Source organism: Bradyrhizobium sp. AZCC 1577 (assembly GCF_036924575.1).
In the GTDB taxonomy this organism is placed as follows: Bacteria; Pseudomonadota; Alphaproteobacteria; order Rhizobiales; family Xanthobacteraceae; genus Bradyrhizobium.
This window is the reverse complement of sequence record NZ_JAZHRQ010000001.1, coordinates 6,313,078-6,425,669: the sequence shown is the minus strand read 5'-3', so window position 1 is coordinate 6,425,669 and position 112,592 is coordinate 6,313,078. Positions and strand designations below refer to the sequence as shown.

At 59.9% G+C, this 112,592-nt stretch carries 113 protein-coding genes and 2 pseudogenes (2 of these 115 only partly in view); 69 read left to right on the top strand and 46 right to left on the bottom strand.

Features of this window, described 5'->3' with window-relative positions; all coding sequences use genetic code 11:
- A protein-coding gene (locus V1278_RS30340) for an AMP-binding protein (RefSeq protein WP_334383275.1) crosses the window boundary here: on the top strand, window positions 1-1,590 show its 3' portion. The gene continues 213 nt to the left of window position 1, outside the view; 1,590 of the gene's 1,803 nt are visible here — the last part of the coding sequence; its start codon lies off the left edge, out of view; it ends in the stop codon at window positions 1,588-1,590.
- Between the two features lie 120 nt (window positions 1,591-1,710).
- Here the strand turns inward: V1278_RS30340 and V1278_RS30335 are convergent, their stop codons facing one another.
- Window positions 1,711-2,226: a winged helix-turn-helix transcriptional regulator gene (locus V1278_RS30335; RefSeq protein ID WP_334364327.1), complete on the bottom strand. Its 516-nt coding sequence runs from the start codon at window positions 2,224-2,226 to the stop codon at window positions 1,711-1,713.
- Window positions 2,227-2,470: 244 nt separating this feature from the next.
- Between V1278_RS30335 and V1278_RS30330 the strand changes: the two genes are divergently transcribed.
- Window positions 2,471-3,103 carry a 2-hydroxychromene-2-carboxylate isomerase gene (locus V1278_RS30330; RefSeq protein WP_334364326.1) on the top strand — a complete coding sequence of 211 codons (633 nt, stop codon included), beginning with the start codon at window positions 2,471-2,473 and terminating at the stop codon, window positions 3,101-3,103.
- A 95-nt stretch (window positions 3,104-3,198) separates the two neighbouring features.
- Window positions 3,199-4,398 carry a CaiB/BaiF CoA transferase family protein gene (locus V1278_RS30325; protein ID WP_334364325.1) on the top strand — a complete coding sequence of 400 codons (1,200 nt, stop codon included), beginning with the start codon at window positions 3,199-3,201 and terminating at the stop codon, window positions 4,396-4,398.
- Window positions 4,399-4,427: 29 nt separating this feature from the next.
- Here V1278_RS30325 and V1278_RS30320 read toward each other — a convergent pair whose 3' ends face one another.
- Window positions 4,428-5,105, bottom strand: a complete 678-nt coding sequence (locus V1278_RS30320) for a glutathione S-transferase family protein (protein ID WP_334383273.1) — start codon at window positions 5,103-5,105, stop codon at window positions 4,428-4,430.
- On the bottom strand, window positions 5,105-5,848 hold the full coding sequence (locus tag V1278_RS30315) for an SDR family NAD(P)-dependent oxidoreductase (RefSeq protein ID WP_334383272.1): 744 nt from the start codon (window positions 5,846-5,848) through the stop codon (window positions 5,105-5,107). The genes V1278_RS30320 and V1278_RS30315 overlap by 1 nt, the downstream gene beginning before the upstream one ends.
- 175 nt (window positions 5,849-6,023) lie before the next feature.
- Here V1278_RS30315 and V1278_RS30310 point away from each other — a divergent pair, with 175 nt between their 5' ends.
- The 12 genes from V1278_RS30310 (at window position 6,024) to V1278_RS30255 (ending at window position 18,518) form a co-directional block, all read left to right on the top strand.
- Window positions 6,024-7,661 carry a class I adenylate-forming enzyme family protein gene (locus tag V1278_RS30310; protein WP_334383271.1) on the top strand — a complete coding sequence of 546 codons (1,638 nt, stop codon included), beginning with the start codon at window positions 6,024-6,026 and terminating at the stop codon, window positions 7,659-7,661.
- Window positions 7,662-7,675: 14 nt separating this feature from the next.
- Entirely contained in the window at window positions 7,676-8,413 is a 738-nt protein-coding gene (locus tag V1278_RS30305; RefSeq protein WP_334383269.1) for an SDR family oxidoreductase, read from the top strand.
- Window positions 8,414-8,427: 14 nt separating this feature from the next.
- Window positions 8,428-9,609 (top strand): acyl-CoA dehydrogenase family protein, encoded by a 1,182-nt coding sequence (locus V1278_RS30300; protein ID WP_334383267.1) that lies wholly within the window; start codon window positions 8,428-8,430, stop codon window positions 9,607-9,609.
- Window positions 9,610-9,630: 21 nt separating this feature from the next.
- Window positions 9,631-10,761 (top strand): acyl-CoA dehydrogenase family protein, encoded by a 1,131-nt coding sequence (locus tag V1278_RS30295; protein ID WP_334383266.1) that lies wholly within the window; start codon window positions 9,631-9,633, stop codon window positions 10,759-10,761.
- A gap of 50 nt (window positions 10,762-10,811) precedes the next feature.
- Window positions 10,812-11,999 (top strand): acetyl-CoA C-acyltransferase, encoded by a 1,188-nt coding sequence (locus V1278_RS30290; RefSeq protein ID WP_334383265.1) that lies wholly within the window; start codon window positions 10,812-10,814, stop codon window positions 11,997-11,999.
- 53 nt (window positions 12,000-12,052) lie between these two features.
- Window positions 12,053-13,057, top strand: a complete 1,005-nt coding sequence (locus V1278_RS30285; protein WP_334383264.1) for an NAD(P)H-dependent flavin oxidoreductase — start codon at window positions 12,053-12,055, stop codon at window positions 13,055-13,057.
- 25 nt (window positions 13,058-13,082) lie between these two features.
- Window positions 13,083-13,910: an enoyl-CoA hydratase-related protein gene (locus V1278_RS30280; RefSeq protein ID WP_334383262.1), complete on the top strand. Its 828-nt coding sequence runs from the start codon at window positions 13,083-13,085 to the stop codon at window positions 13,908-13,910.
- A gap of 147 nt (window positions 13,911-14,057) precedes the next feature.
- On the top strand, window positions 14,058-14,654 hold the full coding sequence (locus V1278_RS30275; protein ID WP_334383260.1) for a TetR/AcrR family transcriptional regulator: 597 nt from the start codon (window positions 14,058-14,060) through the stop codon (window positions 14,652-14,654).
- An 81-nt stretch (window positions 14,655-14,735) separates the two neighbouring features.
- A complete protein-coding gene (locus V1278_RS30270) occupies window positions 14,736-15,725 on the top strand; it encodes a fumarylacetoacetate hydrolase family protein (RefSeq protein WP_334384291.1) in 990 nt (329 codons plus the stop codon).
- A gap of 97 nt (window positions 15,726-15,822) precedes the next feature.
- Window positions 15,823-16,620 (top strand): enoyl-CoA hydratase/isomerase family protein, encoded by a 798-nt coding sequence (locus tag V1278_RS30265; protein WP_334383259.1) that lies wholly within the window; start codon window positions 15,823-15,825, stop codon window positions 16,618-16,620.
- A gap of 1 nt (window position 16,621) precedes the next feature.
- Window positions 16,622-17,887, top strand: coding sequence for a CaiB/BaiF CoA transferase family protein (locus V1278_RS30260; protein ID WP_334383258.1), 1,266 nt, complete (start codon window positions 16,622-16,624; stop codon window positions 17,885-17,887).
- 127 nt (window positions 17,888-18,014) lie between these two features.
- Window positions 18,015-18,518 (top strand): winged helix-turn-helix transcriptional regulator, encoded by a 504-nt coding sequence (locus tag V1278_RS30255; RefSeq protein ID WP_334383257.1) that lies wholly within the window; start codon window positions 18,015-18,017, stop codon window positions 18,516-18,518.
- Here V1278_RS30255 and V1278_RS30250 read toward each other — a convergent pair.
- From V1278_RS30250 to V1278_RS30240, 3 genes are read right to left on the bottom strand one after another with little or no spacing between them, the layout of a single operon-like run.
- The gene (locus tag V1278_RS30250) at window positions 18,498-19,352 is read right to left on the bottom strand and encodes an FAD binding domain-containing protein (RefSeq protein WP_334383256.1); all 855 of its coding nucleotides are present in this window, start codon (window positions 19,350-19,352) and stop codon (window positions 18,498-18,500) included. The genes V1278_RS30255 and V1278_RS30250 overlap by 21 nt on opposite strands.
- Window positions 19,349-21,721: a xanthine dehydrogenase family protein molybdopterin-binding subunit gene (locus tag V1278_RS30245; protein WP_334383254.1), complete on the bottom strand. Its 2,373-nt coding sequence runs from the start codon at window positions 21,719-21,721 to the stop codon at window positions 19,349-19,351. Before V1278_RS30245 ends, V1278_RS30250 begins: the two co-directional genes overlap by 4 nt.
- Window positions 21,718-22,209 carry a (2Fe-2S)-binding protein gene (locus V1278_RS30240; RefSeq protein ID WP_334383253.1) on the bottom strand — a complete coding sequence of 164 codons (492 nt, stop codon included), beginning with the start codon at window positions 22,207-22,209 and terminating at the stop codon, window positions 21,718-21,720. Before V1278_RS30240 ends, V1278_RS30245 begins: the two co-directional genes overlap by 4 nt.
- A 171-nt stretch (window positions 22,210-22,380) precedes the next feature.
- On the opposite strand from V1278_RS30240, the gene V1278_RS30235 reads away from it, so the two are divergent.
- Window positions 22,381-22,875, top strand: a complete 495-nt coding sequence (locus V1278_RS30235; RefSeq protein ID WP_334383251.1) for a winged helix-turn-helix transcriptional regulator — start codon at window positions 22,381-22,383, stop codon at window positions 22,873-22,875.
- Between the two features lie 13 nt (window positions 22,876-22,888).
- Here the strand turns inward: V1278_RS30235 and V1278_RS30230 are convergent, their stop codons facing one another.
- A complete protein-coding gene (locus V1278_RS30230; protein ID WP_334383249.1) occupies window positions 22,889-23,062 on the bottom strand; it encodes a hypothetical protein in 174 nt (57 codons plus the stop codon).
- Between the two features lie 192 nt (window positions 23,063-23,254).
- Between V1278_RS30230 and V1278_RS30225 the strand changes: the two genes are divergently transcribed.
- Complete coding sequence (locus V1278_RS30225) at window positions 23,255-24,478, top strand: ABC transporter substrate-binding protein (RefSeq protein WP_334383248.1); 1,224 nt, start codon at window positions 23,255-23,257, stop codon at window positions 24,476-24,478.
- A gap of 280 nt (window positions 24,479-24,758) precedes the next feature.
- Here V1278_RS30225 and V1278_RS30220 read toward each other — a convergent pair whose 3' ends face one another.
- Together V1278_RS30220 and V1278_RS30215 are read right to left on the bottom strand one after the other, a co-directional pair.
- Complete coding sequence (locus V1278_RS30220) at window positions 24,759-25,988, bottom strand: multidrug effflux MFS transporter (RefSeq protein ID WP_334383247.1); 1,230 nt, start codon at window positions 25,986-25,988, stop codon at window positions 24,759-24,761.
- An 86-nt stretch (window positions 25,989-26,074) separates the two neighbouring features.
- Window positions 26,075-27,271 (bottom strand): acetyl-CoA C-acyltransferase, encoded by a 1,197-nt coding sequence (locus tag V1278_RS30215; protein ID WP_334383246.1) that lies wholly within the window; start codon window positions 27,269-27,271, stop codon window positions 26,075-26,077.
- A 418-nt stretch (window positions 27,272-27,689) separates the two neighbouring features.
- Here V1278_RS30215 and grxD point away from each other — a divergent pair, with 418 nt between their 5' ends.
- From grxD to V1278_RS30200, 3 genes are all read left to right on the top strand, one after another.
- On the top strand, window positions 27,690-28,016 hold the full coding sequence (gene grxD / locus V1278_RS30210; protein ID WP_334383245.1) for a Grx4 family monothiol glutaredoxin: 327 nt from the start codon (window positions 27,690-27,692) through the stop codon (window positions 28,014-28,016).
- Window positions 28,017-28,242: 226 nt separating this feature from the next.
- Window positions 28,243-29,418: a saccharopine dehydrogenase family protein gene (locus tag V1278_RS30205; RefSeq protein ID WP_442893715.1), complete on the top strand. Its 1,176-nt coding sequence runs from the start codon at window positions 28,243-28,245 to the stop codon at window positions 29,416-29,418.
- Window positions 29,419-29,490: 72 nt separating this feature from the next.
- Window positions 29,491-29,637 carry a hypothetical protein gene (locus V1278_RS30200; protein WP_334383243.1) on the top strand — a complete coding sequence of 49 codons (147 nt, stop codon included), beginning with the start codon at window positions 29,491-29,493 and terminating at the stop codon, window positions 29,635-29,637.
- A 17-nt stretch (window positions 29,638-29,654) separates the two neighbouring features.
- On the opposite strand, the gene V1278_RS30195 is transcribed toward V1278_RS30200, so the two are convergent.
- The 3 genes from V1278_RS30195 to V1278_RS30185 form a co-directional block, all read right to left on the bottom strand.
- The gene (locus V1278_RS30195) at window positions 29,655-30,632 is read right to left on the bottom strand and encodes a YeiH family protein (RefSeq protein WP_334383242.1); all 978 of its coding nucleotides are present in this window, start codon (window positions 30,630-30,632) and stop codon (window positions 29,655-29,657) included.
- Between the two features lie 256 nt (window positions 30,633-30,888).
- Complete coding sequence (locus V1278_RS30190; RefSeq protein WP_334383241.1) at window positions 30,889-31,590, bottom strand: SDR family NAD(P)-dependent oxidoreductase; 702 nt, start codon at window positions 31,588-31,590, stop codon at window positions 30,889-30,891.
- A 2-nt stretch (window positions 31,591-31,592) separates the two neighbouring features.
- Window positions 31,593-32,192, bottom strand: coding sequence for a 2-hydroxychromene-2-carboxylate isomerase (locus V1278_RS30185; RefSeq protein ID WP_334383240.1), 600 nt, complete (start codon window positions 32,190-32,192; stop codon window positions 31,593-31,595).
- A 362-nt stretch (window positions 32,193-32,554) separates the two neighbouring features.
- On the opposite strand from V1278_RS30185, the gene V1278_RS30180 reads away from it, so the two are divergent.
- The 11 genes and pseudogenes from V1278_RS30180 (at window position 32,555) to V1278_RS30135 (ending at window position 43,555) form a co-directional block, all read left to right on the top strand.
- Window positions 32,555-33,262 carry a TetR/AcrR family transcriptional regulator gene (locus tag V1278_RS30180; protein ID WP_334383239.1) on the top strand — a complete coding sequence of 236 codons (708 nt, stop codon included), beginning with the start codon at window positions 32,555-32,557 and terminating at the stop codon, window positions 33,260-33,262.
- Between the two features lie 34 nt (window positions 33,263-33,296).
- Window positions 33,297-34,253 carry a 1,2-phenylacetyl-CoA epoxidase subunit PaaC gene (locus V1278_RS30175; protein WP_334364297.1) on the top strand — a complete coding sequence of 319 codons (957 nt, stop codon included), beginning with the start codon at window positions 33,297-33,299 and terminating at the stop codon, window positions 34,251-34,253.
- A complete protein-coding gene (locus V1278_RS30170) occupies window positions 34,250-34,561 on the top strand; it encodes a metal-sulfur cluster assembly factor (RefSeq protein WP_334364296.1) in 312 nt (103 codons plus the stop codon). The genes V1278_RS30175 and V1278_RS30170 overlap by 4 nt, the downstream gene beginning before the upstream one ends.
- 14 nt (window positions 34,562-34,575) lie before the next feature.
- The gene (locus tag V1278_RS30165; protein WP_334364295.1) at window positions 34,576-34,830 is read left to right on the top strand and encodes a phenylacetic acid degradation b; all 255 of its coding nucleotides are present in this window, start codon (window positions 34,576-34,578) and stop codon (window positions 34,828-34,830) included.
- The gene (locus tag V1278_RS30160; protein ID WP_334383237.1) at window positions 34,830-35,600 is read left to right on the top strand and encodes a Phenylacetic acid catabolic protein; all 771 of its coding nucleotides are present in this window, start codon (window positions 34,830-34,832) and stop codon (window positions 35,598-35,600) included. Before V1278_RS30165 ends, V1278_RS30160 begins: the two co-directional genes overlap by 1 nt.
- Window positions 35,597-35,788 (top strand): PaaD-like zinc ribbon domain-containing protein, encoded by a 192-nt coding sequence (locus V1278_RS37060; protein WP_442893716.1) that lies wholly within the window; start codon window positions 35,597-35,599, stop codon window positions 35,786-35,788. Before V1278_RS30160 ends, V1278_RS37060 begins: the two co-directional genes overlap by 4 nt.
- 82 nt (window positions 35,789-35,870) lie before the next feature.
- A complete protein-coding gene (locus V1278_RS30155; RefSeq protein WP_334383236.1) occupies window positions 35,871-37,433 on the top strand; it encodes a class I adenylate-forming enzyme family protein in 1,563 nt (520 codons plus the stop codon).
- Between the two features lie 107 nt (window positions 37,434-37,540).
- A complete protein-coding gene (locus tag V1278_RS30150) occupies window positions 37,541-38,710 on the top strand; it encodes an ABC transporter substrate-binding protein (protein WP_334383235.1) in 1,170 nt (389 codons plus the stop codon).
- Between the two features lie 391 nt (window positions 38,711-39,101).
- Entirely contained in the window at window positions 39,102-40,310 is a 1,209-nt protein-coding gene (locus V1278_RS30145; protein ID WP_334383234.1) for an acetyl-CoA C-acetyltransferase, read from the top strand.
- Between the two features lie 120 nt (window positions 40,311-40,430).
- Window positions 40,431-42,647: a 3-hydroxyacyl-CoA dehydrogenase NAD-binding domain-containing protein gene (locus V1278_RS30140; RefSeq protein ID WP_334383233.1), complete on the top strand. Its 2,217-nt coding sequence runs from the start codon at window positions 40,431-40,433 to the stop codon at window positions 42,645-42,647.
- Window positions 42,648-42,941: 294 nt separating this feature from the next.
- Window positions 42,942-43,555 (top strand): annotated as a pseudogene (locus V1278_RS30135) (TetR/AcrR family transcriptional regulator).
- A gap of 148 nt (window positions 43,556-43,703) precedes the next feature.
- On the opposite strand, the gene V1278_RS30130 reads toward V1278_RS30135, so the two are convergent.
- A complete protein-coding gene (locus tag V1278_RS30130; RefSeq protein WP_334364289.1) occupies window positions 43,704-44,726 on the bottom strand; it encodes a fumarylacetoacetate hydrolase family protein in 1,023 nt (340 codons plus the stop codon).
- Window positions 44,727-45,115: 389 nt separating this feature from the next.
- Here V1278_RS30130 and V1278_RS30125 point away from each other — a divergent pair, with 389 nt between their 5' ends.
- From V1278_RS30125 to V1278_RS30110, 4 genes are all read left to right on the top strand, one after another.
- The gene (locus tag V1278_RS30125; RefSeq protein ID WP_334364288.1) at window positions 45,116-46,018 is read left to right on the top strand and encodes a LysR substrate-binding domain-containing protein; all 903 of its coding nucleotides are present in this window, start codon (window positions 45,116-45,118) and stop codon (window positions 46,016-46,018) included.
- Between the two features lie 122 nt (window positions 46,019-46,140).
- Complete coding sequence (locus tag V1278_RS30120; protein WP_334383231.1) at window positions 46,141-47,406, top strand: SRPBCC family protein; 1,266 nt, start codon at window positions 46,141-46,143, stop codon at window positions 47,404-47,406.
- Between the two features lie 10 nt (window positions 47,407-47,416).
- On the top strand, window positions 47,417-47,923 hold the full coding sequence (locus tag V1278_RS30115) for an aromatic-ring-hydroxylating dioxygenase subunit beta (RefSeq protein ID WP_334383230.1): 507 nt from the start codon (window positions 47,417-47,419) through the stop codon (window positions 47,921-47,923).
- 155 nt (window positions 47,924-48,078) lie between these two features.
- The gene (locus tag V1278_RS30110; RefSeq protein WP_334383229.1) at window positions 48,079-49,050 is read left to right on the top strand and encodes a Bug family tripartite tricarboxylate transporter substrate binding protein; all 972 of its coding nucleotides are present in this window, start codon (window positions 48,079-48,081) and stop codon (window positions 49,048-49,050) included.
- Window positions 49,051-49,407: 357 nt separating this feature from the next.
- Here the strand turns inward: V1278_RS30110 and V1278_RS30105 are convergent, their stop codons facing one another.
- The 5 genes from V1278_RS30105 to V1278_RS30085 all read right to left on the bottom strand — a co-directional run bounded on the left by V1278_RS30105 (window position 49,408) and on the right by V1278_RS30085 (window position 54,648).
- Window positions 49,408-50,553 (bottom strand): mandelate racemase/muconate lactonizing enzyme family protein, encoded by a 1,146-nt coding sequence (locus tag V1278_RS30105; protein ID WP_334383227.1) that lies wholly within the window; start codon window positions 50,551-50,553, stop codon window positions 49,408-49,410.
- A gap of 33 nt (window positions 50,554-50,586) precedes the next feature.
- A complete protein-coding gene (locus V1278_RS30100) occupies window positions 50,587-51,576 on the bottom strand; it encodes a Bug family tripartite tricarboxylate transporter substrate binding protein (protein WP_334383226.1) in 990 nt (329 codons plus the stop codon).
- A gap of 22 nt (window positions 51,577-51,598) precedes the next feature.
- Entirely contained in the window at window positions 51,599-52,876 is a 1,278-nt protein-coding gene (locus V1278_RS30095) for a lipase family protein (RefSeq protein WP_334383224.1), read from the bottom strand.
- A 106-nt stretch (window positions 52,877-52,982) separates the two neighbouring features.
- Entirely contained in the window at window positions 52,983-53,966 is a 984-nt protein-coding gene (locus V1278_RS30090) for a Bug family tripartite tricarboxylate transporter substrate binding protein (protein WP_334383223.1), read from the bottom strand.
- Window positions 53,932-54,648: an HD domain-containing protein gene (locus V1278_RS30085; RefSeq protein WP_334383222.1), complete on the bottom strand. Its 717-nt coding sequence runs from the start codon at window positions 54,646-54,648 to the stop codon at window positions 53,932-53,934. The genes V1278_RS30090 and V1278_RS30085 overlap by 35 nt, the downstream gene beginning before the upstream one ends.
- 94 nt (window positions 54,649-54,742) lie before the next feature.
- Between V1278_RS30085 and V1278_RS30080 the strand changes: the two genes are divergently transcribed.
- The 3 genes from V1278_RS30080 (at window position 54,743) to V1278_RS30070 (ending at window position 56,690) form a co-directional block, all read left to right on the top strand.
- Entirely contained in the window at window positions 54,743-55,408 is a 666-nt protein-coding gene (locus V1278_RS30080) for a LysR family transcriptional regulator (RefSeq protein ID WP_334383221.1), read from the top strand.
- Window positions 55,392-55,640: a hypothetical protein gene (locus V1278_RS30075; RefSeq protein ID WP_334383220.1), complete on the top strand. Its 249-nt coding sequence runs from the start codon at window positions 55,392-55,394 to the stop codon at window positions 55,638-55,640. The genes V1278_RS30080 and V1278_RS30075 overlap by 17 nt, the downstream gene beginning before the upstream one ends.
- A 537-nt stretch (window positions 55,641-56,177) precedes the next feature.
- Window positions 56,178-56,690, top strand: a complete 513-nt coding sequence (locus V1278_RS30070) for a hypothetical protein (protein WP_334383219.1) — start codon at window positions 56,178-56,180, stop codon at window positions 56,688-56,690.
- 94 nt (window positions 56,691-56,784) lie between these two features.
- Here the strand turns inward: V1278_RS30070 and V1278_RS30065 are convergent, their stop codons facing one another.
- The 11 genes from V1278_RS30065 to V1278_RS30015 all read right to left on the bottom strand — a co-directional run bounded on the left by V1278_RS30065 (window position 56,785) and on the right by V1278_RS30015 (window position 68,204).
- Window positions 56,785-57,756 (bottom strand): tripartite tricarboxylate transporter substrate-binding protein, encoded by a 972-nt coding sequence (locus V1278_RS30065; RefSeq protein WP_334383218.1) that lies wholly within the window; start codon window positions 57,754-57,756, stop codon window positions 56,785-56,787.
- A 51-nt stretch (window positions 57,757-57,807) separates the two neighbouring features.
- Window positions 57,808-58,524: a GntR family transcriptional regulator gene (locus V1278_RS30060; RefSeq protein WP_334367594.1), complete on the bottom strand. Its 717-nt coding sequence runs from the start codon at window positions 58,522-58,524 to the stop codon at window positions 57,808-57,810.
- Between the two features lie 80 nt (window positions 58,525-58,604).
- Window positions 58,605-59,396: an SDR family oxidoreductase gene (locus V1278_RS30055; RefSeq protein WP_334383217.1), complete on the bottom strand. Its 792-nt coding sequence runs from the start codon at window positions 59,394-59,396 to the stop codon at window positions 58,605-58,607.
- Window positions 59,393-59,776 carry a 4-carboxymuconolactone decarboxylase gene (gene pcaC, locus V1278_RS30050; RefSeq protein ID WP_334383216.1) on the bottom strand — a complete coding sequence of 128 codons (384 nt, stop codon included), beginning with the start codon at window positions 59,774-59,776 and terminating at the stop codon, window positions 59,393-59,395. The genes V1278_RS30055 and pcaC overlap by 4 nt, the downstream gene beginning before the upstream one ends.
- 32 nt (window positions 59,777-59,808) lie before the next feature.
- Entirely contained in the window at window positions 59,809-61,029 is a 1,221-nt protein-coding gene (locus V1278_RS30045; RefSeq protein WP_334383215.1) for an ABC transporter substrate-binding protein, read from the bottom strand.
- A 40-nt stretch (window positions 61,030-61,069) separates the two neighbouring features.
- Window positions 61,070-62,329: an ABC transporter substrate-binding protein gene (locus V1278_RS30040; RefSeq protein ID WP_334383214.1), complete on the bottom strand. Its 1,260-nt coding sequence runs from the start codon at window positions 62,327-62,329 to the stop codon at window positions 61,070-61,072.
- Window positions 62,330-62,358: 29 nt separating this feature from the next.
- Complete coding sequence (locus tag V1278_RS30035; RefSeq protein ID WP_065727639.1) at window positions 62,359-63,066, bottom strand: ABC transporter ATP-binding protein; 708 nt, start codon at window positions 63,064-63,066, stop codon at window positions 62,359-62,361.
- Window positions 63,053-64,825 carry a branched-chain amino acid ABC transporter ATP-binding protein/permease gene (locus V1278_RS30030; protein ID WP_334383213.1) on the bottom strand — a complete coding sequence of 591 codons (1,773 nt, stop codon included), beginning with the start codon at window positions 64,823-64,825 and terminating at the stop codon, window positions 63,053-63,055. Before V1278_RS30030 ends, V1278_RS30035 begins: the two co-directional genes overlap by 14 nt.
- 2 nt (window positions 64,826-64,827) lie before the next feature.
- A complete protein-coding gene (locus V1278_RS30025) occupies window positions 64,828-65,766 on the bottom strand; it encodes a branched-chain amino acid ABC transporter permease (RefSeq protein ID WP_442893809.1) in 939 nt (312 codons plus the stop codon).
- 114 nt (window positions 65,767-65,880) lie between these two features.
- Entirely contained in the window at window positions 65,881-67,278 is a 1,398-nt protein-coding gene (locus V1278_RS30020; RefSeq protein ID WP_334383212.1) for an MmgE/PrpD family protein, read from the bottom strand.
- Between the two features lie 32 nt (window positions 67,279-67,310).
- Window positions 67,311-68,204, bottom strand: a complete 894-nt coding sequence (locus V1278_RS30015; protein ID WP_334367602.1) for an NAD(P)-dependent oxidoreductase — start codon at window positions 68,202-68,204, stop codon at window positions 67,311-67,313.
- A 183-nt stretch (window positions 68,205-68,387) separates the two neighbouring features.
- On the opposite strand from V1278_RS30015, the gene V1278_RS30010 reads away from it, so the two are divergent.
- From V1278_RS30010 to V1278_RS29995, 4 genes are all read left to right on the top strand, one after another.
- Window positions 68,388-69,731, top strand: a complete 1,344-nt coding sequence (locus tag V1278_RS30010) for an MmgE/PrpD family protein (protein ID WP_334383211.1) — start codon at window positions 68,388-68,390, stop codon at window positions 69,729-69,731.
- A gap of 44 nt (window positions 69,732-69,775) precedes the next feature.
- Window positions 69,776-70,159 (top strand): carboxymuconolactone decarboxylase family protein, encoded by a 384-nt coding sequence (locus tag V1278_RS30005; protein ID WP_171582870.1) that lies wholly within the window; start codon window positions 69,776-69,778, stop codon window positions 70,157-70,159.
- Window positions 70,160-70,161: 2 nt separating this feature from the next.
- On the top strand, window positions 70,162-70,995 hold the full coding sequence (locus tag V1278_RS30000) for an N-acyl homoserine lactonase family protein (RefSeq protein WP_334383210.1): 834 nt from the start codon (window positions 70,162-70,164) through the stop codon (window positions 70,993-70,995).
- A gap of 247 nt (window positions 70,996-71,242) precedes the next feature.
- Complete coding sequence (locus V1278_RS29995) at window positions 71,243-71,440, top strand: hypothetical protein (RefSeq protein WP_065749664.1); 198 nt, start codon at window positions 71,243-71,245, stop codon at window positions 71,438-71,440.
- A 205-nt stretch (window positions 71,441-71,645) separates the two neighbouring features.
- On the opposite strand, the gene V1278_RS29990 is transcribed toward V1278_RS29995, so the two are convergent.
- The 4 genes from V1278_RS29990 to nirK form a co-directional block, all read right to left on the bottom strand.
- A complete protein-coding gene (locus tag V1278_RS29990; protein ID WP_334383209.1) occupies window positions 71,646-71,927 on the bottom strand; it encodes a hypothetical protein in 282 nt (93 codons plus the stop codon).
- 129 nt (window positions 71,928-72,056) lie between these two features.
- On the bottom strand, window positions 72,057-73,409 hold the full coding sequence (gene hemN / locus V1278_RS29985) for an oxygen-independent coproporphyrinogen III oxidase (RefSeq protein WP_334383208.1): 1,353 nt from the start codon (window positions 73,407-73,409) through the stop codon (window positions 72,057-72,059).
- Between the two features lie 90 nt (window positions 73,410-73,499).
- Window positions 73,500-74,363 carry an SUMF1/EgtB/PvdO family nonheme iron enzyme gene (locus V1278_RS29980; RefSeq protein ID WP_334383207.1) on the bottom strand — a complete coding sequence of 288 codons (864 nt, stop codon included), beginning with the start codon at window positions 74,361-74,363 and terminating at the stop codon, window positions 73,500-73,502.
- 62 nt (window positions 74,364-74,425) lie between these two features.
- Window positions 74,426-75,553, bottom strand: a complete 1,128-nt coding sequence (nirK, locus tag V1278_RS29975) for a copper-containing nitrite reductase (RefSeq protein ID WP_334383206.1) — start codon at window positions 75,551-75,553, stop codon at window positions 74,426-74,428.
- Between the two features lie 175 nt (window positions 75,554-75,728).
- Here nirK and V1278_RS29970 point away from each other — a divergent pair, with 175 nt between their 5' ends.
- On the top strand, window positions 75,729-75,941 hold the full coding sequence (locus tag V1278_RS29970) for a DUF1858 domain-containing protein (RefSeq protein WP_334383205.1): 213 nt from the start codon (window positions 75,729-75,731) through the stop codon (window positions 75,939-75,941).
- On the opposite strand, the gene V1278_RS29965 is transcribed toward V1278_RS29970, so the two are convergent.
- A complete protein-coding gene (locus tag V1278_RS29965; protein WP_334383204.1) occupies window positions 75,938-76,654 on the bottom strand; it encodes a Crp/Fnr family transcriptional regulator in 717 nt (238 codons plus the stop codon). The two genes, V1278_RS29970 and V1278_RS29965, sit on opposite strands and share 4 nt — an antisense overlap.
- 197 nt (window positions 76,655-76,851) lie before the next feature.
- On the opposite strand from V1278_RS29965, the gene V1278_RS29960 reads away from it, so the two are divergent.
- The 8 genes from V1278_RS29960 to V1278_RS29925 all read left to right on the top strand — a co-directional run bounded on the left by V1278_RS29960 (window position 76,852) and on the right by V1278_RS29925 (window position 83,713).
- The gene (locus tag V1278_RS29960) at window positions 76,852-77,310 is read left to right on the top strand and encodes a pseudoazurin (protein WP_334383203.1); all 459 of its coding nucleotides are present in this window, start codon (window positions 76,852-76,854) and stop codon (window positions 77,308-77,310) included.
- Window positions 77,311-77,517: 207 nt separating this feature from the next.
- Entirely contained in the window at window positions 77,518-77,775 is a 258-nt protein-coding gene (locus tag V1278_RS29955) for a hypothetical protein (protein ID WP_334383202.1), read from the top strand.
- A 144-nt stretch (window positions 77,776-77,919) separates the two neighbouring features.
- Complete coding sequence (locus tag V1278_RS29950) at window positions 77,920-79,098, top strand: NnrS family protein (protein WP_334383201.1); 1,179 nt, start codon at window positions 77,920-77,922, stop codon at window positions 79,096-79,098.
- A gap of 39 nt (window positions 79,099-79,137) precedes the next feature.
- Complete coding sequence (locus V1278_RS29945; RefSeq protein ID WP_334383200.1) at window positions 79,138-80,445, top strand: hypothetical protein; 1,308 nt, start codon at window positions 79,138-79,140, stop codon at window positions 80,443-80,445.
- 22 nt (window positions 80,446-80,467) lie between these two features.
- On the top strand, window positions 80,468-80,977 hold the full coding sequence (locus V1278_RS29940; RefSeq protein WP_334383199.1) for a DUF2249 domain-containing protein: 510 nt from the start codon (window positions 80,468-80,470) through the stop codon (window positions 80,975-80,977).
- Complete coding sequence (locus V1278_RS29935; protein WP_334383198.1) at window positions 80,974-81,288, top strand: metal-sulfur cluster assembly factor; 315 nt, start codon at window positions 80,974-80,976, stop codon at window positions 81,286-81,288. Before V1278_RS29940 ends, V1278_RS29935 begins: the two co-directional genes overlap by 4 nt.
- A 15-nt stretch (window positions 81,289-81,303) precedes the next feature.
- Window positions 81,304-82,734, top strand: coding sequence for a cytochrome c oxidase accessory protein CcoG (gene ccoG, locus V1278_RS29930; RefSeq protein ID WP_334383197.1), 1,431 nt, complete (start codon window positions 81,304-81,306; stop codon window positions 82,732-82,734).
- 133 nt (window positions 82,735-82,867) lie between these two features.
- A complete protein-coding gene (locus V1278_RS29925; RefSeq protein WP_334383196.1) occupies window positions 82,868-83,713 on the top strand; it encodes a copper chaperone PCu(A)C in 846 nt (281 codons plus the stop codon).
- 45 nt (window positions 83,714-83,758) lie between these two features.
- Here V1278_RS29925 and V1278_RS29920 read toward each other — a convergent pair whose 3' ends face one another.
- A complete protein-coding gene (locus tag V1278_RS29920) occupies window positions 83,759-83,914 on the bottom strand; it encodes a hypothetical protein (RefSeq protein ID WP_334383195.1) in 156 nt (51 codons plus the stop codon).
- A gap of 160 nt (window positions 83,915-84,074) precedes the next feature.
- On the opposite strand from V1278_RS29920, the gene V1278_RS29915 reads away from it, so the two are divergent.
- From V1278_RS29915 to V1278_RS29880, 8 genes are all read left to right on the top strand, one after another.
- A complete protein-coding gene (locus V1278_RS29915) occupies window positions 84,075-84,650 on the top strand; it encodes a cytochrome c oxidase subunit 3 family protein (RefSeq protein ID WP_334383194.1) in 576 nt (191 codons plus the stop codon).
- A 3-nt stretch (window positions 84,651-84,653) separates the two neighbouring features.
- Window positions 84,654-84,926 carry a cytochrome C oxidase subunit IV family protein gene (locus V1278_RS29910; protein ID WP_334383193.1) on the top strand — a complete coding sequence of 91 codons (273 nt, stop codon included), beginning with the start codon at window positions 84,654-84,656 and terminating at the stop codon, window positions 84,924-84,926.
- Between the two features lie 125 nt (window positions 84,927-85,051).
- Window positions 85,052-85,504: a c-type cytochrome gene (locus V1278_RS29905; RefSeq protein ID WP_334383192.1), complete on the top strand. Its 453-nt coding sequence runs from the start codon at window positions 85,052-85,054 to the stop codon at window positions 85,502-85,504.
- 37 nt (window positions 85,505-85,541) lie between these two features.
- Window positions 85,542-86,888, top strand: a complete 1,347-nt coding sequence (locus tag V1278_RS29900) for a cbb3-type cytochrome c oxidase subunit I (protein ID WP_334383191.1) — start codon at window positions 85,542-85,544, stop codon at window positions 86,886-86,888.
- A 59-nt stretch (window positions 86,889-86,947) separates the two neighbouring features.
- Window positions 86,948-87,757: a CbbQ/NirQ/NorQ/GpvN family protein gene (locus V1278_RS29895; RefSeq protein WP_334383190.1), complete on the top strand. Its 810-nt coding sequence runs from the start codon at window positions 86,948-86,950 to the stop codon at window positions 87,755-87,757.
- Between the two features lie 3 nt (window positions 87,758-87,760).
- A complete protein-coding gene (locus tag V1278_RS29890; protein ID WP_334383189.1) occupies window positions 87,761-89,677 on the top strand; it encodes a nitric oxide reductase activation protein NorD in 1,917 nt (638 codons plus the stop codon).
- 1,459 nt (window positions 89,678-91,136) lie between these two features.
- Window positions 91,137-91,445 carry an H-NS histone family protein gene (locus tag V1278_RS29885; protein WP_334367606.1) on the top strand — a complete coding sequence of 103 codons (309 nt, stop codon included), beginning with the start codon at window positions 91,137-91,139 and terminating at the stop codon, window positions 91,443-91,445.
- A gap of 885 nt (window positions 91,446-92,330) precedes the next feature.
- A complete protein-coding gene (locus tag V1278_RS29880) occupies window positions 92,331-92,504 on the top strand; it encodes a hypothetical protein (protein WP_334367608.1) in 174 nt (57 codons plus the stop codon).
- Between the two features lie 306 nt (window positions 92,505-92,810).
- Here the strand turns inward: V1278_RS29880 and V1278_RS29875 are convergent, their stop codons facing one another.
- The 3 genes from V1278_RS29875 to rfbA form a co-directional block, all read right to left on the bottom strand.
- Entirely contained in the window at window positions 92,811-93,005 is a 195-nt protein-coding gene (locus tag V1278_RS29875; RefSeq protein ID WP_334384347.1) for a hypothetical protein, read from the bottom strand.
- Window positions 93,006-94,153: 1,148 nt separating this feature from the next.
- Window positions 94,154-95,221, bottom strand: coding sequence for a dTDP-glucose 4,6-dehydratase (gene rfbB / locus V1278_RS29870; RefSeq protein ID WP_334383188.1), 1,068 nt, complete (start codon window positions 95,219-95,221; stop codon window positions 94,154-94,156).
- A gap of 26 nt (window positions 95,222-95,247) precedes the next feature.
- Window positions 95,248-96,123, bottom strand: a complete 876-nt coding sequence (rfbA, locus tag V1278_RS29865; RefSeq protein WP_065749378.1) for a glucose-1-phosphate thymidylyltransferase RfbA — start codon at window positions 96,121-96,123, stop codon at window positions 95,248-95,250.
- A 126-nt stretch (window positions 96,124-96,249) separates the two neighbouring features.
- On the opposite strand from rfbA, the pseudogene rfbC reads away from it, so the two are divergent.
- Both rfbC and rfbD read left to right on the top strand, forming a co-directional pair.
- A pseudogene (gene rfbC / locus V1278_RS29860) lies at window positions 96,250-96,803 on the top strand (dTDP-4-dehydrorhamnose 3,5-epimerase).
- Window positions 96,803-97,717, top strand: coding sequence for a dTDP-4-dehydrorhamnose reductase (gene rfbD / locus V1278_RS29855; RefSeq protein ID WP_334383187.1), 915 nt, complete (start codon window positions 96,803-96,805; stop codon window positions 97,715-97,717). Before rfbC ends, rfbD begins: the two are co-directional and overlap by 1 nt.
- A 77-nt stretch (window positions 97,718-97,794) precedes the next feature.
- On the opposite strand, the gene V1278_RS29850 is transcribed toward rfbD, so the two are convergent.
- Entirely contained in the window at window positions 97,795-98,871 is a 1,077-nt protein-coding gene (locus V1278_RS29850; protein WP_334383186.1) for a nucleotidyltransferase family protein, read from the bottom strand.
- Window positions 98,858-99,997 carry a PqqD family peptide modification chaperone gene (locus tag V1278_RS29845; protein ID WP_334383185.1) on the bottom strand — a complete coding sequence of 380 codons (1,140 nt, stop codon included), beginning with the start codon at window positions 99,995-99,997 and terminating at the stop codon, window positions 98,858-98,860. Before V1278_RS29845 ends, V1278_RS29850 begins: the two co-directional genes overlap by 14 nt.
- 139 nt (window positions 99,998-100,136) lie before the next feature.
- On the opposite strand from V1278_RS29845, the gene V1278_RS29840 reads away from it, so the two are divergent.
- Complete coding sequence (locus tag V1278_RS29840) at window positions 100,137-100,382, top strand: hypothetical protein (protein ID WP_334383183.1); 246 nt, start codon at window positions 100,137-100,139, stop codon at window positions 100,380-100,382.
- A gap of 259 nt (window positions 100,383-100,641) precedes the next feature.
- A complete protein-coding gene (locus V1278_RS29835; protein ID WP_334384346.1) occupies window positions 100,642-100,956 on the top strand; it encodes a hypothetical protein in 315 nt (104 codons plus the stop codon).
- Here V1278_RS29835 and V1278_RS29830 read toward each other — a convergent pair.
- Window positions 100,894-101,331 carry a hypothetical protein gene (locus V1278_RS29830; RefSeq protein ID WP_442893717.1) on the bottom strand — a complete coding sequence of 146 codons (438 nt, stop codon included), beginning with the start codon at window positions 101,329-101,331 and terminating at the stop codon, window positions 100,894-100,896. The two genes, V1278_RS29835 and V1278_RS29830, sit on opposite strands and share 63 nt — an antisense overlap.
- Window positions 101,332-102,007: 676 nt before the next feature.
- On the opposite strand from V1278_RS29830, the gene V1278_RS29825 reads away from it, so the two are divergent.
- The 5 genes from V1278_RS29825 to V1278_RS29805 all read left to right on the top strand — a co-directional run bounded on the left by V1278_RS29825 (window position 102,008) and on the right by V1278_RS29805 (window position 105,121).
- Entirely contained in the window at window positions 102,008-102,385 is a 378-nt protein-coding gene (locus tag V1278_RS29825) for a hypothetical protein (protein ID WP_334383182.1), read from the top strand.
- Between the two features lie 343 nt (window positions 102,386-102,728).
- Window positions 102,729-103,160, top strand: a complete 432-nt coding sequence (locus V1278_RS29820) for an NUDIX domain-containing protein (protein ID WP_334383181.1) — start codon at window positions 102,729-102,731, stop codon at window positions 103,158-103,160.
- Window positions 103,161-103,564: 404 nt separating this feature from the next.
- Entirely contained in the window at window positions 103,565-103,963 is a 399-nt protein-coding gene (locus V1278_RS29815; protein WP_334383180.1) for a hypothetical protein, read from the top strand.
- Between the two features lie 335 nt (window positions 103,964-104,298).
- The gene (locus V1278_RS29810) at window positions 104,299-104,499 is read left to right on the top strand and encodes a hypothetical protein (protein ID WP_334367618.1); all 201 of its coding nucleotides are present in this window, start codon (window positions 104,299-104,301) and stop codon (window positions 104,497-104,499) included.
- Between the two features lie 229 nt (window positions 104,500-104,728).
- On the top strand, window positions 104,729-105,121 hold the full coding sequence (locus tag V1278_RS29805) for a hypothetical protein (RefSeq protein ID WP_334383179.1): 393 nt from the start codon (window positions 104,729-104,731) through the stop codon (window positions 105,119-105,121).
- A gap of 115 nt (window positions 105,122-105,236) precedes the next feature.
- Here V1278_RS29805 and V1278_RS29800 read toward each other — a convergent pair whose 3' ends face one another.
- From V1278_RS29800 to V1278_RS29785, 4 genes are all read right to left on the bottom strand, one after another.
- Window positions 105,237-105,695, bottom strand: a complete 459-nt coding sequence (locus V1278_RS29800) for a hypothetical protein (protein WP_334383178.1) — start codon at window positions 105,693-105,695, stop codon at window positions 105,237-105,239.
- A 319-nt stretch (window positions 105,696-106,014) separates the two neighbouring features.
- The gene (locus V1278_RS29795; RefSeq protein ID WP_141686950.1) at window positions 106,015-106,539 is read right to left on the bottom strand and encodes a DsrE family protein; all 525 of its coding nucleotides are present in this window, start codon (window positions 106,537-106,539) and stop codon (window positions 106,015-106,017) included.
- 650 nt (window positions 106,540-107,189) lie between these two features.
- A complete protein-coding gene (locus tag V1278_RS29790) occupies window positions 107,190-108,176 on the bottom strand; it encodes a TAXI family TRAP transporter solute-binding subunit (RefSeq protein WP_442893810.1) in 987 nt (328 codons plus the stop codon).
- A gap of 82 nt (window positions 108,177-108,258) precedes the next feature.
- Window positions 108,259-110,745, bottom strand: coding sequence for a hypothetical protein (locus V1278_RS29785; RefSeq protein ID WP_334383175.1), 2,487 nt, complete (start codon window positions 110,743-110,745; stop codon window positions 108,259-108,261).
- A gap of 497 nt (window positions 110,746-111,242) precedes the next feature.
- Here V1278_RS29785 and V1278_RS29780 point away from each other — a divergent pair, with 497 nt between their 5' ends.
- Window positions 111,243-111,656, top strand: coding sequence for a hypothetical protein (locus V1278_RS29780; RefSeq protein ID WP_334383174.1), 414 nt, complete (start codon window positions 111,243-111,245; stop codon window positions 111,654-111,656).
- A 337-nt stretch (window positions 111,657-111,993) separates the two neighbouring features.
- On the opposite strand, the gene V1278_RS29775 is transcribed toward V1278_RS29780, so the two are convergent.
- Window positions 111,994-112,592: the final stretch of a calcium-binding protein gene (locus V1278_RS29775; protein ID WP_334383172.1), read on the bottom strand. Its footprint extends 1,009 nt past the window's final position; only the last 599 of its 1,608 coding nucleotides appear in the window; its start codon lies beyond the right edge, outside the window; it ends in the stop codon at window positions 111,994-111,996.

Here is a 112,592-nt window from a genome sequence, read left to right as displayed (position 1 = left end):
GCCTGGTTGCAGGTTCAGGCGGTCGGCCAAAGCCTGATCGATATGGGTGCAAAGCCGGCTGACAAGCTGGCGGTGCTTTCAGGAAACTCGATCGAGAACGCGGTGATCTCGTTCGCAGCGATGTCAATCGGGGTAATCCTGGCGCCAATATCGCCAAACTACACGCTGATGCCCGGCGGCCTGGCCCGCCTCAAGGACGTTGCGGAAGCGCTGCGTCCGAATTTCGTTTTCGTTCAGAGCGGACGCGACTATTCCGCCGGTCGGTCCATTGCCGAATTGGCAGCCGCGACCTGGATCAGCGTCGATGGCGCGCCGGACACGGTGCCTTTCCAGACTCTGACCGCCCGAAGCTTGAGCGACGGATTCGAGCGTGCATCAAGTGCGGTGTCTTGCGATGCCGTCGCAAAGATTCTCTTCACGTCCGGTTCGACCGGTTTCCCGAAAGGCGTGCTCAACACCCACCGCATGATGGCGAGCTCACTGCAAATGGGCAGCCTGCTGGTGTCTCCTCCGGATACGCCTGTCCAGGTCGAGTGGCTGCCATGGCACCACACAATGGGCAGCAACGTGATCCTTCATAGCATCCTCAAGAATGGCGGAACGCTCTACATCGACGACGGTCGGCCGCTGCCTCAGCTGTTCCACAGGACCATCGCCAACCTCAGGGAAATTTCCCCGACCGCCATGTTCAACGTGCCTGCCGGCTATAACCTGTTGTGTGATGCGATCGAGAACGACCGCGAGCTTGGCGCCAGCGTGTTCAGGCGGATGGATAGAATGAGCTATGCCGGGGCTGCAATTTCGGAAGGCACGCTCGAAAAGCTCTATCGATTGACGTCCTCGATCACCGGTCGGCGCATCCCGGTCATGTCGGGCTATGGCACCACCGAAACGGCACCGACAATCAGTACGACCCATTGGGCAACCGACCAGCCGGGAGAGATCGGTCTTCCCGCGCCGGGTCTGCAATTGAAGCTGATCCCGGTTTCAGATACTTACGAGGCAAGGGTCAAGGGACCCAACGTTACCCCAGGTTATCTCGGAAGGCCGGATTTGACGGAAAAGGCCTTTGATGAGGAAGGCTTCTATCGCATCGGCGACACTGTTTCGTTTCTGGATCCCGCGAAGCCGGAGCTTGGGCTGCGTTTTACGGGCAGAATTTCCGAAAACTTCAAACTCGCGAACGGCACGTGGGTCTCCATCGGCATTGTACGCGCGGCAATCCTGGCAGCCACGCGCGGCGTATTGCTGGACATTGTCGTCGCGGGGGAAAATCGTGAAGCGTGCGCGCTGCTCTGCTGGTTGAATCCGACCGAGGCAGCGCGGATTTCGAAGAGTCCAGGCTCAGATTTGACCTGCGATGCCGATGTGGTCGAATTTTTGAAGGAACGTTTTCGGGAATATAATGAAACCGTTGGAAGCAGCGAAAGAATCTGTTCGTTCTCTCTGTTGAAGGAGCCGCCGTCAATGGCAGCAGGGGAAATCACCGACAAGGCTTACGTCAATCAACGTGCTGTGCTGAAGCATCGTTCTGAACAGGTCGAGCGCCTCTACTGCAACGAAACAAGTCGAGATGTGATACGGGTCTAAAGGCGAGTTCAGCCGTTCGCGACCTTGCCGCGTGTCGTGTCAGATGGCGCTTGCGGATATTCCCAGGCTGCAAATTGCTAGAGCGAGGCCTACGACGTCATATCCCCGCTGCGCGCGACCTCAAGCAGCTGCTTTGCGGCGCGCTTTTGCCTTCGGGCTCTCTGGCGCCTTTACCGCTGGCGTGCTTCGGGCGCCGGGGCCGGGGTGGGTATGAACCTCCTTGGCCGAAAGCGGCTCGCCGCACTCAGAGCACACCATGACCGGATCGAAGTTCTTGCCGCATTTGCGGTGCTGGTGCAGCAACGGCCGCCCGCGTTCGTCGACCATGTGCGTGTCGCCCCAATGCACAATCGCCATCATTATTGGATAGAGATCGAGTCCCTTCTGAGTGAGGATGTATTCATGCCGCTTGGGAGACTCCTGATAGGGAATGCGGCGCAGGACACCTAGCCGGACCAGTTTCTTCAGTCGCTCCGCGAGCAAATGCCGTGTGATCCCAAGCGCGGACTGAAATCCTTCGAAGCGGCGGGTGCGAAGGAAGCATTCGCGCAGGATAAGAAGGGTCCAACGGTCACCGATCACGCCGATGGTGCGGGCCATCGAACACGGCTCTTCTTCAAGGGCATCCCATCGCATTTTCCTGCTCTCCAGTCATCCGACGACCCGATTCCGCTCGAATCGTCCAGGGAACCTCAGCTTTACCTACCATTCTAGATAGGTACTCAGCTCCAAACAATCCCCTATTGGCGGTGCGCAAATCAGCAGAAAATCGTATGAGTTTGACAGTTCGTTTTTAGAACTGTAAAGATGGGTGGTAGCCGGAATTCGGCTATTGAACATCACACCTGATCATTCGATGCACGCTCCGGGAGAAGCCGACATGCCCCTGAAGGTAGAATTCCAGTTCGATTTCGGCAGCCCCAACGCATATCTGGCGGAGGTTGCCATTCCGGGAATCGAGCGGCGTACCGGCGTGAAGTTCGAGTATGTCCCGGTTTTGCTCGGCGGCATCTACAAGGCGACCGGCAACATGTCGCCGTTCGACTCGCTTCGCGGCATCAAGAACAAGCCGGAATACCAGGCGCTCGAGACCCAGCGGTTCATCCGGCGCCACAACATCACGAAATTCCGCCAGAATCCGTTCTTTCCGGTCAACACGCTGATGCTGATGCGCGGTGCCGTCGCCGCCCAATTTGAAGGCGTATTCGAGCCCTATTTCCGTGCCGCCTACCATCATATGTGGGAAGAGCCGAAGAAGATGGACGACCTCGAAATCTTCCGGAATGCGTTTGTTTCGTCGGGAATCGATATCGACAGGTTGATCGCCCGCGCACAACAGGATGACGTCAAGAAGAGGCTGATCGATCTGACCAACGACGCGGTCAGCCGGGGAGCATTTGGCTCGCCGACTTTCTTCGTTGGAAAGGAAATGTTCTTCGGCAAGGACCAGCTTCGTGACGTGGAGGAGTCCATTGTCGAACAGGCCCGTCAGCCTGTTCCCAAGACGGCGTAGAACCGAGCCTCGAGGTCCGCGAATATCTTAATCCAGGGCCGGGCGATAAGCTAAGTTCGGCTCAGGCCCAGAATAACAAAGTACAGGGGAGTGCCATGCCTGGTCCGCTCAATGGTGTTCGTGTCCTCGACCTGACCGGCGTGGTGTCGGGCCCGTTCGCGACCATGTTTCTGGCGGACCAGGGCGCCGACGTGCTGAAGATCGAGCCGATCGGCGGCGATATTACGCGCCGCAGCCGGGCCACCATCGACAAGGACGGCGAGTTCTCCGCGCTGTTCATCTCTTCCAACCGCGGCAAGCGTTCGCTGTCGATCGACGTCAAGAGCACGGGTGGCCGTGAGGTGCTCACCAGGCTGGTCGCGCAGGCCGATGTGTTGGTGCAGAACTTCCGGCCCGGCACCATGGAGCGCCTCGGTCTAGGCGTGGAAGAATTGCGGCAGCGCCATCCGCGCCTGATCTACGTTTCGATCAGCGGCGTTGGTGATACCGGCCCGTATGTAAAGAAGCGCGTCTATGACCCGATCATTCAGGGCTTGTCGGGCTTCGCCGATATCCAGTCGCAGCCGATAACGAACCGTCCGCAAATGATCCGCACGATCGTATGCGACAAGACCACTGCAGTGTTCACTGCACAGGCGGTGGCGGCAGCGCTCTATGCCCGCGAGAAAACTGGGCAGGGCGATCATATCCAGGTCGCGATGCTGGATGCGATGATTTCCTACCTGTGGCCCGAAGGCATGATGCAGTATACGGTTGTGGGGGCCGAGGCCGCCGCAGCCGATCCCAACGATCGGCCGGATCTCGTGTTCAAAACCAGTGATGGCTACATCACCGCCGGCACGATTTCGGATTCCGAATGGCAGGGTTTCTGCCGGGCATCCGGCGATCCCGAGCTTGCCAACGATCCACGCTTTGCGACGCCATCGGCGCGTTCGGTCAACGCCACCGCGCGCATCAACAAGATGGCTGAGTATATCAGCCAGCATACCACCGCGGAATGGCTGGACCGGCTGGACGCCGCCGACGTGCCTTGTGCGCCGATCCTGCGGCGGAGCGAAATCATCCACAATGAGCAGGTGGTGGCGCGCGGTATCATCGCGGAATTCGATCAGCCGAAAGTCGGCCGAGTGCGGCAGCCGAAGCCCGCGGCTCGCTTCGAAATCAATGAGGCGGTAATTGGTGGACCGGCGCCCCGGGTCGGCGAGCACTCGCGCGAGGTGTTGCGCGAACTGGGTTATGACGACAGCGCCATCGAGAAGATGATCGCCGAACGTGCCGTGCGTGTGGCCGTCTAGGTCAGGCTATCGCGATCGGCGAAGGGTTCTCAGATCTTCGCCGCTGCCGGCGTGATCGGTGCCACCGGGACATTCGCCGCGACCGCTCGCTGATAGGCCTCCCGCTTCTGGATGCGTTCAAGGTAGGGTTGCGCATTGTCGCAAATACCGACGCCGTAAGCGATAGCCCAATCGAGGCACGTCGTAAGCAGGATGTCGGCGCTGGTGAACCGGTCACCCATCAGGAATGTCCGCCCGTCTGCCAGGGCGACCTCCACGTGTCGTAACTGTTGCCGGAAATACTCACCCGCCTGCGCGACGACGTCGGGCGCAATTCCATAGATATGTCCCAACGCATCCGCGCGATGGCGGCGCATGACGTAAAGGCTGGTGGAATCGAGTTCGGCCACGATAAAGAAGCACCATTCGAGCCATGCGGCGAACTCGCGCTGGGTTTCGGGAATCAGCGAACGTTCCGGCGTCGAATAGGTTCGCGACAGATAGGCGACGATCGCGGCGCTTTCTCCGATGCAGAAGTCGCCGTCCTGCAGCAAGGGGATCTTCTGGCGGGGATTGAGCCTGGTGTATTCGGCCGTCTTGGTCTCGCCGGTCCGCGGCCCGATCGGTTTGACTTTGTAGGACAAGCCAAGCTCGTGCATGGCCCAGTGCGGGCGGATGGTGCGGCTTGTACCAACGCCCCATAGGGTTAGATCGGGTGTTGCGCTCATCACCATTTCTCCACGGACGGACGAAGATCGAGTTCATGGGTCCAGCCGTCGCGGCTCTGCTGATGGGCGAACCAGTACGCCTCGGCGATGGAGGACGTCTTCGTCAGGCTGTCCGGAGGAATCTCGCTTGCCTCGATCCCCTTTGCCGCTTTCATGCGCTGATGAATGGCTTCGCTATCCACGCCGGCGTCAATGATGAGATGGACCACGTGGATGTTCTTCGGCCCCAGTTCGCGCGCCATGGCTTGGGCGACCGCGCGAAGGCCGAACTTCGCCGATGAAAATGCCGCAAACCCCTGGCCGCCACGGACGCTGGCGGTTGCGCCCGTAAAGAAGATGGTGCCGCGTCCGCGCGGAACCATGACGCGCGCAGCCTCGCGTCCGACCAGGAATCCGGCGTAGCAGGCCAGTTCCCACGCCTTGAAGAACAGCTTCTCCGTGGTGTCCACCAAGGGCTTGTTGACATTCGATCCGGCATTGAAAAGACAGACCTCGATCGGCCCGATGTTGCTCTCGACGTCGGAAAAAAGCCTTTGAACCTCGGCTTCCTGACGAGCATCGACGCTGAAAGCGTGGATACGATGGCCCGCAGCGGTGAGTTCATCCACTAGTCCCTGGGATTTGGCTGCGTCACGCCGGCAGATACAAACGGTGTAGCCCCCTTTGGCAAAGCGACGCGCGACGGCCGCACCGATCGCGTCGCCCGCGCCCACCAGTATTGCTACGCCGCGACTTTCCGCCATTCTCGCTTCTCCCATAAGTTCTTATTTGAAACGTACAGCTAACGCCGATCTGCGAAGTTGTAAACAAACTTTGCCTAGTGACACAGAAAATGGCAGTAGCACTGCCTCTTCGCGGATCCGCTCGGATTGTCGAAATAGCAATTGACGAGTTCTAAAAAAGAACGTTAAATATCGATTGAGCTCGCGCGCCAGAAGGCGACGTTCGTTGTTCGGGAGGTTGGTGGTGGCGGGTCCGTCAGGGGCGATCGATATCGATGAGATTGCTGCAGGGCTGCCTCGCCGCATCCACGAAGTCACGGCTGACCATGTCGCCGATGCCCCAGGCCGAATCGCCTTGATCGAAGACGGCTCCGCTTGGAGCTATCGTGAGCTGAATAGGCGAGTCACCGAGATTGCCGCCGTTCTTTCCTCGCTCGGGGTGCGAGCGGGCGATCGTATGGTTATTGTCAGCGAAAATTGCATTTCGCTGGCGGCCTTGCTGCTGGCGGCGAGCCGACTCGACGCCTGGGCGATCGTCGCCAGTCCACGATTATCGGCGCGCGAACTAGACCAGATTCGCGATCATAGCGGCGCTCGTCGAATGTTCTTTACGTCGAGCGTCTCGAAAGAAGCTGCTGCCCATGCGTTGCGCCTTGGAGCGGAGAACCGGCAGTTGGGACCTCTGCAGGAGATCGGCGTTGCGCCGCTCGACGAAGGTGCAACCGTCGAACCGGTGGAAGCCGATCCGTCAAAACAAGTCGCGGTTCTGATCTACACCTCGGGAACGACCGGAACGCCGAAGGGGGTGATGCTCTCCCACGATAACCTGCTGATCAGCGCCAAGGCCACCGCGCATTTCCGCAACATGGATCATAATGACAAGATCTATCTGGTGCTGCCGATCTCGCATATCGTCGGCATCTCGCTCCTGACCATGACCTTGATGGTCGGCGGCACCGTGCGCTTGGCCAGCCGATACGATCCTGCCACGCTTGCCAAGGCACTGGTCGATGAAGGTATCACGATGCTTGATGGCGGGCCAGCCACCTATCAAGGCCTTCTCGAATACAAGAATGTCGCAGGTCTGAAGCAGGTTGACTGCGGCGTACTGCGTTTGATCGCCGTTTCTGGCTCATCCCTCGATCTCAATCTGAAAACTCGCGTAGAGAAGGAATTTGGTTTGCCTCTGCTGAACGGCTATGGGACCACCGAATGTTCGTTAGGGGTATCTGCCGTGCGCTTCGATGCGCCACGTTCCGATGATGCGGTCGGTGCGCTGCTGCCGGGAGTTGAAGCCCGCGTCAGAACGCTGGATGGTATACCGCTGTCAAAAGGCGAAGTTGGCGAGCTTCACGTGCGCGGACGCAACGTGATGCGCGGCTACTATCGTGCGCCAGACCTGACGGCGAAGGTGATGGATACCGAACGCTGGTTCAACACTGGCGATCTCGCGCGCTTCGAAGGCGATTGCCTCCACATTGTCGGCCGTAGCAAGGAAATGACCGGCGCGATCTCAGCCGAGATTGAGGCGATCCTCAATTCACATAAGGATGTGCAATCCGCCGTCGTTGGCCAAGCCCTCAACGGCAATGGGGAGATTGTCGCATTCGTGCAGCCGTTCCCAGGATCGCGCGTCAAGCCGACCGATCTGATGGATTCCGTCAAACCTCGACTCGCCTCCCATATTCGGCCGCCGAAAATCATTGTCGTCGACGTCCTACCGGGAAGCTCAACCGGCAAGATCCGCGAACATGAGCTCGCCCGCCGCTTTCGTCGCGACCAAGCTGCCGCCAAGCAGGCGGCGAAATTCCAGCGACGAACTCACTTGACCTGACCGGGAGAAGACCTTTGCAAAAGAGAAACGCAACCGTGGCCGTGATAGGTGCCGGTGACTTTATCGGCGGCGAGATCGCGAAGAAGTTCGCCTCAGAGGGCTTTACGGTGTTTGCCGGGCGGCGCAACGGCGCCAAGCTCGAACCACTCGTCAAGGAGATCGAGAAGGCCGGCGGCGAAATTCACGCGCGCTCGCTCGATGCCCGCAAGGAGGAGGAGATCATCTCGTTCCTTGGCGATGCCGACAAGCATGCGCCGCTTGAAGTCTGCATCTTCAACGTCGGCGCCAATGTCAACTTTCCGATTCTGGAAACCACCGAGCGCGTGTTTCGCAAGGTCTGGGAAATGGCCTGCTATTCTGGCTTCCTCGCCGGCCGCGAAGCAGCGCGACTGATGCTGCCCCGCGGCAAAGGCAATATCTTCTTCACTGGAGCGACGGCGAGTCTCCGTGGTGGATCCGGCTATGCCGCCTTTGCCAGTGCCAAGTTCGGCCTGCGAGCTGTCGCGCAGGCGGCGGCGCGTGAGTTGGGGCCCAGGAACATCCACGTCGCGCATCTCATCATTGATTCCGGCGTCGACACCGAGTGGGTGCGCCAGCGACGGATCGAGGCACTCGGTCCGAACGCGCTAGATAACCCCGATGCTTTGATGCCGCCATCATCAGTCGCGGAATCCTATTGGTTGCTCTATCAGCAGCCCAAGAGCGCCTGGACCTTCGAGCTGGAGATCCGTCCCTTCGGCGAGAAGTGGTAACGGGGCCTCGCACGATGGAGCTCGAACTTTCCAGCGAGGACGCAGCGTTTCGTGACGAGGTGCGCGCTTTCATTGCGGAGAACTATCCGCAGGAAATGCGCGTTCCAAATCCCGAGACCGATTTGACGAAGGAGCAGTCGCTGCTCTGGCACCGGATCCTCTACAAGAAGGGGTGGATTGCTCCGCTCTGGCCCAAGGAGTATGGCGGCCCAGGCTGGTCGATCACGCAGCGCTTCATCTTTGAACAGGAAACCTCACGCGCCGGGACGTTGCCGCCGCTCGCATTCAGCGTCACCATGGTCGGCCCGGTCATCTACACCTTCGGCAACGACGCGCAGAAGAAGAAGTTTCTGCCGCGGATTCTCTCGGGGGAGGATTGGTGGTGCCAGGGTTATTCGGAGCCGGGCTCCGGCTCAGACCTCGCCTCGGTCCGCGCTAAGGCGGTACGCGACGGCGACCACTACATCGTCAACGGCCACAAGACATGGACGACGCTGGCCCAGCATGCCGACTGGATCTTCTGCCTGGTGCGGACCGATCCTTCGGCAAAGCCCCAGGCCGGCATCTCCTTTCTGTTGATCGACATGAAATCCCCCGGCGTCACCGTGCGGCCGATCATCACCATCGACGGTTCGCATGAAGTCAACGACGTGTTCCTTGAAGATGTACGAGTGCCGGCCGAGAATCTGATCGGCGAGGAAAACAAGGGCTGGACCTACGCGAAGTTTCTGCTCGGCAACGAGCGTACCAGCATGGCCGGGATCGGCCGGTCCACTCGGTATCTCGGCCGTCTGAAGCAGATCGTGAGAACCGAAGTTGGCGAGGACGATCCGGCGTTCGGGGAGTTCATCAGGGAGATCGCGCGCGTCGAGCTCGATGTGCTCGCGCTGGAGGCAACCGAACTGCGCATCGTCGCGCAGATGTCGCGCGGCATCGACCCGGGACCGGCCGCGTCGTTGTTCAAGATCAGGGGCACCGAGATATTCCAGCGCATCACCGATCTGACGCACCAGGCGATCGGCAATTACGGTCTGGCCATCCGTGAGCACCCGGTAAGCGCTAACCACTTCATGCCGGGACCCGACTATGGGCACACGGCGACTGAGAAATATCTGAACTCCCGAAAGCTCAGCATTTACGGGGGATCGAATGAAATTCAGCGCAACATCATCGCGAAAGCGGTGCTGGGTCTCTGACTGCATCGCACGAGGCATCCGATGGACATTCAGTTGACGGAAGAACAGGAACTGCTCCGGTCTAGCATTCAACGCTTCCTGCGCGAGCAATACGATTTCGACGAGCGCCGCAAGATCGTCGCGACCGATGAAGGCTGGAGCCGCAGGCACTGGAAATCCTTTGCCGAACTGGGGCTCTGCGCCGCGCCGTTCCAGGAAAGCTCCGGCGGCCTTGGTGGCGGCTCGCTTGCGACGATGATCGTGATGCAGGAGTTCGGCCGCAACCTCGTCGTCGAGCCCTATTTTGAGACGGTTGTCCTCGCCGGTGGCCTGATCGAGGACGTCGGCTCGCCCGAGCAGCGCCAGGCGTTCCTGCCGAAGATCATGGAGGGCGAGGCGATCTGGGCCTTGGCGTGGGCGGAGGGACGGTCACGTTATGATTTCCACAACGTCACCACCACGGCACGCCGCCAAGGGGACAAGTTTGTTTTGAGCGGAACCAAAGCCGCGGTGGTCGGTGCGCCCTGGGCCGACAAGCTGATCGTTTCGGCGCGCACCTCGGGCCAGCAACGCGATCGCGACGGCGTCAGTCTGTTTGTCGTAGATCGCCATGCGGCCAATCTTCACCTGCAGAGCTTCAAGACCATCGACGGCCGGCGCGCCGCTGAACTCACGCTGATGAAAGTCGAGGTGCCGGCCAGCCAGATGCTGGGCAGCGAGGGCGAGGGCGTCGCGGCCTTGGAGGCGGCTCGCGATCGCGCCATCGCGGCCCTTTGCGCGGAAGCCGTCGGCGCCATGACGGAGCTGAACTCGGCGACGCTCGAATACAGCAAGACGCGCAAGCAGTTCGGGGTTGCGCTGGGAACGTTTCAGGTGCTGCAGCACCGCATGGTCGACATGTTCATCGCGCTTGAGGAATCGATTTCGCTCACTCAGCATTTGAATCTGACCCTGGCGTCGAAGGAACCGAACGGATCGAAACTGGCGTCCGGCGCCAAGACCAAGGTCGGCTACGCCGCACGCTTTGTCGCAGAGCAGGCCGTGCAACTGCACGGCGGCATGGGCATGAGCGACGAGTTGAACGTCGGCCACTACTTCAAGCGAATAAGCTCCATCAACGTCCAGTTCGGCGATCCCGCCTATCATCTGATGCGGTACGCGCAGCAGAGCTGAATTCCTCCAACACAGCTAGTCGACTTCCGCACTCCGACCAGAGGTAAACAATGACCGAAGCCGTAATCGTCTCGACCGCTCGCACCCCAATTGGCAAGGCGTACAAGGGCGCTCTCAACAATACCGAAGGCGCGACCTTGCTCGGCCATGCCATCTCTTCGGCGCTGTCGCGCGCGAAGCTCGAGGGCGCCGAAGTCGAGGATGTCGTGATGGGTTGCGCCATGCAGCAGGGCACCACGGGTACCAACATTGCGCGCAAGGCGCTGCTGCGGGCCGGACTTCCGGTGAGCGTGGCCGGAACGACCATCGATCGCCAATGCGCGTCCGGCCTTCAGGCGATTGCGCTGGCTGCGCGCTCGGTCATTTTCGATGGCGTGGAGGTTGCCATCGGCGGCGGCGGCGAATCCATCAGCCTGGTTCAGAACAACCAGTTCAACAGTTTTCATGCCGTCGATCCGGAACTGCTCGCGATGAAGGGAGACGCCTACATCGCGATGCTGGATACTGCCGAGATCGTGGCGAAGCGCTACGACATCTCGCGCGAACGCCAGGACGAATATAGCCTCGAGAGCCAGCGCCGGACAGCGGCTGCCCAGCAGGGCGGCCGGTTCAGCGACGAACTCGCACCGATCAAGACGACCATGGCGGTGACTGACAAGGCGAGCGGCGCCGTGTCATATCAGCAGGTGACGCTGTCGGCCGACGAGGGGCCGCGTCCCGATACCACGGCCGAGGGACTTGCCGGCGTCAAGCCGGCCAAGGGGCCGGGCTTCACTGTTACCGGCGGCAATGCCAGTCAGCTTTCGGACGGCGCCAGTGCCGCCGTCATCATGAGCGACAAGCTCGCGGCGCAGAAGGGTCTGAAGCCGCTCGGCGTCTTCCGCGGCTTTGTCAGCGCCGGGTGCGAACCGGACGAGATGGGCGTGGGCCCGGTCTATGCCGTGCCCCGGCTGCTCAAGCGCCACGGACTCAAGGTAGATGATATCGATCTCTGGGAATTGAACGAGGCATTTGCGGTGCAGGTGATCTATTGCCGCGACAAGCTTGGGATCGATCCCGAAAAGCTCAACGTCAACGGGGGCTCGATTGCGGTTGGCCATCCCTACGGCATGACCGGCGCGCGGCTGACTGGCCACGCCTTGATCGAGGGTCGCCGGCGCAAGGCGAAATACGCCGTTGTTACGATGTGCGTCGGCGGCGGCATGGGCGCCGCAGGCCTCCTCGAAATTGTCCACTGACGACCAACAAACCGGCTAGACCAGAGATCTGTAAAAACACATCGGAGGCACGCGTGAAGACAGCAATTACCGAGATGTTCGGCATCGAACATCCGATCATCCAGGGCGGAATGCACTATGTCGGGTTTGCCGAGCTGGCGGCCGCAGTGTCGAACGCGGGCGGACTCGGAATCATCACCGGTCTAACGCAAAGGACGCCGGAATTGTTGGCCAAAGAAATCGCGCGCTGCCGCGACATGACCGACAAGCCGTTCGGCGTGAACCTGACCTTCCTGCCGAGTTTCACTGCGCCGCCTTATCCAGAGTACATCGCTGCGATCAAGGAAGGTGGCGTCAAGGCAGTGGAAACCGCGGGCCGCAGCCCCGAGCAATACATGCCGGCGCTGAAGGCGGCCGGCATCAAGGTGATCCATAAATGCACCTCGGTACGGCATTCGCTCAAAGCCGAGAAGATCGGCTGCGACGCTGTCAGCGTTGATGGCTTCGAATGCGGCGGCCATCCCGGCGAGGACGACATCCCGAACATGATCCTGCTGCCGCGTGCGGCGGACGAGCTGAAGATTCCGTTTGTGGCGTCGGGCGGCATGGCCGACGCGCGGAGCCTCGTCGCGGCGCTGTCGATGGGGGCCGCCGGCATGAACATGGGCACCCGCTTCATCGCCACGAAGGAAGCGCCAGTCCACGACAATGTAAAGCAGGCCTTGGTCAAGGCGACCGAACTCGACACCGTGCTGGTCATGCGCGCGCTGCGCAATACGGAGCGTGTCTTGAAGAACAAGGGCGTCGACGAGCTGCTCGAGATCGAGCGCGAAAGGGGCGCAAGCCTGAAGATCGACGACATCCACGAGCAGGTGGCGGGCGTCTATCCGAGGATAATGATCGATGGCGACATGGACGCTGGCGCCTGGAGCTGCGGCATGGTCGTCGGACTCATCAACGACATTCCGACGGTGAAGGAGTTGATCGACCGTATCATGGCAGATGCCGAGCGGTTGATCAGGGAACGGCTTACGGGATTCCTCGACGCCGACAGCAAGGAAGCCTTAATGGTCGCCTGAAGCCTAGCAACGGGAACCAGGGCGGATGGCAGAAGATCGGATCGAGCTCGACACCGGCACAGGTGAGTTGCTGTGTGAAATCCGCCATCGCGTCGCGCTCATCACGCTGAACCGGCCCGAGGCCCGCAATGCCTTGTCCGACCAACTGACCCCTGCGCTGCGGCGCATGATAAGGCAGTGCGGCGATGATTCCGGCGTCGGCGCACTGCTCATCACGGGCGCTGGAGCCGCCTTTTGCGCCGGCGGCGACGTCAAGGGTATGGGGAGCAATTCTGCGAAGGCCGATACGCCGATCCATGAGCGGATCGCCGACTTGCGCATCAAGCAGCGCACCCTCACGGGTGCGTTGGTGGGACTGCGAAAGCCGACGCTCGCGGCGCTTCCCGGGCCTGCCGCGGGGGCAGGGCTTGCGCTCGCACTCGCCTGCGACATTCGAATCGCCGCTGAATCGGCTGTGATGACCACGGGATATGCCCGCATCGGGCTGACGGGGGACTACGGCATCGCCTGGCTGCTGACGCGGCTGGTGGGAACGTCCCGGGCACGCGAGTTGATGTTTCTGTCGGAGCGGATCGACGCACGCCGCTGCGAGACCCTGGGACTCGTCAACCGGGTGGTGGCCGACGCCGAGCTTCGCGATGTCGCATTTGCGCTTGCAAGGTCCTTGGCCGAGGGCCCCTCGCAAGCGTTCGCCGGCATGAAGGACAACCTTGACCATGCCTTGGCCACGGACCTTCTGGATTCGATGGACCAGGAAGCGGCATACATGGTCCGCTCTGCGCGAACGACGGATCACAAGGAAGCGGTCCGCGCCTTCATCGAGAAGCGCAACCCCGTATTCGCCGGGAACTAGTGTGCGTTCAATCTGAAGGTCCGCATCGCTGACCGGCTTTTCCTAGTAGAGGCGCAGATCAAAAAGCCATTCTGAGGAATTCGGTTGTTATATATGATGATAATCATCTAATGTGGCTCTCTATCTTAGTTCATCCGGGAGCATGCGATGCGTTACCCGAAAGACCATGGGCAGCAGACCCGCAGGCGGATTGTCGAAAATGCTTCTTACGGCCTGCGTCAGTCCGGTGCGGACGGCCTGAGTGTGGTTGACCTGATGAAGCTCGCTGACCTGACGCATGGCAGCTTCTACGCCTACTTCAAGTCACGTGACGCTTTGGTCGTTGAAGCGATCGCTTTGGCCATGGATCAAACCATCGCCCAATGGCTGGATCTCACGCAGGGATTGCCTCCCGAGAAAGGATACGACGCAGTCGTCGAGTCCTATCTGAGCCCTCGCCATCGCAATAATCCGGCTCGCGGTTGTGCGCTTCCGGCTTTAGCCGCGGATATCGGACGGTCAGGCCCGGAGGCGCGGCGTACCTTTGCAGGCAGGCTCGAGAAAATGATCGATGTCATCGCCCGTTTGATCCCGAGAGGATCGTCATCGGATGCGCGGCAGGCCGCAGCCGGCGCAATTGCGACCATGGTCGGCTCCATCGTGCTCGCGCGTGCGGCCGGCGACAGGCGGCTGTCTGACGCTCTTCTGGAGGCCGGTCGGCAGGCCTTGCGCAATCAGGACGCTAATGTCTTTCCGAGTCCATAAGCCTCCGGTGCCCATAACTTGCAAAATGCAAGTTATGGTCTATGCTGCCGTCAAATGCTCATTTGGCTTGGGAGGTGCGCCTTGAAACTAGCTACCTATCGATCCGCAGGTCAAAATAGGCTCGCGCTCGTCCAAGCCGGCGGCCGCTTGTTGTTTGATCTCGCTGCCGCCTCGCAGCGGGCTGGTAAGCAAAATCCAGCATTCAACTCGATGCTTGACCTTGTCGATTATGGCGACGCCGCGCTGGACGAAGCATCCAACCTTTTCGACCGCTATAGGAAAGATCAGGACTTATGGTCTGCGGTTGCGGAATCCGAACTTCTTGCCCCGTTGCCGGAGCCGCGCCAGATGCGCGACGGCATGTCGTTCCCGGTGCATATCGTTCAAGGCCCGATCGGGCATCTCAAACTAAAGGCGCGGAAGGCAGGCGATACGGCTGAGCTCGCACGTCTGCAGGCTGCGCCGCTGCCCGAGCTGCCCGAGGTGTATCGCAAGCAACCAATCTACTACATTACCAATCGGTTTAGCGTCGGGGGGCCCAACACGACGGTCAGATGGCCGCGTTACAGCCAGGTAATGGACTACGAATTGGAATTCGGAATCGTCACCAAGAATAGGGGCGCGAACATTCCGGCGGCGAAGGCGCGCAATCACATTTTCGGCTACACGATTTTCAACGATTTTTCGGCCCGCGATGCCCAGCGCATAGAGATGGAAGGGCGATTGGGACCCGCCAAAGGCAAGAGCTTCGATGGCGGCAACGTGCTTGGGCCCTGGATCGTGACACCCGACGAAATCGGCGATCCCTACAAGCTCAAGATGGAGGCCCGCGTCAACGGCGAGATTCGTTCGCAGGGCACGAGTGAAGGCATGCTGTTTTCGTTCGAGGAAATCATCGCCCACATCAGCCGGGATGAGACGTTGATGCCCGGTGAGTTCATCGGCTCCGGTACCGTGGGCAATGGCTGCGGCCTCGAACTTGGCTGGTATCTCGAGCACGGGGATAGCATCGAGCTCGAGGTCGAGAATATCGGCGTCTTGAAGAATCGGGTCGAGCGTCAAAATATCTAACGAAACTATGGCTTGCAAAATGCAAGCCGCGGTGTAGCCTGCATTTCGCAGATCAAACGATGCGGTCGCAAGAACCGCTGGCAAACAGGAGGCAGCTTTGTCCGAGGATGCATTGGTGACGCGTGAGCAGCGCGGCAATATCTCCGTTTTGACCATGGTTTATCGGCCGCACAACCTGCTCGGCCCCAAACTCCTCAACGCGATTGTGGATCAGGTGGGGGCAGCGCAGAAGGCAGGCAGCCGCGCCATCGTCATCCGTAGCGGACTGCGGCATTTCTCCGCCGGCGCCGATCTGGATATCTTCGAGAAGCGGGTAGAGGCAGGCAGCGGAGATCAGGCCGGTGAAAATCGGCAGCTGAACGGCGTCGAATTCCTGCGCTTCATGGAGCTGCTGCCAATCCCGCTAATCGCCAGTGTTCACGGCGTTTGCCTGGGGGGCGGCCTCGAGCTTGCGCTATCGTGCGATTACATCATCGCGGCCTCTTCGGCGAAGATCGGCTCGGTCGAGGCGACGCTTGGGCTGCATCCCTTGCTGGGAGGAATCCAGCGTCAGGTGCAGCGGATTGGTGCCCAGCGCGCCAAGGAAATGTCGATGCTGGCGCGACGCTATGATGCGCCGACGCTGGAGAAGTGGGGATTGATCAATCTCACAGTTCCGGAAGAGTCGCTGGAGACGGCGACGATGGCAATCGCGGAGGAGTTTGCGCAGGGACCGACGGTGGCGCATGCCGCGACCAAGGAACTCGCGCATATCGCGGTCAACCAGGGCGTGGTGGCCGCTGACGAGGCGATGGCAAGAGTACAGGCGCCGATCTGGGTGTCGGAAGACCTCAAGACCGGTCTTGCGTCATTCCGCAAGAACGGGCCCGGTCTCGCCAAGTTCGCGGGGCGCTAACATGAGTGGCCCCCTGAGTGGAATCCGTGTCGTCGATTTCTCCCGCGTGCTGGCTGGTCCGCTGTGCGCGCGGACGCTGCAGGATCTTGGCGCCGAGGTCATCAAGATCGAACCGCCAAGCCCCGACGTTTCCCGGTTTGCATTTCCATCGACCGACGGCATGTCGGGCTATTACGCCCAGCAAAATGCCGGCAAACGCAATGTCAGCATCAATCTCAATATGCCGGGCGCCTATGAGTTGGTGCTGAAACTCTGCGACACCGCCGATATCGTCGTCGAAAATTTCCGTGCCGGGACTCTGGCTTTCTTCGGCCTTGACTACGAGACACTGTCCAAACGCAACCCGCGCCTGATCTACGCGTCGATAACCGGCTATGGCCAGGGCGGTCCGTGGCGCAGCCGGATGGCGTATGCGCCAACGGTGCAGGCCGAGGCCGGCTTTACCGACAACAGCGTTCGTCACTATGGCAACACGCTGGCGGAGCCGCGTACCGACAGCCTGTCGCATGCAGACGTCTATGCCGGATTGCAGACCGTGATTGCGATTCTCGCAGCGCTCAACAGCCGCCAGAAGACGGGGCAGGGCCAGTATATCGACGTTGCAATGGCGGCGACGCTGCTCGCCGTCAATGAACGAGCGCATGTCGATCTCTCTGACGACGATATCGGGGCGGAGCCCGCGATACTAGGGGCCACCGATTGCCCATTTTTCACGGGACCGCAAGGCGAGCACTTCACGGTTGCGACCAGTATCATCGGCAGCCTGACCTTTCCGTCGTGGCTGCGCGCCATGCGCCGCGTCGATCTGATGGACGATCCCCGGTTCTCCACTGCTGCCGCGCGCCGCTCGAATTTCGGCGTGCTGCACCAGATCATCCAGTCCTGGATCCTGACCTTTCCGGACATGGCGACCCTCGACGCCCAGTTCGACGAGGCCAAGATCGCCATGGGCGAGATCCGTTCGATCAAGGAGCTCACGGCCTCGGAATGGAGCGATTATTGGGGCGCCGTGCAACACGTTCCTGACCGCAGCGGTGGCGAGTATCGCCTGCCGGGCCGGCCGTGGCGCTTTTCGGCCGAAGAGTTGACACCGATCGGGGCACCCGCTTTCCAAGGCGAGCATAATTTCGCGGTCTTCAGCGAGCTCGGAGTCACCGAGGCGGAATTGAAACGCTTAAGCGAAGCGGGCGTGCTTGTTTCTCATCGGCGTGCGCTGCAGCCCGAGATCGTCGCCAAGCCCGAAGCCGAGCCGGGGCAGGCCGCCTGATCAGCCAAACGCCGAAGGGCGCACGGGACATACACGAATCCCGCTCAATATGGTATGAGCTGAATTCGGAGTTGAAAGAGCTATGTCCAGTGTGAAGCAAAGCCGTCTTGCCAACAAGGAATGTTCCATGGCGCGCGCCATGGAAATTATCGGCGACCGCTGGTCCATCCTGATCCTGCGCGAGGCCTATTACGGCGTGAAACGCTTCGACGAGTTCGAATACTATGTCGGGATCGCTCCCAATATCTTGAGCGCCCGGCTCAAGAAGTTCGTCGAGGCCGGCGTCATGACGCGGGTGCCGCTCCCCGAACACGCCGGTCGATATGAGTACGTTCTGACCGAGAAGGGACGTGATTTCTTTCCGGCCTATCTCGCGCTGAAGAAATGGGGTGATGACTGGCTGGCGGAGCCGGCCGGGCCGCAGGTCGTGTTCCGCGACCGCGCCGCCGGGCGCCCGATCGAGTATCCGGAATTGCGGACAACGAGCGGCAAGCCGTTGCGGCTTGAGGATGTCGAGATCGTCGCCGGCGCAGGTGCTGTTCCGTTCAATCGCAAGCGATTTGGCGGCGATATCGCCGATCGTGCAGCGGCCGGTGCGAAGGCTCCCGCCTCACGACGAAAGCGCAAGTAGCGCTCGCCTGATCTCGACCCGAATCAGATTCGCGCGGTAGTCCGCCGACGCGTAGCGGTCCGAGAGGCACTCTGTGGCCTCACTCAGCAATTTTGCCGCTTGGTTGATATTGTCCCGCGAAAGCGTCTTGCCGGTCAGGAAATCGGCGGCGTGGTGGTCGGCGAACGCATGATTCGCTGCACCCGTAATGCCGATGGAAATCTCGACGACGACATCGTCCTGCAGCCGCACTCCGACCGCGATTCCCACGACGGCAAAGCCGCTCGCGGGGTGCCGGATCTTTCGGTAGATGAAGCGCGTACCGGGCTTCGGCCGCGGGATATGGATGCTGGCGAGAATTTCGTCCGGTTCCAGGACGGTGGAAAAGATATCGACGAAGAAGTCCCGTGCCGCCACCCTTCTCAGGCCATTCGGGCCTGCGATCTCGACCTCTGCCTGCAACGCCACCACAACCGCCGGCCAGTCAGCCGCGGGATCGGCGTTCGCGAGCGAGCCGCCGATCGTGCCGCGGTTACGTACCTGGGGATCGGCAATGAGGCTGGCCGCCCGGCGAAAAACCGGCAGCTCCTTGTTCAGCGGCTCGGAAGCAAAGAGTTCGGTATGCGTCGTCAGTGCGCCGATCCTGATGCCGGTCTCGCTGATCTCGATTCCCTTGAGCTCGGCGAGGCCTCCAATATCGATCAGGAGCGCGGGCGATGCCAGCCGCAGCTTCAGCGCCGGCAGCAAGGTATGGCCACCGGCCAAAAGCTTCGTTCCGTCGGGATCGTCGCGCAACAGATCGATCGCCTGGGCGAGCGAAGACGCGCGGACATAATCGAATGCTGTGGGGATCATTGGGAGGCTCCCGTGCGTGCCTTTTGTACCGCCGTCCAGATTCGGGGTGGCGTCAGCGGCATGTCGAGATGGGTGATACCGAACGGTGACAAGGCATCGAGCACGGCGTGAACCATGCAGGGTGGGGCGGCGATAGAGCCGCTCTCGCCGATACCCTTGACGCCGATCGGATTGGTCGGCGACGGCGTTTCCTGGAACAGCGATCGGATATTCGGCACATGCTCGGCGCGCGGAACGGCATAGTCGAGCAGCGAGCCGGTCAGAAGTTGCCCATTGTCGGGATCGTAGCTGACCTCTTCATAGAGCGCCTGCGCGATGCCCTGCACGACGCCGCCATGGATCTGGCCGGCCGCGAGGCGAGGGTTGATCAGCGTGCCGACGTCGTCGACGGCGACATAGTCGAGAATGTCGACGATCCCGGTCTCCGGATCGACTTCGACATAAGCGAGGTGGATGCCTGACGGCGAACCCATGCCGGTCGGATCATAAAACACCGTCTCATCCAGGCCCGGTGCGACGTCATCCGGCAGTTTGTGCCCGAGATAAGCCATGCGGGCGACCTTGGAGAAGGTAACCGGCGCAATATCGGTGCCGGGCACGCTGAACGCGCCCGCCGAATAGGAAACATCCTTCTCGTCCACTTCCAGCATGCCTGCTGCAATCTTCTTGGCCTTGGCCACAATGCGCTGCGACGACACGTGCACGCTGGATCCGCCGACAGCCATCGAACGGGAATTGAAGGTGCCGTGGCCGGCCTGCACCTGGCGGGTGTCGCCTTGTACGATGTCGATGTTTTCAATCGGAATCTGAAGCACGTCAGCGGCGATCTGCGACAACGACGTGATGTGGCCTTGACCCTGGCTCATCGAGCCAGAATAGATCGTGGCCCGTCCGCTGGAATCGATGCTGACCCGTGCGCTTTCCCATCCGCCGCGGTCAAATCCGCCTGGGGCCAGCCGACGCGAAGGTGCCATGCCGCACATATGTGTATAGGCGGCGACGCCAATGCCGCGATAGATGCCGCTGCCGCGCAGGGCTTCGCATTCGCTGCGGCGTCCGTCATAGTCGAAAGCCGCGAGCGCCTTGTCGAGAAGTCCCTGATAGTTGCCGCTGTCATACATCACCCCCATGCTGCCGTAGGGCCGATAGGGAAATTCCGCCGGTTGAACGAAATTCTTCCGCCGCACCTCGATCTGGTCGAGTTTGAGATGGCGCGCCACCGCATCGATCGCGCGCTCGGCGATGTAAGCGCCCTCGGGCCGGCCATAGCCGCGATAGGCATCAACCGGTACGGTATTGGTGACGACGACGCGAGAAATGGCTTCGTAATTGTCGATCTTGTAGGTGCCAGTGCCGAAATTGATGGTGTTTACCGTTGGACCGCCGCTCGCCATGTTGGAGAGATAGGCGCCGACATTGCCGAGCGTTGCCACCTTAAGGCCGAGGATGGTGCCATCGTTCTTGAAAGCGATTTCAATGTTCTCGGTATGAGCACGACCATGGCTGGTCGATTGATGACTTTCGGAGCGACTTTCCCACCATTTGACCGGTGCGTCGAGTTCGCGCGCCAGATAGGGGCAGAGCAGGTCCTCCGGATACAGATGCATCTTGGCGCCGAAGCCGCCCCCGATATCAGGTGCAACCACCCGCAATTGATGCTCGGGAATGCCGACCGTCTCGGCGATCCAACGCCGGTGCATGTGGGGGACTTGGCTGCCGATATAGACTGTCAGTGTGCCGTCCGGCTCTGGCGAGGCAACGATCGCGCGCGTTTCCATGCAGGTCGGGATCAGTCGGTTGTTGACGACGCGCAGGCCGATGACCTGATCGGCTTCGCGGGTGGCTTGCTGGTAGTCGCCTCCGCGCACCTTGTAGATCGTGGTGATGTTGCCGGGAACGTTGTCATGGAGTTGCGTCGCGTCTTCACGGATCGCGGCCTCTTCGTCGGTCACCGCGGGCAGCACCTCGTAATCGACCTCGATCAGACCGATCGCGTCGTAGGCTTCGGCCAGCGTTTCCGCCACCACCAGCGCCACGCACTCGCCGACAAAGCGAACGCGATCGGTCGCGAGAACGGGACGGAACGGCACCTTGCTGTCGGGGATGATCCAGTTCGGCACGATCGGGCCCATTTTGCCCTCGAGCACCTTGCCGGACAGGACGAGGCGAACACCCGGTGAGATTTTGGCGGCGGACAGGTCGACGCTTCTGACCTCGGCGTGGGCGTGCGGTGACCGCAGTACCGCCATATGCAGCATACCCGGCAACCTGACATCATCGACGTAGCGGCCCTTGCCGACGAGTAGTTTGAAATCCTCGCGTCGCCTGAGCGGCTGGCCGATATGGCGGGTAGCAGTCGTAACGTTCATGGTTGATCGCCTTTCGATGCCAGGCTTTCGACGGCGCGGACGATGTTGTGATAGCCGGTGCAGCGGCAGATGTTGCCGGCAAGGCCGTGGCGGATGTCTTGCTCGCTCGGATCCGGCTTATCCTTCAATAGCTGGCGGACGCTCATCACCATGCCTGGCGTGCAGAAGCCGCATTGCAGGGCGTGATGCTCGTGGAATGCTGCCTGAACTGGGCTGAGTTCGGCGCCTATATCGGTCACGCCCTCGATCGTCGTGATCGACGCACCGTCTGCCATAACGGCCAGCACGGTGCACGACTTCACCGCTTGTCCGTCGATTTCCACGGTGCAGGCGCCGCACTGTGAAGTATCGCAGCCGACATGCGTGCCGGTGAGGCCAAGGTCCTCCCTGATCAGATGGACCAGCAACCTTCGCGCCTCGACGGCGACGGTCTTGCGCGTGCCGTTGATCTCCAGCGTCACGACGTGACGGTTGTCGGGCTTGGGCATGCCTCCTCCTGATTGCGGCAGGTTTGGCCGTTCCCTTTTTCTTTACTCGTAGTTACTCTAATAATAAGAGTGACTGGCGGCAAGCGATTTTTTTGGAGCCGGAGACGAGTACTTGGATCCCACTGCCGCTCCTATTACTCTGGTAATAAGAGTTGTTTGGAGTCGACGTGGATGCGCTCTAAGAGCTTTGAGGGAATGGCGTGCTCGATTGCCGGCGTGCTCGATGCGGTCGGTGACCGCTGGGCCATTCTGATCCTGCGCGATCTGTCGCTCGGGTTGAGCAAATACGAGGATCTGAGGAAGTCGACTGGCGTTACTCACGCCACTCTGTCCGACCGGCTCAAGCATTTAGAGCAAAACGAACTCATCGAACGGCGGCTGTATCAGAGCGGGCCCGATCGTTACGAGTACCTCCTTACCCGCAAGGGCAGGGAAGTCATCCTGGTCATCCAGGCGCTTGCCCAGGTGGGGGACAAGTGGGCGATCACGGGAAATGCCGGGCCGCCGCTCAAATTCATCAATAAGAACAGTGGCCGTCCGGTGAAGCTCGCACTTGTCGATGATAAGTCGGGCGAATTGGTACGCTTACGGGACGTCCGGCCGCAGGCTGGCCCAGGCGCCGACGACCTAGTGAGGTGGCGCCTGGCCAAGTTCGACCAAGGATGATTTCGGTTTGTCGCTAACCAGCGCCCGGCTTCAGCGCGTACAGGCCAAGAGCAGCCAGCGAAAAGATCGTCAATACGACGCCTAGCGCGAACATGGCTTCATGCGACACAGTGGCGGCCAGCCATACACCGGCCGCGGCGTTCAACATTTGCCAGAAACCGAGCAGTGCTGAAGCTTCTGACGCCACGCGGCTTCAGAGCCAGTCAGCAGACAAGACTAGGCGGCAGTGCCGCTAATCACACGTGAATAGCGCTATCTCGATTTTTTGATCTAGCGCAGCGCGCGGGTTACGGTGACCATATTGGAACTGACCTCCGTCACGAGCCACAAATAAAAGGCCAGGCGAACATCGACATCTGCCCCTTAGGGAAGGACACCAATGGACTATCGCCTCTTGAAGGCTGCGGGTTCGTTACTGGCCGCCAGTCTGCTCGGCGCAGCGACCGCGACCGGCGCGATCGCCCAGAAGGCTTATGACGCTGGCGCAAGCGATACCGAAATCAAAATCGGCAACATCATGCCATACAGCGGACCGGCGTCCGCCTACTCCGTGATCGGCAAGACGTTCTCCGCATATTTCAAAATGGTAAACGAACAGGGCGGCATCAACGGCCGCAAAGTCAACTTCATCAGCTACGACGACGGCTACAGTCCACCGAAAACCGTCGAGCAGACGCGCAAGCTCGTCGAGAACGACGAAGTGCTGCTGCTGTTTGGCATACTCGGAACGCCGGGCAACTCCGCGATCCACAAGTACGTCAACACGAAGAAGATCCCGCACCTCTTCCTCGCGACGGGCGCTTCGAAGTGGGTTGATCCGCAGAACTTTCCCTGGACGATTGCCTTCATTCCCAACTACCAGAACGAAGCCCGCATCTACGCGCAATACATCATGAAGAACCATCCGAACGCGAAGATCGGCATTCTTTATCAGAACGATGACTTCGGCAAAGACTACCTCATCGGCTTGCGCGACGGTCTGGGGGCCAAGGCCTCGATGATCGTATCGGAGGCTCCATTCGAGGTGACCGCGCCGACGGTCGATTCCCAGATCGTTCAGATCAAATCCGCGAATGCCGATGTTCTGCTGACGATCGCAACGCCGAAATTTGCGGCGCAGAGCATCAGGAAGGTCGCCGAGGTGGGATGGAGACCCGTTCACATCGTTAGCAACGTTTCGTCGTCGGTGAACAGCGTGATGAAGCCGGCCGGCTTCGAAAACGCTCTGGGTGTGTTGAGTGCCGTTTATCTCAAAGACGCAAACGATCCGAAGTGGAAGAACGACCCCGGCATGAACGAGTGGTCGGGCTTCATGGACAAGTATTTTCCTGAGGGCGACAAAGGCGACGGCTTCACGGTGTACGGCTACGCCGTCGGAAAGACCATGGTCGAAGTACTCAAAAAGTGCGGCGACAATCTCACCCGCGAGAACGTGCTCAAGCAGGCGACCAGTCTCGATATCGAGGTCGGACAGTTACTTCCCGGCATCCGCCTTAAAAGCAGCCCGACCGACTACAACTTGATCAAACAGCTTCAGATGCAGCGATTCCAGGGTGGCAGCTGGGAACTGTTCGGGCCGCTCCTCAGCTCCGAACGCAGCTGACTCGCTCTTCTGTTCAGAAAAAGAAGACCTATGCACCGCACAGGCCTTCCCTCTGCGGGCTCCTCGACCGGCTCCCTTCAACGCCGCACTCGCACGCTCTTGTTCAAGCGTTACGTCAGATGCGCCTTCAGGGCGGGCCATCCCGAAGGAAGGGGCAGAACAACAGCGTCGGCTACCCGACTCGAAGCTGATCAAGGTCGAATACGACCGCATCTTCCTTCCGAAGGCAGCACGCGTGTCGCTCCAGCCGCTCTGATGGCCGCTTGTTCCCTGTCCCGAGCTAGTCAAGATGCGGCTTCAGCGCGTACAGGCCAAGAGCAGCCAGCGAAAAGATCGTCAACACCGCGCCTAGCGCAAACATTGCTTCATGCGACAGGGTAGCGGCCAACCATACGCCGGCCGCGGCGTTCATCATTTGCCAGAAACCGAGCAGCGCTGAAGCCGCGCCGGCTTTCTCGCCGAACGGAGAGAGCGCCTGCGCGGTGCCGAGCGGACTGACAATGGCCATACCAAAGAGGAACACGCACATCGCGCAGAGAAATGGCAAGAAAGTTGGGCTGAACAGCGAGACGAGCAAGATCGCCACGCTGCCCGTGGCCGTTGTCAACAAACCGGCGCGGATCGAGAGTTCGAGCCCGTAGCGTGATGCAAATTTCGTCGCCATCATGCCGGCAACGAATACGATCAGGACGGTGCCGGCGAAGAACAGACCGAGCTGGATCGGGGTGAATTGAAGTGCTTCGATGAATAAGCGGGGAGCAGCCGAAAACGTCGAGAACAAGCCGCCTATGGTCAGGCTGACGGTTGCTGCGGGGACCGCGAAACGGCGATCGCCGATCAGACTGAGATAGGTTCTGGTGATGGCGACCGGATCGAGCGGAATTCGGATCGAGTTGTGGGTTTCGCCAAGCACGATGCCATGGGCAATGGCACCAATCACCGCAAAAATGGCGACGAGGGCGAACTCGGAGCGCCAACCAAAGATGTGATCGAGCGCGCCGCCAAGCAGCGGTGAGAAGCCAGGAGCGACCGACATCGCAATCATGATGAGCGCCATCGTGCGTGCCAGCGCCGCGCCACTGAACAAGTCGCGGGCGATGGCACGCGATAGTACCGATGTCGCGCAAGCGCCCGAAGCTTGCAAGACGCGGCCGATCAGAAGATTCGGCAGGTCGCTTGCCAAGCCGCACCAGACGCTGCCTGCGAAAAACACCGCAAAGCCGACCAAAACTGGCCAGCGCCTCCCGTAGCGATCTGAAAGCGGTCCGACCAGGAGCTGACCGAATGCGAACGCCGCAAGATAAACGGTGATGGCGGACGTGACTGCCGCGCTTGTGACATTCAACGATGCCGCCATTTGTGGCAGCGACGGTAGCAGGATGTTGGTCGAGAGTGTTCCCATTGACGCCAGAGCGGCAAGTACGGCGATCTGCAAGGCGCCGGAAACGGGGGCGCGTGGCGGTGCAGTCGCGACCGCTTCGCTCTGGTCGGCCATGAGAACTTTCGTCACGTTGAGCTTCCAGCTTCTGGGTGCGCTACAAGACGTCGGGCGACACCACTCGTGCCGCTCGCCGAGTATGTTCCGCCTGGTCGCCCTCAGCGGACGAGGCGCTCGACCGCGACGGCGGTGGCCTCACCACCGCCGATGCAGAGCGCCGCCACGCCGCGCTTCAGATTTTGCGCTTCGAGCGCGTGCAGCAGCGTCACGATGAGGCGCGCGCCGGTGGCGCCGATCGGGTGGCCGAGCGCGCAGGCGCCGCCGTTCATGTTGAGCTTTTCGCGGGGAATGCCGAGATCCTTCTGCGCGGCCATTGCCACCACCGCAAAGGCTTCGTTGATCTCGAACAGGTCGACGTCCGCGACGCTCCAGCCGACCTTGTCGAGCAGCTTCCGGATCGCCGGGATCGGCGCGGTGGTGAACCATTGCGGCTCCTGGCTATGGGTGGCGTGGCCCTTGATTTCGGCGAGCACCGGCAGGCCGTCGCGATCGGCGAGCGAGCGCTTGGCCAGAACCAGCGCGGCGGCGCCGTCGGCATTCGCGGAAGAGGCGGCCGGCGTGATGGTGCCGTTACCGCGGAACGCGGGCTTCAATCCGGGAATCTTGGCCGGATCCACCTTGAGCGGATGCTCGTCATTGGCGATGACGCGCGGACCCGCCTTCTCGGACAATGTGATCGGCGCGATCTCGGCCCTGAACGCGCCGCCCTCGACCGCCTTGCGGGCGCGGGTCAAGGTCTCCATCGCGTAGGCATCCTGGTCGTTGCGGGTGAACTGATAGGCCTCCGCGGTAGCCTCGCCGAAGTCGCCCATCGAGCGGCCGGTTTCGTAGGCGTCTTCCAGCCCGTCCATCAGCATGTGATCGATGATCCGGTTGTGCCCGGCGCGATAGCCGCCGCGCGCCTTGGCGAGCAGATAGGGGGCGTTGCTCATGCTCTCCATGCCGCCGGATATCACGATGCTGGCGGAGCCCGCATGAATGATGTCGTGAGCCAGCATAGTGGCCTTCATGCCGGAACCGCAGACCTTGTTGATAGTGGTGGCGCCGGTGGCGTCAGGCAGTTTGGCGCCGCGTGCGGCCTGGCGCGCCGGCGCCTGACCCTGTCCGGCCGGCAGCACGTTGCCCATGAACACCTCATCGATCCGCTCCGGCGCAAGGTTCGCTCTCTCCAATGCGGCGCCGATCACATGCGAACCCAGCCTGTGAGCGCTGAAGGGGGACAGTTCGCCCATGAACCGGCCGAGCGGCGTGCGGGCGGCGGAAAGGATGACGACGGGATCGTTGGCAGCGGCCATGACGGGTTCTCCTGTTTGGTCGCGACTATTGTATGACGATAATCATCTATGGGACTGGAATGCAATGCAATGGTGATGGTTCCACCCAAGAAGGCGCCTTCCCGAGCTACAGCCAGCCTGAACTAACGCCAGTAAATTCCATTTTAGAATTGACAATTTTGGAAATTAATCGTTTGGTTGCGAATGAGAAATCTCCCCGAGGCAAGCGGTATCGCTACCGCTCAACTTGGACTTAGGCCAGCTGCAACGCAGCTGGCCCTTTTCATGAGAACGACAGAGCAGCGTATTGACAGTAAGCTGTTTCCGTCGGGAGAGATTGGGCTTGCGTAATTTTGTAAGTTCTAAAAATGTACTTTAATCTTGTTGGGTTGAGTGGTAAGTGAAGGTAAGCTCTCGCGATCAGATGGAGAGAAAGATTATGAGTGTTGCTGATTTCATCCGCAGCGAAGTGAATGCCAACGATGTTCTCCTATTCATGAAAGGCACGCCGGCCGCGCCGGCTTGCGGATTCTCGGCGCAGGTGGTCCGAATACTCGACCATCTCGGCGTACCCTTCAAAGCGCACGACATTTACGAGTCCGAAGAACTGCGGCAAGGCATCAAGGATTACTCGGATTGGCCGACCATCCCGCAGCTGTACGTGCGCGGCGAATTCGTGGGCGGCTGTGACATCGTGACGGAGATGTTCCGGTCAGGGGAATTGCAGCAGCTTCTTCTGAAACAGCCGGAAGCTATGCAATCCTGAGCGGCCGCTGTCGCCGCCACATCGAAATCCCCGCTGCCATCTGCTCGCTGTAGATGATGAAGGGAGCTTGCATGGCTACAATCGATTTGTATTTCGATTTCCGCCGTCCCTACTCGTATCTCGCATCATTGGATACGAAATGCGCGGCGAGATGAAATGATAGATATCCAGGTTGGCGATCATCCTTCGGCAGCCCAGTCTTGCTTGTGACTGACGGGATCTAAACATGGTGCGTGATAGAGAGTGCGATCTGGTTGTGTTTGGCGCCAGCGGCTTCACCGGGCAGCTCGTGGCCGAGTATGTCGCCACGAAATACGGAAACAAAATCAAATGGGGAATGGCGGGCCGCGATCTCGACAAGCTCGCGGCCGTCCGCGACAGGGTGGGCGCGCCCGACAATATCTTGCTGATCAAGGCTGACTCAGACGATCGAACTTCCTTGCAGGCGTTGGTCCGGACGACGCGCGCCGTCATTTCGACAGTGGGTCCGTTCCAGCTTTACGGATCGGAACTGGTGGCGGCGTGCGCTCGTGCGGGTACGGACTATCTCGACTTGAGCGGCGAGACGGTCTGGATGAGGAACATGATCGACGCCCATGAGAACGACGCCCGATCGAGTGGGGCGCGCATCGTTTTCTCGTGCGGCTTCGATTCTGTGCCATTCGAGCTTGGTGTGTTCTTCCTGCAGAGCGCCGCGAAGAAAGCATGGGGTGAGGCGGCCGAGCACGTGAAAGGCCGTGTCCGCGTAATGAAAGGCACCTTCTCGGGCGGAACTGCGGCCAGTTCGCGGGCGACGATGGCCGCGGCGACGAGCAATCCGCAGGTGCTCGCCCAGCTCAAGGACCCGTTCTTGCTGACGCCCAGTTTCGCCGGCCCAAAGCAGCCGCATGGAATGAAGATTGAGTTCGACGAGGATCTCGGCGCCTGGGTGGCCCCCTTCATCATGTCGCCGATCAACACGCGCAACATCCATCGATCCAACGCGCTGATGGGGCATCCCTATGGGACCGGCTTCGTTTACGACGAGATGATCGTAGCAGGGCCCGGCAAGCAGGGCGAGGTTACGGCCGCCAGGATTTTGGAAGAAAACAGATCGTTTGGCGATGAAAGCAGTCCGAAGCCGGGCGAGGGGCCATCCAGGGCCGAGCGCGAGGCCGGTTCTTACGACATCCTGTTCATCGGGCGCAGCAAGGACCACGGCAGGATTTCCGTCGCGGTTCGCGGCGACAAGGACCCCGGCTATGCATCGACGTCGAAGATGATCACGGAATGCGCGATCTGTCTCTTGCAGGACGCGACTGACGTTGCTGCCGGCATTTGGACGCCTGGTGCGGCGATGGGCGAGAAGCTGATATCCCGGCTTGTTCGGAACGCCGGGCTCACCTTCAAAGTCGAGGGCTGAAACAGCTCGAGTTGCGGGTGATTTTTTAGCCAGAGAATGAAGCGTATGCCGGCCGGCGGAATCGGGGGTCTCATGGAATGTGGTCTGACGCTGCTGCTCGCTGCCGAACTCCTTCCCGATCTGAACGCCGATGAAGTAAAAGAAGGTCAGCTCCTCGCGCTGACGTTGGGGCTGCCTTGTGCAGTCGTCCTGCAAGTTGTTCTTTGGCTTGCGCTGTGACGCGTCGCCGGAAGTCCTCAATCGAGCAGCTTGATGCAGGCCAGGCTAAAGATGCCGATAAACAGGGAGGCAAGAGCAGACAGGAGGGCAGGGCGAAAGCCTCTTCTTCGCAGTTTCGTCAAGTCGGTATGCATTCCCATTGCGGCAAGCGCGACCGTCAGCAGGAAGGTCGTCAGCCACATTAGATTCGATTTCAGTCCCACGGGGATGGTGACGATGCTGTTGATGCAGGTAGCGGCGATGAAGCCGAGGACAAACCAGGGTACCCCAGGCGCGCGCCTTGACGCTTCTGCCGCTTCTTGGCCCGTCCCGCCACGCGCATCTCTTCGGGACAGCAGATCGATCGCAAGCACCAGCGGGGCGAGCATCATGACGCGCGACAGTTTTGCGATCGTGCCCATCTCGCCCGCGACCTGCCCGTGTTGAAACGACGCTGCAACTACCTGGGCAATTTCGTGAACGGAAGAGCCGGTCCAAAGTCCGAACTCGCCGGCATTCAGATGCAGAAGCCCGGGCAGAAACGGAAAAAGGAACATGGCGATGGTCCCGAAGATGGTGACGCATGCAACAGCATAGGTCACGTCCTCTTCCTTTCCGCCCACAACAGCGTTCGCTGCGACCACCGCCGAGGCGCCGCACACAGAGGTTCCGGCGGCTATGAGCTTCGCGAGTTTTTCCTCCACGCGCAAGAATCGCGCAGCGTGCACCGTGAAGACGAAGGTGGACGCCAGCGCTGCGGCCAGAATGACCACACCCATCGCACCCAACGTCGCGACCTCGGCAAAGGTGAGCTGAAGGCCGAGCAGGACGATGGCGAGCCGGAGTAATCGTCGCTGGCTGAACAGAATGCCGTCGTTCATCCAGCCCGGCTGACCCGCGACATTGGTGAGGGTCATCCCGATCAGCATTGCCAGCATCATCGGACTGATGACGGACAGGAGCGGTAAGGTTCGCAAGAAGCCAGCCAGGACTGCAATCAGGGAGGCGGCAATCAAGCCTGGCGCCAGAACGGCGATGCGATCGGCCCATAACTTGATGGCCGAAGATTTGATCGCCGGCTTCGCGCGGCTTCCCCAAATCATTCGTGCGCCTTGTGTCCAGCAAAAGCGGCCCCTGGGTGTCCCGCAAGAGCGGCCCCTGGTTTGGATGCAAGACGAAAATGTTGGAGAATCGGGGCCACCCGCCAGGATAGCGTGGCGGCCCAGTTGGCTTGGCTTGGGGCAGGTCGAGGATCCGATGATCCGGGCAACCTCACCACTTCTCCGCGTAGGGGCGAAGCTCGTAGTTGAAAGACCATGCCGACCGCGGTTGATGCGCGATGTGCCAGATTTCATCGGCAATCGTTGCCGGCTGAGCAAAAAACTCTTCCGGCTTGTCATGAAACATCTTGCGAGCCCATGGCACGTTGATGACTGCGTCGATCATCAGAAAGGCGACATGGACGCCCTTTGGGCCTAGATGTCGCGCCATCGATTCGGCAAGGATGCGTTCCGCTGCCTTCGTCGGCGCGAACGCGGCGTAGCTCTCGACTCCGCGATAGGCCGAGGTATTGCCTGTCGCGACGATGGCACCTTTTTGCGCCTTGATCATCGCAGGAGCGACCGCTTTGGCAAGATAAAGCAGCCCCATCGCGTTGACTTTGAAGTTCGTCTCAAGAGCCGCGGGATCCACTTCCAGGAAATTTCCAAACGTTCCGCCCACAGCATTGTGGATGGCGATCTCGGGCGCGCCGTGATCGCGAGTGATTTTGGCGACGGTTTCGCTGACCTGGTCCTCCTGCGTGACATCGCAGATATGGGCGGAGGCGTCCGGCAGCTCAGCTTGCAGCTTCGGAATGCGCTTCTCCGAGCGCGCCAGGAGAGCGACATGGTAGTCGCCGCGAGAGAAGCGGCGTGCGAGTGCGCTGCCCGTGCCGGGACCAACGCCGGTAATAATACAAACTGGCTTTGTCATGATCATGCCTGCGCCTTTGCTGCCGCTTCAACGAATGGGAGCCGATCGTTCCCGAAATAAATTTCCGTTCCAATCCGAAACGTAGGCGTACCGAACAGGCCGGCTTCGTCGGCTGCCTTGTTGCGGGCCTTGAGTTCATCGAAAATATCTTGCCGAGCCATCAGCTCAATGATGTCGTCCGCAGGAAGCTCGTTCTTCTTCAAAAAATCCTTGAGGATTTCGACGTCGCCAAGATCGAGCACCTGAGCGTAGAGGCCAGTGAACACCTTCGATACGAAATCGGCACCCACCCCGAGCTTGATCGCGGCGATGGCCCCGCGAAGCAGGAAGTTGAGGTCTATGTGCCGGAAGTTCTGGTTGGGCTCCCAACCGACGCCGTATTTTTTGACCCAACGTTGCAGATCGCTCTTCGCGTATTTCCTCTTCGACTTGCACTCGATCGTCGTCGGGGTGTTGCCGGTTGCCTTCATCAAATCCAACACGTTTATCGGCATGTAGACGATGGTGGCCTGCGTGTCTGCCGCCAGCTTCTTGAGCTGCGTCTGTGCGAGGTAGCTGTAGGGGCTACCGAAGTCGAAATAGAATTCAATCTGCCTAGTCATCTTTGGTCCTTTTTCGCTTTCCGATCGCTCGCGATCGCTCGATATCGTGTCGAAAGGCTTCCGAGCTGCGCTTTTACTTTCTTGTATCTAATTGGTTTCCAATACAAAAATCGGCTTCCCTCTTGACTCATAAGAAAGTTATTGACTGGTAAGTAAGTTAAATGTAGATGACTATCAATGTCAACTGATAGCCGCGTCGAACAAGACTTCGCTGGGCCATGAGCATGAGTATTTCAGCCGGATTGTCAGGGGTTGGCGACGCGAACCATGGCTCTGGAGAAAGGAGCGATTGTGCGTCTAGCGGTGCATTGGGATTGCACGAGGCTTTACCTTGCGAGTCGACTGATAATACTTTCGAGCGCATGAAAAAGCGCAAGAAGCGACTGACAAATTCTGAACATCGTGAGTTGAGCATGGCGGCGGTGTTGGCTGCTGCCGAGTTTCTCTTCGTCACTCAAGGCTACACCGGCACAACGACCGAGAGAATTGGAGAGCTCGCTGGCCTGACCAAGGGTAGCGTGTATTTCTATTATGGCACCAAGGAGGGGGTTCTTCTCGAGTTGCTCAACCGGGTGCGGGCCAACGTTCTGATTCCCTACGTACAGCTGTTGAGAGACGACAGCCGCTCTCCGGTCGAGCGGATGACGGGACTTCTGGAAAGGACTGGCGAGATCGCCCTTGTACACCCGGGCTCGATGCTGCTGCCGATCGTCGTCTCGATCGAGCTTGCCGGGACCGAATCCGAGGCGGCGCGCAGAGTAAGTGCTGGCTATAACCGCGTCGCAGAAGAAATCCGGAAGGTTCTGGAGCTTGGGCAGGCTTCCGGAGCGTTCCGCTCCGATTTGAGCAGTGCTGATATGGCCCGGCTCCTGATCGCGGCCGCCGACGGTATGATGCTTGAGTGCCTCCGCCAGAATCTCCGCGTTCACGTTCACCGTCTCACTCGTGCGCTGCAGGCGGTCGTGCTTTCCGGTCTCCAACACGCATCGGGGGCGCCACGAGACATTGATGTCGCGGACGGTCCCTCCGTTATCGATGTCTTGCGCGGTAATCTTCAGGACTACGAATAACCAGTCAGCAATTGTAACGACGGAGGTTTGCATCGTGGCTCAAGCAGCGTTAGCGCGTGAAATCACGGAAGAGGCAACTGAGATCGCCCTGCAGACCCGAGTTAAGGCTGGCGCCACGCTAGAAGATATCAGCGAGATGACGCCCCGCTATCGTGACGTGCTGGTCGCGACCATGGCGATCGCCGCCGATCTCGAAATCATGACGTTGCCTCTCGACTTCGATGCAATAGCGTTTGCACCCGGTATCAACGATCGAATTGCCATCGCGTCTGCACTGCAGGACGAGATGGGCCATGCCCAGGTTATGTTCCGGATGCTCGAGGATTTCGGCTTCGACTCCTATCACCAGGTGTTCGAGCGCGATCCCAAAAATTTCAAGACTTTCTTCCTGCTTGAGTTTGGCAACTTGAGTCCGATCGATGTGGGGCTAGGCCACCTTGTCGGCGATCAGGCGGGATATATCACGACGTGCGATCTCGAGGAAAATTGTTCGTTCGGTCCGTACAGCCGATCGCTGCGGAAGGTGAACTTCGAAGAAAACTTTCACGTCAAGCGCGGCGAGTACATGGTCCGCCACTACATGCAGCAGGGCCCCGAGATACGGAAGCGTGTCCAGGAACGCATGGATTTCTGGTTTCCCCTGGGTGCCGAGTGGTTCGGCGCCACGGACGATGTCAAGTCAAGGACCGACCAACTCCATTATAAGATACGCGGCAGCAGCAACGATCAGCTCAGGCAGATTTGGCTGCAACGCCTCGTTCCCTTCTGCGAGCAGGTTGGTTTGAAGGTGCCGGCTCACTTCGATAACGAAAAAGGCATTTACGTCCTCGATTATCAAATGCCGATCCTGCTGAATATGGAAACCATGAAGTGGGATTTTCGTACGGTAACGTGGCCCGAAAAGTTGGCGCAGTGGAAGAAGGGCGGCCCATTGAAGCTGCCGGGCCTGAGCCGGATGCAGACAGAGCTGTGGGGGCAAGACCTGTGGTGACTGAGCAGGCGGTCCGGGAGGCGCTCCTCGCGGTGAATGACCCGCATATACCGGTCAGCATCGAGAGTATGGGAATGTTGCGGGGAGTCACGATATCGGAAACCGGCGTGGTCGATGTCGAACTCGCAATTCCGTGCCTGGCCTGTCCTGGCGTCTCGATGTTGAAACAATCGGTTAAGGACGCCGTGGGCGGCCTGGAAGGGGTCAGCGAGGTCAACGTTCTCGAAGGCTGGCATCACGATTGGACCACTCAATCCATTGAGTCCAATGCACGACAGCTGATGCGCCGCTTTGGAATACAGGTTTAGTTAGAGGTGCGATGATGAAAAAGGTTATCGACAGACGATTGGAGTTGGGCGGAGACAAGCCCGAATTCTACGAGGTATTTGCGCGCCGAGATTCCGCAGAACCGCTCACTCATATCGGTTCGGTCGAAGCCCCCAACGAAGAACTGGCGGAGGCGCGCGCCTGGTTTGTCTACGACCACCATACCTGGCGGGAGATGTGCATCGTTCCGCTGTCGGCAATCGTTACGATTACCGAACGCGGCAGCAAATCAAAGGTGAAGGTGGTGTGATGGCCGACGTCAATTTAATCGGAAACCTCTCGGAAACCGACCGGTGCCTGCGGGACGAGTTGTATTGCATTGCAGATGCCAAACTGGTGCTCGCTGGCTGGTATATGTTGGTGTTGCAGAACGGCCGCTCCATCGCGGACTTCACCTCCATTTGCGCGATGATGCAGGGGCAGTATGGGCATGCCCGCGCGCTTTATCAGCATCTGGGTCGTTTCGGCGTCACGCGCGAGGAGGTGGAGTGGACGCGTGGTGCGAAGGACATTCGCTCGCCGAAGCTGCTCGATCGGCCGCCGCAGTCGTGGTCCGACTTTATCGCGGCGATATTCATGGCCGAGCAGGCCATTTCCACGCAACTGAGCGCCTACAGAACGATCCTGGCCGACAGAACCTTGGCACGTCTCGCTGACAAGATACTGAAGGAATCGCGCTTCCATCTCAGCTATTCCGTGGGTTGGATCAAGGCGCTACGCAAAGATCCGGCGTCCACGGTTGATGAAGACGCGCGTCGCCGCCTGGTCGATGCTTTGGATTGGTGGGGCGACGCGGACCAGCCTGATATAGTTTACTCGGGCGGCTATCGGGATAGGCCGGACTCAGACCTCCGCGATCGCTTCCTCGAAGCGGTCAGCGCAACCTTCGATGTTCCGGACGGAATTGCGAGCCCTGCAAAGTCGTGGCAGCGGTCCATCCGCCGCAATGGCAACCCGGGAATCCCGGAGAATCTGTTTGAGAAAATTCGTTTCAAGAATCGCGAACTGGCGCTTCCGTGAACCGGGGCGAGCCAAGCTTCGAGTTGCCGCTCGATGTTAGCAAGGTCATTTGCTCGCACTGTGAGAGTAGTGCGGTCGAGATCGAATCGCCATTCGGCGGCAGCGTTTCGGAAGTGTTGTTCCGATGCCTGAAATGCAAGTCATTCTTTCACTGGGTGAAGTGGCAGCCAGAGCGGCCACCTGAATGAAAGCTAAAAAATCCAAGAGCAGCACGAGTTGCCATGAACCGAACAGACAGGGAGGGTCGTTGTGCTCGATCGAGCTATTTCCGTGTCCGACATCCTTCGCACGACGTCGCGTGCGTTGCCACAAAGGATCGCGATTGTCGATGAGGTCGGCTCCCTGAGCTATTTCGAATTTGACGCGACCGTGGATCGTCTTGCTGCTGGCCTGCAGAGGCGCGGAATCACAGCGGGCGACAGAGTGGCTTATTTGCTCTGGAATCAGCGCGAGCTACTTCTATCCTACTTCGCGATCGCGCGGCTCGGTGCGCTGACCGTTTCTCTGAATTTCCGTCTGACTCCCGAGGAACTGTCGTATCAGCTTGCAGCGGCGGAGTGCAAAGCGATCGTCGTCGACCGGGATCTCGCCGAGCTGGCATCGAAAGCGATTTCGATCTCCAACCTCTCGATCCTTCAAATCGTGGCCGGGGCAGAGGCTCGGCCTGGCCTGCTTGCTTTCACCGACGCGTTGCGTGGCGATGCTGATGACATCCTACAGTTCCCGACCGTTAGCGCCGACGCCGATAGCGGCATCTGGTTCACCTCGGGCACGACAGGTCGACCAAAGGGTGCAGTGGTAAAGCATCGATCTGCGGTTGCCTCCGCGATGCTCTCCGCCATTACATGCGGCTTCCCCGAAGAAGTGAGATCGCTGGCGGTCGCTCCTCTCTTTCATCGCGGAGCGATGGAAAACTTTGCATTGCCGGTTGTCATGTGCGGTGGAACAAATTTTCTGTTCAAGAGGTTCGACGCGGCTCAAACCTTGGAGAGCTTGGAGAAGTACAGGATCCAGCTCGCTTTCATCGTTCCCACGATGGCCTGGCAGCTTGTCCATGAGCAATCCGTCGAGAACAAGACCTTACCACACCTCACGCACTGGATCTCTGCTTCGGCGCCTCTGCCGCCGGTGCTTGCGGAACGCATCCAGGAACGATTCAAGCTGCCAAATGGGGTGACAAACGCCTACGGCATTACGGAGATGTTGTTCGTTTCAAAATGCCCGCCAGCGATGCTGACCAAGAAGCCCGGCACTGCCGGGCTGCCAGCGCCGGGTACGCAGATAGTCATTCATGATGAGAAGCGCGGGATTCTTCCGAATGGTGAAGTAGGGGAAATTCTTATCAGCGGACCGACGGGGTTCTCTCATTATTTGAATGATGAGCAGGCGACGCGCGAAGCGATCATCAGTTTGAACGGAACTGCCTGGTATCGAAGCGGTGACGTTGGCGTTATCGACACTGACGGATACCTTGCGATCAAGGACCGCAAGAAGGACATGATAATTTCCGGCGGCGAGAACATTTATTGCGCCGAGGTTGAGTTGGTATTGATCGACCATCCCTCGATCCGGGAAGTCGCGGTTGTCGGGGCCCCCGACGAAAAGTGGGGCGAGATTGTTGTTGCCGCGATCGTCACGGCTACGGATGCCGTCGTCAACCTTGATGAGATCGTAAAAAGCTGCTCCTCGCTGGCGAGCTACAAGCGGCCGCGTGAAGTCATCTGCCTCGAGACGCTGCCCCGCAACAGCTTCGGCAAGGTACGTAAGGACCTGGTTCGAGCGATGGTTCGCGAGCGGCTTGAGTTGTCGAGGCGGGCACTTCGCGCTTCCTAGTCAAGCTTGTCGGCCCTCATGCACCAGCGCGAGGTTTCAGAAGAAAGGTAGTTTCACTTCAGGGGAATGACGCCATGTTCAAAGTTGTCAAGCCTGCTTTCGCACTGATGCTGTTGGCGCTGGGGTCAACCGCGTATGCCGCTGATGCTCCGGGGGTGACGCCGTCTGAGATCAAGGTTGGGGGAGTCTTTCCTTTCAGCGGACCTGCCTCGCCGTACGGAGTCATCGGTCAAGCCATTCTTGCTTATGTCCAGTCGGTCAACGACCGCGGCGGAATAAACGGCCGGAAAATAAACTACATTGCCTACGACGATGCTTACAGTCCGCCCAAGACCGTGGAGCAGGTGCGCAAGCTCGTCGAAGGTGATGAGGTCGCCTTCATCTTTGGTCAGCTTGGTACCCCGGGCAACACGGCGGTGGCAAAGTATCTGATGTCGAAACGCGTGCCGACCATAGCTATCGCCAGCGGGTCGAACAAGTTCACGAATGTGGCGGATTTTCCGCTGACGACGACCAGCCTGGTCAGTTTCGATACCGAGGGAAAGATCTACGCCAAATTCCTGACCAAGACGCTGCCAAATGCCAAGTATGCCATCCTCTATCAGAACGATGATCTCGGCAAAGATTACGTCAACGCCTTCAAGGCGATGCTTAAAGGCGATTTCGACAAGAAGGTCACCGCCATCTCCTATGAGATCAGCGATCCGACAGTGGATTCTCACATCGTGAACTTGAAGAGTTCAGGGGCCGAGGCCCTGCTGCTGGCGGGAACGCCAAAATTCGCGGCGCAAGCCATTCGCAGGGCTGCCGAGATTGGCTGGAAGCCGGCGATCTTGCTGAACTACCCGTCGTTTTCGGTTGGCGCGACCCTGAGGCCGGCAGGCCTTGAAAGGGCGATCGGGGTGATGGTCGGCACGAACATGATGGATCCGACCGACACGCAGTGGACCAATACCGAGGGGATGAAGAGCTATCGGACCTTCATCGACAAGTACATGCCCGGCGTCGATATCGCCGACACCAATATCCTGTTCGGTTATACGCAAGCCATGCTGCTCGAACATCTGATCAAACAGTGCGGGAACGATCTCTCCCGCGAGAACATCATCAAGCAGGCGAAGAGCCTGAAGAACGTGGCACTGCCAACGCTGCTGCCTGGCGTCAGCATCAATACCAGCGACAAGATCAACATGAACTACACGCAAATGAGGCTACAGCGCTGGACCGGCACGCGTTGGGACCTTTTCAGCGCGGTGCTCGATGCCTCCTCGGAGTGAGCAGGGACGGAAAGCCGGGTTTAGCCAACGGGTGCAATACAGTGGCGCCTCCTGGCACAACTGCGCGCCGAGCATAGCCGGAATGGGCCAGCGCAAAGCCGAAGCGTACCGCTGAACGCCGACGCGCAAACCAGCTGCATCGCTTGTCCAATTGTACTGCTGGACCTCTCAACTGAAATCGTTTCACAACAGACTTGTAAATTCATAGTCGCTAGACAAATGTAATTGAGATGAACCGTATCGGGTTTGAAGCGCGTCCACTTGGAACTGATGAGCAACGAAGAGTCTACGTCGGCCGCATGCATCAAAGAAGTGGCGTGGGAAGAACCGGCTCACGTCCCACGATATGGCTAATGCCGAATGTTCTGGGAGCGATCGAAGGAGAGACCAAATGGCTGATGCATTTATCTACGATCACGTGCGCACGCCGCGCGGGCGCGGCAAGGCCGACGGCTCGCTGCACGAAGTGACAGCGCTCGCGCTTGCGAGCGCGCCGCTGAAGGCGCTGAAAGAGCGCAACAACCTTGAAGCTAACGGCATCGACGATGTGGTGTTCGGCGTAGTCGATCCCGTTGGTGAGGCTGGTGGCGATATAGCACGCTTTGCTGCCCTGAATGCCGGCTTCGATACGTCCGTACCCGGTATTCAGATCAATCGCTTCTGTGCATCTGGTCTCGATGCCGTGAACTTCGCCGCTGCGCAGGTGATGTCCGGGCAGCACGAACTCACCATCGGCGGTGGGGCGGAATCCATGAGCCGTGTCGGCATCTTGTCATCTGGTGCCGCGTGGCCGATGGATCCGTCCATGGCGGTACCGACTTATTCGATGCCGCAGGGCGTGGCGGCGGACTTGATCGCAACGAAGTATGGCTTTTCGCGCGAGGACGTCGACGCATACGCCGTGCAGAGCCAGCAGCGCGCCGCCAAGGCCTGGGACGAAGGCCGCTTCAAGAATTCCGTGATTCCGGTGAAGGACATCAACGGCATCACCATTCTCGACAAGGACGAGCATATGCGTCCTTCGACAACGATGCAGTCGCTCGGGCAATTGCAGCCATCGTTCGCTGCCATGGGCGCGATGGGTGGCTTCGATGCGGTGGCCGTGCAGTCACATCCTGAAATCGAGGCCGTGAACTACGTCCACCACGCCGGAAACTCGTCGGGCATCGTCGACGGGGCGAGCGCTGTTCTGGTCGGCAGTGCGAAAGCCGGAAAGAAGCGCGGCCTCAAGCCGCGTGCGAAGATCCGGGCTTTCGCCAACATCGGTTCCGAGCCTGCAATGATGCTGACAGGTCCGGTCGACGTCACAAGGAAAGTGCTGGAGCGTTCCGGCATGAAGCTCAAGGATATCGATCTATTCGAACTTAACGAGGCATTCGCTTCGGTGGTCCTGCGCTACATCCAGGCGTTCGAGATCGACAACGACAAGATCAACGTCAACGGCGGCGCGATCGCGATGAGCCATCCGCTCGGCGCGACCGGCGCGATGATCCTCGGCACCGTGCTCGACGAACTGGAGCGTACCGGCAAATCGACCGCCCTTGTCACGCTGTGCATCGGTGGCGGCATGGGCACTGCAACCATTATCGAACGGGTTTGAGTTGTAACTCACTCCGCAAGGGGAGGGGGACGCAAGCGAAAAATCTTATCATGCCATCCTTAGAGTGCCTCGCGAGCGGCGAGGTAATTGGGATGGGCGGCGAGGAATTGGAACGATCACATGGCCTACGAGAACTTCAATGTTGAAACCGATGCCGACGGCATCGCACTGGTGACGTGGGATATCCCTGGCAAATCGATGAACGTTATCGATGAGACGTCTGGAGCCGAGCTTGCCGCCATCATCGAGCAGATGACGTCGGACGCCGCCGTCAAAGGTGTCGCCATCACATCGGGCAAGGACGCGTTCTGCGCGGGCGCGGATTTGACGATGCTCGAGCGCATGAATCGGACCTACGCGGAGATGCTGAGTTCGCAAGGCGAGGAAGTGGCGAACAAATATGTATTCGACGAGGCCCGCAAGCTGTCCCAATCGTTCCGGAACATCGAGGTGGGCGGCAAGCCGTGGGTTGCTGCGATCAACGGTACGGCGCTCGGCGGCGGTTTCGAGCTGACGCTTGCCTGTCACTACCGCATCGCGTCCGATAACCCGAAAACCCGCGTTGGCCTGCCTGAGGTCAAGGTTGGAATTTTCCCGGGCGGCGGCGGCACGCAGCGGCTGCCGCGCATGATGCCGACGATCGATGCTGTGCAGATGCTGTTCAAGGGTGAGGCCATCGATCTCAAGAAGGCCCAAGATCGGGGTATAATCGGCGAGGTGGTGCCGGCGGCGGATCTGATTCAGAGAGCTAAGGACTGGATCAAGGCCGGCGGCAAAGCGGTCGCGCCCTGGGATGAGAAGGGTTTCAAGCTGCCTGGCGGTCCGGTCTACTCGAAAGCGGGCGCACAGTTCTTCCAGCCGGCGGCCGCGATGCTGCGCCGCGAAACTTACGATAACTATCCGGGCGCGCGAGCTATCTTGCAATGCGTCTATGAAGGCCTGCAGTTGCCGATGGATACGGCGTTGCGCGTCGAGTCGCGCTACTTCTCGAAGATCCTGCGGTCGAACGAAGCGGCGGCGATGATCCGCTCTCTCTTCATGTCGATGCAGGAGCTCAACAAGGGCGCGCGCCGTCCACCGAATGTGCCGCCTATCAAGGTCAATAGGATCGCCGTCATCGGCGCGGGCTTCATGGGCGCGAGCGTCGGTTTCGTGTCGGCGCAAGCCGGCATTGACGTGGTGCTGATTGATCGCGACCATGATGCCGCCGACAAGGGCAAGGGCCACTCCAAGGCTAACATCGATGCGGCGGTCTCCAAGGGCCGCATGAAACGGGCCGACGGTGAAGCGATCCTGTCGCGCATTACCGCCACCGCCGATTACAATGCGATTAGCGATTGCGACCTCGTGATCGAGGCAGTGTTCGAGGATCGCAAGGTCAAGGCAGAGACTTACGCTAAAGCGCAGCCGCTTTTGAAGGAAGGCGCGATCTTTGCGACCAACACCTCAACGCTGCCGATCAATTCGCTGGCCGAGGAGTGGAAGGATCAGTCGAAGTTCATCGGCATTCACTTTTTCTCGCCGGTCGAGAAGATGATGCTCTCAGAAATCATTGTCGGCAAGAACACCGGCGACATGGCGCTGGCCACCGCGCTCGACTACGTCCGCAAGATCAAGAAAACGCCGATAGTCGTTAACGACTCGCGCGGCTTCTTCGCCAACCGCTGCGTGATGCTCTTCCTCTTCGCAGGTTACGAGATGCTGCTGGAAGGCGTTCCGCCGGCGATGATCGAGAACACCGCGAAGATGGCCGGCATGCCAGTCGGGCCGCTCTCGCTCAATGATGAAACCGCCCTCGATTTGGGGCTGAAGATTTTGAGGGCCACCGAAGCCGATATCGGTACGCAGGCAATCAATCAGGATCATAAGAAGCTGCTGGTCGAACTGGTGGAAAAGCGTGGACGTCTCGGCCGCAAGAACGGCAAGGGCTTTTATGATTATCCCGAGAAAGGCAAGGGGCAGAAGAAGCTATGGCCGGAGCTGACCACGCTGCAGCCGAAGCATCTCGATCCGGATACGCTCGATGTCGAGGAATTGAAGCAGCGGTTTCTCGTGGTTCAGGCGGTGGAAGCCGCGCGCACCGTGGAGGATGATGTCATCACCGATCCGCGGGAGGCCGATGTCGGCTCGATCCTCGGATTCGGCTTCCCGCCATTCACCGGCGGCACGCTGTCCTACATCGACTTTATGGGTACGAAGAAGTTCGTCGAACAGTGCCTGAAGCTGGAGAAGAAGTACGGTTCGCGGTTCACGCCACCGAAGCTCTTGATCGACATGGCCGCTAAGAACGAAACGTTTTACGGCCGCTTCCCGCCGAAGAAGGCGGCTGCGGCATAACGAGGCGTCCGCGACCTGACCTTTCCCCGCTTGCGGCCGGGCAACCGCGAAAACGGTTTTCCCTCCGGCGCCCGGTCCATGGAATTTCCATTCCATGGACTTGACCGAATCTACCTGTTGTCCCGCGTCGGCTCAGGGCCCGGCCGCAACGAGGACCATCAGCAGGAGCCCCCGCAGATCGGCCACGATCGCCGCTTCCGCCATCGCTATTTTCCTGAGATTAGTAAAGTACTAAATCAGAACTGATAGTCAGATTTCGGCAAAGGCTTTGATCTTACAGTTCTGGAGACGTGCATGAATCGTCCGGTCCGAACGGGAACTGAACCACACGAGGCGCGTGCGCGCATCCTGGAGTTGGCTGAGGAGCACTTTCGCCGCATCGGTTACCACAAGACGTCGATGGCCGACATCGCCTCTGAACTCGGCATGAGTCCGGCGAATGTCTACCGTTTCTTTCCCTCCAGGGATGCGATCAACGAGTCGATCTGCGGGCGTGTCTTGAACGAGGTTGCTGACATTGCCTTCGCGATCGCACGCACGAACGCGCCTGCCATGGAGAAATTCGACCGGCTGCTGACCGCCGTTCACCGCCACAACAAGATGACGCTGGTCGAGGAAAAGCACATGCACGACCTCATTGTCGCCGCCATGCAGGAGAACTGGGCGATCATTCGGACGCACACCGAACGGATCGTGGCCATCTTCGAGACGATCATACGCGAGGGCATCGAAGCGGGCGAGTTCGAGGTCGAAGATGCCGCGAGAGCCGCGCGAGCGGTCAAGTCCGCGTCATGCCGTTCTTCCATCCGATTCTGATCGAGCACTGCGTTCAACACGGCGAAGATACCGAAGCAGGCCTGCGCGACCAGATTCGCTTTATCCTGAAAGCTCTCGGCAAGTCTGACTAAGCAGCCTATCGTCTTCAGGCCTGTGGTTCCGGACTGAGTCGATTGTTGATGCGCATGCATGAGGACTCGACGGAGGAACTGGAAATGCGAATTGATGGTGCGGCACCATGCAATTGCCTGGCTCTTTGCGTGCGCTGCGGTTTACGCTTCAAGCGAGATCGAAGGAGAGTGTCCCAAGTCCTTGAATCGTGCTTTCGATCCTATCGCCTGCCTTCAACCAAACCTGCTTCTCTTTGGGATACCCTATGATGCAGCCGGCTGGCGTGCCGGTGAAGATGATGTCGCCGGGTTCGAGAGCGAAGAGCCGCGACGTGTAGGCGATAACCTTCTGGGGATTGAAAATGAATTTGCTCGTATTGGACAATTGGCGTACCTCACCGTTCACGCGGGTCTCGAGATCTAAATTGTTGGGATCGATCTGGTCGGCGGAAACAAAATAGGGGCCAATCGGGGCGAAGCCGTCGAGCGTTTTGCCGAGCATCCACTGACCGCCAGCTTTCTCAAGCTGCAGATCTCTCGACGTAAAATCGTGACCGACAGCGTATCCTGCGACATAGGAGAGGGCTTCGTCGACAGAGACATTGCTTGCCCTTCGGCCCATCACCACCACCAGCTCGGTTTCGTAGTCGAACTTGTAGCAGACGTCGCGGGGATAAAGCTTGATCGTCGTCATATGCGGTGCGAGCGTATTGTTGTATTTGTTGAAGAGGATAGGTTCGGAAGGCAGTTTCTGACCCGTTTCCTCCACGTGTTCCCGGTAGTTCAGACCCAGGCAGATAATTTTTCCCGGATTGGTGAGTAGACGCCCGAATTTGATCTTCGACTCGTCTTTGAAGGCGCTTTTTGCCTCTGGCGACTTGAGGGCGGCTTCCACCAGAGCCTTTAGCTCCGCATTTCCGCCGTTAGTGAGGAGGTCCTCAAGAGTGAGAGGTGGCGAAAACCCGAGGAGCTTCGACGCGGCGGCCACGTCGAGCACGCCAGCCTGGGTCTTCACTCCAATGGTCTCTTGCCCATCCTCCTGGCGGATCGATAACACAGTGAGCTGGCGAGGTAGTTCGCCGCTCGCGCTACTGCGCGACTTCTTGTCCTGCGCGCCGTGCACCGTGACGTTAGTGGCGGCCAAGGCGGCCGCGGCAAGGCCGGCCTTCATCAGTTTCCGACGTGACTGCATGTTATTTCTCCTAAGGGGCGTGGTTGTTCGTGATGCGATTTGTAATTTCGGCGTCGGCCGTTTGGGGCCTCATAAATCCGCAGAAGCGAAGGATCGGCAGTAGTTGCCTTGCCGCCCGGAACAAGGTCGAGCCCGCCATTAGCCCTGGAATTCCCCCGTCATTTGTTTCCCTGCAGCCACCCTGTTGTTGACCCGAACTGCCGCCGCAATGGTCTAGAGTCATCATAGGACGGGAGGTCGGCGCGGCTCCAATAAGCCCGCCAAGAGAATAAATAAGATAGACTTATCACGATGCCCTGCGGCTAATTCGATTATGGGTTATTCAGCAACGAATGGGCATGGTCGGTCGACGCTGCATCCGGGCGTCGAGGCTGCCATGGAGGCTGAGAATGGAATTGCGTCGCTTGAAGTACATGTCCGTTCTGGCGGAGGAATTGCACTTTGGAAAGGCCGCCGAGCGTCTCGGGATCGCGCAGCCGGCACTCACGCAGCAAATTCGGGCACTCGAGCGCGAACTCGGCGTCGAACTCTTCCACCGGACGAAAAGGTCGGTCAAACTCACGGTCGCTGGCCGGGTCACGCTGAACGAGGCGATCAGGACCCTTCAGCAAGCTGAAAAGACCGCGCTGGTGGCGCGTCAGGCAGGGCGCGGCGAACTAGGGCACATCGAAATTGGATATGTGGGTTCTGCCATCTTCACCGGTGTTTTATCGAAAGCAATTTCCCGGTTTCGCGAAGACAATCCTCTCGTGGAGTTTCGTCTGAACGAGATCGGGATCGTCCAGCAATTGGACGACGTCAGCAGTGGCCGGCTTGATCTCGGCATCCTGCGTCTTCCGGTGAAATCACTGCCGCCCGACGTCGCGATCGTGTCGCTGCACCGTGAGCCGATCATATTGGCGATACCGCGCGGACACCGGCTCGCGCGGCAAAAGACGGTGACGCTGGAAGCGTTGAAGTCTGAGCCGTTCGTTGCGGTCCAGATCCAGGAGGGAAGCGGCTTCAACGCGCAGGTTGCCCAGATATGTGCCGCTGGCGGATTGTCGCCGCAAATAACGCAGCGCGCGGGACAATTCACCGCTTTAGCAGGGCTCGTCGCCGGCGGTCTCGGCGTGGCGTTCGTGCCGGACTCGCTTCGGCATCTGCAAATTGCCGACGTGGTCTACCGGCCGTTGGCAAAGATCAATCAGCACTCCGATCTGGCGATGGTCTATCGCAAGTCAGAGCGGGCGCCGGCGGTCATCGCGTTTGTCGATCAGTTGAAGAGGTCGGCGCGTCCAGCGCCGCCGTGAACCGCCACTGATACGATTTACTTATTTATTTAGCCCAAATGATTATTGGCGATTATGTCGCGCGGCTCGGTAGTCTCTTTTGAAAGCCTCTAAAATCCGGCGAGACAAGGGAGAATAACGAGATGCTATCGACACCCCACCCGAGTTCTGCTGCCGCCAAAGCACCGGATTTCAAGTGGCCCGCCGAAGGCATCGCGCGCGCGCCCTATCGTCTCTTTACCGATCCGGAAATCTACAAGCTGGAGCAGGAGAGGATTTTCAGGGGGCGTTGCTGGAATTATCTTTGTCTCGACGTCGAAATCCCGAAGGCGGGCGACTATCGCACAACAGTGATCGGCGAAACGCCTGTCATCGTGACCAGAGATCATGAGGGCGAGGTCCATGGGATGGTCAACCGCTGCGCCCATAAGGGCGCGCTGGTGTGCCTCAAGAAGCAGGACAATGTCGCGAGCCTTACCTGCGTCTATCATGCCTGGAATTACGGCCTCGATGGCAAGTTAAAGGGCGTCGCGTTTCGTAACGGGATACGCGGACAGGGCGGGATGCCGAGCGATTTCGATGTCGCCAAGCATCGCCTTCAGCCGATCCGCATCGAAAACTTCTGCGGAATTATCTTCGGAACATTTTCCGACGAGGTCGAGGACGTCGAAACCTATCTCGGTCCCGATATGGCGCAGTTCATCAAGCGAAATTTTGATCGCCCGCTTCGTGTCCTCGGCACGCACAGCCAGACGATTCACAATAACTGGAAGCTATATGCCGAGAATCTGCGGGACTCATATCACGCAACCCTGCTCCACACCTTCTATACGACCTTCAAGGTGAACCGTCTGGACATGGACGGCGGTATCATCCTGTCCGATGAGAAGTGGCACCATTTGAGCTTCGCGCGCCGCGCCAAGCTGCAAGAGGCGGCCGAGTATTCCGAGGCCAAGGTCCATTCGGCCAATTATGAATCCGCCCTCGAGGGGCCGGGCCTGCTGGAGGCTTGGGAGGAATTCGACGATGGCATCACCCACAGCATCCAGACCGTCTTTCCCAACATGTGCATTCAGTTCACACTGAATTCGCTTGCCATCCGTTTCTTTGCGCCAAAGGGAGTCGACAAGACCGAGCTGTTCTGGATTTACCTCGGCTATGATCGCGATACCGAAGAACAATCGCAAATGCGCATCATGCAGAGCAATCTGACGGGTGCGGCAGGTCTGGTCTCGCTCGAGGACGGTTGCATCAACGAATTCGTCCAGCGCGGCACCCGCAACGATCCGGAATGCTCATCTTTCATGGAAATGGGGGGCCGGGTCGCCGAATCCGAGAAGAACTCTCGTGCGACTGAAACTGCCGTTCGCGGTTTCTGGCAGGGTTACCGCGGCATCATGGGATTCTGAGGAGCAAGCCATGCCCAGCGCCATCGAAAAGCCGGTCGCGCAATCCGGCGGTGACCAATACCGTGAAGCTGCGGAACTGATTGCCTCATACGGCCATGCCATGGACGATGGCGACATCGATCTTTGGCCGCAGTTCTTCACGCCGAACGGCATCTATCTCATCACGACCAAAGAAAATCACGAGGCTGGCCTGCCGATCGGAATCATGCGGTGTGTCGGTCGCGGAATGATGATTGATCGGGTCAAGGCGTTCCATACCGCCAATATCTTCGAACCGCATACCTACAATCACATCATCGGCTATCCGACCATGTCGTACGACAAGGCGACCGGTTGCGTGACGGCGCGTTCCAACTTCCAGGTCATTCGCATCATGGAGACCGGCCGGATGGATCTGTATGCCACCGGAAAGTATCTCGATGTGATTCAAAAGGAAGGCAGTTCGCTCAAGTTCAAGGAGCGTGTCGTTGTCCTGGATTCGCGAAATGTCGATATCCTGCTCGTTGTACCACTATAGGCATTGTTGTTTTCGGCGATGTCACGCGTTGGACACTGGGGAAGTGTGAAGGTTTGCCCTGGCGGCTGACTTGAAGATGCGAAGTCGCGTTCTCGGAAAGAGCCCGGCGGGTTCAACTCGCGGAGCAAATCGACCAGGCAACGGGAGGAATGGCCGTGAGAAGACTGGTTCTGTGTTTGCTTGCCGTTGCCCTCGTACTTCAGGTGAGCGCCGCTCGAGCCGAGATGTTTCCGACGCGGACTGTCCGACTCATCGTTCCGAATCCTGCGGGCGGTTCGAACGACGCGGCAGCGCGCATCCTGGCGCAAGCACTTGGTGAGATATGGCAACAACCCGTCGTTATAGAGAACAAACCTGGCGGGGGCGGAAATATCGGAACCCAGGCGGCAGCGACCGAGCCGGCAGATGGATACACCTATCTCGTCAGTTCGCCCGGTCCAATTGTCATAAATCCATCGCTCTACAAGAAGCTGCCGTTTGATCCGGCGAGGGACTTCACACCTGTCGCCCTGCTGGCAACTGTTCCAATCGTTTTGATAGTCAATCCGAAGTTGCCGGCTTCAACGCTGAGCGAGCTTTTGGAGCTGGCGAGAAACGGAACCGAAGAGCTCAATTACGCTTCGTCCGGAATTGGATCGACGCACCATCTGTCAGCCGAATTATTCAAGAAGATGACAGGCGTCAAACTAAGACATGTGCCGTATCGTGGCGCGGCGCCGGCCATGAATGATCTTGTCGCAGGCCACGTCCCCATTCTGTTCGACAACTTGCCCACCGTCATCCCACAGGTTCAGGCCGGTACCGTGCGCGCGTTGGCCGTTGCGAGCCCTAAGCGATTGAACTCACTTCCGGATGTGCCGACATTTGAGGAGGCGGGATTGGTTGGTTTCGAGGCATCTTCCTGGTTCGGGGTGTTGGCGCCGGCGAGGACGCCAACCGATATCGTATCCAAAGTGACCGCTGACATTGAGCGGGTCATGTCGAGCCCGAGCTTGCGAAAGAGCTTCGAAGTGACGGGCGCGGAAGTAGGTACAGTGTTCGGTCCGGATTTCGGACGGTTCATGAAACAAGAAAATGAAAAATGGGGAGACGTTATCAAGAGCTCTGGCACGCAGATCATAGAGTAGGCGCCGCAGGTTCACCGTACCCGATGTCGATGTTTTCGGCCAAAAGTGTTTTACGCTCCACACGAATGGACTGAGGTCTGTCGAAGCTGCTAAAGAACGAGAGGCGGTCTATGCAGCTCGAATGACATAATCAGCCATTGGCATCATGCGGCCAATCTTCACGATTGTCCTGCCAGAGAATGAATAGCCTGGTCTTCCCCCAGATCTGTGGGGCAAGTTCTGCAAAATTGATCATGGGGTCCGGTTGAGCCGTCCCCTCGGAGCCGCCGCCGCTCGCCTCACCCAATCTTGGATGCGAGCAGTTCCCGGGAGTTGCTCGCAATTGTGCGCATAGAGGTCCAGGTCGATCATCGTTTCCTAAAGATGCTCTGACCAACAGCCTGTGATCCATGGCTCGAGCCGTTCGGGCTGCAAGTCCAGTCCCGTCCCAGAGCCTTCCGGTATCGCGAGCATCCCATGCCGGCTGACGGACGGTGTGCCGGCAAGGCGCAGAAGCGGGTTGTCCATCATGTCGCACTCCACAAATGGATACGCGGCGCAAGCTCCGCCGCGGCGCGGTTCAAGCACCGCCGACATTTGAAGCGAGGCGTGGAAGTTCACAGTCGTGCCGAACACGTGGGGCATGATGGGCAGGTCATAGGCTTGCGCGAGCGCCCAAATTTGGCGAAAGCCGCTGTAGCCTCCGCATATCGAAAGGTCGGGTTGAAGAATATCGAAGGTGCCTGCAGCGAGAAAATCGCGAAAGGCACGCACGCTTCCGAGCGCTTCTCCTCCAGCCGTTGCGACCGCAGTGGCGCGCGCAAAGGATTGATAGCCCGGGATGTCTTCCGGCTGAACCGGCTCTTCAATCCAGAGCAGGTCGGCACCTTCCATGAACTTTGCCGCGCGGATGGCGGCCGCTGCCGTATAGCCCTGGTTGATGTCGACCATGATGCCGATGTCGGGGCCCACCTGCCTCCGGAGCGCATTTGCCATGATGCCATCGGCTCTCGGCTCAACACCGCCCCGGGGTTTGATGGCCTTGAAGTTCAGCGAAAGATATTGGTCGACATCGCGCTGATATTCCCGGTAGGGATCGGGCTGCGTTCGCACAAATGGTCCGCTTGCATAAGCAAACACCTCGTCGCGTATCGCGCCGCCCAACAGCGTCGCTACACTGATTCCATGCATTTGCGCGACAAGGTCGTGCAAGGCGATGTCGATCGCCGATATCGCCATCATCGCTGCGCCACGCCGATCGTACCCGACGGAAGCGCACATCGATTGAAAGTGGCGGCCATACTCGGCGGGCGATTTCCCCAGGATGAGTCCGGCCAGCCGGGCGCGGATAAAGGCGCCGGCGGCGTGAGGGGAATTGCCAGCCTCGCCCCAGCCGGAGAGGCCGCTATCGGTGCATATCTGGACAAGCAACGCGTCCCGCTTCCGGAACAGGTTGAGCGCGTTTCCCATCGGCTCGGCTAGCGGGAAGCTAAGATTGAAGCCACGGATTTCGGTGATTTTCATGACAGCTCACTGGGGGCATGTGAGGGGCAGAGGTCAGCCCGGCTGAATATTTCCCTTCTCGACGATACGGGTCCATTTTGCGACTTCGTCATCGATGCGCGCTGCAAACTCCGACGGCGAACTGCCAACAGAAACAAAACCAAGTTCCGCCACTTTGGACCGGAGTGGCTCGCCCCTGAAGGCCTTGCCGGCGACCTCGCCAAGTTTATCGATGATGGGGGGCGGCAGCGCCGCCGGACCGACCATGCCAAAGATCGGCATGGCGTCGACGGCCGGCAAACCGGCCTCTGCCATTGTGGGTACGTCGGGCAACTGTGCGACGCGGTCGCCTCCCGTAACTGCCAGCGCGCGAACCAGGCCCTGACGCACCTGCTGTGCAATCGCTGCGACGGTGGCGAACGTCATTTGTACCTGGCCACCAATCAGATCGGTGATGGCCGGACCGCCTCCGCGATACGGCACATGAAGAATGTCGATCTCGGTGGCTTGTCGCAGTTGTTCTCCGGCCAGATGAATGGCGGTTCCAAGCCCGGCCGAGGCGAAGTTGATCTTGCCCGGTTGAGCTTTGGCGAGCGCGATAAATTCCTGCAGGCTGTTCGCGGCCACAGAAGGATGCACGACGAGAACGAGAGGGGAGGTCGCCAGGAGCGAGATCGGCGCAAAGTCCTTTTTGGTGTTGTAGGGAAGCTTGGTGCGAAACAGGCCGGGATTGATGACGAACGCGCTATCGACAACACCGATGGTCTCGCCCTCGGCAGAGGCGGCCGCGATCGCCTGCGTGCCCACCATGCTCGCGCCACCGCCACGATTATCGACGATGAAGGGCTGGCCCAAGGCACGCTCGAGTTCCGGTGCAATCAGGCGCGCAATGATGTCGGAGGCGCCTCCCGCAGCATAGGGAACGATGATCTTTACGGGCCGTTGCGGGTAACTTTGTGCTTCGGCTCGCCGCAGCAACGGCGAAACAGAGAGCGCAGCCGCTAGTCCTGAGCCGACGATGGTTCTTCGCGTCAATGAGCGCATTGTTCTTCTCCGTGGCCGGGCATCAATCGTTGAACTTGAAACCGGGTGAGGGCTCTCCCGCCGATCCCGGATCGGAAATCGAATCGCAATTGGACTGGATCGGGCTTCCAGCCAGGGCGGCCTGAACGAATGCAAGTTCGTCGGAGTAGGCTGCATGGACCGTTCCGTTGTGGGTCACGCCGGCATAGGTCTTCCAAACCACATTGCTGTTGGCAGCGCAGAGTGCTGCAACCGCAGCATATTGGCGTTGCGGCGGGATCAGCTTGTCGGCCAGACCTGTAGCGAGAAAGACCGGCACCGGCATGCGAACCGGACTCATTTCTATGACAGCGCCTAGACGATCCGCGATCTCTGGATCTTTCAGGCTGTTCGCTATGGTCAGACTGTTGCTGCGAACGATTTGTCCAAGCTCTGCAGTACATCCCTCTCGGGCCGCCTGCAGCAACGGCTTCGCCATTTCAGTGACGAGGTCGTCCGGTTTTATGGTGTCGTCGCCGAGAGCACCTGCGACCATCATGAGAATGGTGTATTGCGGCGGAGATGAACGCGCCAAAGTCTGTTCGCTTGAAGCCTTCTTGGTCGCGTCGGGAAACCGGGAAACGATGCCGGTCGCGATCGATGCCTTGATATTGAGGTCGGGCGCATAGGAAGGCGCGAGACGTGTTGCGCCGAGCGAGGCGCCGGAGCCCTGCGACTGACCCGTAATGATGATGGCGTTGGCGATCTGCCCGTTCGAATGATCGAGCGCCGCTCTTGCGGCATCGAGCACAGAACGTCCTTCTGCTTCCCAATTGAGATAGGGATGCGGACCGGGGCCGCCGAGACCCTGGTAGTCGGTAGCGACGACAGCAAAGCCCTGTTCCAGCCAATTGTTGATGTACGCGCCGTCGCGGGGCCGATGCCTGCTCCAGGAGGGGGCGCATCTGTCGGAGACGCCGAGCGTGCCGTGCGCCCAGGCGACGAGCGGCCATCCACCTTGGGGCGCGGTCCGCTTCGGAAGATAGAGCGTGCCGCTGACCGGAATGATGCCGGACCGCCATCTTGCATCCGTCGAAGTGTAGAGGATTCTCCTGGCCGTCGCGGCCGCAACGATCTCAGGCTGATCGGGTATCGGCTCTTCGCGCAGCATGAGACCCGGCTTCTCGGGCAAAGTGCCGGTCCAGCGGTAGAACGGCGACAAGTCCTGGTCACCAACGATAGGCCCCTGGGGAAGTGAGCCGGCTGTGGCGTACAACGCGCCCGGATGAGGCGAGGCGCAGACAGCTAGTGCCATGACGCCGATTCTCGCGAGTGCTTTCATTGCTTGTGTTCCTCCGCCTTTGGCGCAGCTCGTGAGGCTGCGCTCCTTTTGTGCGTCGTCGCGTTGCTCGCTGCGGCGCCAAACCCTACACCCTGTCGATTGGGAGCTATTCCACCTGTAGTCCGATCCGGCGGACGACATCTCCCCACTTGTCCGATTCCGTCTTGAGCAGCGCAGCGGCTTGAGCCGGGCTCGTCGGACGCGGGTCGAGGCTGACCTTGGCGAACTGGCCGACCGCGTCGGGCTCCTGCAGCACGGCATTGAGTGCGGTGTTGATCTTGGCGACGACGCCGTCCGGCATGGCTGCCGGGCCGTAGAGCGCGAACCATGTCTCGACCTGATAGTTGGGCAAGCCTGCCTCGGCCGAACTCGGCACGTCCGGCAGCAGCGGCGTACGCTGCCGCGACGGGACGACGAGGGCCCGCAATTTTCCGTCGGCGATGTAGGGTGCCGAGTTGCTGACGGCGTCGACCATCACCTGCAGCCGTCCGCCGAGCACATCGGTCAGCGCCGGTCCGTTGCCGCTATAGGGAACGTGCAGCATCTCGAAGCCCGCCATGTTCTTCAACAGCTCGCCGGCGAGATGCAGAATGACGCCCGTTGCCGAACCGTAGGCGAGCTTGGTCGGGTTCGCCTTGCCGTAGGCGATGAGTTCCTGCAGGTTGTTGACCGGGACGCCCGGATTGACCGAGACCACCAGAGGTCCGGTGCCGATCAGCCCCAGCGAAGTGAACTCGTTGATCCCGTCATAGGGCGCGAGCTTGCGCAGATGCGGGTTCACCGCATGGGTGGATACGCCGCCGAGCAGCAGCGTGTAGCCGTCGGATGCTGACTTCGCGACGAATTGCGATCCAACAATCGCGCCCGCGCCCGGGCGGTTCTCGATGACGATCGGCTGCCCCAGCCGGTCGCGCATGCGCTCCGCGATGAAGCGCGCGACAACGTCGCTGCTCCCGCCGGCTGCATAGGGCACGATCAGCTTGATGATGCGGTTGGGGTAATCGCTCTGAGCGCGGGCCAGCCACGGGGTTGCGAGTGCGCCGAGCAGGCCAAGGCTAGCTCGCCGCGTCAGCCCTTTCGCCGTTGTCATCCTGTCCCTCCCTGTTCTTCGCCGTTCGCAAGCCGCGCGGCGTTATTTTTCGGCTTTCGAGCATGCCCGCCGTTTCCGCCCTTAGCAGGCCGAAACCGCCCGCAATCGACCACCACATGTGGTCGGCACGATGGACGATCACGCACTCGAGGCTGCGCTGCATCAGGTCGCCCTCGTAGGAATGGCCGAGCGCGATGTGCGCGATCTCCTCGGGCAGCCCGACTGCGATGCAAACGTGGGCGCCGTAGACTGGATGGCGCAGCGCGGGCGAACCGGCCTGCGATTTGTCCGCTTCCCATCGCCTGCGGTTCGTGGGATCGAATTCCCAGGCCTTGCCGACATCGTGCAGCAACGCACCTGCCAGCACGATGTCGCGGTCGACCCTGGCTTCAGGGAATTCCTGCGCAAACTCGTCGGCGATCGCTATCGCGATCCGGGCCACGCTGCGCAGATGTACCGCCTGGCTGCCGCGCTTCAGCGCGAAGACGCCGGGCGTCGCCTCTCCCGGAATGGCGGTGACGCGCGGAAAATCCGTTTCCGCCAGCGCATAGGCCCAGGCTTCGATCGCCTTGCGGCGCAGTTCGTCGCTACGAATCTGCGCAAGTTCCGGGAGATCCTCGAGCACCGTTGCGCGCAGCGCGTCGGTGACGGGGCGGGGTCGGCGTCGGTCAAGGAAATACATGGGCAACCATCATTCGTCTCACCCGGATGTTGCCGTCGCCCGAAACATAGTTTCAAATGCCAATTTGGTCATAGTTCATGCTCTGGGGTTATATATGCCGATCAGCGTGCGGGAGATGGACGTGTTCCGATGCGTGATGCAGTCGGGCTCGGTGACGAACGCGGCCGCCGCCCTGAACATTTCCCAACCGGCGGTCAGCCGTATGCTGCAACAGGCGGAGGAACGTCTCGGTTTCAGGTTGTTCGAGCGCGAGAAGAAACGGCTGAAGCCGACGACCGAGGCGCAGACGCTTTTCGCAGAAGTCGTGAACGTGTTCGCGGCGATCGAGCACACCCAGCGGCTGGCGGTCGAGCTTCGCGACGGCCAGGCGGGGCTCCTGACGGTCGCGACCGTGACCGGGTTCGGTCACACCATTGTGCCGCAAGCGGTCCAGCGCTTCCGCGCCGAGCGGCCGGACGTCTCTGTTGTCATTCAAACACTGACGGGGCCGGAGGTCGTTACCCGTGTCGCCCAGGGGCGCGCCGATCTTGGCCTGACCGTCGGCCCGATCGGGCATCCGTCCCTCGACAGCACCATTCTCTGCACGACCGAACTCGGCTGCGTGCTGCCAGCCGGTCACCGGCTTGCGGCCAAGGCTGCCCTGAGCGCGCTCGATCTGGCCGACGAGCCGGTGATCTGTCCGGGCCCGCATCTGTCGATCGGAGCCGCGATTGTGATTGCCTTTGCCGAGGCCAATTGTTCGCTTGCGCATCGCCATTGAGGCCTCGCAGTCGAATATCGCCTGCGAATTGGTGCGTGCCGGCGCCGGGATCGCGATCCTGGACGGCCTCGGCTTGCTCAGTGCGCGAGCCCATGATCTCATCACGCGTCCATTCGCACCGAGCCTGCAAAGCGTCGCGCGCCTGCTGAAAGGCACAAAGCGGCCGGCTTCACGTCTGGTGGAGGAGTTTGCCAGCGTCGTTCAGAAGGTGACAGCCGAGAGCGGCTTGTAACGAAGCAGAGTCTCATCTGGTTGACGGAAGTGATTGCATCGCTGGCCTCTGCTTGGCGTAGCACAGCAGCAGGCCGTGGCGCCCGATGATTTCGCACACAGATGAGGGAGAAATCGTCAATCATGCAGCAACAGACGCAAGCCCTCGTCGATGAGTGGGCTCACACATTCAACTCAGGCAAGGTCGCCGATCTGGCCCGCTTCTACACCCCGGACGCCCGGATCGTGCCGCCCGGACGATTGACCCGTCGTCGGCGCGGAGGCGATCTGCGCGTTCTTCGCCGATATCCGTGCGCAAGGCTTTCGCGACTATGTCGTCGATCTTGGTGACGTGTTCGCGAAGGATGCCTCTCTGGTCGCGTCGGGCCGCTGGGCACTTCGGGGACTCGGCGGCGGCGGTCCTTACAAGGGCAACTGGCTGAACATATTCGCGCGCGAACGCACGGGCTGGCTTATCGCCGTTCATATGTGGAACTGATTCAGCTCCGATTTGAGAAATGGGGCGAACCTGCACATCAGGAATGCGGGAGATGCCAAGATGACTTTGGTACGGTGCGCGGATTGTGGCCGGGAGATCAGCGGACAGGCGACGGCCTGTCCCGAATGCGGCAGGCCTTTGCAGGAACGAAGTTCCGCGGCGAGCGGTGCGTGGGCAGGACGGCCGCCGTACTTCTATGAATACAAGTCACAGACAATTCTGCTCGGTCTGCCGCTCATCCACGTCATGCTCGGCCCGACGTGGCTTGTCGGCTTCAGGCCTGCCCGCGGCATCATTGCGGTGGGTAATATCGCGGTCGGTTTCGCCGCATTTGGTGGGGTGGCGATGGGCTTGGTGGCGTTCGGCGGCATCAGCCTCGGCATCGTGTGCGTTGGTGGAATGGCGCTGGCGCTGGGCCTCGGGGCCGGCGGAATCGCCACGGGATATTGGGCCGTCGGCGGGATTGCAATCGGCGTCTACGCGCTCGGGGGCCTCGGGATTGGCGCTCACACCCTGCAGAACGATCCCAATTTGCTTCGCATCCTCGGCGCCCCGCCCAGTAGTTCTCGATGACGCGCGATAGGGCGCCAATGTCTTTGCGATGCGGCCTAGCCGTTTTGCGTGATGAGCCGGCCTACTCTGCGATTGAAGGCTGAAGGGAGTTGGGTCATTGGGGCTCAATACCTGCTTGCTTGATGATGCGCGACCATTTGGCAGTTTCTGCCCGAAGGAAGGCATCGAGCGCCGCCGGCGTGGCCTGCTCCTGCTCGACCGGCGTCATGCTCAGCTCGGCGAAGCGGTTGACCAGCGGCGGATCCTTGAGCGCCTTTTGCAAGGCGGCGACCAGCGCATCCACGATGGGCTTGGGCGTGTTGCGCGGCGCATACATTCCGTACCAGGTGGTAACGTCGAACGCCGGTACACCGGCCTCTGCCGAGGTCGGCACGTTCGGCAGGGTCGCCGCCCGTTTCTTGCTGGTAATCGCATAACCCGGAATGGTGCCGGCCTGGATATGGGGCGTCGGTCCGGTTGCAGGATCGCAATAGACGTCGATGTGACCGGCGATGATGTCGTTGAGCGCCGGTCCGCCGCCCTTGTAGTAGATCGGGGTGAGCTTTGCATCGATCGCGTTCATGAACATCAGCCCGCAAAGATGCGAGGCGGAGCCGAGGCCCACATTGCCATAGGTGACTTTGTCGCCTTGGGCACGCACATAGGCAACAAGTTCCTTCAGGTCCTTTGCTGGAAAATTCGCTCGCGCCACCAGAAGCATCGGAACATCAGTGACGAGACCGATCGGCGCGAAATCGCCAATCGGATCGAACGGCAGCTTGGCATAGAGCGCCGGTGCGGTGGCCTGGCCGACATGCATCAGCAGCAGCGTGTATCCGTCCGGCGCTGCCTTGGCCACGCGATTGGTGCCGAGCGTGCCGCCGGCGCCCACGACGTTCTCGATGACAATCGACTGCTTCAGCGTCGCGCTCATCGATGTTCCAAGCAGTCGCGCGATCACGTCGCCGGGTCCGCCGGCCGAGAACGGAACGACAAGGGTGATCGGCCGGTTCGGGTATTCCTGTGCGAAAGCCGGCGGCGCCTGCAACGACAACAGCAACAGCAACATCGTTTTGAAGAACTTCATTGCAATTTCCTATCTGCCGTCCGTCTGTCGAGAAGCCTTGGCCGGGACCGGCTATTCCTCCGCCACTGCTTTTTCCTTTGGAGCGGATGATTGCTCGATCATGCTGAGCGCGGCCACCGCTGCCGCCTTGACGTGGTCGACGCAACACTGCTCGGCGAGATCCGGATCGCCATTCTGGATCGCGCGCCAGATCGCGGTGACCTCGCGCAAGCTCTTGTTGATACGTTTCGGATGCGACATCGAAGTAATTCGCAGCAGCGTAATGCGGTCGTGCAGCGGTCTGAGCATTCGCTCGATGAAGGCGTTCTGGCAGCCGCCAATCATTGCCGCATAAAAATCCGTCTTGGCTTCCAGGGCGGCGGTCAAGTCGCCCTCGGCGAATGCCGCCTTCAGCCGCGCCAGCGCTTCCCCGATTCTGCGTACCACGTCCGGATCGCGGAGACGGGCGCATTCACGGCCGGCAAATCCTTCGAGCACGGCGCGCGCCGCGTATAACTGCTTTGCTTCCTCGAGACTGATGGTGCTGACCACCGGACCGCGGTGAGGGACCGTCCTGACGAGACCATCCGCCTCCAACACCCGGAGCGCCTCGCGGATGGACGGCCGGCTCACGCCCATCATTTCGCAAAGCTCCCGTTCGACCAGGCGCTGGCCCGGCTTCAGCCTTCCCGACATGATCGCTTCGCGCAGCTTTTGCGCGACCATCGAGCGAACGGTCGGAACGTCCTCGATTCGAAGCGTGAATTGCAATTCACCGCGTTTGTTCATCGTCTAGCGCCCTGGTACCGGTATTGGTTCAATAGCGATTTACGGGCAGAATCATCATCTCCGCAATCGGACGTTTGTGCTCATGCGGCGGCCCAGCCTCCATCGATCGGCAGGGTCGCGCCGGTGATGTCCTGTCCAGCCGGGCTGGAGAGGAAAACAACCATCGCTCCGACGCTTTCCATGCCGACGAACCGTCCGCTCGGCTGGCGCGCCGCCAGATAGTCCCGCGTCGTCTCGTCAACGGCCCGGCCTTCATCGGCTGCAATAGATGCAATCTTTCGTTGGATCGCCGGCGTTGGCAGGGTGCCTGGGCTGATCGCGTTGCAGGTGATTCCGCTCGTTGCCGTCTCGATCGCGACGGCCCGGGTCATGCCGAGGATGGCGGTCTTGGTCGTCACGTAGTCGATGCGATCGGCAACGGCGCGGGTCGAGTAGATCGAGGCCATGTTTATGATGCGGCCCCAATTGCGTGCCTTCATCGCAGGTAATGCCAGACGGATCAGGTGAAACGGCGCCGACAGATTGACGGCCAGCGCTTCGTCCCATCGCTCCGGCGCGAAATTCTCGACCAGTGCGAAATGCCGGACCACGGCGTTGTTCACCAGGATGTCGATCGCGCCCAGGCCGAGCAAATCGGCCATCATGGCTTCGATGGATGCGCGCTGCGACAGGTCCGCGGCAACGCTCGTCACCTCGACATCAAGGCGAGACCGCAGCTGGTCTGCGGTCGCTTTCGGTTCGACCAGATCATGAAGGATGATGTTGGCGCCCGCACTGGCAAGGCTTTCCGCCACGGCAAGTCCCAGTCCTGCCGTCGCGCCGGTCACGAGTGCCCGCTTTCCCTTCAGCATCGCGGTTGCGGCTCCGGTCACTTCTTCTGATCCAGCTCGGCGAAGACTTCCCGCGCATTGCGAAAGGCATCGACGCCAGCGGGCACGCCGCAATAGATTGCGACCTGCATGAACACTTCGCGTATTTCCTTGCGGGTGGCGCCGTTGGTCAGCGCGCCCCGAACGTGAGTCTTGAGCTCGTGCGGGCGATTGAGCGCGCACAGCATTGCGAGGTTGAGGAAACTGCGGGTCTTGTGCGAAAGGCCGTCACGGCCCCACACATAACCCCAGCAGTATTCCGTCGTGAGGTCCTGCATCGGACGATTGAAGTCATCGGTCGTCGCAATGGCTTTGTCGACGAATTCATCACCGAGAACGCTTTTGCGAATTTTGAGTCCGCGGTCGTAGGTTGCTTTGTCCATGACGATTTCCAGATCATTGCGATTTGGGTGGGCTAATTCTTGGGCCAGAACGGCTGGGCCAAGGCAAGTTGCGGCGGAAAGACGGTGACGGGTACGCCGGATTGCCACTGCACGATGGTCATGCCGGCGCCGACACGGCGACCCTTTTCGTCGAACTTGATCTCGCCGAGCGGATAATATTTCGAGGGGCCGCCGTCCATGGAGCGTAACGCGTCGGCGACCGCGACCCGGTCGGCCTTGCCGGCTTTCTCGAGCGCGTCTTTGATGATCCACATGTCGCCATAGGTGGAGATCGCGTTCTGCGTCATCCACGGTTCCTTGTAGCGGGATTTGAGCTCGGCGATCAACGCCTCGTGCCCCTTGGCGCCCCAGCTCGCGACGCAGGTGAGCACGCCCTGCAGCAGTTCCGGGCTGACAGTCTGCAGCATGTCAGGCTCGGCGATGGCGATGCCGAACGAAATGGTCGGGATCTTGCCTTGTCCCAGGCCAAACTCGTTCATCTTCTCGAGCAGCAGTTTTGCGTCGGAAATCACGGTCGGCAGGAAGAAGAGCAGGTCGGGCCTTGCCGCTCGGACCTTTTGAACCAGCGAGGTGGCGTCGGCGAGCGGCGGGGTGAAGGTTTCGTCGACGATCAGTTGCAGCCCGTTTTCGGCGAGCAGGCCTTCCCGCATCGACTTCGCCGAGGCGACCGATGCGCCGGTGTTGTCGGTGACGATCGCAACCGTCTTGGGCTTCTTGCCAGAAGCGCCCTCCGCAAGCTTCACGATTTGCGGCAGGGCCTGCTTGGCCTGGGAGCCGGCGGTCGCGGACGTCTGGAAGACGTATTTGAAGCCGCGATCGGTGATCAGGTCGGAGTAGGAGAGGGTGAGGACCGGTAGATTGGCGCGCTCCGTCACTTCGGTGACCGCGAGCGTAAACGAGCTCAGGTAAGCGCCGCTCGCCGCCACCAGATCTGGCTCCTGCGCGACCATGCGCTGCGCCGCATTCTTCGCCTTTTCCGTGGTGTCGCCGGAATCGAGAACGACCAGCTTGAGCCTGGCGCCGCCGAGCGACTTCACGCCGCCCTGCGCATTGATGTGGTCCACGGCCATCTCGGCCCCATGGCGCATCACGAGTCCCGGCCGTGCATAGAGACCGGAGACCGGCACCAGCAATCCAACTTTCACTTCAGATGGTGCTTGCGCCCACGCACGGGGTGCCATTAGTCCGATCGAGGCGCCGGCAAGCAGCGTTCGTCGCGTAATCTTGCTCATGACAATGACTCGTTGAAAATCTCGGAGAAGCTTGTTCAGATCAGGAAGACTTCCTCGGCCAGAAAGGCGCCGCCTGCGCGAGATCGGGCGGATAGACGGTCACGGGTACACCCGACTGCCACTGCACGACCACCACGCCGGCGCCGACGCGACGGCCCTTTTCGTCGAACTTCAACTGGCCGCCGGGATAGTGTTTCGAAGGACCGCCATCCATTGTCCGGAACGCTTCCGCAACCGCGCGTCGATCGGCCTTGGCGGCCTTCTCGAGCGCCAGCTTCATCAGCCACATGTCGCCATAGGTCGAGATGACGTTCTGCGTCATCCAGGGCTCCTTGTACTTGGCCTTGAGCTCGGCGATCAGGTCCTCATGGCCCTTCGAACCCCAGTTCGCGACGACCGTCATGATGCCTTGGACGACTTCGGGGCTGACGCTTTGCAGCATGTCGGGCTCGGCAATCGTGATCGAGAACGAGACCGTCGGTATCTTGCCCTGGCCCAGTCCGAACTCGTTGATCTTCTCGAGACCGAGTTTGGCGTCGGATACCGCATTGGGCATGAAGAGCAGCAGGTCGGGACGGGCCGACCTGACCTTCTGGATCAGCGGCGTGGCGTCGGAAAGCGGCGGCGTCCAGACTTCCTCCAGGATCAACTGAAGGCCTTCCTGCGCGAATATCTTCTCCTTCAGCGCCTTCGCGGTCGCAACCGACGTCGCCGTATTGTCCATCAGCATCGCGACCTTCTTCGGACGCTTGCCCGATGCGTTCTCGGCGAGCTTCATCAGCTCGGGTAGGCCAAGTTCCGACTGCCGGCTCGCGGGTGCCGCGGTCTGGAAGATGTATTTGAAGCCACGCTCGGTGAGCAGATCCGAATAAGAGAGCGTGAGCATCGGCAGTTCGGCGCGCTCGGTGACTTCGGTCACCGCCAGCGTGAAGGAACTGAGATACGATCCGGTCGCGGCGACCAGATCGGCCTCCTGCGCCACCATGCGCTGCGCGGCGTTCTTGGCTTTCTCGGTGGTATCGCCGCAATCGATCACGACCAGCTTGAGCTTGGCGCCGCCGAGCGACTTGATGCCGCCCTGTGCATTGATGTGCTCGACGCCCATCTCCGCGCCCATGCGCATGACTTGGCCGGGGCGGGTATAGATGCCGGAAAGCGGCACGATCAGGCCGACCTTGACCTCGGCCGGCGCTTGCGCCCGCGCGATGGTCGATAGTCCCATGGCGGCCGCGCCGGAAAGCACGGTGCGGCGCGTGAGCGACTTTTTGGATGCCTTGTTGGCTTCTCTTTGCTGGCTCATTTTTCCTCCCAATGGATTGTCGATCGTTGTCACATGCCGAGATAGGCCTTGCGCACGCGGTCGTCCGCTCGCAAGGTTTCATTGTTGCCTTCGAGCGCGACGCGGCCGGCTTCGAGGACGTAGCCGTGATCGGCGGATTCCAGTGCCTCCGCCACGCGCTGTTCGACTAGAAGAATTGTCAGCTTCGACTGCCGGCGAATCTCGATCAGCCGTTCGAAAATGAAATCGGCCACCGTGGGCGCGAGCCCCATCGAAGGTTCATCCAGCATCAGAAGCTTTGGCGAAGACGCCAATCCCCGGCCGATCGCCAGCATCTGCTGCTGTCCGCCTGACAACGTTCCCGCGAACTGGTCGCGGCGCTCGGCGAGCACGGGCAGCCATTCGAAGATGCGCTCGATGTTGCGCTTCCAGTCGCGGTGGCCGGCTTCGGTCATCGCGCCCATCTCGAGATTCTCCATCACGGTGAGCGAGGGAAAAACCTGGCGGCCTTCGGGAACATGGGCGATGCCGAGATGGGGCCGTCGCGCGGGATGAACCGACAACAGGTCGGTCCCCTCGAACGTGATCGTGCCGGCGCTTGGCCGTACGATTCCGGAGATCGTCTTGAACAGCGTGGTCTTGCCGGCGCCGTTCGGGCCGACAATGGCGACGAACTGACCCTGTTCAACCTTGATCGAGACGCCATTCAGAACTGGAATTGCCGAGTAGCCGGCCGTCAGCCCTTCAATGTGGAGCATGGGCCACCCATTTCTTGCCGAGATAGGCCTCGATGACGCGGCTGTCGCGCGTGACGGCTTCCGGCTCGCCCTCCACAATGACGGCGCCATGGTCGAGAACGAGGAAACTGTCGACCAGGCGGACCATGGCCTGCATCGTGTGCTCGATGATCGCGATCGTCATGCCGTCGCGGGCGAGACGCTGGATCACCGCCACGACCTCGTTGGCTTCGTCATGCCCGAGGCCCGCCAGTGTTTCGTCGAGCAACAGGATTTGAGGCTGTCCGGCGAGCGCGCGGGCCAATTCCATCAACCGCAGCTCCTTGGTCGTGAGCTCGCCGGCAATGCGGTCGGCAATGTCGGACAGACCGACACGCGCGATCGCCTCGGTCGCCAGCCGCCTCGCTTCGGCGTCCGTCCTGGCGCGGACATAGGCGCCCACCACGACATTGTCCGAGATCGACATACGCAAGAACGGACGCATGATCTGGAAGGTCCGGCCGATACCGGCCTCGCAGAGCTCGTGCGGCTTGCGGCTTGACATGTCGCGCCCGTCGAGGAGAATCTCGCCGGTGCCGGGTCGCAGGAATCCGTTCAGCAGGTTGAACAGTGTGGTCTTTCCGGCGCCGTTCGGACCGATGATTCCAAGGATCTCGTTGCGCCGCAGTTTGAAGCTGACGTTCTGGACGGCTTTCAGCCCGCCAAAGGAGCGCGACAGGTTGCGGACTTCGAGCACCACTTCGCCCGCGCCCCTGGATCGTTCCGGACGGGACGGATTGGCCATGGCGGCAGCAGGCTGAACTGGCGCGCTCGGGGTCGCTACAGCAGCTGAGATCACTCGCTTCCGCAGGAAATCGCGTAGTTTCCAGAACAGTCCTTCTGGCGCAACCAGGATGACGGATATGATCGCAAGGCCGAAGATCACGCCTTGAATGCCGGGAAAGCGCGAGCCCGCCTCGGCGTTGAGCGTTTCGGCAAGCGGGATCAGGATCACGGAGCCGATCACCGGTCCCCAGACCGTTCCGACCCCACCGAACATGGCGACCGTCAGCGCCTGCGCTGATACCAGCATGCCGAACACCGATTGCGGGGTCACCACCAGCAGCACGACGGCATAGAACCCGCCGATCGCCCCGGCAATCGCTCCGCTCAGGGCGATGGCGCGCAGCTTCCAGGCCAGCGTGTTGATGCCGGCTGCTTCGGCCGCGGCTTCGTTCTGCTTGATCGCCAGCAGCGCCATGCCGAACCGCGATTTCTCGATGAGCCGCGTGAGCAGGATCGTCCCGAGCATCATGGCGAGCGCCAGCAACGTGTAGAGACGGGGATCGGCAAATTGCATGTAGGCGATCGGATTGTCGCGCTTGATCGGCAACGTGACTTCCTGGAAGCCGAGCCATTCGAACACGTAGAGAATGGCGAGCGGATAGGCGAGCATCGCCAGCGCGAAGTAGTGTCCCGACAGCCGGAATGTCGGAAATCCGATCAGGAACCCGGCGATGCCGCCGAGCATGGCTGCAATCGGGATCAGCATCCACGGCGAAAGATCGAAATAGATCTGACCGAGCGCAGTGGTGTAGGCGCCAATTCCGAAGAACGCGGCGTGGCCGAACGAGATCAGGCCGGTGTAGCCGCTGAGCAGATTCCACGACAGGCCGAACACCGCCCACACCGGCACGAGTGTCATCACCAGTTGGTAGTACGAATTGGTGACGCTCAACGACAGCACGCCATAGAGCGCGGTGAAGGCCAGAATGGGGAGGAGCGATCGCAGGTTTTGCATCATCACGTCCTCTCGACCATGCGTCCGAAGAAGCCTTGCGGACGGAAGAAGATGATCAGGAGGAAGACGACGAAGATCGCGGCGTTCTGCAGTTGCGTCGGCAGCACCAGCGTCGACATCTGCTGCACCAGGCCGATGGTCATGCCGCCCCAGAAGGCGCCGATGATGCTGCCCATGCCGCCGAGCACGACGCCGGCATACATGACGATGACGTATTCGACGCCGACAAAGGGATGAAAGGGATAATTGGTGGCGAGCAGGCCACCGGCAATCGCGGTAATGCCCGTGCCGAGCGCGAAGGCAACGCGGTGCGCGCGATCGACGTCGATCCCCATATAGGTTGCCGCCGTCGGATTGTCGGCTGCGGCCCGCAGCGACTTCCCGAGCCGAGATCGCGTGATCAATAGGGTCAGCAGCATCATCGTTACCAGCGAGACCACGGCATCGATGCCGCGCGCCTTGTTGACGAAGACACTGATGTCATTGAACAGCGGCCCGAGCTCCCAGGCCGAGCTCGATAGCGGCGTGCGGATCGATGCCAGCACCGAACCGAACACGATCAGGCCGCCGTTCTGCAGGATCAGCGCGATCCCAAGCGTCAGAATGAGCTGGGCGTAGTGACCTTCACCCTCGAGGGAGGTGGTACGCGTGCCCGATACGCGCGAAATCAGGACGAGATGAATCGCGTAACCGAACACCGCGAGCACTGGACCGGCAAGGAGAATCGCCACGAACGGCCCAAAGGCGTTGCCGAACGTGGCCTGCACGCCGAGCGCGGTGAAGAAATAAAACGCCGCATACATGCCGAGCATCATGAAATCGCCCTGGGCGAAGTTGATGACCCGCATGACGCCGAAAATCAGGCCGAGCCCGACACACATCAGGCCATAGACCGCACCGATCAGAAGTCCGGCGGTCAAGGCCTGCAGAAAGCCTTCCAGCGCTGCGGTCACCGCTCACCTCTCATCACAGGGGAGTAGGTTTGCCCTGGCCTTGCTGCCGGCATCGTCGGCTCTGGTTTGTTCATTGCATCCCCATTTTCTTGTTCTCAATCGTCATGATGCTGGCCGGAGCAGCCGCTCCGCTGGCTCAAGCCGGCACTGCTTGGCGATGACGCCGCTGTCTGGGAGCCGTTCGCAGCTGTCGACAAGCTCCTCCAGACCACGTGCGCGATTGCCGCCGATGGCGTCAGCGGCGGCCTGCCGAAAGCGGGTGCGGATTTCCTGCGATGTGGCCGCTATGACATTGTCGAGGCGTTGCCGGATCGTCTTTCCATTACGCAGGCCGATTGAGACTTCAGCGCCCTGCTGCGCCGGGAAGGCGGCCGTGAAACTGGAATCGCGTTGCAGATCGGTGCGCTCGACCAGACGCAGGATTCTGGGATCAGTGATCTCTGCGTAATTGTTCTCTTCGATGGCGCCGCGGGCAAGTACCGCGGCGACGCTGAAGGGAATGCTCATCTTGGCTTGCAGCGCATTCCGGTAAGGCCCTCGGCAATCGCAGCCGGGATAGCGCGACGCGGCTTCGGGAACGAGGATCGAAACCGCCTCGATCTCTTCCGGATTCTCAAGCTCACGAGCCGCTCGCAACGCTGCCTGCGCGGCGGTTTGCGCAAAATTGCAGGCAGGCACCGGTTTGTTGTAGACCGCCATGATTTCCGGCTCCGAGCCTGCAAACAACCGAATGCCGGCAGGCGCGGCTTGGCGTCGGTAGGCCGCAAACAGTCCAGCTTCGCCTTCGAGGATGGTTTCCGAGGCACAGGCGCCGGCTTCCGCCAGTTCAATCGCCGTGATGGCGTTGCGGGCGGCAAAGCCCGGATGGAAATACATCTCCGAGCCGCCGGCATGCGGCCACTCGTTCAGGCCGGACGATGTATTGGCGGCAATCGAGACCGCGCTCGTCGCAGCATCTTCGGTGAGACCCAGCGTGCGGCTTCCCGCGAGGGCTGCTCCCAGCGGTGCGACCAGGCCGGTCGGCCGATAGAGGCGTGCCAGATCGGCGTTGAAGAGGGCGCGCCCGATCTGCGCGCCGGCCTCATAGCCGACGATCGCAGCGGCGAGCAGGGCGACGCCAGACACCAGCGTTCGTTCCGACAGGGCGAGCAGCGTCGGCCAGATCACGACGCCATGATGGCATATGCTGGCAGCGTGCATGTCTTCGCGCACCAAGCCATGGCCGAGCGTCGCGTTGGCAAAGGCCGCGTCGCCCGGCGTCGCAAGTTTGCTTGTCCCGATGATGGTTGCGCCGTTCTCGCTGTGGCGTGCGATGCCGATCGCCTGACGGCCCCACGGATGATGACGCGCCTCGAATGCGCAGGAAAGAAAGTCCAGAAGGCAAATCTTGGCCTTGGCGACGACGCTTTCCTCGAATCGGACGAGATCGACGGCGAGCGAGGCGCGGGCCAATTGCCGCGCCAGAGGTGTCTCGTTCGATCCGCTCGACCCGATCGTCATTGCAATCGTTCCTCGCTCGGCTTTGCCGGATCCTAGCCGCGCATCTCCACACCGGCCCACTCTTCAAGGACCTTCGCGATCGACGTGAAATCGGACGACGCGCCATATTTGGCGTTGGTGATGGCAAGCATCTGCCGAACCACGGATCCGCACACCATCGGCACGCCCATGGCCTCGGCCTCATCGATGCAAAGCCGCACGTCCTTGTAAGATAGGCCGGTGGTAAAACCGAAATCGAACGTGCCGGGAAGCACGGCGCGCGGGAACTTGTCTTCGGATGCGCTGTTACGGCCGCTGCTGGCGTTGATGATGTCGATCAGCACCTTGGCGTCGACACCGCCCTTGACGCCCATCGCAACCGCTTCCGACGTGATCACCAGGGCCGCCGCCGCCATCAGATTGTTGGCGAGCTTTGCGGTCTGCGCCGTGCCCGGCTTGTCGCCGGTATAAAACAGCTTTCCGAAGTGTTTTAAGATCGGCTGCACCGTCTCATAGGTGTCCTTGGGACATGACACCATGACCGCAAGGGTGCCGTTCACCGCGCCCTTGATGCCGCCGCTGACCGGAGCATCCACCAGCGTCAGGTTTCTGGGTTTGAATCCTTCTGCGATCAGCTTGGCCGCACCGGGGCCACTGGTGGACAGGTCGATCACGATGCGGGCGCGGTTTCCCGCGATGATTCCGTCAGGCCCCAGCGCGACGGCCTTGACGATGTCGGGGGTCGGCAGGCTCGCCAGCACGATATCTGCCGATGAGGCAACCTCGGCAGGCGATTTTGCAAGGCGCGCCCCGCGCTCGACGAGCGGCTTGGTGGCCTCGCTCTGCGTGTCGTAGACGCACAGGGCGTAGCCGGCATCCATCAGTCGCCCGGCCATCGGCCCGCCCATGCGGCCCGTTCCCACGAAGCCGATCGTCTCTCCCGCCATCGTCTCGCTCCCTGTCGCACCGCCTTAGGGCGGGTGCTCATTGTTCTTGTTGCGGCAGGGCTCTCCGGCCGCGTTTCGTCGAATGTCCGGATTGTCAGTCAATCTGTCAAGCATAAGAATCCTATCGACACGCCACGGTGCGCCGGAATAGGGTCGGAAAAACGAGTCCGAGGAATTCGCTCCGTGCGGCAAGATGAAGCGCAAGGCGCCAGCACAACGCTCGCCGATTTCGTTGCCAGCATCGCGTGGACGGATGTCGCGGCGCAAAGTCACGAGGCGAAGCGCTCGATCCTGAATTTCTTCGCGACCGCGCTAGGGTCGGCGAATGATCCTGCCGTTATCGGCGCGGTGCGGACGCTATTGCCATTCAGCGGTGCCGCGACATCCGCGGTGATCGGTCGTCCGGAACGACTCGATGCGATGGGCGCGGCGTTCGTCAACGCCATTTCGGCCAATCTGCTCGATTTCGACGATACCCATCTCGATACAATCATTCATCCAGCGGCGCCGGTCGCAGCGCCCGTGCTGGCGTTGGCGCAAGCGCGAGGGTTTTCGGGGCAAGCCGTTCTCACCGCATTCATTCTCGGCGTGGAAGTCGAATGCCGCATCGGCAACGCAGTATCCCCGGGACATTATGCGCGTGGCTGGCATATCACATCGACCTGCGGGGTGTTTGGCGCCGCCGCAGCCTGTGCCTGGCTGCTCGGGCTCTCGGCGGGCCAGATCGCAGATGCGATCGGAATTGCGGCCAGTCAGTCCGCGGGGATTGTCGAAAATCTTCCGACCGCGGCCAAGAATGTCAGTGTCGGCAATGCGGCGCGTAATGGCCTGTTCGCGGCGTTGCTCGCGGCTGAGGGCTATTCCGCTTCGCCGCGGGCCATTGAAGGGCGGCTCGGCTGGGCTCGCGCCATGGGAGACGAACCCGATGTTGGGCGTCTGACGGCCGGTCTCGGCAAGACTTGGGAGATCGCGAAGAACACCTACAAGCCCTATCCGGCGGGAATCGTATTCCATGCCGTGATCGATGCCTGCTTCAAGTTGCGGGCAGAATTGCACCGGCGTGTCGATGATATCGGCTTCATCACGGTGCAGGGCTCTGCGCTCCTGCTGGCGCGCGGCGACCGTCCGGTTCGCAACGAACGAGACGCACGCGTCAGCATTCACCATTGCGCCGCCTGCGCGCTCTTGCTGGGTGCCGCTGGTGTCGCCGAGTTCTCGGACGCGATCGTATTTCGGCCCGACATCGCGGCCTCGCGTCAAAAGGTAGCAGCGGTGCTTGACGCTTCGCTTCCGGATGGCGCCGCGCGCGTCACGATCCAACTGACGTCCGGAGAGACGTTCAGCGAGGTTGTGATGGCTGCAAAGGGAAGTCTTGCCGACCCGTTGTCGGATGGCGATATCGAAGCGAAGTTGCGCGATTGCGCGCGGCTGGGTGGAAGCGATTGGGATATCGATCGCATTATCGACGACGTTTGGCGTCTCGACACGCTTGCCGACGTCTCGAGCCTGATGAGGACTCATGGCTGATCCGCGCTGCTTGAAAAACCGTACTCAGACAATGGAAGGAACCGATGATGACTGAGTTGTTCGACAAGGGATTGAAGGTCCGCAAGGAAGTGCTTGGCGAAGAGTACGTCAACAAATCTATCGCAGGCGCCGACGAATTCACCCGGACAATGGCGGAGTGGTCGACCGAGTTTTGCTGGGGGGCGTTGTGGACGCGGCCCGGACTCGACCGCCGCACCCGCAGTATCGTCAATCTGGCTATGCTGGGAGCGCTAAACCGGCCCCATGAACTGAAGCTGCACGTCAAGGGAGCGCTGAAGAACGGCCTCACCAAGGACGAGATCAAGGAGATTCTGCTTCAGGTCGCCGTCTATTGCGGCATCCCTTCGGGCATCGATGCGTTCCGAAACGCGCGGGAAGCGTTCAACGAAGTTGAAACGAAATCCTGACCATGGCCGAGCCGGAATACGAACTCTTTGCCATCCGCTATGCTACTCGCGATGCGCAGCGGAGTGAGCATTTCATCGGTGGCGATCCGCATGATGGGCCAATGCCAATGGACTATTTCATGTGGGTGGCGAGGGGCGGACGTCGTACCTTCGTCATCGATACCGGATTCAACGCGGAAGTATCGAAGAAGCGAAATAGGACGTTCCTGCGCTGCCCGGTGGAGACGCTCGGCGCGTTCGGCATCAATGCGACCGAGGTCGAGGATGTCATCCTGACACATCTGCACTACGACCATGTCGGTAATTTCGACCGCTTCCCCAACGCGCGATTCCATCTGCAGGAGCGCGAACTGACGTACGCCACGGGGCGCTTTATGCAATATCCGAGGTTATCGCAATCATTCGAGGTCGATGACATCTGCGGGATTGTACGGCTGAACTATGCGCGGCGCGTCTTGTTCCATGATGGCGATGCCGAGCTCGCTCCCGGTCTTACGGTACACGCGGCCGGCGGCCATTCCGCCGGGCTTCAATTCGTTCGGGTCAAGACCCGCCGAGGATTTGTCGTGCTCGCCTCCGATGTCAGCCATTTTTACGAGAACGTGGCTGCCGAACGTCCCTTTACGACCGCGCTCCATATCGGCGAAATGCTGGAGGGCTTCGACCGCCTGCTGGCACTTGCGCCGGACGAAAGCCATATCGTTCCAGGACACGACCCGCTGGTGATGAAGCTTTATCCGTCCCCGAGCCCGCAACTCGAGGGCGTCGCTGTGCGGCTTGATGTGCCGCCATCAGCCGCTGCGCCCGTTCGCGCCGACTTTCTTTCGCGGCATTAGGCTGGCATCGACCGATGGCTCAGCCTTGCGACTGTCAAGGAGCGCTCAGCCGTTCGGGGGCACCGGCCATGCGACTTGAAGCCGCCAAGACAGAATGGAACCAACGGGTTCGTCAGGCGTCGAATCCCTGCCTCTGGCACTTACACCCCCCAAAATTCAAGCCGGAGGAAAATCTACCACTTGGGTTGGCGGTCCTGATGCGCGCACCACTTGGCGCCAGGACCGTTTGCGACCGAAGGAGGAGCAAATGAGCGATCGCATATCCGAGCGGAGGACGCCCACCGCGGCCGAACGGGAAGCTCGAAAGGTCTTCAGAGACGCGGACGCCAAAGTAGCACTTTCCGAGTATCAACGCGCACAACAGGCGCTCCATGCAAACCGGGAGCGATTGAAAGCAGAGCGACTGGCCCGCGAGGCGGCCTCGGATCAGAAGGCCAAGACTTGATCGGAGAGGACATCGCCCCGCAGCGAGGGCCCTGTTCTCCAACGCGCCCTACGAGGCTCGTTGGGGCAACAATGTCAATGCTTTGGTTGCTAAACGGAATTCGCCGATCGCCGGCGCACGAGGTGATGGCGACGCAAGCGTCATCGCTCGGTGCCCGCTCCGAGTTGAGCTATGGTCAGAGGCCGGACGTCAGCTCCGCCGCTTTTTAGTCGCAGCGGCGCTCCTTGCGCTTGATCATGCGGCCATCGTCTCTTTCAACTGTGGTGGTCACGGTACGACAGCGTCGTCCTGGACCGATGGTGACACCGCCTGGGCCGACACCTACTGTGGTGTCGGAGTTGTACCGTCGGCGATGGTCCCTATCGTAATCGTAGTCGCGGTCCCGCCCGACCTGGACATCGACGCCTTGGGCCTTAACCGGAGTGACAAGCGGAGCAGTCGTCAGCACCGCTGCGGCAGCCGCCACCGTAATAGCGATTTTCATCATGTGACAGTTCCTTCCTCTTTGTAATTGAAGAGAACGGGCCGGGGCGCGGAGTGTTCCACCGAGGCAGCCGAGCGCGTGTTGGCGATGGCGCGGCGGATGCTGCCACCGCTGTTGCGCTGCACATTCGGGTCAGACTGCGCGGCTATGCGTCGCTGCGGAATGCACAAGGTGAGCATCGAACGCCGATGCGACGCTCCGAACCAGGAATTCGGCACCGTCGCTGATCGAAAGCCGATCATCGACCATCGTCACAGCGCCGTCCGCGATGAGGCTCTCGATCCGTGACCGGTCGACGATTGCGGATCGAAGGTCGCGGCCATGCAACTTCGATACCCGGGGCAGATCGACGGCAAGATCGCACATGATGCGCTCGATGATATCAGCACGGAAGCGATCTTCATCGGTGAACACGTATCCCTTGGCGGTGGGGAGCCGATTTTCGGCGATGCGTGTGAGATATTCGCGCGTCGGAACGACATTCTGCACGAATCCTTGCGGCATGCGGCCAATGGCGCTGGCGCCGAGACCGATGAGCGTGTCGGCGGAATCGTCGGTATAGCCCTGGAAGTTGCGCCTCAGCCTGCCGTCCCGCCTCGCGATGGCGAGACTGTCGCAGGGAAGCGCGAAGTGATCGAGGCCGATGCGGACGTAGCCTGCGTCCAGCAAGGCTTCCGCGATCGTTTCGGACTGGAGGTGCCGCTCGATGCTATCGGGCAAGGAGTCCTCCGCGATCTTGCGCTGATGCTTCTTGAACGAGGGAATATGGGCATAGCCGAACACTGAAAAGCGGTCCGGCCGAAGCTCGACGCATCTGGCGACGGTGTCGAGGCATGAGTCCACCGTCTGTAGCGGAAGCCCGTAGAGCAGGTCAAAATTGATCCGACGGACGCCCACCCGGCGCAGGCGCTCGACAGAAGTTGCGGTTTGTTCGAAGCTCTGCAGCCGATTGATGGCGCGTTGGACCGCGGGGTCGAAGCTCTGGACGCCCAAGCTCGCGCGGTTGACGCCGCAGTAGCCGAGCGCTTCTGTCATCGGTTCTGTCAGCGTGCGCGGGTCGATTTCTACGGCGATTTCGGCGTCGGGAAGCACGAAAAACGAATAGCGCAGCGCGCCGACGAGGTCCACGAACGCCTCGGGCGACATGATCGTCGGCGTACCGCCGCCGAAGTGAACATGCGAGATCGGTATTCTCTGCCCGATCGTCTCGGCGACAAGGTGCGTTTCAGTGCGCAGACCCGCTACATAGGTCACGATCGGATCGTCGCTCTTCGTGACCGAGGTGTGGCATCCGCAGTACCAGCACATCGATCGGCAGAACGGCACGTGCAGGTAGATCGAGGCCGCTTGCTGGACGGGCACCGACTTCAGCCACTTCCGATAGTCCTCCTCGCCAATTGTGGGCGAGAAATGTGGGGCTGTGGGATAGCTGGTGTAGCGTGGCAGCCTGTCCTGCCCGTAGGATTGCGCCAAGTCCGATCGCATCTGCTCTTCTCCTTCCGCCTGCGGATCAATTACCGGACTCCTGGTGGAAGGACTTTGTTCTAGCTCAACCCGCCGCCGATCGGCGGACGGCTACGTTCGTCGCAGCAGCTTCGCGACGCTGCGGGCGACCGCTGTGACGACCGGCTGGGAGGGTTCGATAACGAGCCTGAAGCCGAGATTGGGCGGCGGAACGCCGGCGGCGCAGCCGCCGGACCTGGGGTCGCGGATGAAGTCGGTCATGTAGGAACGATGGGCTCCCTGCACGACGCGTACGCCGCAATTGGTGTTGGTGATCCGCTCGCGTTCACCCTCGAGCGAAACGCGGACGAAGCAGCTATTCGTCCACTCCCAGACATTGCCGGCGAGATCATCCAGTCCGTTGCTGTTGGTGCCGAACGTGCCTCCCGGCTGCGCGGCCGTTGCGGCCGGCCGGTCGCGGGCGGATTCGGTTTCGTAGCGGGCGATCCAGGCCTGTGCGGGATCGCTGGGATCGACCAGCGGCATCGCTTCGTCGCGTGCCTTCTCGGCGGCGGCGAATGTCCACTCCTCGTCGGTCGGCAGGCGATGGATGATACCGGTCTTGCGCGACAACCATGCGGCATAGGCCGAGGCATCGTGCCAACTGACGCCGACGACGGGAACGTTCTGCGCGCCTGCGGCAGCGCCGATGCGCGGGCAGGCGCCTTCGTCGACACAACGCGCGTATTCGGCGACCGTGACCTGCCGTTTCATCACGACGAGATCAGCGGGAAGGCGGTGTCCGCGCAGCGGTCCTTCGACCGGCCGGCCGTTCCGCGAGAAATCGCCGGCGGCGCGGTAGCTGAAGGAAGTGGATGCCAGGCGAAGGACTCCGTCCGCGTCGGACTGAGGCGTGGGCGCCAACGCGGTTGCGAGGATTGGCGCGGCCAACGCGCCTGCGAGCATTGCCACTTTCACTTTCATCACAATGAGCATGACGTCGTCTCCTCGTGCGACGGCCCGCGGCGATGACCGCGGGCCGTCATTTTCGGCGCTACCTAGCGGGTGACGGCCACCGGGTCGGCGGCACCGACCTTGTCAGGCGGTATCGGGCCGGGAGGGGTGACCTGTTTCATGAGGTCCTCGTTCCACTTGCCTTCCACCTTGATGTGGGCCGTGGCACCGAGCTCGACGGCCTCGATCAGGTTGTGGTTGACGTAGGCGTAGACACCGGGCTCGCGGAAGGTGTAGAGCGCCGCGCCGGCCGAGCCGCCGCGAATGAACCAGGTTTCGAGATCCTTCTGCGGCGGGTTGTTGAACTTGCCGGCTTCCCAGACGTAGTCGCCATGCCCGCCGATCAGGTGAGGACGGGTATCGCGGTTGGCCTGCGAATGCACGAGCATGACGGTCTCGCCGACCTTGGCGGTGAGCGCGTTCTTGCCGGTGAGCGATCCGACACTTCCGTTGAACACCACATGGGTCGGGATCAGCTTGCGCATGACCTCGGTCGTATCGGCGTAGGATTCGCCGACGGTTTCGTAGGTCTTGTATTTGCCGTTCGCATCCTTCGGCACATACAGCTCGTTCTCGCCGATGTAGAAGATCTTGTCGTAGCGTAGCGCCTTGCCGTCGGCATCCTTCAGGCCGTCACGCGGCAGCACCATCACCGTGCCGTGCATGCCGGAGACGACGTGCCAGGGAATCATGCCTTCCGGCGCGCAGTGATAGACGAAGACGCCGGGCCGGGTCGCCTTCCAGCGCAGTACAACCTGCTCGCCGGGATTCACGTGAGTCAGTGCGCCACCACCCAACGCACCGGTTGCCGAGTGCAGGTCGATATTGTGCGGCATGCTGTTGGTTGCGGGGTTGACCAGCGTGAGCTCCATGTAGTCGCCCTCGTGAAGCACCATCATCGGCCCTGGCATCGATCCGTCGAACGTCATCGCATGGAATTTCGTGCCGGCAGGATCGATCACGACTTCCTTCTCGCGGATCGTCAGCTTGAACTCGACGATCTTCGGTCCCGTCTTGGTCGCCTGTTCATGGGCGTGGACGAAGGGCGGAGCCACCAGCTCGACCTTCTTGCGCGGCAGCTTCAGATCGTCTGCCGGTCCTGCCACGGCTGGTGCGGTCATCATCAGCGCCGCGATAGCGGCACCCATTAAAGCAGTCCTTCTCGTCAGCATGATGCTCTCCATCGCATTGTGCGTTCCAATTCGACGCGTGCATCATTAGCGAGGTGGCGGCGAGACTCTTTGTGCTGGAACAATGAAAGACGTTTTCTTGAGCGAGGTAGGAGACTGTTCGGGAATTTGCGCGCGAACAAAGACGACTAGGTAACCGCCAGGTTAAGGTCATTGCATGAAGAATCATGCAGTACCGACGGTGGATCTGATGGTTGACGATGTGATGCGTCGCTGGCCATCGACGATACGCGTCTTCCTCGATTTCAGGATGCGGTGTGTCGGCTGCCCGATCGCCACCTTCCACTCGGTCGATGAAGCATGCGACGAACACAGCGTCGACGCGGCGGCGTTCCTGTCGAAGCTCCAGGATATGGCGAAAGCGGCCTAGGGCTTGCGCACCTTGGCGGCTTCATCGCCTTCGGCGAGGCCGTGCAGCCTGTGCGCATCGCGCAGAACAATTCGCTGCCTGCCGCCCTCGACCAGTCCCCGCTGCTCCCACGCGCTGAGAATCCGGCTGACGGTGTGCAACGTCGTCCCCGTCATCTCGGCGACGTCCTGCCGGCTGATGGGAAAGTCGATCTCGACGCCGGCATCGACTTTCCTTCCGGCCTGTTTGGCCAGGCGCAGTAGCGCATGCGCGACGCGCTGCTCGACCTGCTCGTTCGACATCTCCAAGACGCGGGCCTGGGTATCCTGCAGGCGGCTGCCGACGGTCTGCAACGCGCTTGAGGCGAGGCTCGGATATCTGGCGATCAGGCGATTCCAGGAAGACGAGGGCCAGGCGAGCGCAATGCTGTCGACAGCGGCGACGGCAGTCGCCGGATAGTGCGTGAGATTCATGGCCTGCGCGACGCCGAAGAGCTCGCCGGCGGAGACGTAGCGGACGACGGACTGCTGCCCCTGTGACGTGGTCTTTTCGACGCGCAGATGCCCGTGCAGCAGGAGGTAGAAGCGATCCGCCTCCGCACCCTGATCGAAAACCGCGGTTCCCTTCGGGTATCGAATCGAACGCGCTTCCCGCAACAGTTCTTCCTGTTCGGCGGGGGCAAGGCCAGCGAACATCGGCAGGTTCGCGACCAGTGAGCGGTCGACTGAGGCCATCGATATCCTCGTTCCAATATGCCGCGGACGGTATCTGCGGCCGAAGCAGGCCTCAACGGCCCGCCAAGCTCTTAGCGCAGGATTCGGCCCGGAGATTGCGCTGGCGCAATATCGGCAGGACCGAACGGCGATATCCCGTACGTGGGAGCCCGGGAGACCCGGGTGCAAGTCCACGAAATCGGAAAGAGACGGAACACATGAAAAAGATTGCGATATTGGCCGCCGCCGCGGGGGTTCTGCTCCTGACCGGAGGCGCCCGGGCGGCGGAGGTTGAGGTCAAGCTTCTCAACAAGGGAACCGACGGCGCAGTGATGGTATTCGAGCCGGCCTTCGTGAAGATTGCACCCGGCGACACCGTCAAATTCGTGTCCACGGACAAGGGCCACAACGCGGAGTCCGTCAAGGGCATGCTCCCGGAGGGAGCAGCGCCGTTCGTCGGCAAGAACAATGAGGACATCGCCGTCAAGTTCGAGCAGGAAGGGGTCTACGGGATAAAGTGTCTGCCTCACTACGGCATGGGAATGGTTGCGTTGATCGTGGTTGGAAAGCCCGGCAACGTCGATCAGGCCAAGGCCGTTCCGCAGGTGGGAAAGGCAAAGCAGGTCTTTGCGAAGCTGTTCGACACGCTCGAGGCCAGCAAGACCGCATCCAGATAGCGGTCTGCTAACGCCAGCTTCTCCAATGGGTCGGATGGATCAGCAGTGGCTCATCCATCCAGACATTGTACCAGATGCCGGACTTGCGTCGGCATGGGAAACGCAGCGCCTCGATCCCGGCCGCGTAGATGTGACCGAGTTCGAGGTCGCAATCGTCAGGGGCAAGCGCGATCGGAAGCCAGACATCGCGCGGGGTGGCGCTGCTTATTGGCGATTGTTCTGTCGCCAAAAGCGAAGGTCGCATTGATCTCGCGCAAGATCGGCCTACTGAGGGGACCTTTCTTCGGTCGAGCAGCAGGAACAGCAATTGGCTTTGTTCTCGGCGAATACCGGGGCTGTGGTTTCGCCCTCGAGTTTCCGGAGAAGATCGCCAGTGATCACCTCGAAAAGCTTGCGCACGATAGCGGCATTGCTTCGGCTTCGTCCTCGCAGTCTCTCGAAAATTCGCATCGTGTCCTCCGTTGATGGTGGAACCGACAATGCAGGTCGAAGGCAGCCCGATCTTTGTCTGAGATCAAACATCTCAGCGAACGACGCTGCAATTTGTGCCCCGACAAAGAGCCTCGATCGGAACGGCTTATGATCGCAAGCAATTAACGGAAATCGCTCATGACGACGATGCAGAAATTAAGGGCCTATCAGGGGCCGGCGCTGTTCTCCTACGGCTTCCGACCGTTCTTTCTGTTCGGCGCCATTTATGCCGGTGCGATGGTTCCACTGTGGCTCATGGTGTTCGCCGGCCATGTCTCGCTGCCGATCGCGTTCGCGCCGCGGGACTGGCATGTCCATGAGATGCTGTTCGGCTATGTCGGCGCTGTCGTCGCCGGCTTTCTTCTGACGGCGGTGCCGAACTGGACGGGCCGCCTTCCGATCCAGGGTGTTCCGCTCGCGATTCTGTTCGCCGCCTGGCTTGCCGGAAGGCTGGCTGTGACGTTCTCCGGGATCATCGGCTGGGAAATCGCACTGGTGATTGATGCCGCCTTTCTGCTTTTGCTCGCTGCCGCAGCCGCTCGCGAGATCATCGCCGGACGCAAGTGGAACAATCTGAAAGTGGTTGGCATCATCTCGCTGCTGGCCATCACCAATATCGCTTTTCATGTCGAGGCGCATTTCGACGGTCTGGCGGATTATTCCACGCGACTTGGCGTCGGCCTCGTCGTCACGCTGGTCTGCGTAATCGGAGGTCGGATCGTTCCGAGCTTCACGCGCAACTGGCTGGCGCGCCGCAAGCCGGGAAGGCGGCCCATCCCCTTTAACCGCTTCGATGCGATCACGATGATCGCGGGCGTCTGCGCCATGATCGCGTGGGTGGTGACTCCCTCGGGCCGCTTCGTCGCAGGCGCACTCGGCGTCGCCGGTCTGCTCCACATCGTCCGCCTGGCTCGCTGGGCCGGCGATCGGACCGTGTCGGACCGTCTCGTGCTGATCCTTCATGTGGCTTACGCATTCGTGCCGGTCGGTTTCCTGCTGGCGGCGCTATCTGCAGTGGACCTTGTCGCTGCCAGCGCCGGAATTCACGCCTGGACCGGAGGCGCGATCGGTTCGATGACGATCGCCGTAATGACCCGCGCCTCACTCGGCCACACCGGCCAGGCGCTTTCGGCCTCCATTGCCACCCAGCTCGTCTACGCTTCAATCGTCGTCGCCGCGCTGGCGCGGGTATGTGCGGCAGTCGATCCGACTCATTCGATCCCGCTGCTGACGATCTCGGGTGTCGCGTGGGCGGGGGCGTTTTTGGGCTTCGCGCTCGCCTACGCGCCGCTTCTGTGCAGCGCGCGCAAGTTCTAAGGGAGCACGATGATCGGCGCCAGCATATCACGATGGACAATGAGCTACTTCGCGGCAGCGCTCGCGTGGTTGTTCGTGGCGCTGGCTCTGATGGTCGCAGGCCTCGGCTTTCCGGCGGTGCATCTTGCATCGCCCGATACCCTCGTCCTGGTGCACGTGGTTTGTATCGGCTGGCTCAGCCTGGCGATGTGCGGCGCGCTATTCCAGTTCGTGCCGGTGCTCGTCGCAAAGCCGCTGTTTTCCGAGAAGTGGGCGTTGCCGGCGCTTGGCCTGTTGACCGCTGGTCTCGTCTCACTGCTCGCCGGCTTCCTGGGATTGGGCGGCCGGCTTCCTGCCTGGCTCTGGCTGCTTCCGCTCGGGGCGGTCCTGCTCGTTGGCGGATTCGGCCTGGTCGTTGTCGATCTCGGCTTGACGGCATGGCTGCGGCCGGTGGGACCCGCACGTTTCGTCCTGGTCGGGTTGGCCTCGCTCTGTGCCACGATTGCCTTCGGCGCGATGTTTGCGTTTGCGCATGCGGGGTGGGCGGGATCAATCGGGGAAACGATCCTCGCAAATGGAGTTCCGTTGCACGCGATCGCCGGCCTTGGTGGCTGGCTCACCTTGACGGCCATGGGGGTGAGCTATCGGTTGCTATCCATGTTCATGCTCTCGCCCGATGTCGATGACCGCAAGAGCAACATGACGCTGGCGGCCGGCGCGCTCGCCATCGCCGTCGCGGTGGTCGGCGGAATTGTCGCCATCTGGCTCACTTTCGGATTGAATGTCGTGTTGTCGATCGCAGCCGTTCTCGGTCTGGCGACGGCCGCTCTGTATGGGCGCGACCTGATCGGGATCTTCAGCGGCCGCAAGCGGCGGCAGCTCGAACTCAACACCCGGATGGCGGTGCTGTCCTTCGTCAGTCTCGCGGCGAAGGCCTTTCTCGGTGTGGTGCTCGTCCTGACCGGCACTTTCGTCGCGCATGTCGGCGCATTCGCCTTTCTCGCCGTCTTCGGTTGGCTGTCCGGTCTGGTTCTCGCCAAGCTCTACAAGATCGTGGCGTTCCTGACCTGGCTCGAGGCTTACGGTCCTGTGATGGGACGGACGCCGACCCCGCGCGTTCAGGATCTTGTCGCGGAGGCGAGGGCATCGAAATGGTTCGTGACCTACTACGTGGCCGTCTGGCTCGGAACCCTGACGCTGGTGGCCGGCCAACCGTCGGCATTCCGGGCAGCCGCGGCGATGATGACTATCGGCCTCGCCGGTATCGTCCGCGAAGTGATCCGCACACGGCGCCTTGCAGACGTCGCGGGTTCGCTGCGCCTTCCGAATGGCGCCTGCACGCCGTGTCTGCTGTGTGCCAGGGCCTGAACATGAAAGGAAAGGGAGAAGCATGACCGATTACATCGATGTTGACGTCCGTCCGATCCTGCGCGCAGGTGGCGAGCCGTTCTCGGTCATCATGTCCGCGCTCGATCGCCTCGAACCCGGGCAGGGGCTCCGCCTCTACGCCACCTTCAAACCCGTTCCGTTGTTCGCCGTTATGGCGGACAAAGGATTTGCGCATTCCGCGCAGGCGCTCGATGCCGGCGAATGGGAGGTGCTGTTCACGCCAACGGCGACGGCAACGGAACAGGGCGCGCCCGCTTCCGGCACCTCGGACTTCGACGATTGGCCGGAGCCAATCGTCAGGCTCGACAATCGTGACCTCGAGCCGCCCGAACCGATGGTTCGGATCCTCGCGGCTGCCGAGAAACTGGGGCCGGGTGAAACGCTTTCGGCGCTGCTGCGGCGCGAGCCCGTCTTCCTGTTCCCGCAACTCGAGAAGCGTGGATATCACTGGTTGGGTGGGTTCTCGCCGGACGGTGCAACTTACGAACTGACAGTCAGGGCGCCGTCATGACGAACCAGGTCATCGACCGTATCAGGGATGCGCTGCGCGTCGTGATCGATCCCGAGCTTGGTCACAACATCATCGATCTCGGATTCGTCTACGACATATCGGTGATTGATGGCGCCGTTCGCATCGCCATGACCGCGACCACCCCGGGATGCCCAGCAATCCGCTTTCTGGAGGAAGGCGTTGCGAACGCGGTCGCGCGGGTACCGGGAGTCCGCTCCGTCGACATTGTGATGACGTTCGATCCGCCCTGGACACCTTCTCGCATCGAGCCGGTCGTCCGGGCCTCGCTCGGCTTTGCCGCCGTCAACTGAGGCTGGAACGGCGGCATGGCGCTTACCATCGAGATCGATCACGCGAAGACGCGCGCCAGGGCCGCCGCCGCGGCATCAGGTCAACCGGTTATGCCTCAGGCCGTCAAGGGACGGATCCGGCGGATCAAGTGGATCATCCTGCTGCTGACGCTTTCGATCTACTACGTCACGCCGCTTCTTCGTTGGGACCGGGGTCCCAACGCGCCGGATCAGGCAGTCCTGCTCGATTTCGCCCACGGACGGCTCTACTTCTTCTTCATCGAGATCTGGCCGCAAGATCTCTATCTGGTCACCGGGCTCCTCGTTCTTGCTTCGACCATCCTGATCCTCACCAATGCACTGGCGGGAAGATTATGGTGCGGCTTTGCCTGCCCGCAAACGGTCTGGACCGACCTGTTTCTGCTCGTCGAAAGGCTGATCGAGGGAGACAGGCGCCAGCGTCTGAAGAATCTGAACGCTCCGCTTGACGCCAAGCGGACGATTCAGATCGTCGTGAAACATTCTGCCTGGGTCCTGATCTCGCTGGATACCAGCGGCACGCTGATCTTCTACTTCACCGATGCGCCGGAACTGCTGCGAAGCTTCGCGCGCGCCGACGTTTCGGCCAACACGCTTGGCTGGATCGTCGTCTTCGCCGGAACCACCTACGGCCTGGCCGGTTTTGCGCGCGAACAGGTCTGCACCTTCATGTGGCCGTGGCCGCGTCTTCAAGGCGCGATCTGGGACCCGGAGGCATTCACCGTCAATTACCGGGACCACCGCGGTGAGCAACGGACGTCGGCCAAGAAGGCGGATGAACTTCGCCTGCAGGGCAAGCCGGCGGGAGACTGCGTCGACTGCAATCAATGCGTCGCGGTGTGTCCGATCGGCATCGACATACGCGAAGGACCGAACTTCGCCTGCATCAATTGCGGACTGTGCGTGGATGCCTGCGATAGCGTGATGTCGAAGCTTGGCCGCCCGCGCGGGCTGATCGACTATGAAAGCTGGAACAATATCGAGCGCGGTCGCCGTGCTGAGCCGCCGGTTTCCCGGCTGGTGCGCCCGAAGACCATCGGCCTGACGGCAGCCTGTCTCGTGTTGACGGCTACGATCGTCTTTTCCTTCATGACCAAGACCAACGCCACGCTTTCAGTCCAGCACGATCGCGATCCCCTGGCGGTCCGGCTGTCGGATGGATCGGTGCGCAACGCCTATACCGTCAAGCTCTTGAACAAGTCATCGGTCGCTCACTCCTACACACTTTCGGTCAGCGGCGTGGACGCCCAGATGGCCATCATCGGCAACGAGAGCCTGGCCCCGATCGAGGTGCCTCCCGACGGCTCCGAAGCCGTCCGCGTCACGCTCACCGCAACTACTCCCCGGGAGGCCGACGTCGTGTTCACCGCGCGCGACGAAAGCGGCACCACGGTTCTTTCCGCGAAAGACAGGTTCGTCGAACGCTGAAACGCGGCCCATGCGCGCGAAAATCGTAGACGGCAAGTTACTCCGATTGTCGTCAGTTTGCGCCTTATCAAGGTCGGGAAGGCCGCCATCTGCAACATTCCGAATTAAGCCCGGCCCGATCGGAGGTTTAGCCATGCTCTACCGGTTCAACACATTCATTCTGATCGCCACCGCCCTGGCGGCGCTCGCCGGCTCCTCGCCGGCGCTCGCTCACGACATCACGGTGAGAGAGGCCTGGAGCCGCGCCACGCCGAAAGGGGCAAAAGTCGCGGGCGGGTACCTCACCATCGAGAACCGGGGGGCGGAGCCTGACCGGCTGCTTTCGGCGTCGAGCGCTGTGGCCGCCAAGGTCGAGATTCATCAGATGAGCATGCAGGATGGCATCATGACGATGCGGCCTCTCGACGACGGTCTGCCGATTCCGGCGGATGCGACGGTGACGCTGGTGCCGGGAGGAGACCACATCATGTTCATTGGGCTGATCGCGCCGTTCGAGGAGGACCAACGGATTGCGGTCTCGCTGAATTTCGAGCGCGCCGGCAAGATCGATGCGAGCTTCGAGGTCGGCGGCGTGGGCGCCAAAGGGCCAAGACTGCAAATTGCTTCGACCGGACCTGCCGCGGCAGCGGCGTCTCCGGCGCAAGTCGCGGCAACCGAGGAGCCCTTCTTCACCCACATCTGCGGAACGCGCGTGATGGCCAACGTCACCGTCTCGCCGGGCCGCGGCGGTCCGATCGAGGTCCTGGTGCAGATTGAGGATGGCGACGAGAAGCCTCTCGCGGTCGATGGGCTTTCCGTGACGCTGTCCAATCCCGACAAGGGAATCGCTCCCATCACCGCGAGGGCCGAGCGCGTGGCGGCCGATAGGTGGCGCGTCCGCATGACGGCCGCCGCAGGCGGGAAGTGGTCATTGTCGCTTGGCATCGACTTGGCGAAGGACGACCGCGTCGACATCGCGGCCCCGATACTCATCGAATGACGGCGGTCACGACGGGTATTATGCAATCGGACGCGCCGGACCGCTCTACTGCGTTGTGAACAGCACCACGGCGATGGCGATTGATAGTCCGATGGCGGATACGGTCGCCGTGGTGGACAGGACCCCCATTGCCCTCAGTGCACCGGCAAAGGCGACGATGATGGGGGTGGCGGTAAGCAGGCCCAGTTGTGCGTCGCTCATGGCTCTTCCGTCCTCATTGCTTCAAGGCTCGCCGCATCTAGCGGCTTCGACTGGCCATTGACATTGCGCTTCATCAAGCACGGATGCGATCGACGCGACCGCCGTCATGTTTGCTCGGCGACAAAGACCCTTTTCCGTCGGGGATGATAGGCGAGATCGAATGTCGATAGCGGATTGCGAGCGCGAGGAGCCGGGATGGGGTGTCTTTGAAGGACTCCCGGGTGACCCGATGATGTGGGTGCTCGTTTTCAGCGAGCTCGTCGCCTTCGGTTTGTTCCTCGGCGCATTCATCGTTGCTCACGCGGTGAAGCCCGCGATATTTGCATCGGGACAGACCGCCCTCGACCTGACGCTTGCCGGATGCAACACGGTTGTCCTGGTGACCAGCGGTTGGGCCGCGGCGAAAGGCGCGGCATCGGCGCGGGCTGATGAAGGCTCTCGTGCGCGACTTTGGCTGGTTCTCGCCATGGCGCTTGGCGGCGCATTCGTGGCGATCAAGCTCGTCGAGTATGCACACGAGATTGGCGCGGGTGCCGGCCTCGAGACGAGTGTGTTCTTCACGTTGTATTTCCTCCTGACCGGCTTTCACCTTCTGCACGTCTGCCTCGGAATCGTCATTCTTGCGGTCGTTTGCCGCCGCGCCGATCCCGCTCATGTGGAGACCGGGACGGTCTTCTGGCACATGGTCGATCTGGTCTGGATCGTGATGTTTCCGATCATCTACCTGGTGCGCTGAAGCATGCGTTACTCGCCAGACCGTCTGGATATCACGTTGATGGCGCTGATTGCGCTTGCTTTCGCGACCATGGCGCTCACCGGCGTCCCCCGAAATCCGGTGCTCGCCGACGGAACCGTTCTCGCCCTTGCTGCAATCAAGGGCCGCAGAATCCTGCTCGATTACCTCGACTTGCGGACTGCGCCGGCACTCTGGCGCGGGCTTGCGACCGCGTGGCTGATGCTGATCGTGGGCTTCGCCTGGGCCGTTTCCGCCGTCTCGGTCCTGCTGTCCTGACCGTAAAATCCCGGGGAACCATCCGGGATCGTCGAGAACCTTGATCCGGCACAAAGAGCGTCGACCGCTGGTGGATAGATTGCCGCGACCCGCAACTACAGCACACGAATCGGAAAGGATCCGTAATGGCTGAACGCCTTACCAAATCGGCGGCCCGTAACGTCTTCTACGGCGGATCGGCCTTTTTCTTCGCGATCTTCCTCGGGCTGACGGCGCACAGCCACTACTACATGGTGACCACATCGACGGACGCGAAGACGCTGACCGACTCGGTGGCGCGTGGCAAGCACGTCTGGGAGAAGCACTCCTGCATCAACTGCCATACCTTGCTGGGCGAAGGCGCGTATTTCGCTCCCGAGGTCGGCAACGTGTGGGATCGCTGGGGCGGCAACGAAGATCCCGCCACCGCCAAGGAAATCCTGAAGTCGTGGATGCAGGCGCAGCCGTCGGGCGCGCCGGGCCGCCGGCAGATGCCGCAGTTCAACCTCACCGACCAGGAACTCAATGACCTCGCCGATTTCCTGCAGTGGACCAACAGCATCAAGACCCAGAACTGGCCGCCGAACAAGGCCGGCTGAGCATCTCACCCCGACAGCCCGTTTTAGGAACCTCACGATGAAATACGAAACCCAGAAAGTCGCGATGCTGTACTTCTACGGCGCGCTGACGCTTTTCCTCGCGCAGGTCGCGTTCGGCGTTCTGGCCGGCACCATCTACGTCCTCCCCAACACCTTGTCCGCGCTGTTGCCGTTCAACATCGTCCGGATGATACATACCAACGCATTGATCGTCTGGTCGCTGATCGGCTTCATGGGCGCGACCTATTATCTTCTGCCGGAGGAGACCGAGACTGAGCTGTTCAGCCCGCTGCTTGCGAAGATCCAGTTCTGGATGTTCTTCGGCGCTGCCGGCGTCGCCGTGGTCGGCTACCTGTTCCAGTACCACGAAGGCCGCGAATTCCTCGAGCAGCCGTTCGCGATCAAGGTCGGGATCGTCGTCGTCTGTCTCATGTTTCTCTTCAACGTAACGATGACGGCGTTGAAAGGAAGAAAGACCACGGTCACCAACATCCTGCTGTTCGGTCTTTGGGGCGTCGCGATCTTCTTCCTGTTCGCGTTCTACAATCCGGCGAACCTGGCCCTCGACAAGATGTACTGGTGGTACGTCGTGCACCTGTGGGTCGAAGGCGTCTGGGAGCTCATCATGGCCTCCGTGCTGGCCTTCCTGATGATCAAGCTCAACGGAGTCGATCGCGAGGTGGTCGAGAAGTGGCTCTACGTCATCATCGGCCTTGCGCTGTTCTCCGGCATCCTGGGTACCGGCCATCACTTCTACTGGATCGGCGCGCCCGGCTACTGGCAGTGGATCGGTTCGCTGTTCTCCACGCTCGAGGTGGCGCCGTTCTTCACAATGGTCATCTTCACCGTGCAGATGACCTGGAAGGCAGGTCGCAAGCATCCGAACCGGGCAGCGCTCCTGTGGTCGGTCGGCTGCTCCGTGATGGCATTCCTCGGCGCCGGCGTCTGGGGCTTCCTGCACACCCTGTCCTCGGTGAACTACTACACGCACGGCACCCAGGTGACGGCAGCGCACGGACATCTCGCGTTCTTCGGCGCCTACGTGATGCTGAATCTCGCCGTCATGGCCTACGCGATCCCGCAACTGCGCCAGCGCGCGCCGTACAATCAATGGCTTAGCATGGCAAGCTTCTGGATCATGTGCACGGCCATGATGACAATGACTTTCGCGCTGACCTTTGCGGGCGTGGTCCAGGTTCATCTGCAGCGCGTGCTCGGCCAGAACTTCATGGAAGTGCAGGACCAACTCGCGATGTTCTACTGGGTCCGACTCGGTTCCGGCGTCTTCGTTCTGATCTCGGCGCTGATGTTCGTGTGGGCGGTTCTGGTGCCGGGCCACGAACGGCAGGCGGTCGCGACGGGCGCGCTGCAGCCGGCCGAATAGGCGTCAGGCGGCCGGTCTTCAATGCGGCCGGCCGCCGCTTCAATGCTGGAGAATTTGACATGAAGGCCGTACTTCACGCCGTCGGAGCGCCACCCGAGCTTCCGGCCTACGTCCCGAGCGGCAACGAGTGCACGCTGTTCGAACACGCCTGGCGGCGTCGCCTGCCGGTTCTGCTGAAAGGACCGACCGGCTGCGGCAAGACCCGCTTCGTCGCCCACATGGCGGCCCGGCTCGCTTTGCCGCTGCACACCGTCGCCTGCCATGACGACCTCACGGCGGCCGATCTCACTGGACGCTATCTGCTCAAGGGCGGAGACACGGTATGGGCCGACGGTCCGCTGACCCGCGCCGTGCGGGAAGGCGGCATCTGCTATCTCGATGAGGTCGTGGAAGCGCGCAAGGACGTGACGGTGGTGCTGCACCCGCTGACGGACGATCGCCGCATCCTGCCGCTCGAGCGCACGGGCGAGGAGCTGGTTGCGCCGCCGGGCTTCATGCTGGTCGTGTCCTACAATCCCGGTTACCAAAGCCTCCTGAAGGCCTTGAAACCGTCGACGCGCCAGCGCTTCGTTGCGATCGAATTCGGATTCCTGCCGGCCGAGCAGGAGGTCCAGGTGGTCGCCGCCGAGAGCGGACTTGCGCCCGACCGCGTGCGTCCGCTGGTGGCACTTGCGGGCCGGTTGCGCGCGCTGAAGGGACAGGACCTCGAGGAAGGGGTATCGACGCGCCTGATCGTCTACTGCGCGACGCTGATTTCTGCCGGCGTTCCGCTTCTGGATGCCGTGCTTGCCGGCATGATCGAGCCGCTCACGGACGATGCCGACGTCAAGTCCGCGCTGCTCGACGTGGCCCGCGCCGTGATTGGATGAGGCATGCTCGACTTCCTCGAACTAGAGGAAACGGTTGGCCGCGCCTGGCATCGTTTGGTGGGGGCTACGGCGAGCTATCCCGTTCATCCCGATGAGGCCGCCACGCTTGCGGAAGTGCAGGGGCAGATCGCGATCATGTTTCGCGCGCTGGGCGGCGAGGCGGGCGTTCAGGTCGCCGGCGCCAAATCGCGAAAGTCCGGTCATCGGCTCGGCTGGCGACAGCGCATTGGGCTTGGGGACGAGAGCATCGACCATCCCGGCCGCGACGGGGCAACTGTTTTCCTGCCGGACCGCATCGCCCTGTTTCCAGACCGCGAGCTCAACGCCATGCTCTATCGTTGGCTGGCAGCGTGGTTCGCCACGGCGCCGGTTACGATGACCGGTGAGATCGACCCGTTGCGGCGCGATCTCGTGACCTTGCGGCGGCGCGCCCGCGAGACGGTCGGAAAAGTCCAGGCGCTATTCCCTGGCCTGGTTCGTCCCTATGAGCGGCTGGCAGTGGCGACGGCGCAGGCGCGCCCGCGCAGACCTCTGCCGCGGGCCGAGCAGGAAGTGGAACGGATTGTGCTGGCGTTGCTCGGTGCCGGTGCGCCTCCGGCGGGCCGGCTGTGGCCGGCGGTGACCGGCGTCGGTGACCTGCCGGCGAAAGCGCCGCCCGGATACCGGCCAATGCTGCCGTGTCCGCTGTGGGGCGATTGCTGGACACGCGAGGCCGTTGCCGCCGGGGACGGCGACGACGACGCACCCGTGCCGGGCGACGAGGCTGATATGCCTGATACGCGAAAGCGCCGGGCCGTCCGCGAAGCCGGTGACGGCGACAAGCGCGATCCGTTCATTCTGAACCGCTTCGAGAAGATACTCGCAATGGCGGAGATGGTGAACGTCGATCGCCCGTCTGACGACAGCGAGGACGAGGACGCCCGCAAGGCAGCCGACGACCTCGAAGAACTCGCGATCGGCCGTCGCAGCGGCAAGCCAGCGACCAAGCTGAAGTTCGACCTGGACCTGCCGCCGGAAGCGGTCGATGCCACACGGCTGAGCAGCGGTCGTCTTTATCCGGAATGGGATTACCGCGCCGGCACTTATCTGCCGGATCATTGCCGGGTGTTGACGGGGCAGGCTTCGGAGACAGGAGAAAGCTGGAACCCGGACGCGAACGTCCTCAAGCACGTCCGTCATGTGCGGCGGCGTTTCGAGGCGCTGCGGCCGCGGCACGAAGTGATGCGCGGCCAGGCCGACGGGTTCGATCTGGACCTCGATGCGCTCGTCCGCGCTAGATGCGATCTGCGGGCCGGCAGCGGTGCGCTCGATCGGGTCCACCTGGCCACGCGGCCGCAGGGGCACGACCTCGCCGCCACGCTGTTGGTCGACGTTTCGCTCTCCACGGACGCGTGGGTCGATGGCCACCGCGTTCTCGATGTGGAAAAGGAAGCGCTGCTCGTCCTCGCGCATGGGCTATCCGCCTGTGGCGACCATCACAGCATCCTGACCTTCACATCGCGGCGGCGCTCCTGGGTGCGTGTCGAGACGGTCAAGTCGTTCGAGGAGCCGATGGGAGTTGCCGTCGAGCGGCGTATCGGTGCGCTCAAGCCGGGCTACTACACGCGGATCGGCGCGGCGGTACGCCATGCCGCTGCCGAGCTCGCCCGTCAACCCCAGCGTAAGAAGCTGCTGTTGGTGCTGACCGATGGAAAGCCCAACGACGTCGACCATTATGAAGGCCGCTTTGCGGTCGAAGACACCCGCCAGGCCGTGCGGGAGGCCCGACGTTCCGGAGTTGCGGTGTTCGGCGTCACGGTCGACGCAAACGCCCAGTCCTACTTTCCCACCTTGTTCGGGCGCGGCGGCTACGCCATCGTCGGCAACATCAGCCGATTGCCGGCGGCGCTTCCATCGATCTACCGGCAGCTTGCCCGTTAGTGCTCGACCACCTATTTCAGACTTCCGCAGCGGGCTGCCGCAGGCGGTCAAAGCACGGCGCGCACCGAGCGCCGTGAACCCTCAAGTGACAACGGCCGCGGGCGATCAACGCAAGTACAAGGCGATGTAGGGCTGCCGAAGTCTCGCAATCCCTTGTCACTTATTCAGACGCGCAGCTCATTGCCGACGGGAGGCAGGACGGCTGCTGGATGGACCGGCTCTTGGCCGCGCTTTGCCGCCTCCGCTGACCGCACCATTTCTCTGAGTTTCTGAACCTCAGCCATTCGGTTGTGAAGATCGGTCGAGATTTGCAGAAGACGATGTGTCCGTACTTCAGCCGGCTGTTTCATGTTGTACCCCTACCCCACACACAACTGACAGTATCAGGAAAATATCAGGCTATTCTTTCTTGGTCGTGACAGTCTGCATTCAGGTTCACATAAGGCGGGAAAATACCTCGAAGAACGTTTCTCGTCGCCTCCGGACAAGAACGCGCCGCTGCTCTGTCAAAAAAAGCCGCCGGTATCAAAATACTTGTCCGGCGGCATCATCTTCGTCCTAAACTGAACCGATTAAATCCCCAGCGGCACCTAAACAGCAGAAGCCGTGGCAGTCGCCTGTTCACAGCACAACTACGGAGCCCGATACTGGATGCCGCTTTGCCACATCTCGCTAGCAAGGATTCGTGCTCGGACGGGCGCGAAAGAGATGACCCAGCCCTACTGAGGTCGTCCTTTCCAGACGGCAGGCGAAGGCTAACTGGCTGGTCCGAGTAGCGTGTTAACACGACCACGACTGTCGCGACCGCCGGCATGAACGGCACGCCCCGCTAATGGCGGAGGCCGAATTAGGCGTCAGCGTGAAGTTGAATGGGCGGCTTCAATGCCCCAGGGCGGACTGTGGGGCCGTATGCGACGCAATAGCAGCCGACGGGGCGCCGGAGCGGAGGCCTTCACGAATAACCATGGCATAGTGCGGTCTATGTGGCATTACGCCCCGGCATTAGTAGCAGGATGGGTGCGCAGGACGCTGGCCGCTTGCTTCGCTGTACTACTCGTGCTGCCGACCGATTGCTGCGGCTAATCCTAAGCCTGCGAGGCAGCGATCTTTTCAAAGGAAAGAGCAAGCCGGCGACTGCCGCTCGCAACCGAATTAGCTCTTCATATTGTGCTCTTAGATCATTATTTTGACAAAGCAATTCTATGTCGCGGCTGCGCTTTGGCATAACTCAACCCCTACACAACTAAAAACAAATGCACCAATAACTAAACAAAATTCTGGCTACAGCGTTGGTTCCGCAACCGGAACCAGTTGTGAACATTTTGGCCGCGATTTTACTTTACAAAACGCTCACTACGCTTTTTACCCCACTTTAATCCGAAAGCAAGCGTTGGTTTATTATTCAAATAACGGAGAAATAACGGAAGCCTGTGCATGAGAAATGATGATGGAGTTAGTCATGAAACGAATCGATCTCGAACGGATGAGTACCGACGACCTTTGGTCGCTGCATGTTGAGGTCACTCAATTGTTGCAGCAAAGAATCCAGGCGGAAAAACTGCAGTTGGAAGAGCGTCTGAAGCTGCTGGAAGCCCCAGTGTCAGGGCGCAGGGCCTACCCTGCGGTACCCCCGAAATATCGCAATCCTGATCAGCCGACCGAGACTTGGGCCGGACGTGGCAAGCAGCCGCTTTGGCTGGTAGCGCAGTTGCGCTCGGGTAGGCGTATCGAGGATTTCAGAATTAAGAAGGCGGTCAATCGACGATAAGCCGCCGCCCGATAAGGCTAACTCTAAAGCCTAATGCAAACGCAACGCCTTCTGGGTTGTACCGTTCGAACCACGCTTTCGCTACCTCCGCGTTTGCGAACAGCTTGAGATGTACCTTGTTCCCCACAGCGGCTTTCGGGTGTCGACGTAGATCCACACTGTCATTGGATTATATCCAGTTCGCGTTTGAAGCTGCGACAGATCACAAACAACACGGGATTCAGACTGCCGGCTGCAAACCCAGCCGGAGCCGCCGCTCAGTTGTGCTTGCATGGGCGGCACATGGACGGTCAGGCGTCGCATAAAAAACTTTGAGGCTCATCCGCTGGCGGGTTACCAGCCAATATCTTCCCTACTTTGTCTACCAGTGGATAGACGTTGCCAATGTTTAGCATATGATCGCAGCTGGAGTTTGCTCATCTGCAGATCGCAGCGCCCGCGCGACTTGCGAGCGACGCATCTCGCCAATGTGATTTTCCGTTCGCGCTGCATTGCACACACACACACACACAATCACGAGGAAAGCACAATCACGGGGAAAGTCGCACCAAGTGGCCAACTGTTCGCACCGCATAAATGCCTTGATATCGGCATCGGCACGTCAAGATTTGAGCTGTCAACTACAATTTAATTACGAGCAGTTAGGTTCGTGAGTGGGGAATTGGGAGCGATCCATGACCACTTTGCAAGCCGTAGCATTTGGAGCCACGCTCGCGTGGATGCCATCTCTTATCATCCTAGTAGTTTCGCTATGGAACGTTCGCGAGCTCGATGGAATGGAATAGTCGGGCAGTTGCCGAATACCGGGCATTGGCCCTCTATCGAATCATAGAACTCCTCATTACAATCGATAGTCGTTTCGACTCATGATTGTGGGGGCGCGTCATGAACAGCGAATGGGAATCTATGACGATCGATGAGCTGTTTAAGCTCCGCGAGCTGATGCAAGATGTCCTCAGCTTGAAGCTGAAGGCCAAAAAGGCCGAGCTCGAGCGTAGATTGCAGATTCTCAATCAACCGTCGAGCGATGTAGGGCCGACGAAGTCTCACAATCCCTAGTCGCTTATTCAGACGCGCAGCTCATTGGATGCGATGAGGCATAGCCTTTAATTTTCGAAAGCGATGCCGAGCAATTCGCCATTCCGCCAAACTAGGCGGCACCTCGGATAGTCTCAAAATTGTCGAAGGTCAGCTCGAAGGTGCTCGGCAGTACCGATAGATTGTGTGTCCGAAGTTTTGCGCCACAGTCCGAGATGTCAATGACCTTGCAGCCGCGCGCGCCGGGCTGCCCCTTGAAGAACAGCAGCGCGCCTCTCCCGATACCTGCCCTGCAAACTGCTCGTCGATCGTTGCGAGGACTCGGCATCATTCTCCATCCTCATCGTACTCGATGAATTTCTTGTATTGCCAATGGCGGCCGTCATGTCGGCGCCACACGCGTCCGTGTACGAGCCGGCCGGTGATGGATCGCCTGGGAAAGATCACGGTCCAAAGATGCCAGAATTCCGCGCCTGCTGGCTTTAAGCTTTGCATTTCAGGAGGGTCAATTGCGGTGAACATGGAGCCGTCTCCGCGCAGTTTCGTTAGCGGCCTCATACGCTAACGAAGTCGCCGAGCGGCGGGCGAAACTGACTGTAAGCCGCCCGACGGCTTCGTCACATTGAGCCGGACGGGGGCAATTGTCCGGCGTCGTGTACGCTAGCCGCACGAAGATCGAGAGCAACAGAATTCGCTCGTTAAGCTTGATATGGGCGGTAAGAGTTAAATCGGGAACAGCGGCGATTGGGGATCCAGATCATTGCGCAGCTTTCGTTCGCCATCGCTTCCGTAATGTTCATTCTGGGCTGAAGCAAACCTCTTTTCGAGAACGCTCGCAAAATCGCTTCAGTTGCAAACAACACGCGATTCGTATTGTCTGGTTGCGGGATTCAAGACCTGACGCTGCGAGCATTGGGAGCGGCCAACGGGTGGCACCTGCATCGGCGGCGAAATGGATGGCGGTGTCATTTCACAGACCGACAAGGGGCAGGCGGGCGGAATATCGGTGCTGGTTGTGCATCGCGGTAGCAAGCGACCCTCAACGCATTGGCAAACGCATCTGGCCTGAGCGGCGAGGGTGAAAAAAGAGCTTGCGACAACGAGCAAAGTTAGCCGGATTCCTGTCATTGATCCCTCTTTTCTTCGCGTCTATCCATCTTTCGCGCATGCCGGCGGTTCAGCGTACGCAAGACGCTAACGCGAGCCAGCAGCGTGGGTCCGTCTACTTCGACCACCGGCATTGGAGCCTCCATCGAGGCCTGATCGATCTCCTTCGGGCCCTCCGATCAGGAGGGTCAACGAGCTGATGCAGGCTCTCTAATCACCAAAGCGACCTCCCCAAAAGTTGAAAGAGCCTCTTAATTCGGGCGGGATGCCCGGCCCCTCCGTGGGATCGAAAAACGGTCAACAACCAAGAAATGCCGAACGCGCGCTGAAAGAATGTCTAATGCATCAAATCTAACGTGGTTCGAGGGCGGGTTCTATGTCTAGTCGAACTGGAGCGAAAACTGGTGGCATTCCAAGGGGGAGGCGGATTTGTTGGCGTCGAGCCCTGCCAACTCAGACGACTTTACTCTCCTCTCGAGCCACTTGCGTCGTCGTTGGTTGGACGACCGAGGCATCTTACGTTCTAGTGCGAGCGAATGTTGTCGCCGGCTGATGTACTCTGCTCACCTATTCAATCCGATCCGCTTCGCCGTGTATCCCCGGTTCGCAATCGCTCGCCACCATGGTTGGTGGTCGACGTACCAGCGCACTGTCTTGTAGATTCCAGTTTCGAAATCCTCTTCCGCACGCCATCCTAGCTCTCGCTCGAGCTTGGAGGCATCAATTGCATAGCGGCGATCGTGCCCAGGGCGGTCGGGAACAAAATTTATAAGATTTCGGTGGGAGCCGCTCGGGTTCGGGCTGATCTCGTCGAGCAGGTCGCAGATTCGTTCGACCACGTACAGATTGGTGCGCTCGTTACGGCCACCGACGTTGTAGGTCTCGCCTATACTTCCCCGCTCCAGGACCAGACTTAACGCCTTGGCGTGATCCTCGACATAGAGCCAATCGCGGATGTTCTTTCCGTCGCCATATACGGGCAGGGACTCGCCCGCCAATCCCCTGATGATCATGTGCGGGATTAGTTTTTCCGGGAAATGGTAGGGTCCATAGTTGTTCGAGCAGTTTGTGACCAGCGTCGGAAGTTCGTACGTGTGATGCCACGCGCGTACCAGATGGTCGGAGGATGCCTTGCTGGCGGAGTAAGGAGAGTTCGGCGCGTAGGCCGTTGTCTCCATGAAGAACCCCTCGTCCCCAAGTGAGCCGAACACCTCATCCGTAGAAATGTGCAAAAAGCGGAATCGTTTGCGCTTCTCGCCCGAGAGCGAGCGCCAGTGGCGCAAAGCTTCCTGCAAGATTGTGAAAGTACCGACTACGTTGGTCTGAATGAATTCGGCGGGCCCATCGATCGATCGGTCAACATGACTCTCGGCGGCGAGATTCATCACTGCATCTGGCTGATACTTCTCGAACAGGCGACGGAGGCCAAGCCCATCGCAAATGCACTGTTTCTCAAAGAAGTAATTCATGTTTCCGGCCGTGCCGGGTAGCGATTCAAGGTTCGCCGCGTAAGTCAGCTTATCAATATTAACGACCTTTGCGTGGGTGCCTTGCAGCAGATGCCGTACGACTGCGGATCCGATGAACCCTGCGCCTCCCGTAACGAAGATTGTCCAGCCTCCAAACCGCATGATCAGTTTGCCCCTATGTCCCGCATCTACCGTTTGAAGGAAGCGGCTACAGATTTCAGATACTCGCCATAGCTGCTTTTGGCGGTCCTCTCGGCCAAAGCCTCAAAAGCTTCGAGCGAGATGTAGCCCTGCCGCAGCGCGATTTCTTCCGGGCATGCAATGCGCAGGCCCTGGCGTTGCTCGAGGACCTGGACGAAGTTGCTGGCCTCTACGAGAGAGGAATGCGTCCCGGTGTCGAGCCACGCAAAGCCACGACCTAGCGCCTGCACATAGAGATCGCCGCGTTCCATATAAGTCTTGTTGACGTCGGTGATCTCGAGCTCGCCGCGCGCCGATGGCTTGAGCTCGGCAGCAATCTTCAGAACGTCATTGTCGTAAAAATATAGTCCTGTGACGGCCAAGTTTGACTTTGGCTGCTTCGGCTTTTCCTCGATGGAGAGCGCGCGGCCGCTGCCATCGAGTTCAATGACGCCATATTGCTCGGGTGTCTTGACGACATAACCGAAGACGGTCGCGCCCTTCCTACGGGCAGTCGCATTCAAGAGCAGCTCAGCCAGGCCGTTGCCATAGAAGATGTTGTCGCCAAGCACCAGCGCAACCGGATCATTGCCGACGAAATCGCGACCGACGATAAAGGCATCCGCTATCCCTCGCGGAGACGCCTGTGTAAGGTAGGAAAAACGCACCCCGATCTGTGAGCCGTCACCCAAAAGGCGCTCGAATAGCGGCTTGTCCTGGGGGGTAGAGATGATCAGGATGTCCTGGATTCCGCCCAGCATGAGGGTCGAGAGCGGATAGTAGATCATCGGCTTGTCGAAGACCGGAAGCAGTTGTTTCGAAACAACTGTCGTCACCGGATAGAGGCGTGAACCCGTGCCTCCGGCGAGAATAATGCCCTTCATAGGCCCCTCACACATTCAATTAACTGAATCATATTAAATATAACACATTTAATGTAGCATATTAAATGGTGCTTGTTAGATAAATTTGGTATTTGGCTAACGCGAAATGTTGCTCGGTCGGACAAGATGAACGTTATTGCGACAGCGCTTCCCGAAGTCCTAATCCTGGAGCCGAGGCTGTTTGGCGACCAACGCGGTTTCTTCCTGGAAACCTACCAATTGCCACGCTATGCAGAGCACGGCATTAGCCTTCCATTTGTGCAGGACAACATGTCCCGGTCCAGCCATGGAGTGTTGCGTGGGCTACACCTGCAAAACCCCTTCACCCAAGGTAAGCTCGTCACCGCATTGCGCGCCGGGTTCTGGATGTGGCGGTGGATGTGCGGGTGGGGAGCCCGCGTTTCGGACGCCATGTTGCCGTAGAATTAAGCGAGGAGAACCGACGGCAATTGTGGGTTCCTCGTGGCTTCGCACATGGCTTTGTCGTCCTATCTGAGACCGCAGACTTCTTCTACAAGTGTGACGATCTTTACAGCCCCAAGGATGAAGTCTCCATCCGCTGGAACGACCCCGCGATCGGTATAAATTGGGGCATTGAAGCTCCCTCGCTTTCAGCCAAAGATGCCGATGCCCCGCTACTGAAAGACGTCAAGAATCTGCCGATGTATGGTCAAACCTGATGCGGATCTTGTTGACGGGAGTGAGCGGCCAGGTCGGCGGCGCATTGCGCCCCTTGTTAACTGGCCAAGGCACAATTATAGCGCCTTCGTCTTCCGAATTTGATCTGTCGAAACCGGAAACGTTAACGGACCGGCTCGAGCATTTCAGACCCGATCTCATCGTAAATCCGGCCGCCTATACCGCCGTTGATCGCGCCGAGGAGCAGCGCGAGCTTGCGTTCCTCGTTAATGCCAAAGGGCCCGAGGTCATCGCGCAATGGGCGGCCAAGCACCGCGTGCCGCTCGTTCACTTCTCAACAGACTACGTTTTTGACGGCTCCGGTGATGCGCCGCGTCGCGAGGACAGCCCCACGGGCCCAATCTCGGTCTATGGCGCGAGCAAGCTTGCAGGGGACATGGCAATCATGGCGGCCGGTGGACCGCATCTGATCGCGCGCACGTCTTGGGTATACGCCGCCAAGGGTACCAATTTCCTCCGTACCATCGCGCGCCTGGCTTGCGAGCGCAAGGAGCTGCGCATCGTCGCAGATCAAATCGGAGCGCCAACGACGGCTCGAGCGATTGGTAATGCAGTTGCCGACATCGTGCTGCCGAACCTCGCGAACCTGAACGATCTGCTCGCGCGGAAAGGTGGCGTGGTCAATCTCGTTTGTGCTGGGGAAACTAGCTGGCACGAATTTGCAAGCGCCATTGTCGAAGGTCTGAGATACCGCGGCGTTAAACTCGAAGTCGAAACCGTTGTTCCAATCGCAACTGCCGATTTTCCGACGAAGGCCAAACGGCCAAGCAATTCGCGCCTCGACCTGTCTCGCCTCAAGGACGAGTTCGGTGTGGTAATGCCGAATTGGCGAGATGCATTGGCGCCGGAACTTGACGGTTTCGTTGGAGCAGATGAGGTTTCAACCTCTCGATAAGCGGCGCGTCAGGCCCGGCCTGCCTTTTCTTGGTCGTCCAGGAAGTTCGATACGAGGCCAAGTCGAGCGTCCCGCCCTTACACTTTCCCGATGCGGTGATTGCCAACGAGTCCGAAGAAATGCCGCAGCGTATCGGCTCGTGGCAAGGTCAATGTTACGTTTCTTCGGCTATCAGTCTGATATTCTGCTCCAAGCTCCTTCCTGTAATTTCCGTAGTCAAGAATCGCAACCGCGAGGAGGGGCCAACGTGCAAGAGGGAAACGGGACTGCAGCAATAGCCTTCTAAACTGAAGCTGTGGAATGAACCGTTTGCGAAGTTCAACAGGGACGTCAACGTCAAAAAATTCTGCCAGGGCGATTAGCTGTTTTGCGATGGCGTTTCGTGCCAAGCGGCCCGGAGCAAATGACATCAGGCGGTTCCAGTCTATTCCTTGCGCCGCGTTAGCCAAGTCTCTCAGTTCGACCAGATGTCGCACATCTACTTCGCCGACCCAGTAATCATGATCCTGAAATTGGTCGTGAATGATTAGCATGAAAGCTTGAAAGGTCGGTGTCGGAAGATAAGCGGCCCCGCGGCCAACCGACACGGGCATGCAATGTTCAAGCAATTTTCCAGAAGAACGATAGAAATAATCTGGACCTGGCGCTGCTTGATGTAGGTCTATCATACCGACGTCGCGCGGTCGCTTTAGGTCCGTGTATTGCTTTCTGCTCTCCGGCGGGGTTCGAAAATGGGCCTGATAATCGAGGTCGGAGAGCGCGCGCAGGGCCGTCTCCATCTGATCGGGCTCGACCAATATGTCGAGATCAGCCATGATTCGGGTTGCGCGGCGTTCAGGAGCAGATGTTGCGAGGATTGCTGAGCCCTTTAGCAGCACCGGTATCACGTCCCGTTCATTAAGCGCCGTGACCGCCTCTTCCAATTGAGCCCTCAAGAGGTCGTTCCGAAGCGCGTTTCGACGGTAGATTTCCCGAACGAAAGCCTTAACATCCTCGGGAACTGATCGATCAGGTCGATCAACCAGATCGATCAAGGAGGGGGTAGTTAGCGTATTGTTGGCTAGTTCCAACACGGCCACCCAATCCAGGTTGCTGGGCGCTTCGCCTCCGAGACATTGGCAGAGCTTAACCAGGGTGCTGTTAGGAAAAGCCATGACGAAGACCTCTCAGCTTACGTGCTGCGTCAGCAGCCTCCGCAAAGGTCAGCTCAAATAATCCGGCCCCACCGATTATTTTCTTTAGCGCTGCAAACCCCGCTAGAGATAGTTTGCCGTTGGCAGCGAAAGACCCGTTGATCACTCGCTGCATGGATTCGATTTGTCCAAGGGGCGTCAGTTCTGCCGACGTCCCGTCAACTCTCTTGAGAAAGATAATCCACTCGACCTGAAAGCTTCCCTTATGCACATCTGCTACAGGTAGATACCGGACGCGTATGCCGTCTGTGCGGTCATGGGCAGTGGCATGACTTAAATCGTCGCGAGCTTTCGAAATCGCCTCCCAAGTGCCCGGCTTGATGGTGGGCGCGAAGAGAAGCCCCTGCGCAAGACCGTTTGGAGAAATCATAACGACGTCATCACCGCAATATCGGTACTCGTCACTGACTAACTGAAGCGCGAGGGTCGATTTACCGGTGCCCGGCTGCCCGCATAAGAGCAGCCCTTTATCGCCAAACACCAGCGAAGCAGCATGCAGAGCGAAATCAGGCTGATCCTGTAGAATGATGCGCTCAGTGAGGTCGGCCTTGATCGCAGGAGCCAAACTCGTGATGGGACATCGAGTGATGCTCTTTCTGCAGTTGCGGAAGAGAACCTCGTCCCCGACTTCTACAACTTCGATTGTGATATCCGCTTGATCGCGTCCCGGGTTCAAGTCGCAAAAGAGCGGTTCAAGAGACTTGATCAATGCTTCGTTGGAAGCTCTGATGCTGATTGCTCGCTGCGCTAATCGGGTTTGGAGCGCGCTGGCAAATGGAAGCCTCCATTCCATTTCTACAAGTTCCAAATCAAGCCATTGTTGCAGGGCTTGACGCAGAACATTGCGCGCCTGCTCGCGGCCGAGCCCAAGTTCGCTTAGTTCATCAGCGATCATTTCGAGTTTATTCTGGTCAAGAAGTTTGCACCACAGGAAAGCGCTGATCTGATTTAGTTCATAGATCTGCTGGTTTTTCTCGCTGAACAGGACCGGTCGATCATCAATCAACGCGAACGACGCGTCTGCGGCTGGACGCAGTTGAATCGGGCTTTCAGGCCCGGATTCCATCAGATCTGGTCTGAATATCACGCCAGGCTCCACAAGGGTGCGTCAAAATAATTCTTCGCGATGAAGTTGACATTATTTAAGCCGAAAATTTAAATCGAGTAAATTAGAAGTAGAGCGGGAACTTGACACAGCCCGCTCAAATTAAGATGGAGCCCAAGCCATGAACAAGAATACTGATGGGCCAGTCCTCAACGCGGAGCTTGAACTCGATGCTGACAGGCGGAAGTTTCTGGCGGCATGCGGCAGATTTGCCGTTGTGACGCCTCCCGCCGTGACCCTGTTACTGTCAACTTCACTGAATTCCGATGCGATTGCACGCTCCGGCAGCGGTGGGGAAGGTGGAAGACCGCGTCACCGCCCCGATCTGCCCAACTGGCTTGAGCGGTTTCTTGACTGGTTGTTCTAGGCGCTCCGATCGATCCAGACCAAGCTGCTGAACGCACGCTTCTCGACAACCCGCGAGTTGAGGTAGCCGCGATATACTGATGACGTTCCGCGGCTCGCCAGCGCTTGCTTAAACGCGTAACAAGCCACTTCAGTCAGGAGGCCGCCAAACGTGTGCACGCCGTGTGATGGCAACGGACGACAGCACTGGCATTCGAAATAAAGCCAACCCTCGGACTGGAAGAAACGGATTTTGCGCCGACGACCAGTGCAAGGCTTAAGTGGTCTCTTATCTCGATGATTGTTACATTTGGGCGGTGATCATCGCCGGCGCTGCGGCGGCAACCGTTTTCCTGAGCGCGCAATTGCATCTGGTGTCAGCGATTCAAGGGGGCGCAGCGCAATTGCTAGTTACGTCTGACCTTTTGTTTTCATGTCCCCGACAGGACTTCCATAGTCGGCGCTATGCTTCAGCGAGCCTGCTGGAAGGAAACGCTGTTGCCCGCAACGAGGACGACGTCCAACACCTCCACCTATTGGGGCCTGCTGCCTCTCCGCCATTTATCGTCTTCACCGCCACCATGGAGCGCGCTTGAGCCGCCACCACCGCGAGAGCCGCCCGAACTTCCGCCTCTCGAGGCATTCGCTCCTGAACCACCACCACCGCCACCACCACCGCCACCACCGGCGCCTCCACCGAGGGAGGCGTGATTGCCGTCTCCGCGCCCCGCTTGTTCATCACGCGGGCTCTTGTTGTCGGAGACTTTCTTGTCGCCAGGGGGGTCGGGATCATTGTCGAAAAAGGAATGTTCCGGCCGGCCGTGATTGCCAGAATGGCCAGACCGGGCAATCGCCGTTGATGTTAGTGAGGTGGAGAGAAGTAAAGTCATAGCCGGCGGAGTTACAGCGGCGAATCTCCCGCAAGAAATCAGAAATTTCCGGCGATCCTCGATCTCGATGTCGTTCGGCATGGCGCAATTCCCACTCAATTAATTCAGAGTATATTAAATCATAATCATGAAGCAGACAATTTAAATGTGCGGTATCGATTTGCCACCCGCGGATGGAACGGCGCGAGCAAGTTGCAGGCGGAGGTATTACTATACCTAAGAAGTTGGGGCAGAAAACGCTGCTTGATTACAAGAACTTCCGTCCCGTCCATGGCCCTTCAACAACGGGCTTAATTGCGGGCAGGGAAGCGCTACTGCTGAATTAACGTTCAGCGGTAGGGTTAAACGTGAGCGCTGATCGACACGTAATTCGCGATTCGGTAAGGCTCACGCTTCCTTAAGGAGTTTGCCCGTGACAGTAGAATCGCGTCCATCGTTAGAAAAACTGAGGGCGGCAGCTATTATAACGCACGAGCTCGCCGTTCAGATGACCGAATTGCTGAAGTTGCGAGAGGCGGTCCAAAGGGCCGAACAGGCAACGGCGGTCAAGAGGCCCGCGCGAAGTCAGCGCGGAAATCAGCTTTTTTCCAGATCGGTAGCTTGGCGGTCCGATTCAATTTCACTGGAACATTTTCACCAAACGCGCATTCGAAGCGGCACAAAGAAAACAAAAGCTCTCCCTGGCAGATTATTCATGCAATCGCAGTGGCGATGAAAAAAGATTGCGGTCGCTTTCTAGCGGCCGGGCTGTTCTCAAATGATCGCAAATACCCGCCCAAGGTTGTGGAGGCGCGCCAAAGCCAATAAAAATGTGGGGTTTTTGAGTAATTTTATTGGGGTGAGGATGCGTATTGCTGGAGCAACTCTTCTTATCCTCGGTTTCGTACTATGTTTTGCGATAGACGACTGGGAGTTCATCGGCCTATTTCCTATGGTTATCGGCCTCATACTCCTAGCCATCGCAGAGAGGAAGGCATCAGCTCTCGCGTTGGCGCAAGCCGCATCGCGAGCGCAGATGGAAAAGCAGGCGCCGCGTCCCTCCCAGAAGCAATTGCCGACAGCAGACAAAATTGAGGTGAGCTCGGAGGTGCTGCAACTGCTCGAAAAATTAAATCGAAGCTCAAAGCCTCGATGAATGCACTGTCGAACGGTGGAGCGTGCGTGTCTGTCCATCTGATAGAGCGAAGTGAGTAAGCGAGATCACGGCTGCGGCATCAATTGATGCTCATCCTTGATGGTCATCACATCATCGCGGAAATCGCTATCGGCCTATGCGAAGCGGGTCTTGTTTGCTAAGGGGCCGTCGCAAGGCATGGGTCGCTGCGAGGCCATCACGATTTTCGGTCACGACAAACTGCGATGCATGGGCGGGGCAGGCGACATCGAGCAGAATAATTTGATCACCCCTGGAAGTGCCGCATGAGGGAGAGCGCAAAATCGGAGGGGATCAAAGAGCGGTGGTGGCAAGGGATTGCGAAATGACGGACAAGCAGTTGCGGTATCGCGAAACTACCGGTGCAATCGTTATTGATACTTTTGGGCGTTACCTGTTTCAATTGCGCGACAATGTTGTCGGCATCACCAACCCGGGCAAGATTGGTCTATTTGGTGGTCACCGCGAGGGCGACGAAACTTTCTTGGAATGCATGGTTCGCGAGCTACACGAGGAGATCGGATATTTTGTCCCAGCGGATCGCTTTGAGCATCTTGGAAGCTTTGAGGGTGCGGACATCGACAGCGAGGGAGGAACGATCCACGGATATCTTTTCGTCGTGCGCGATGTTCCAGTGGATGCGCTGGCCATCACCGAAGGATCTCTCCTTATCGTAGAACCGGTGGAGCTTGCCGAGATAGAGCCCAGGCTTGTACCGACTACTCGTCTTGCATTGAAAGCTTACCTGAATACTTGACGGAACACTTTTGTGTGTTTTTGAGCCGCCTCTCTAGCCATGGCGACCGGCAGCGACCAACAAAATTGCCGAAAGCGGGAAGCGTCCCTCTTCGCGCCACGGTAGCCCGAATTTGGGCGGCTTCATTGTGGCCTTGATGCACCAGTCAGGCAAAACCTTCTCTTTATGAAGTCGAATCTTTTTGACTGATCAGAAGAAGCGGCCTTCGCTTATCGCCATGTTTGATGCCGTAATCGCATTTCTGTTGGTTCTAGGTCTCGGAATTTTCGTGGCCCACGGCATCGACTCATTACGGTCGTAACTCTCCTAAGTCCGTTCCGTCTAACTGAAATCCCGCGCCGCAATCAGGAGCGTATAAATAGCTTGAGTACGAAGCTTCGACTTTCTTTGTAGGAGTATTGGAAATGGAGACATTCTTCAAAGTCGTTGGCTGGACTACTGCCGCAATTCTGGGTGCTGCGGTCTGGAACGTGTTTCCTGAATACCGAACAATCATAAGTAGCATTTTAATCGCACTATTTATCTGCTACGTGTTCTCTGTGCTTGTGGGTGTAACGGTTAGGCGGCTCATCGGCGATGAATTGCTGGAGCTTCGTCTTCAAACCAATGCAACTGCCGACCGCCTCGAGCTCATAGACCGTAAGGTAACCGCAGTTTTAAGGGATGCACTTGAGCAGCGCCAAGCGCGAACTCAAACACTGCCTTTCCGACCGATTGTGTCAGCGGGTACTCCTGAGGCGGTCCGGTCGCGGGATTCAATTGGCTCAGTTCGCAATTCGATCACGGAAACGGTCAATCAATGAGTGTATCGCGAGCCCGCTTGGTCAGCACTGACGCCGGGACGCAAGAGTCTGGACGATACAAGCAATATGAAGGCGGGTAACGTAAATTGCGGGCTTGGCGGAGGGGCGGGCGGGTCCTTGGATAGGCGCCCTGCAGCCGGCGGCACGGTGGGCCCAGCGGGTAAAGTGTCAGAAGTCAAATGCTAGACCATAGCCAGGACGCCGCCGCTTAACCACCGCTCCGTTTATTATTGACAGCTTACTCGCCGACGATAAGCTCGAGCGGGCGAGTTCCTTTTTTAAGCCAAATACATTGACATATCTTTTAATGATGCATCGATTGAGGGTAACGACCCATGATTGAAGAGAGTTTTGTTCGATTACGAACGCATCGCAATAACGTGCAGCGCTACCGGCAATTGCTGAAGACGATGCTAACGGACGCTGAGCGCCAGTTTATTGAACGTCGTCTGTTAGAAGAAGAGTCGGCCATCGAGTCCTTGGCCACTCTTCAAGGGAGACCCGGTGTGCGGGGCTGGGAATTGCCCAAGCACTGAGGCCCGTTCTCAATCAATGTTTGAGGTCGATTCGTCGGGTTGGAACGGCGTGTATTGGTGGTCTAAGGCAGGTGTACGGCGATAGCTTCATCGTCGGGCGCCTGCCAGCTTTTGCCGCGCGAGATCGGGGCAATTCCCCCGGGGCGATCCCGGGGGTCCCGCCGTATGGCCGCCGCATTTTCCGCGTTTCTAATTGGTTGTTAATCAGGGAAGCCGGTCGGGAGGGGGAATGAAATTTCTGAACCTCTGGCACGAAGCGCGGGCCAATGTTCTCCGCAAGCGATACGAAGATTTGAAGCCGCGGATTGATGCGGCAGATCCTGCTGCAAAATCGGCGTGCTTTGGTGTTGTAAAGTCGAGTTTCGAGTTTCTACGTAGGCGCTACGCGAGCGCCTCCAGCGCAGAACGAAAGGAAGTTTTGAAGCACGCTTCAAAAACTATACATCAACTATCGGATGCAGGCGATTGGCCGCGCGCGCTGGGACTAACCATTATCATGTTCAATCTGGAAGCGTGTTACTTGCCGGGCGATGACGCGGCTGTCTTGAAGGGGGCCACCGATGCCTTGTTAAAAGAGGCCAGCGCCTATCCTGAACCCCGGCCCTTAAGAGAGGCGGGTTGAAAGATTTTCGAGTTGCAGACGTTGAATACTGCCGGGGTAGGGGTCTCGGCGGCCCGTCTGCATCCCCCTGGGGTGATTTCTGTTGACGCTGCATTCAATTGGCGATCAAGATTGACTATCCGTGATCGCGAAATTCTCCGCTTTTTAATTGACTGTTTCTAAGGGCATAGGAAAATTGGAGCAGCCGGAACGCAAAATCTTCACGCTCGATATCAATGGAACGCCGACGCTTGCTCTTCAGGCGCAAGACATCGAGTTTGCACGCGGTATGTGCGCGGTGCCAGAGTTCCGTTTGGATTTGCATGGGATCAGTTCGGACGGCGTCCCCGTTTGCCCAGTGGATTCTGTGTTCGGGCTTCGGCCGGCTACAGAGAAAGAGGTAGCCGCCTTCGAGCGTGCTGTTGGATTGGCGCCAGCTGCAGATGATTTCACGTTTGTTATGCTGATTGAGGTAGACAGAGTGGAGGTTGTGGCAATTACCCGCCAGGCTAACGACGCTGCTTAGACTTCCTTTCGCCGAGTCGGGCGAATTGCTCGGCGTAGGTCGGCGTAAAGCTACTGCCTCGTCGGTCATGGGGTGCTCTTGGCTTGAGTGAGGGTTGCGAACCCCTCATCTCAAGACAGGACGCCCTGCTGCGCTATCCTCTTGGCTGTGCGCCGGCCACAGCGTCCCACCGCGCGAGCGGTTTAATCCTTTGGTTCGGCGGCGGCATCGTAGGGCACGGCAGGCCGCCGAATCCTGCCGCCAGACCCGTGTAGCACAGGTTATGAACCAGGCTGGCGCTTTGGCAGCATCAACTGGACCGCGGCGCCAGGATTGCCGCATCCGCTGGGCTTAGTCCGGCGCAACGATTGGTTGGACCAGATTCTTTGCCCATGGCAGCAGTGGCGCGTTACGGCTTGACGTAGGTCCAGCCCTGCTCCTGCAGTTCCATCACACGCACCACGCCCGACTTCACGACCTTTGCTTCCGAGATCAGCGGAATCTCCTTGCCCTCGTTCCTGCCCATGTTTTCGCGGGTATTGCTGCAGGCCTCGAAGGAAATCGAAGGCTGGCTTTCCGAGAGCGCCTTGATCCTCGCTTTGACCGGCGAAGTGTCGTCACGCAGCATATGCAGGCCGGGACCGAACGTGACGATGTCGATATTCACCTTCTCGCCGAGGTCCTGATAATACTGAGCTACGTTGCTCGCATTGTTAAGCGCCAGATTCATCATCGCCGGCTCGTTGCTGTTTACCTGCAGAATAAGGCGGTGCGGCTTCGTGGCATCCTGAGTGGGCGTCATTTTGGTAACGGCCGTGAGCTTGGTCGCCTGCGTAGACTGCTTCTTGTTCACCTGCGCTTCCGACGGCGGTGCGACCAAGAGCAATGCTGCAATTGCCGCGGTGGCTCCAGCCATTTTTCCAAGTCTTGTCATGTGAGTTCCTTCCTGTCCCATGACCATTAGTTGCGTGGCCTGGCAACGGCATGTGGCCATTTGCATGCCGTCGCCAGCTTCTCGCGGACAGTCTTCAGGCCGCCAAGCAAGAAATGTCCCTCGGACGCCACACCTGTTCGCGAGGTAAGGCGCACAGCGAATTCCCCCTCATCGGGGAGCGACTGTAACATGCGCACCACGTCGCCCCTGGGCGCGACGCCAACTCCGAATGATGGGCGGGCAGCGGGAAGCTGCACTGGGAGATCGTCATTGACGCGGTAGGAGATCAGGTATTCCTCGGCGCTGCGCGAGACCCCAGGTCCCGTGATCACGAGTTCGGTCCGGCCCGCCGCGGCAGTGGATCGAGAGTTGCATCGTGGCGCTATCAGAGCCGCCGCGAGACGACGTGGTCGCCACAACGACCGGTGAATAGTCCACGGGCGAGGTGGTCTCGCTGACAAGCCAGTTGTCACTGTCTGCCGCGGCCGCCTGTGTGATATTGCGCGGCATTGTTTCCAAACATTCCTGCCGCGCGGTAAGCTCCACATTAGAGCACGCGCGAAGATGCGCCATTGCTTCGCTGGCACCTTGCGCGAAAGTCATGCTGTATGCTGCGTCTAACAGCACAGCGAGCGGGAGCGCGGCTCTCTTCACGGCCGCGCCTGTGCACTGCGCGCCGCGCGATCCAGCCAATCCTGCGCGGCCGAGAAGCGGTCTAGCCCGGGGACGGTTGCGGCGAGATTGATCGACTTCCATTTCGGATCGAATCCCGGGGCCTGCAGCCGGTCGATCCGCGAGAACAGATGATCCACGAAACGGGCAACACGCGGGTAACGGTTCGATCGCCGCGACCAGTTGAACGCAACCAAGGCGGTCGGCACCGCGATCGTTGAGATGCGTTCGCCCTGCTTGATCAAATTGGGATATTCGCTCGCCTCAAGCGTTGCCGGCAAGTAGTAATCCTCGAACTTGCTGTCGAAATTGACGGACAGAAATTTATAGCCTTCGTCCCAGCGTCTGCGCACGAAAGCGTCAACCGGTTTCGAGGTGATGAAGAGGACGGCGGCAATCTCGCCTTTGCGCATCTGCTCCAGAGCGATCGGGTGCGGAATGAAGGTCTTTTCGACATTGATGCCTAGACGGCTGAAGATCAGCGGTCCTGAATAGGCAGCGGCCGTGCCCTGGGTGTTGAAATTCACTTTCTTGCCGGCGAGGTCTTGCAAGGTTGTGATTTCAGGTCGCACGAAAATATGCAGCTCCGACGGGAATAGGTTGAGGAGATAGGTTATGCGGCTTCGGATCTGCGGTATCTGGATTTTGTACTCTTCGAGCGCGTCGGAATTGATGATCGCTGTGTCGACGCCACGCAGGTAGAGCAGCGAATTCACATTTTCGGTGGCGCCCCGGGTGACGATCGGCAGAACATGTAGATTCGGACCGTCATCGACGATTCGGGCCATCTCTGCCGCTAGGCGAATGGGCGCGCCCTCCAGCAAACCGCCGGCGAGGCCGACAGTCCACGCGTTGATCTTTTCTCTTTGGTCATGCGCAGAGGCGCGGCTGATGACTGGCGCTTCGCTCTTGGCCGGCTGCGCGTACACGTCAACCGATTGAAGCATCCAGGTAGCAGGGGCCATCGCCGCGAGGAGCAAAAACAACCATGGTTTCGGCAACGTGTTCATCTCTATCTCCACTTGTCCTTGTGCGGGTCTGATCCCCTCACTCACGCAATGCGTCGAGTCGCTCCTTTGCCTCTCTAATGCCGCCGCTGTGCGCCTTCGCGTAGAGTTCGCGTGCCTTCGCCGACTCGCCACGCGTTCCATAGGTGCCCCATGCGGACAAAACGACAGGATCATATGTCTGTGCGAGCATGAAACTTGCATGGGCGTCGCCGCTCTCGACGGCGCGCTCGAGTACGATACGCGCCGCGCCGATATTGCCTTGACCGAGCAGCGCACTGGCGCGCGCGATCAATCGTGCTGCCTCTGCCTTGTCCCGCGCATCGAAGGCCATCGGCTGTTTCGCTACGGCCGCGTCTGCAGTCTGCGTCGCCCGGACGATCGGGTTGATCGGACTGTCTTGCGTGCGCCCGAGGGGCTCGCGCTGGTCCGCGGGGCGCCGCGCGGGCGTAAGATCGCGTGCCATTGCTCCGATCTTGTTGCGCTCCTGCTGCAGCGATTGCCGCAGTTCCGCGATGGTGCGCTCCGACGCTTGTCTTTGTCGCGTGACGGCATCCTCCGCCGTTTTCGATCGCACAGATTGAGTCTTTATCTCACGACGCATTCCATCAAGCTCGCTCGCGAGTGTTGCGGCACGCGCCTGCGCCTCGTCGAGCGCGCGGCGTTGCTGCTCGGCGCTCGCCGTCATCGCCTGGCGCGCCGCGCCGACCTCCTGGATGAGGCCGCCGATCTTCTCTTGCTCCTGCCGCAGGGAGCCTTGCAATTTCGCAATGGTAACCTCTGCCGTCTGTTTCTGCTGCAAGGCTTCATCGATCGCTCGTTGTGCTTGCGCGGCCTGCATCTCGATCTCGCGCCGCGCTCCAGCAAGGTCGCCCGCGAGTGCTGAGGCACGCGCCTGTGTCTCCTCGAGCGCGCGGCGTTGCTGTTCGGCGGCTGCCGTCATCGCCTGGCGCGCAGCGTCGAACTCCTGGGTGAGCGCAGCCGTCTTCGCTTGCTCCTGCCGTAGGGACTCTCTCAGTTCTTCGATAGTCGTTTCCGCCGGCTGTCTTTGTTGCGTGTCCTCACCCTCCGCCGCTTGCGACTGCGCGACCCGTGTCTCGATCTCGCGACGCGTTTCAGCGAGCTCGCTCACGAGTGCCGCAGCGCGCGCCTGAGTTTCCTCGAGCGCGCCGCGTTGCTGCTCGGTGGCTGCTGTCAATGCCTGGCGCGCGGCGTCGACCTCCTGGGTGAGAGCGGCAGTTTTGCTTTGCTCCTGCTGCAGGGATTCTCGCAATTCGGCAGCGGCGGCCTCGGCCGCCCGCTTCTGCTGCACGGCTTCATCAATAGCCGTTTGCGACCGCACGGCCTGCGTTTCGATATCGTGCTGCGCTCCAGCAAGCTGGCTCCAGAGTGTTGCTGCACGCACCTGTGCTTCGTCGAACGCGCGGCGTTGTTGTTCGGCTGTTGCCTTCATCGCTTGGCGCGCAGCGTCCACCTCCTTGGTGAGAGCGGCCGTCTTCTTTTGCTCTTGCCGCACGGATTCCTGCAGCCCGGCAGTGATGGCTTCCGCGGCCCGCTTCTGCTGTACAGCTTCATCGACCGCCTTTTGCCACTGTGCGGCCTGCGTTTCGATCTCGCGCCGTGTCTTGGCAAGGTTGGTCTCGAGTGCCGCGGCACGCGCCTGCGCCTCGTCGAGCGCGTGGCGTTGCTCGGCGCTTGCCGTCACCGCCTGGCGCGTTTCGTCGATCTCCTGGGTGAGGGCGGCCGTCTTGTTTTGCTCCTGCCGCAGGGCTTCTCGCAATTCGGAAGCGGTGGCCTCGGCCGTCTGCCTGTGCTGCACCGCATCATCGACGGCTTTCTGCAATTGCATGGCTTGCGCATCGATTTCGCGGCGGGCTCCCAAAAGCTCGTCTGCGAGTGCCGTGGCGCCGGCTTGCTCCTGTTGAAGGGACCGCCGCAGTTCCTCCGCTCTGACTTCCGCCGCTTGGCGGCGTCGCGCTGCCTCGTCAAGCGACGTGCTCGACAATGTTACCGCCGTCTCAAGGTCGATACGGATTTGAGCCAGTTCACTCGTCAAGGCGGCAGTTCTTGCGCGTTCTTTGTCCAGAGACTGCTGCAAATCCGCCGTTGCAGCTTCCGCCGCCCAACTCAGCGGAGCTTCCTCGCCCGACTTGCTCGACGAATTCACCTTGATACCGAGATCGGCAATGTCTCGCAGATAAAAGTGTCTCGCCGCAAAGATGACTATCTCCGTGCGGAAATGCACGCCGATCAACGCAGATGCAACCAGAGTTGCGGCGATCAACGAAGCGATAAACGATCGACGTACGCGATTGTTCTGGAGCGGGCCGTTCGACTGATCGTCTTCCTGATACTGAGGCTCCGCTATTGGAGACCAATGTGTCGGCGTGATCCTGATCGGTCTTCCGTTTTTCCAGACCCATTCCTTCGTCTCAGACGACCAATGCGCGACGTCATAAGCCGATTGATCGTCCTCGACCCAGATTTCCTTTCCGTCCCTCGGAGCGGTTTCAATGGGGTGGCGCAAATGTTACGCCTTTTCAGATGGTGTTATGGGTCACTTCACAATTTACTTCGCAAGTACGTGCTAAACTCAATATACGTTTTATAATATTAAATCGAAATTAAATCAAATTAATAATGTCGGGCGGCTTTTTTGGGTTCCGGCCGCTCTCGCCGCGTGTGGTTTTTTCAAGGATCACGCACAGGCTGAACAAGCCAATACCCAAGCGGCGCCACATTCGAACGGCCGAAACCGATTGAGCCTCAGGTTTTGTTGACTAGAGCATCTGGTACGGCATCGACCCGGCGGATGGAGCGCAGTTTTCAAGGCAGGCGCGATGAAACTGCCTCATATGGGTGGGCGGTCGCATTGGATGCCTTGATTGGTGAGCATCGGCTATTTGCTCATGGACCGGGATCGTCCGCACGGAAGCGATTTTGCGCCGAACGTTCGCATTCGTGATAATTTGGTTGTGACGACTCAGCGTCCACCTCGACCAACCATCCTGGAGGAGCCGGAAGATGTTCCAACGATTTCTAAAGGCGCGCAGCGTTGTGAATTTCAAGGCACGATCGGCCAGCCGAGATACCGAAACGGATCGTGCCCGCGCTACATCCATTTTTCGGTCGATAGAGGATGCGCTGGAGGGCGCAAGAGTAGAACAAGCTGGCCTAAAATCACGTATCGATGACGCGTTAGCGCGATCGGCAGTAACCTTGGGCAATGATTCCGATGAGTATCTGACGCGCGATCCGGAGGATAACCATTATCAGAATTTGCTAGGCAGCGAGATAGCGGAAGGGCAGAGGCGGTTAAATGAGCTGGAAGCGACTATCAGGCATATCCAGTTCTTGAAGACGGCGCTCATCACAAGGTTCCCTGATTTCGACCTTGGACACAACACCTCCCACGCAAAAGATAGTGGAGTGACCTAGAAATGGTCCGATGAGAACGACGCGGTCCGGAATGCGCCGCCTTCAAATGTGACGTAAGCACCCGGTCCAGAAACAGGGTACAATCCGCAGCCAGTACAATAAATTGGCCATGCCCTGCCATATCGAGAGCTACCGGTAAGTCGCCGTCGCGGATCGCATTAGCGGTCTCGTCGGGTAATCAAATTAGGCGCCCATTTGTGATAACGAGGAATGGCGCGGTTGCAGATCCGCGCGACTTGTACCCATACTAGATTCTATTCAGCCGGCTGCAACGAACTTACGTGTGTTACACTTGATGTCTGTCCTGGCGGAACAATCAAGATGGCTTCCGGTCCGGCTACGCGAACCAAAAGTCACCTGCGCTGAGGTTCACCACGCCGGCGACGGTGAGGTCGTTATCTCCATCAAAGTGGATGATGGTGTTTCCACCGATCGCTTCGATATTCAAATCGCCAAAGTCGTGGATGCCCTCTGCTGCCAAAGCTGTGAGATCGATCTTGTCCCGCCCCTTTTCGAAATCGGCCGTGTCATGCCCGTTCTCAGCGGCAAAGATAAATGTATCCGCGCCGCATCCGCCAAACATAGCGTCGTTTCCGATGCCGCTCGTGAGCGTGTCGCTGCCATTGCCCCCATCGAGGACATTTTCTGACCCACCAAAGACGGTGAGTTGATCATTGCCCGCGCCGCCACTGAGGAAGCTTGATCCTATTGAACCTGACTCAACGGTTGCCGTCAGGACATCGTTTCCGGCGCCGCCATCCAGACGATTCTCGGCAATAGAATCGTCTGTAACCACAGGATCGGGAGTTGCCGAAAGGAATGCGGTAAGCTGGTCATCTCCGGAACCGCCATTCAGGATATTCGCGACATTGTAGAGATTCAGCCCGAGATCCGGTCCACCGTGAGCTACAGCGTCGAGATGTGCCGTGAGGCTGT

Coding starts and splice junctions, on each gene's coding strand:
- V1278_RS29805 (WP_334383179.1), top strand. CDS start 104,729: ATGAAATTTCTGAACCTCTGGCACGAAGCGCGGGCCAATGTTCTCCGC.
- V1278_RS30145 (WP_334383234.1), top strand. CDS start 39,102: ATGGCTGATGCATTTATCTACGATCACGTGCGCACGCCGCGCGGGCGC.
- V1278_RS29965 (WP_334383204.1), bottom strand. CDS start 76,654: ATGGCCTCAGTCGACCGCTCACTGGTCGCGAACCTGCCGATGTTCGCT.
- V1278_RS30130 (WP_334364289.1), bottom strand. CDS start 44,726: ATGCAGTCACGTCGGAAACTGATGAAGGCCGGCCTTGCCGCGGCCGCC.
- V1278_RS30245 (WP_334383254.1), bottom strand. CDS start 21,721: ATGAACGTTACGACTGCTACCCGCCATATCGGCCAGCCGCTCAGGCGA.
- V1278_RS29995 (WP_065749664.1), top strand. CDS start 71,243: ATGAGCGATCGCATATCCGAGCGGAGGACGCCCACCGCGGCCGAACGG.
- V1278_RS30045 (WP_334383215.1), bottom strand. CDS start 61,029: ATGAGCAAGATTACGCGACGAACGCTGCTTGCCGGCGCCTCGATCGGA.
- rfbA (WP_065749378.1), bottom strand. CDS start 96,123: ATGAAGGGCATTATTCTCGCCGGAGGCACGGGTTCACGCCTCTATCCG.
- V1278_RS30335 (WP_334364327.1), bottom strand. CDS start 2,226: ATGCGATGGGATGCCCTTGAAGAAGAGCCGTGTTCGATGGCCCGCACC.
- rfbD (WP_334383187.1), top strand. CDS start 96,803: ATGCGGATCTTGTTGACGGGAGTGAGCGGCCAGGTCGGCGGCGCATTG.
- V1278_RS29780 (WP_334383174.1), top strand. CDS start 111,243: ATGTTCCAACGATTTCTAAAGGCGCGCAGCGTTGTGAATTTCAAGGCA.
- V1278_RS30060 (WP_334367594.1), bottom strand. CDS start 58,524: ATGAACAAACGCGGTGAATTGCAATTCACGCTTCGAATCGAGGACGTT.
- V1278_RS29815 (WP_334383180.1), top strand. CDS start 103,565: ATGGAGACATTCTTCAAAGTCGTTGGCTGGACTACTGCCGCAATTCTG.
- V1278_RS30125 (WP_334364288.1), top strand. CDS start 45,116: ATGGAATTGCGTCGCTTGAAGTACATGTCCGTTCTGGCGGAGGAATTG.
- V1278_RS30255 (WP_334383257.1), top strand. CDS start 18,015: ATGGCGCGCGCCATGGAAATTATCGGCGACCGCTGGTCCATCCTGATC.
- V1278_RS29820 (WP_334383181.1), top strand. CDS start 102,729: ATGACGGACAAGCAGTTGCGGTATCGCGAAACTACCGGTGCAATCGTT.
- V1278_RS30040 (WP_334383214.1), bottom strand. CDS start 62,329: ATGAGCCAGCAAAGAGAAGCCAACAAGGCATCCAAAAAGTCGCTCACG.
- V1278_RS30215 (WP_334383246.1), bottom strand. CDS start 27,271: ATGGCCGCTGCCAACGATCCCGTCGTCATCCTTTCCGCCGCCCGCACG.
- V1278_RS30320 (WP_334383273.1), bottom strand. CDS start 5,105: ATGAGCGCAACACCCGATCTAACCCTATGGGGCGTTGGTACAAGCCGC.
- grxD (WP_334383245.1), top strand. CDS start 27,690: ATGAGTGTTGCTGATTTCATCCGCAGCGAAGTGAATGCCAACGATGTT.
- V1278_RS30095 (WP_334383224.1), bottom strand. CDS start 52,876: ATGAAAGCACTCGCGAGAATCGGCGTCATGGCACTAGCTGTCTGCGCC.
- V1278_RS30115 (WP_334383230.1), top strand. CDS start 47,417: ATGCCCAGCGCCATCGAAAAGCCGGTCGCGCAATCCGGCGGTGACCAA.
- V1278_RS29895 (WP_334383190.1), top strand. CDS start 86,948: ATGAAGGCCGTACTTCACGCCGTCGGAGCGCCACCCGAGCTTCCGGCC.
- V1278_RS30120 (WP_334383231.1), top strand. CDS start 46,141: ATGCTATCGACACCCCACCCGAGTTCTGCTGCCGCCAAAGCACCGGAT.
- V1278_RS30225 (WP_334383248.1), top strand. CDS start 23,255: ATGGACTATCGCCTCTTGAAGGCTGCGGGTTCGTTACTGGCCGCCAGT.
- V1278_RS29905 (WP_334383192.1), top strand. CDS start 85,052: ATGGCTGAACGCCTTACCAAATCGGCGGCCCGTAACGTCTTCTACGGC.
- V1278_RS29885 (WP_334367606.1), top strand. CDS start 91,137: ATGAAACGAATCGATCTCGAACGGATGAGTACCGACGACCTTTGGTCG.
- V1278_RS29790 (WP_442893810.1), bottom strand. CDS start 108,176: ATGGCCCCTGCTACCTGGATGCTTCAATCGGTTGACGTGTACGCGCAG.
- V1278_RS29950 (WP_334383201.1), top strand. CDS start 77,920: ATGACGACGATGCAGAAATTAAGGGCCTATCAGGGGCCGGCGCTGTTC.
- V1278_RS30180 (WP_334383239.1), top strand. CDS start 32,555: ATGAAAAAGCGCAAGAAGCGACTGACAAATTCTGAACATCGTGAGTTG.
- V1278_RS30165 (WP_334364295.1), top strand. CDS start 34,576: ATGAAAAAGGTTATCGACAGACGATTGGAGTTGGGCGGAGACAAGCCC.
- ccoG (WP_334383197.1), top strand. CDS start 81,304: ATGGCGCTTACCATCGAGATCGATCACGCGAAGACGCGCGCCAGGGCC.
- nirK (WP_334383206.1), bottom strand. CDS start 75,553: ATGCTGACGAGAAGGACTGCTTTAATGGGTGCCGCTATCGCGGCGCTG.
- V1278_RS30030 (WP_334383213.1), bottom strand. CDS start 64,825: ATGCAAAACCTGCGATCGCTCCTCCCCATTCTGGCCTTCACCGCGCTC.
- V1278_RS29850 (WP_334383186.1), bottom strand. CDS start 98,871: ATGGCTTTTCCTAACAGCACCCTGGTTAAGCTCTGCCAATGTCTCGGA.
- rfbB (WP_334383188.1), bottom strand. CDS start 95,221: ATGCGGTTTGGAGGCTGGACAATCTTCGTTACGGGAGGCGCAGGGTTC.
- V1278_RS30035 (WP_065727639.1), bottom strand. CDS start 63,066: ATGCTCCACATTGAAGGGCTGACGGCCGGCTACTCGGCAATTCCAGTT.
- V1278_RS29875 (WP_334384347.1), bottom strand. CDS start 93,005: ATGTTCACCGCAATTGACCCTCCTGAAATGCAAAGCTTAAAGCCAGCA.
- V1278_RS30065 (WP_334383218.1), bottom strand. CDS start 57,756: ATGAAGTTCTTCAAAACGATGTTGCTGTTGCTGTTGTCGTTGCAGGCG.
- pcaC (WP_334383216.1), bottom strand. CDS start 59,776: ATGGACAAAGCAACCTACGACCGCGGACTCAAAATTCGCAAAAGCGTT.
- V1278_RS30185 (WP_334383240.1), bottom strand. CDS start 32,192: ATGACTAGGCAGATTGAATTCTATTTCGACTTCGGTAGCCCCTACAGC.
- V1278_RS29960 (WP_334383203.1), top strand. CDS start 76,852: ATGAAAAAGATTGCGATATTGGCCGCCGCCGCGGGGGTTCTGCTCCTG.
- V1278_RS30250 (WP_334383256.1), bottom strand. CDS start 19,352: ATGATCCCCACAGCATTCGATTATGTCCGCGCGTCTTCGCTCGCCCAG.
- V1278_RS30090 (WP_334383223.1), bottom strand. CDS start 53,966: ATGACAACGGCGAAAGGGCTGACGCGGCGAGCTAGCCTTGGCCTGCTC.
- V1278_RS30235 (WP_334383251.1), top strand. CDS start 22,381: ATGCGCTCTAAGAGCTTTGAGGGAATGGCGTGCTCGATTGCCGGCGTG.
- V1278_RS29980 (WP_334383207.1), bottom strand. CDS start 74,363: ATGCTCATTGTGATGAAAGTGAAAGTGGCAATGCTCGCAGGCGCGTTG.
- V1278_RS29840 (WP_334383183.1), top strand. CDS start 100,137: ATGAACAAGAATACTGATGGGCCAGTCCTCAACGCGGAGCTTGAACTC.
- V1278_RS30190 (WP_334383241.1), bottom strand. CDS start 31,590: ATGACAAAGCCAGTTTGTATTATTACCGGCGTTGGTCCCGGCACGGGC.
- V1278_RS30070 (WP_334383219.1), top strand. CDS start 56,178: ATGACTTTGGTACGGTGCGCGGATTGTGGCCGGGAGATCAGCGGACAG.
- V1278_RS30100 (WP_334383226.1), bottom strand. CDS start 51,576: ATGCGCTCATTGACGCGAAGAACCATCGTCGGCTCAGGACTAGCGGCT.
- V1278_RS30275 (WP_334383260.1), top strand. CDS start 14,058: ATGCGTTACCCGAAAGACCATGGGCAGCAGACCCGCAGGCGGATTGTC.
- V1278_RS29945 (WP_334383200.1), top strand. CDS start 79,138: ATGAGCTACTTCGCGGCAGCGCTCGCGTGGTTGTTCGTGGCGCTGGCT.
- V1278_RS30260 (WP_334383258.1), top strand. CDS start 16,622: ATGAGTGGCCCCCTGAGTGGAATCCGTGTCGTCGATTTCTCCCGCGTG.
- V1278_RS29925 (WP_334383196.1), top strand. CDS start 82,868: ATGCTCTACCGGTTCAACACATTCATTCTGATCGCCACCGCCCTGGCG.
- V1278_RS29795 (WP_141686950.1), bottom strand. CDS start 106,539: ATGACAAGACTTGGAAAAATGGCTGGAGCCACCGCGGCAATTGCAGCA.
- V1278_RS29990 (WP_334383209.1), bottom strand. CDS start 71,927: ATGATGAAAATCGCTATTACGGTGGCGGCTGCCGCAGCGGTGCTGACG.
- V1278_RS30160 (WP_334383237.1), top strand. CDS start 34,830: ATGGCCGACGTCAATTTAATCGGAAACCTCTCGGAAACCGACCGGTGC.
- V1278_RS29915 (WP_334383194.1), top strand. CDS start 84,075: ATGTCGATAGCGGATTGCGAGCGCGAGGAGCCGGGATGGGGTGTCTTT.
- V1278_RS29940 (WP_334383199.1), top strand. CDS start 80,468: ATGACCGATTACATCGATGTTGACGTCCGTCCGATCCTGCGCGCAGGT.
- V1278_RS29970 (WP_334383205.1), top strand. CDS start 75,729: ATGAAGAATCATGCAGTACCGACGGTGGATCTGATGGTTGACGATGTG.
- V1278_RS29800 (WP_334383178.1), bottom strand. CDS start 105,695: ATGACCGACGAGGCAGTAGCTTTACGCCGACCTACGCCGAGCAATTCG.
- V1278_RS30330 (WP_334364326.1), top strand. CDS start 2,471: ATGCCCCTGAAGGTAGAATTCCAGTTCGATTTCGGCAGCCCCAACGCA.
- V1278_RS29920 (WP_334383195.1), bottom strand. CDS start 83,914: ATGAGCGACGCACAACTGGGCCTGCTTACCGCCACCCCCATCATCGTC.
- V1278_RS30300 (WP_334383267.1), top strand. CDS start 8,428: ATGGAGCTCGAACTTTCCAGCGAGGACGCAGCGTTTCGTGACGAGGTG.
- V1278_RS30325 (WP_334364325.1), top strand. CDS start 3,199: ATGCCTGGTCCGCTCAATGGTGTTCGTGTCCTCGACCTGACCGGCGTG.
- V1278_RS29935 (WP_334383198.1), top strand. CDS start 80,974: ATGACGAACCAGGTCATCGACCGTATCAGGGATGCGCTGCGCGTCGTG.
- V1278_RS30290 (WP_334383265.1), top strand. CDS start 10,812: ATGACCGAAGCCGTAATCGTCTCGACCGCTCGCACCCCAATTGGCAAG.
- hemN (WP_334383208.1), bottom strand. CDS start 73,409: ATGCGATCGGACTTGGCGCAATCCTACGGGCAGGACAGGCTGCCACGC.
- V1278_RS29890 (WP_334383189.1), top strand. CDS start 87,761: ATGCTCGACTTCCTCGAACTAGAGGAAACGGTTGGCCGCGCCTGGCAT.
- V1278_RS29825 (WP_334383182.1), top strand. CDS start 102,008: ATGATCGCAAATACCCGCCCAAGGTTGTGGAGGCGCGCCAAAGCCAAT.
- V1278_RS30205 (WP_442893715.1), top strand. CDS start 28,243: ATGGTGCGTGATAGAGAGTGCGATCTGGTTGTGTTTGGCGCCAGCGGC.
- V1278_RS30015 (WP_334367602.1), bottom strand. CDS start 68,204: ATGGCGGGAGAGACGATCGGCTTCGTGGGAACGGGCCGCATGGGCGGG.
- V1278_RS30105 (WP_334383227.1), bottom strand. CDS start 50,553: ATGAAAATCACCGAAATCCGTGGCTTCAATCTTAGCTTCCCGCTAGCC.
- V1278_RS29810 (WP_334367618.1), top strand. CDS start 104,299: ATGATTGAAGAGAGTTTTGTTCGATTACGAACGCATCGCAATAACGTG.
- V1278_RS30005 (WP_171582870.1), top strand. CDS start 69,776: ATGATGACTGAGTTGTTCGACAAGGGATTGAAGGTCCGCAAGGAAGTG.
- V1278_RS30020 (WP_334383212.1), bottom strand. CDS start 67,278: ATGACGATCGGGTCGAGCGGATCGAACGAGACACCTCTGGCGCGGCAA.
- V1278_RS30085 (WP_334383222.1), bottom strand. CDS start 54,648: ATGTATTTCCTTGACCGACGCCGACCCCGCCCCGTCACCGACGCGCTG.
- V1278_RS30140 (WP_334383233.1), top strand. CDS start 40,431: ATGGCCTACGAGAACTTCAATGTTGAAACCGATGCCGACGGCATCGCA.
- V1278_RS29830 (WP_442893717.1), bottom strand. CDS start 101,331: ATGCCGAACGACATCGAGATCGAGGATCGCCGGAAATTTCTGATTTCT.
- V1278_RS29880 (WP_334367608.1), top strand. CDS start 92,331: ATGAACAGCGAATGGGAATCTATGACGATCGATGAGCTGTTTAAGCTC.
- V1278_RS30280 (WP_334383262.1), top strand. CDS start 13,083: ATGGCAGAAGATCGGATCGAGCTCGACACCGGCACAGGTGAGTTGCTG.
- V1278_RS30150 (WP_334383235.1), top strand. CDS start 37,541: ATGCTGTTGGCGCTGGGGTCAACCGCGTATGCCGCTGATGCTCCGGGG.
- V1278_RS29900 (WP_334383191.1), top strand. CDS start 85,542: ATGAAATACGAAACCCAGAAAGTCGCGATGCTGTACTTCTACGGCGCG.
- V1278_RS30315 (WP_334383272.1), bottom strand. CDS start 5,848: ATGGCGGAAAGTCGCGGCGTAGCAATACTGGTGGGCGCGGGCGACGCG.
- V1278_RS30080 (WP_334383221.1), top strand. CDS start 54,743: ATGCCGATCAGCGTGCGGGAGATGGACGTGTTCCGATGCGTGATGCAG.
- V1278_RS30295 (WP_334383266.1), top strand. CDS start 9,631: ATGGACATTCAGTTGACGGAAGAACAGGAACTGCTCCGGTCTAGCATT.
- V1278_RS30240 (WP_334383253.1), bottom strand. CDS start 22,209: ATGCCCAAGCCCGACAACCGTCACGTCGTGACGCTGGAGATCAACGGC.
- V1278_RS30000 (WP_334383210.1), top strand. CDS start 70,162: ATGGCCGAGCCGGAATACGAACTCTTTGCCATCCGCTATGCTACTCGC.
- V1278_RS30200 (WP_334383243.1), top strand. CDS start 29,491: ATGGAATGTGGTCTGACGCTGCTGCTCGCTGCCGAACTCCTTCCCGAT.
- V1278_RS29910 (WP_334383193.1), top strand. CDS start 84,654: ATGCGTTACTCGCCAGACCGTCTGGATATCACGTTGATGGCGCTGATT.